This is a genomic window from Butyricicoccus sp. AM32-19 (assembly GCF_003480365.1).
GTDB classification, from domain to species: Bacteria; Bacillota; Clostridia; order Oscillospirales; family Butyricicoccaceae; genus Agathobaculum; species Agathobaculum butyriciproducens.
The window spans coordinates 538-115,835 of record NZ_QUIX01000010.1 but is presented as its reverse complement, the minus strand read 5'-3'; the positions used below and the strand labels follow the sequence as shown (position 1 = coordinate 115,835).

Annotated in this window: 102 protein-coding genes, 1 tRNA gene, 1 rRNA gene, 1 pseudogene, 2 riboswitches and 1 other annotated feature (1 of these 108 running past the window's edge); of the genes and pseudogenes, 28 read left to right on the top strand and 77 right to left on the bottom strand. The window is 56.2% G+C overall.

Annotated features, from left to right (window positions below; translation table 11 throughout):
• The first annotated feature begins 149 nt into the window (after window positions 1-149).
• Window positions 150-1,342 (top strand): annotated as a pseudogene (locus tag DW806_RS09810) (IS256 family transposase).
• A 211-nt stretch (window positions 1,343-1,553) separates the two neighbouring features.
• Here the strand turns inward: DW806_RS09810 and DW806_RS09805 are convergent.
• The 8 genes from DW806_RS09805 to DW806_RS09770 form a co-directional block, all read right to left on the bottom strand.
• Entirely contained in the window at window positions 1,554-2,165 is a 612-nt protein-coding gene (locus DW806_RS09805; RefSeq protein ID WP_110436750.1) for an ECF transporter S component, read from the bottom strand.
• Window positions 2,166-2,253: 88 nt separating this feature from the next.
• Window positions 2,254-2,385: riboswitch (FMN riboswitch) on the bottom strand.
• A 109-nt stretch (window positions 2,386-2,494) separates the two neighbouring features.
• Window positions 2,495-3,409 carry an ornithine carbamoyltransferase gene (gene argF, locus DW806_RS09800; protein WP_118729827.1) on the bottom strand — a complete coding sequence of 305 codons (915 nt, stop codon included), beginning with the start codon at window positions 3,407-3,409 and terminating at the stop codon, window positions 2,495-2,497.
• Window positions 3,410-3,522: 113 nt separating this feature from the next.
• Complete coding sequence (locus DW806_RS09795) at window positions 3,523-4,704, bottom strand: aspartate aminotransferase family protein (RefSeq protein ID WP_118729826.1); 1,182 nt, start codon at window positions 4,702-4,704, stop codon at window positions 3,523-3,525.
• Window positions 4,705-4,769: 65 nt separating this feature from the next.
• The gene (gene argB, locus DW806_RS09790) at window positions 4,770-5,642 is read right to left on the bottom strand and encodes an acetylglutamate kinase (RefSeq protein ID WP_118729825.1); all 873 of its coding nucleotides are present in this window, start codon (window positions 5,640-5,642) and stop codon (window positions 4,770-4,772) included.
• Window positions 5,643-5,685: 43 nt separating this feature from the next.
• The gene (gene argJ, locus DW806_RS09785) at window positions 5,686-6,894 is read right to left on the bottom strand and encodes a bifunctional glutamate N-acetyltransferase/amino-acid acetyltransferase ArgJ (protein ID WP_118729824.1); all 1,209 of its coding nucleotides are present in this window, start codon (window positions 6,892-6,894) and stop codon (window positions 5,686-5,688) included.
• Window positions 6,895-6,914: 20 nt separating this feature from the next.
• Window positions 6,915-7,835 (bottom strand): N-acetyl-gamma-glutamyl-phosphate reductase, encoded by a 921-nt coding sequence (gene argC, locus DW806_RS09780; protein WP_118729823.1) that lies wholly within the window; start codon window positions 7,833-7,835, stop codon window positions 6,915-6,917.
• Entirely contained in the window at window positions 7,825-9,219 is a 1,395-nt protein-coding gene (gene argH / locus DW806_RS09775) for an argininosuccinate lyase (protein ID WP_110436744.1), read from the bottom strand. Before argH ends, argC begins: the two co-directional genes overlap by 11 nt.
• Window positions 9,220-9,289: 70 nt before the next feature.
• Window positions 9,290-10,543, bottom strand: a complete 1,254-nt coding sequence (locus tag DW806_RS09770) for an argininosuccinate synthase (RefSeq protein ID WP_118729822.1) — start codon at window positions 10,541-10,543, stop codon at window positions 9,290-9,292.
• Between the two features lie 252 nt (window positions 10,544-10,795).
• Here DW806_RS09770 and DW806_RS09765 point away from each other — a divergent pair, with 252 nt between their 5' ends.
• Together DW806_RS09765 and DW806_RS09760 are read left to right on the top strand one after the other, a co-directional pair.
• Window positions 10,796-12,238, top strand: a complete 1,443-nt coding sequence (locus DW806_RS09765) for a nicotinate phosphoribosyltransferase (protein ID WP_118359491.1) — start codon at window positions 10,796-10,798, stop codon at window positions 12,236-12,238.
• Between the two features lie 262 nt (window positions 12,239-12,500).
• Window positions 12,501-13,709, top strand: a complete 1,209-nt coding sequence (locus DW806_RS09760; protein ID WP_118729821.1) for an MFS transporter — start codon at window positions 12,501-12,503, stop codon at window positions 13,707-13,709.
• A 45-nt stretch (window positions 13,710-13,754) separates the two neighbouring features.
• Here the strand turns inward: DW806_RS09760 and DW806_RS09755 are convergent, their stop codons facing one another.
• On the bottom strand, window positions 13,755-14,741 hold the full coding sequence (locus DW806_RS09755; protein WP_118729820.1) for an alpha/beta fold hydrolase: 987 nt from the start codon (window positions 14,739-14,741) through the stop codon (window positions 13,755-13,757).
• Window positions 14,742-14,997: 256 nt separating this feature from the next.
• Here DW806_RS09755 and DW806_RS09750 point away from each other — a divergent pair, with 256 nt between their 5' ends.
• The 3 genes from DW806_RS09750 (at window position 14,998) to ftsH (ending at window position 17,793) form a co-directional block, all read left to right on the top strand.
• A complete protein-coding gene (locus DW806_RS09750) occupies window positions 14,998-15,339 on the top strand; it encodes a phenylpyruvate tautomerase MIF-related protein (RefSeq protein WP_158575149.1) in 342 nt (113 codons plus the stop codon).
• 163 nt (window positions 15,340-15,502) lie between these two features.
• Window positions 15,503-15,958: a MarR family winged helix-turn-helix transcriptional regulator gene (locus DW806_RS09745; RefSeq protein ID WP_118729819.1), complete on the top strand. Its 456-nt coding sequence runs from the start codon at window positions 15,503-15,505 to the stop codon at window positions 15,956-15,958.
• Window positions 15,955-17,793: an ATP-dependent zinc metalloprotease FtsH gene (gene ftsH, locus DW806_RS09740; protein ID WP_118359499.1), complete on the top strand. Its 1,839-nt coding sequence runs from the start codon at window positions 15,955-15,957 to the stop codon at window positions 17,791-17,793. The genes DW806_RS09745 and ftsH overlap by 4 nt, the downstream gene beginning before the upstream one ends.
• A 127-nt stretch (window positions 17,794-17,920) precedes the next feature.
• On the opposite strand, the gene DW806_RS09735 is transcribed toward ftsH, so the two are convergent.
• The 4 genes from DW806_RS09735 to rpe all read right to left on the bottom strand — a co-directional run bounded on the left by DW806_RS09735 (window position 17,921) and on the right by rpe (window position 21,631).
• Complete coding sequence (locus DW806_RS09735; protein ID WP_118729818.1) at window positions 17,921-18,538, bottom strand: HAD family hydrolase; 618 nt, start codon at window positions 18,536-18,538, stop codon at window positions 17,921-17,923.
• On the bottom strand, window positions 18,535-19,509 hold the full coding sequence (locus DW806_RS09730) for an ROK family protein (RefSeq protein ID WP_118480158.1): 975 nt from the start codon (window positions 19,507-19,509) through the stop codon (window positions 18,535-18,537). Before DW806_RS09730 ends, DW806_RS09735 begins: the two co-directional genes overlap by 4 nt.
• Before the next feature lie 564 nt (window positions 19,510-20,073).
• Window positions 20,074-20,871 carry a hypothetical protein gene (locus DW806_RS09725; protein WP_118729817.1) on the bottom strand — a complete coding sequence of 266 codons (798 nt, stop codon included), beginning with the start codon at window positions 20,869-20,871 and terminating at the stop codon, window positions 20,074-20,076.
• 76 nt (window positions 20,872-20,947) lie between these two features.
• On the bottom strand, window positions 20,948-21,631 hold the full coding sequence (gene rpe, locus DW806_RS09720) for a ribulose-phosphate 3-epimerase (RefSeq protein WP_117750831.1): 684 nt from the start codon (window positions 21,629-21,631) through the stop codon (window positions 20,948-20,950).
• 445 nt (window positions 21,632-22,076) lie between these two features.
• On the opposite strand from rpe, the gene DW806_RS09715 reads away from it, so the two are divergent.
• Together DW806_RS09715 and DW806_RS09710 are read left to right on the top strand one after the other, a co-directional pair.
• A complete protein-coding gene (locus DW806_RS09715; RefSeq protein ID WP_199677295.1) occupies window positions 22,077-25,808 on the top strand; it encodes a phosphoribosylformylglycinamidine synthase in 3,732 nt (1,243 codons plus the stop codon).
• A 528-nt stretch (window positions 25,809-26,336) separates the two neighbouring features.
• Window positions 26,337-26,753 (top strand): acyl-CoA thioesterase, encoded by a 417-nt coding sequence (locus DW806_RS09710; protein WP_118729816.1) that lies wholly within the window; start codon window positions 26,337-26,339, stop codon window positions 26,751-26,753.
• A 44-nt stretch (window positions 26,754-26,797) separates the two neighbouring features.
• On the opposite strand, the gene DW806_RS09705 is transcribed toward DW806_RS09710, so the two are convergent.
• The 3 genes from DW806_RS09705 to DW806_RS09695 form a co-directional block, all read right to left on the bottom strand.
• Window positions 26,798-27,565 carry a tRNA threonylcarbamoyladenosine dehydratase gene (locus DW806_RS09705; RefSeq protein WP_118729815.1) on the bottom strand — a complete coding sequence of 256 codons (768 nt, stop codon included), beginning with the start codon at window positions 27,563-27,565 and terminating at the stop codon, window positions 26,798-26,800.
• An 840-nt stretch (window positions 27,566-28,405) separates the two neighbouring features.
• Window positions 28,406-29,725 carry an MATE family efflux transporter gene (locus DW806_RS09700; RefSeq protein ID WP_118729814.1) on the bottom strand — a complete coding sequence of 440 codons (1,320 nt, stop codon included), beginning with the start codon at window positions 29,723-29,725 and terminating at the stop codon, window positions 28,406-28,408.
• Window positions 29,726-29,873: 148 nt separating this feature from the next.
• Entirely contained in the window at window positions 29,874-31,214 is a 1,341-nt protein-coding gene (locus DW806_RS09695; protein WP_118729813.1) for an S-layer homology domain-containing protein, read from the bottom strand.
• 206 nt (window positions 31,215-31,420) lie between these two features.
• Here DW806_RS09695 and DW806_RS09690 point away from each other — a divergent pair, with 206 nt between their 5' ends.
• Together DW806_RS09690 and DW806_RS09685 are read left to right on the top strand one after the other, a co-directional pair.
• Entirely contained in the window at window positions 31,421-32,797 is a 1,377-nt protein-coding gene (locus tag DW806_RS09690; RefSeq protein WP_118729812.1) for an MBOAT family O-acyltransferase, read from the top strand.
• Between the two features lie 13 nt (window positions 32,798-32,810).
• Complete coding sequence (locus tag DW806_RS09685) at window positions 32,811-33,968, top strand: DHHW family protein (RefSeq protein WP_118729811.1); 1,158 nt, start codon at window positions 32,811-32,813, stop codon at window positions 33,966-33,968.
• A gap of 84 nt (window positions 33,969-34,052) precedes the next feature.
• On the opposite strand, the gene DW806_RS09680 is transcribed toward DW806_RS09685, so the two are convergent.
• From DW806_RS09680 to DW806_RS09665, 4 genes are all read right to left on the bottom strand, one after another.
• Window positions 34,053-35,210 carry a Gfo/Idh/MocA family protein gene (locus DW806_RS09680; protein WP_118729810.1) on the bottom strand — a complete coding sequence of 386 codons (1,158 nt, stop codon included), beginning with the start codon at window positions 35,208-35,210 and terminating at the stop codon, window positions 34,053-34,055.
• Between the two features lie 183 nt (window positions 35,211-35,393).
• A complete protein-coding gene (locus tag DW806_RS09675; protein ID WP_158578342.1) occupies window positions 35,394-36,266 on the bottom strand; it encodes a mechanosensitive ion channel family protein in 873 nt (290 codons plus the stop codon).
• A gap of 181 nt (window positions 36,267-36,447) precedes the next feature.
• On the bottom strand, window positions 36,448-37,380 hold the full coding sequence (locus DW806_RS09670) for a DUF975 family protein (RefSeq protein WP_158578341.1): 933 nt from the start codon (window positions 37,378-37,380) through the stop codon (window positions 36,448-36,450).
• Window positions 37,381-37,400: 20 nt separating this feature from the next.
• The gene (locus DW806_RS09665; RefSeq protein WP_118729807.1) at window positions 37,401-39,035 is read right to left on the bottom strand and encodes a VanW family protein; all 1,635 of its coding nucleotides are present in this window, start codon (window positions 39,033-39,035) and stop codon (window positions 37,401-37,403) included.
• Window positions 39,036-39,274: 239 nt separating this feature from the next.
• Between DW806_RS09665 and DW806_RS09660 the strand changes: the two genes are divergently transcribed.
• The 3 genes from DW806_RS09660 (at window position 39,275) to DW806_RS09650 (ending at window position 42,529) form a co-directional block, all read left to right on the top strand.
• Window positions 39,275-40,462, top strand: a complete 1,188-nt coding sequence (locus DW806_RS09660; protein WP_199667432.1) for a cation:dicarboxylate symporter family transporter — start codon at window positions 39,275-39,277, stop codon at window positions 40,460-40,462.
• Window positions 40,463-40,538: 76 nt separating this feature from the next.
• A complete protein-coding gene (locus DW806_RS09655) occupies window positions 40,539-41,114 on the top strand; it encodes a phosphatase PAP2 family protein (protein WP_118729806.1) in 576 nt (191 codons plus the stop codon).
• Window positions 41,111-42,529, top strand: a complete 1,419-nt coding sequence (locus DW806_RS09650) for a lipopolysaccharide biosynthesis protein (protein WP_158578340.1) — start codon at window positions 41,111-41,113, stop codon at window positions 42,527-42,529. Before DW806_RS09655 ends, DW806_RS09650 begins: the two co-directional genes overlap by 4 nt.
• A 168-nt stretch (window positions 42,530-42,697) precedes the next feature.
• Here the strand turns inward: DW806_RS09650 and DW806_RS09645 are convergent, their stop codons facing one another.
• Window positions 42,698-43,123, bottom strand: coding sequence for an RrF2 family transcriptional regulator (locus tag DW806_RS09645; RefSeq protein ID WP_110436718.1), 426 nt, complete (start codon window positions 43,121-43,123; stop codon window positions 42,698-42,700).
• Between the two features lie 70 nt (window positions 43,124-43,193).
• A complete protein-coding gene (locus tag DW806_RS09640) occupies window positions 43,194-45,761 on the bottom strand; it encodes a translation factor GTPase family protein (RefSeq protein WP_118729830.1) in 2,568 nt (855 codons plus the stop codon).
• A gap of 242 nt (window positions 45,762-46,003) precedes the next feature.
• Between DW806_RS09640 and DW806_RS09635 the strand changes: the two genes are divergently transcribed.
• Both DW806_RS09635 and DW806_RS09630 read left to right on the top strand, forming a co-directional pair.
• On the top strand, window positions 46,004-47,197 hold the full coding sequence (locus tag DW806_RS09635; protein WP_110436717.1) for an aminotransferase-like domain-containing protein: 1,194 nt from the start codon (window positions 46,004-46,006) through the stop codon (window positions 47,195-47,197).
• Between the two features lie 5 nt (window positions 47,198-47,202).
• Complete coding sequence (locus DW806_RS09630; RefSeq protein ID WP_118480188.1) at window positions 47,203-48,201, top strand: D-isomer specific 2-hydroxyacid dehydrogenase family protein; 999 nt, start codon at window positions 47,203-47,205, stop codon at window positions 48,199-48,201.
• A 12-nt stretch (window positions 48,202-48,213) separates the two neighbouring features.
• Here DW806_RS09630 and DW806_RS09625 read toward each other — a convergent pair whose 3' ends face one another.
• Window positions 48,214-49,068 (bottom strand): LysR family transcriptional regulator, encoded by an 855-nt coding sequence (locus DW806_RS09625; RefSeq protein ID WP_158575155.1) that lies wholly within the window; start codon window positions 49,066-49,068, stop codon window positions 48,214-48,216.
• Window positions 49,069-49,111: 43 nt separating this feature from the next.
• Between DW806_RS09625 and DW806_RS09620 the strand changes: the two genes are divergently transcribed.
• Window positions 49,112-50,026: an AEC family transporter gene (locus DW806_RS09620; protein ID WP_118729804.1), complete on the top strand. Its 915-nt coding sequence runs from the start codon at window positions 49,112-49,114 to the stop codon at window positions 50,024-50,026.
• 83 nt (window positions 50,027-50,109) lie between these two features.
• Here DW806_RS09620 and tyrS read toward each other — a convergent pair whose 3' ends face one another.
• From tyrS to DW806_RS09515, 21 genes are all read right to left on the bottom strand, one after another.
• Complete coding sequence (tyrS, locus tag DW806_RS09615; RefSeq protein WP_118729803.1) at window positions 50,110-51,333, bottom strand: tyrosine--tRNA ligase; 1,224 nt, start codon at window positions 51,331-51,333, stop codon at window positions 50,110-50,112.
• Between the two features lie 105 nt (window positions 51,334-51,438).
• Window positions 51,439-53,118: a DNA repair protein RecN gene (recN, locus tag DW806_RS09610; RefSeq protein ID WP_118729802.1), complete on the bottom strand. Its 1,680-nt coding sequence runs from the start codon at window positions 53,116-53,118 to the stop codon at window positions 51,439-51,441.
• 18 nt (window positions 53,119-53,136) lie between these two features.
• Window positions 53,137-53,592, bottom strand: a complete 456-nt coding sequence (locus DW806_RS09605; protein ID WP_110436711.1) for an arginine repressor — start codon at window positions 53,590-53,592, stop codon at window positions 53,137-53,139.
• A 33-nt stretch (window positions 53,593-53,625) separates the two neighbouring features.
• The gene (locus DW806_RS09600) at window positions 53,626-54,477 is read right to left on the bottom strand and encodes an NAD(+)/NADH kinase (RefSeq protein ID WP_118729801.1); all 852 of its coding nucleotides are present in this window, start codon (window positions 54,475-54,477) and stop codon (window positions 53,626-53,628) included.
• Window positions 54,474-55,295 carry a TlyA family RNA methyltransferase gene (locus DW806_RS09595; RefSeq protein ID WP_117490678.1) on the bottom strand — a complete coding sequence of 274 codons (822 nt, stop codon included), beginning with the start codon at window positions 55,293-55,295 and terminating at the stop codon, window positions 54,474-54,476. The genes DW806_RS09600 and DW806_RS09595 overlap by 4 nt, the downstream gene beginning before the upstream one ends.
• On the bottom strand, window positions 55,270-57,147 hold the full coding sequence (dxs, locus tag DW806_RS09590; RefSeq protein ID WP_118729800.1) for a 1-deoxy-D-xylulose-5-phosphate synthase: 1,878 nt from the start codon (window positions 57,145-57,147) through the stop codon (window positions 55,270-55,272). The genes DW806_RS09595 and dxs overlap by 26 nt, the downstream gene beginning before the upstream one ends.
• Before the next feature lie 45 nt (window positions 57,148-57,192).
• Window positions 57,193-57,777 (bottom strand): hypothetical protein, encoded by a 585-nt coding sequence (locus DW806_RS09585; protein ID WP_199677294.1) that lies wholly within the window; start codon window positions 57,775-57,777, stop codon window positions 57,193-57,195.
• A gap of 838 nt (window positions 57,778-58,615) precedes the next feature.
• A complete protein-coding gene (locus tag DW806_RS09580; protein WP_118729799.1) occupies window positions 58,616-59,500 on the bottom strand; it encodes a polyprenyl synthetase family protein in 885 nt (294 codons plus the stop codon).
• Entirely contained in the window at window positions 59,497-59,733 is a 237-nt protein-coding gene (gene xseB / locus DW806_RS09575) for an exodeoxyribonuclease VII small subunit (protein WP_117490672.1), read from the bottom strand. Before xseB ends, DW806_RS09580 begins: the two co-directional genes overlap by 4 nt.
• Window position 59,734: 1 nt before the next feature.
• Window positions 59,735-61,009, bottom strand: coding sequence for an exodeoxyribonuclease VII large subunit (gene xseA, locus DW806_RS09570; protein WP_118729798.1), 1,275 nt, complete (start codon window positions 61,007-61,009; stop codon window positions 59,735-59,737).
• Between the two features lie 77 nt (window positions 61,010-61,086).
• Entirely contained in the window at window positions 61,087-62,016 is a 930-nt protein-coding gene (locus DW806_RS09565; protein WP_110436704.1) for a DNA-binding protein, read from the bottom strand.
• Complete coding sequence (gene nusB / locus DW806_RS09560) at window positions 62,009-62,488, bottom strand: transcription antitermination factor NusB (protein WP_117750856.1); 480 nt, start codon at window positions 62,486-62,488, stop codon at window positions 62,009-62,011. The genes DW806_RS09565 and nusB overlap by 8 nt, the downstream gene beginning before the upstream one ends.
• Window positions 62,489-62,644: 156 nt before the next feature.
• Window positions 62,645-63,091: an Asp23/Gls24 family envelope stress response protein gene (locus tag DW806_RS09555; RefSeq protein WP_117490664.1), complete on the bottom strand. Its 447-nt coding sequence runs from the start codon at window positions 63,089-63,091 to the stop codon at window positions 62,645-62,647.
• A gap of 103 nt (window positions 63,092-63,194) precedes the next feature.
• Window positions 63,195-63,725, bottom strand: coding sequence for a SpoIIIAH-like family protein (locus DW806_RS09550; protein ID WP_118729797.1), 531 nt, complete (start codon window positions 63,723-63,725; stop codon window positions 63,195-63,197).
• Window positions 63,726-63,755: 30 nt separating this feature from the next.
• Window positions 63,756-64,301 carry a hypothetical protein gene (locus DW806_RS09545; RefSeq protein ID WP_118729796.1) on the bottom strand — a complete coding sequence of 182 codons (546 nt, stop codon included), beginning with the start codon at window positions 64,299-64,301 and terminating at the stop codon, window positions 63,756-63,758.
• Window positions 64,298-64,774, bottom strand: coding sequence for a stage III sporulation protein AF (locus DW806_RS09540; protein ID WP_117490660.1), 477 nt, complete (start codon window positions 64,772-64,774; stop codon window positions 64,298-64,300). The genes DW806_RS09545 and DW806_RS09540 overlap by 4 nt, the downstream gene beginning before the upstream one ends.
• Complete coding sequence (locus DW806_RS09535; protein WP_118729795.1) at window positions 64,771-65,883, bottom strand: stage III sporulation protein AE; 1,113 nt, start codon at window positions 65,881-65,883, stop codon at window positions 64,771-64,773. Before DW806_RS09535 ends, DW806_RS09540 begins: the two co-directional genes overlap by 4 nt.
• Window positions 65,880-66,266: a stage III sporulation AC/AD family protein gene (locus DW806_RS09530; RefSeq protein ID WP_118285981.1), complete on the bottom strand. Its 387-nt coding sequence runs from the start codon at window positions 66,264-66,266 to the stop codon at window positions 65,880-65,882. Before DW806_RS09530 ends, DW806_RS09535 begins: the two co-directional genes overlap by 4 nt.
• Before the next feature lie 2 nt (window positions 66,267-66,268).
• Window positions 66,269-66,463, bottom strand: coding sequence for a stage III sporulation protein AC (gene spoIIIAC, locus DW806_RS09525; protein WP_110436696.1), 195 nt, complete (start codon window positions 66,461-66,463; stop codon window positions 66,269-66,271).
• Window positions 66,464-66,476: 13 nt separating this feature from the next.
• On the bottom strand, window positions 66,477-66,995 hold the full coding sequence (locus tag DW806_RS09520; RefSeq protein WP_158574441.1) for a stage III sporulation protein AB: 519 nt from the start codon (window positions 66,993-66,995) through the stop codon (window positions 66,477-66,479).
• A complete protein-coding gene (locus tag DW806_RS09515) occupies window positions 66,989-67,885 on the bottom strand; it encodes a stage III sporulation protein AB (RefSeq protein WP_118285979.1) in 897 nt (298 codons plus the stop codon). Before DW806_RS09515 ends, DW806_RS09520 begins: the two co-directional genes overlap by 7 nt.
• 290 nt (window positions 67,886-68,175) lie before the next feature.
• Window positions 68,176-68,426, top strand: a binding site (T-box leader).
• Window positions 68,427-68,504: 78 nt separating this feature from the next.
• Between DW806_RS09515 and aroF the strand changes: the two genes are divergently transcribed.
• The 7 genes from aroF (at window position 68,505) to DW806_RS09480 (ending at window position 78,712) form a co-directional block, all read left to right on the top strand.
• Complete coding sequence (gene aroF / locus DW806_RS09510) at window positions 68,505-69,521, top strand: 3-deoxy-7-phosphoheptulonate synthase (RefSeq protein ID WP_118729794.1); 1,017 nt, start codon at window positions 68,505-68,507, stop codon at window positions 69,519-69,521.
• Between the two features lie 139 nt (window positions 69,522-69,660).
• Window positions 69,661-70,704 carry a 3-dehydroquinate synthase gene (gene aroB, locus DW806_RS09505; RefSeq protein WP_118729793.1) on the top strand — a complete coding sequence of 348 codons (1,044 nt, stop codon included), beginning with the start codon at window positions 69,661-69,663 and terminating at the stop codon, window positions 70,702-70,704.
• 12 nt (window positions 70,705-70,716) lie between these two features.
• Window positions 70,717-71,811 (top strand): chorismate synthase, encoded by a 1,095-nt coding sequence (aroC, locus tag DW806_RS09500; RefSeq protein ID WP_118729792.1) that lies wholly within the window; start codon window positions 70,717-70,719, stop codon window positions 71,809-71,811.
• The gene (pheA, locus tag DW806_RS09495) at window positions 71,804-72,934 is read left to right on the top strand and encodes a prephenate dehydratase (RefSeq protein WP_118729791.1); all 1,131 of its coding nucleotides are present in this window, start codon (window positions 71,804-71,806) and stop codon (window positions 72,932-72,934) included. Before aroC ends, pheA begins: the two co-directional genes overlap by 8 nt.
• 15 nt (window positions 72,935-72,949) lie before the next feature.
• Complete coding sequence (gene aroA, locus DW806_RS09490; RefSeq protein WP_118729790.1) at window positions 72,950-74,221, top strand: 3-phosphoshikimate 1-carboxyvinyltransferase; 1,272 nt, start codon at window positions 72,950-72,952, stop codon at window positions 74,219-74,221.
• 3 nt (window positions 74,222-74,224) lie between these two features.
• Window positions 74,225-75,610 (top strand): shikimate kinase, encoded by a 1,386-nt coding sequence (locus DW806_RS09485; protein WP_118729789.1) that lies wholly within the window; start codon window positions 74,225-74,227, stop codon window positions 75,608-75,610.
• Window positions 75,611-75,709: 99 nt separating this feature from the next.
• Window positions 75,710-78,712: a phosphodiester glycosidase family protein gene (locus tag DW806_RS09480; protein ID WP_118729788.1), complete on the top strand. Its 3,003-nt coding sequence runs from the start codon at window positions 75,710-75,712 to the stop codon at window positions 78,710-78,712.
• Between the two features lie 67 nt (window positions 78,713-78,779).
• Here the strand turns inward: DW806_RS09480 and brnQ are convergent, their stop codons facing one another.
• From brnQ to DW806_RS09460, 4 genes are all read right to left on the bottom strand, one after another.
• On the bottom strand, window positions 78,780-80,063 hold the full coding sequence (gene brnQ, locus DW806_RS09475; protein WP_118729787.1) for a branched-chain amino acid transport system II carrier protein: 1,284 nt from the start codon (window positions 80,061-80,063) through the stop codon (window positions 78,780-78,782).
• Window positions 80,064-80,137: 74 nt separating this feature from the next.
• Window positions 80,138-81,280 (bottom strand): tRNA guanosine(34) transglycosylase Tgt, encoded by a 1,143-nt coding sequence (gene tgt / locus DW806_RS09470; protein ID WP_118729786.1) that lies wholly within the window; start codon window positions 81,278-81,280, stop codon window positions 80,138-80,140.
• 22 nt (window positions 81,281-81,302) lie between these two features.
• Entirely contained in the window at window positions 81,303-82,328 is a 1,026-nt protein-coding gene (gene queA / locus DW806_RS09465) for a tRNA preQ1(34) S-adenosylmethionine ribosyltransferase-isomerase QueA (RefSeq protein ID WP_110436684.1), read from the bottom strand.
• 81 nt (window positions 82,329-82,409) lie between these two features.
• Window positions 82,410-84,116 (bottom strand): SpoIID/LytB domain-containing protein, encoded by a 1,707-nt coding sequence (locus tag DW806_RS09460; protein ID WP_118729785.1) that lies wholly within the window; start codon window positions 84,114-84,116, stop codon window positions 82,410-82,412.
• A 94-nt stretch (window positions 84,117-84,210) separates the two neighbouring features.
• A riboswitch (Lysine riboswitch) is annotated at window positions 84,211-84,393 on the top strand.
• 221 nt (window positions 84,394-84,614) lie between these two features.
• On the opposite strand from DW806_RS09460, the gene asd reads away from it, so the two are divergent.
• From asd to dapB, 3 genes are read left to right on the top strand one after another with little or no spacing between them, the layout of a single operon-like run.
• Window positions 84,615-85,697 carry an aspartate-semialdehyde dehydrogenase gene (gene asd / locus DW806_RS09455; protein ID WP_118729784.1) on the top strand — a complete coding sequence of 361 codons (1,083 nt, stop codon included), beginning with the start codon at window positions 84,615-84,617 and terminating at the stop codon, window positions 85,695-85,697.
• Window positions 85,698-85,715: 18 nt separating this feature from the next.
• Window positions 85,716-86,606: a 4-hydroxy-tetrahydrodipicolinate synthase gene (gene dapA / locus DW806_RS09450; RefSeq protein WP_118729783.1), complete on the top strand. Its 891-nt coding sequence runs from the start codon at window positions 85,716-85,718 to the stop codon at window positions 86,604-86,606.
• Between the two features lie 15 nt (window positions 86,607-86,621).
• A complete protein-coding gene (gene dapB, locus DW806_RS09445; protein ID WP_117750876.1) occupies window positions 86,622-87,386 on the top strand; it encodes a 4-hydroxy-tetrahydrodipicolinate reductase in 765 nt (254 codons plus the stop codon).
• A gap of 79 nt (window positions 87,387-87,465) precedes the next feature.
• On the opposite strand, the gene DW806_RS09440 is transcribed toward dapB, so the two are convergent.
• The 6 genes from DW806_RS09440 to DW806_RS09415 all read right to left on the bottom strand — a co-directional run bounded on the left by DW806_RS09440 (window position 87,466) and on the right by DW806_RS09415 (window position 94,000).
• Complete coding sequence (locus tag DW806_RS09440) at window positions 87,466-89,244, bottom strand: Rqc2 family fibronectin-binding protein (RefSeq protein ID WP_118729782.1); 1,779 nt, start codon at window positions 89,242-89,244, stop codon at window positions 87,466-87,468.
• 12 nt (window positions 89,245-89,256) lie between these two features.
• Window positions 89,257-90,033: a Nif3-like dinuclear metal center hexameric protein gene (locus DW806_RS09435; RefSeq protein ID WP_118729781.1), complete on the bottom strand. Its 777-nt coding sequence runs from the start codon at window positions 90,031-90,033 to the stop codon at window positions 89,257-89,259.
• Window positions 90,030-90,716 carry a tRNA (adenine(22)-N(1))-methyltransferase gene (locus DW806_RS09430; RefSeq protein ID WP_118729780.1) on the bottom strand — a complete coding sequence of 229 codons (687 nt, stop codon included), beginning with the start codon at window positions 90,714-90,716 and terminating at the stop codon, window positions 90,030-90,032. The genes DW806_RS09435 and DW806_RS09430 overlap by 4 nt, the downstream gene beginning before the upstream one ends.
• A 63-nt stretch (window positions 90,717-90,779) precedes the next feature.
• Entirely contained in the window at window positions 90,780-90,980 is a 201-nt protein-coding gene (locus DW806_RS09425; protein ID WP_110436676.1) for a DUF1858 domain-containing protein, read from the bottom strand.
• 379 nt (window positions 90,981-91,359) lie between these two features.
• Complete coding sequence (locus DW806_RS09420; protein WP_158578339.1) at window positions 91,360-92,919, bottom strand: oligosaccharide flippase family protein; 1,560 nt, start codon at window positions 92,917-92,919, stop codon at window positions 91,360-91,362.
• A 163-nt stretch (window positions 92,920-93,082) separates the two neighbouring features.
• Window positions 93,083-94,000, bottom strand: a complete 918-nt coding sequence (locus DW806_RS09415; protein WP_118729778.1) for a helix-turn-helix transcriptional regulator — start codon at window positions 93,998-94,000, stop codon at window positions 93,083-93,085.
• A 545-nt stretch (window positions 94,001-94,545) separates the two neighbouring features.
• On the opposite strand from DW806_RS09415, the gene iolE reads away from it, so the two are divergent.
• The gene (gene iolE / locus DW806_RS09410; RefSeq protein ID WP_110436673.1) at window positions 94,546-95,445 is read left to right on the top strand and encodes a myo-inosose-2 dehydratase; all 900 of its coding nucleotides are present in this window, start codon (window positions 94,546-94,548) and stop codon (window positions 95,443-95,445) included.
• A 58-nt stretch (window positions 95,446-95,503) separates the two neighbouring features.
• Window positions 95,504-96,520 (top strand): Gfo/Idh/MocA family oxidoreductase, encoded by a 1,017-nt coding sequence (locus DW806_RS09405; RefSeq protein ID WP_116705252.1) that lies wholly within the window; start codon window positions 95,504-95,506, stop codon window positions 96,518-96,520.
• 135 nt (window positions 96,521-96,655) lie between these two features.
• On the opposite strand, the gene DW806_RS09400 is transcribed toward DW806_RS09405, so the two are convergent.
• The 23 genes from DW806_RS09400 to DW806_RS09290 form a co-directional block, all read right to left on the bottom strand.
• Entirely contained in the window at window positions 96,656-97,456 is an 801-nt protein-coding gene (locus DW806_RS09400; RefSeq protein ID WP_118729777.1) for a Cof-type HAD-IIB family hydrolase, read from the bottom strand.
• Window positions 97,457-97,459: 3 nt separating this feature from the next.
• Window positions 97,460-98,170 (bottom strand): YoaK family protein, encoded by a 711-nt coding sequence (locus DW806_RS09395; RefSeq protein WP_118729776.1) that lies wholly within the window; start codon window positions 98,168-98,170, stop codon window positions 97,460-97,462.
• A gap of 160 nt (window positions 98,171-98,330) precedes the next feature.
• The gene (atpC, locus tag DW806_RS09390; protein WP_110436669.1) at window positions 98,331-98,732 is read right to left on the bottom strand and encodes an ATP synthase F1 subunit epsilon; all 402 of its coding nucleotides are present in this window, start codon (window positions 98,730-98,732) and stop codon (window positions 98,331-98,333) included.
• Between the two features lies 1 nt (window position 98,733).
• On the bottom strand, window positions 98,734-100,131 hold the full coding sequence (gene atpD / locus DW806_RS09385) for a F0F1 ATP synthase subunit beta (RefSeq protein WP_118729775.1): 1,398 nt from the start codon (window positions 100,129-100,131) through the stop codon (window positions 98,734-98,736).
• A gap of 111 nt (window positions 100,132-100,242) precedes the next feature.
• Window positions 100,243-101,106, bottom strand: coding sequence for an ATP synthase F1 subunit gamma (gene atpG / locus DW806_RS09380; RefSeq protein ID WP_118729774.1), 864 nt, complete (start codon window positions 101,104-101,106; stop codon window positions 100,243-100,245).
• A 21-nt stretch (window positions 101,107-101,127) separates the two neighbouring features.
• Window positions 101,128-102,633 (bottom strand): F0F1 ATP synthase subunit alpha, encoded by a 1,506-nt coding sequence (gene atpA / locus DW806_RS09375; RefSeq protein ID WP_110436666.1) that lies wholly within the window; start codon window positions 102,631-102,633, stop codon window positions 101,128-101,130.
• A gap of 5 nt (window positions 102,634-102,638) precedes the next feature.
• Window positions 102,639-103,187: an ATP synthase F1 subunit delta gene (gene atpH / locus DW806_RS09370; RefSeq protein WP_118729773.1), complete on the bottom strand. Its 549-nt coding sequence runs from the start codon at window positions 103,185-103,187 to the stop codon at window positions 102,639-102,641.
• A gap of 6 nt (window positions 103,188-103,193) precedes the next feature.
• Window positions 103,194-103,697 carry a F0F1 ATP synthase subunit B gene (gene atpF / locus DW806_RS09365; RefSeq protein WP_118645701.1) on the bottom strand — a complete coding sequence of 168 codons (504 nt, stop codon included), beginning with the start codon at window positions 103,695-103,697 and terminating at the stop codon, window positions 103,194-103,196.
• 126 nt (window positions 103,698-103,823) lie between these two features.
• Window positions 103,824-104,081, bottom strand: a complete 258-nt coding sequence (gene atpE / locus DW806_RS09360) for an ATP synthase F0 subunit C (protein WP_117490611.1) — start codon at window positions 104,079-104,081, stop codon at window positions 103,824-103,826.
• 54 nt (window positions 104,082-104,135) lie between these two features.
• Window positions 104,136-104,858: a F0F1 ATP synthase subunit A gene (locus tag DW806_RS09355; protein ID WP_242988059.1), complete on the bottom strand. Its 723-nt coding sequence runs from the start codon at window positions 104,856-104,858 to the stop codon at window positions 104,136-104,138.
• 4 nt (window positions 104,859-104,862) lie between these two features.
• A complete protein-coding gene (locus DW806_RS09350) occupies window positions 104,863-105,237 on the bottom strand; it encodes an ATP synthase subunit I (RefSeq protein ID WP_110436662.1) in 375 nt (124 codons plus the stop codon).
• 4 nt (window positions 105,238-105,241) lie between these two features.
• Window positions 105,242-105,499 (bottom strand): AtpZ/AtpI family protein, encoded by a 258-nt coding sequence (locus tag DW806_RS09345; protein ID WP_158557226.1) that lies wholly within the window; start codon window positions 105,497-105,499, stop codon window positions 105,242-105,244.
• Between the two features lie 342 nt (window positions 105,500-105,841).
• Window positions 105,842-106,252: a hypothetical protein gene (locus DW806_RS09340; protein WP_117490610.1), complete on the bottom strand. Its 411-nt coding sequence runs from the start codon at window positions 106,250-106,252 to the stop codon at window positions 105,842-105,844.
• Between the two features lie 147 nt (window positions 106,253-106,399).
• Entirely contained in the window at window positions 106,400-107,545 is a 1,146-nt protein-coding gene (locus tag DW806_RS09335) for a D-alanyl-D-alanine carboxypeptidase family protein (RefSeq protein WP_147358097.1), read from the bottom strand.
• A 501-nt stretch (window positions 107,546-108,046) separates the two neighbouring features.
• Window positions 108,047-108,415, bottom strand: a complete 369-nt coding sequence (locus tag DW806_RS09330) for a CPCC family cysteine-rich protein (protein ID WP_118359624.1) — start codon at window positions 108,413-108,415, stop codon at window positions 108,047-108,049.
• Window positions 108,408-109,163: an exodeoxyribonuclease III gene (locus DW806_RS09325; protein ID WP_118729771.1), complete on the bottom strand. Its 756-nt coding sequence runs from the start codon at window positions 109,161-109,163 to the stop codon at window positions 108,408-108,410. The genes DW806_RS09330 and DW806_RS09325 overlap by 8 nt, the downstream gene beginning before the upstream one ends.
• A 12-nt stretch (window positions 109,164-109,175) precedes the next feature.
• Window positions 109,176-109,559, bottom strand: a complete 384-nt coding sequence (locus DW806_RS09320) for a VOC family protein (RefSeq protein WP_110436655.1) — start codon at window positions 109,557-109,559, stop codon at window positions 109,176-109,178.
• Window positions 109,560-109,568: 9 nt separating this feature from the next.
• Window positions 109,569-110,735 carry an aminotransferase class I/II-fold pyridoxal phosphate-dependent enzyme gene (locus DW806_RS09315; protein ID WP_118729770.1) on the bottom strand — a complete coding sequence of 389 codons (1,167 nt, stop codon included), beginning with the start codon at window positions 110,733-110,735 and terminating at the stop codon, window positions 109,569-109,571.
• A 5-nt stretch (window positions 110,736-110,740) separates the two neighbouring features.
• On the bottom strand, window positions 110,741-111,463 hold the full coding sequence (locus tag DW806_RS09310) for an alpha/beta fold hydrolase (protein WP_158578338.1): 723 nt from the start codon (window positions 111,461-111,463) through the stop codon (window positions 110,741-110,743).
• 2 nt (window positions 111,464-111,465) lie between these two features.
• Complete coding sequence (locus DW806_RS09305; protein WP_118729829.1) at window positions 111,466-111,936, bottom strand: VOC family protein; 471 nt, start codon at window positions 111,934-111,936, stop codon at window positions 111,466-111,468.
• Window positions 111,937-112,093: 157 nt separating this feature from the next.
• Window positions 112,094-112,339, bottom strand: coding sequence for a hypothetical protein (locus DW806_RS09300; protein WP_118729768.1), 246 nt, complete (start codon window positions 112,337-112,339; stop codon window positions 112,094-112,096).
• A gap of 197 nt (window positions 112,340-112,536) precedes the next feature.
• Window positions 112,537-112,612, bottom strand: a tRNA-Lys gene (locus DW806_RS09295).
• A gap of 162 nt (window positions 112,613-112,774) precedes the next feature.
• Window positions 112,775-115,298 (bottom strand): 23S ribosomal RNA (locus tag DW806_RS09290) (it continues 442 nt past the right edge of the window).

Here is a 115,298-nt window from a genome sequence, read left to right as displayed (position 1 = left end):
TCGGCCTATCGGCATAGTCCAAGATTTTGTCCGCACCCCCTAAGGTACAATAAGTTGCGCAAATTGAAAACCGCATAAAAGAAGACATAGCTTGCAGGCTCTGGTAGAAGGAAGTTACCACACACCATTCTGAAAGGAGACAACAAACTATGTCCGAGAGAATTGTACAGCTGAATGAGGAAATTATCAAGGGGAAAAACAAGGAATTGGTCCGCAGCAGCGTGGAGGAAACCCGGAATGAGCTGCTGGAAAAGGAGACGGGGTCCCTGACACAGGCTGCCCGCTACGAGCGCAGCGAGGCCCGTCAGGGCTACCGCAGCGGCCACTATGACCGGAATCTCACCACCGCCTCTGGCGACGTCACGCTCCACGTGCCTCATCTCAAGGGTGTGTCCTTTGAGACCGCCATCATCGAGCGGTATCGCCGCCGGGAGAGCAGCGTGGAGGAGGCCCTCATCGAGATGTACCTGGCAGGCGTGTTTCCGTGCACCGGGTAGAGGACATCACCGAGACCCTGTGGGGCAGCAAGGTTTCACCCGCTACCATCAGCGAGTTGAACAAGAAAGCCTACGTCCACATCGAGGACTGGCGCAACCGCCCCTTGCAGGGCGGGCGCTATCCGTATGTCTACGTGGACGGCATCTATCTGCGCCGCAACTGGGGCGGAGAGTATGAAAATGTAGCCATTCTGGTGGCAATCGCCGTGAATGATGACGGTTTCCATGAGGTTTTAGGCGCCGCCGAGGGAATGAAAGAGGATAAGGCCAGCTAGGTCAGCTTCTTTCAGTGGCTCCGCGGACGCGGCTTGGACGGCGTAAAACTCATCGTCGGCGACAAGTGCATGGGGATGCTGGAGACCGTGGGCGAGGTGTTCCCGGACGCCAAATACCAGCGCTGCACAGTGCATTTCTATCGCAATGTTTTCTCTGTTGTGCCTAAATCCAAGGTCAAAATTGTGGTAAAAAATGCTCAAGGCGATCCACGCCCGGGAGAGCAAACAGACATCCCGCGAGAAGGCTAAAGAAGTCGTTGCCGAACTGCGCGCCATGAAGCTGAAGGAGGCTGCCAAGAAGGTCGAGGACGGCATTGAGGAGACGCTAACCTACTGCGATTTTCCCAGTGAGCATTGGACGCGCATCCGCACCAACAATGTGATCAAGCGGCTGAATTGTGAAATCCGCCGCAGAACCCGCGTGGTGGGAACATTCCCTGACGGCAACTCTGCTCTGATGCTGGTCTTCGCTCGGCTTCGCCATGTGGCGGGCACGCAGTGGGGCAGAAAAAATATATGAACATGAAGTACTCGGAGGCGGCGCTGGACGACGCCTTCATTGCCGGCTGACTTCACTCAGCCGGAGAACCTGCAAACAATTTTGCGCACAAATCTTGACGGGACCGAGTCTATTAGATGCACGCATGTGATATAATCTTGGCCACGCATTTTGTCAATTCGTATACAGATCTTTGTCGAAATCATAGATGTTACCGCACTGTTTGCGATTATTGAACAAAAAGGTGCTCTCCGTTTGCTGGAGAGCACCTTCGTTTTTTACTTAGCCGACACGCTGTCTGGAGTGGTGCAATTCGATCTGCTTGGACTTGATGAACACGCTCAGTTTCTTGTAGGCAAGCATGGTAATCGCAGTCAGGATTGCGCCTTTGATGAGATTGAACGGCAGAACGCCGAGCAGCAGATAGCCCTGCATGCCGGTCACATACGGGTTGATCGCGTTGCATGCATCAAAGATAGCCTGCAGCGGCATAACCTGCGAATAAAACGGAATGATAAGAAAATAGTTGGTCAACATGCCGACACACGCCATAGCAACCGAGCCAGCTGCACAGCCGAGGACAGCCATCTTGCGGCTCTTGTGACCGCGGTACAGCAGCACGGCAATAACAACGAGCGTGGAAAGCATCAGGAAATCTGCGACCTCACCGGAGCCACCGGTCTGGGTCTGGGTCAGATGAATGATGTCCTTGATGCCGATCATCGTGATCGCCGGAGCGATGCCGAAAATAAACGCACCGATGAGCACGACTGCACCGGACAGATCCACCTTGAGGAACGGCGGCATGAACGGAATCGGAAATTCAAAGTACATCAGTACGGTTGCGATAGCCGCGAAAATTGCGGTGTAGGTGATCTTGCTGGTTTTGGTCATTGCTGTTTTCTCCCTTTCAGGAGTCCTGTTCCATAAATAAAACAAACCCCTGGATTGCTCCAGAGGCATACAGACGTAGCGATAGGTACATCTGTTTCTCTCATCCGGACTATAACCGTCGGTTGGGATTCTAACCCATCATGCCTTGCGGCTCGCAGACTATCAGGCTCGAAGCCTGTATACTGCCGGTGGAGACTTTCACTCCGCCCTGAAACAGAACTGATTTATTTATATTGCTATTATAGTCACCAGTAAAGGACTTGTCAACACTTCAGCAAGAAAAAACATAAAAGCCGCCTTCCCTTGCGAAAGCGGCTTTTTATCAGAAATCAGTCTTCCTTGCTGCTCATCAGAGTAACCATAACGGCCTTCTGTGCGTGCAGGCGGTTTTCTGCTTCCTCGAAAATTTCGTTTGCGTGCTCCTCGAACACCTTGGTGGTGATCTCCTGCTCACGGTAGGCCGGCAGGCAGTGCTGCACCATGCAGCCCGGCTTTGCAGCAGCCAGCAGCTCATCATTGACCTGATAGCCCTGGAATGCCTTCATGCGGACTTCCTTCTCGGCTTCCTGTCCCATGGACGCCCATGTATCAGTGATAACAACGTCTGCGTTCTCAGCAGCCTTCATCGGGTCATCGGTGATGAAGAAGTTCGGGTTCGGCTCTGCGAATGCCATAACCTCAGCGTCCGGACGGTAGTCCACCGGCGTTGCGATGGAAACCCTCATGCCGGTCTTGAGGCCGCCGACGATCAGCGAGTTTGCCATGTTGTTGCCGTCGCCAATGTAGCACATCTTGAGACCCTCAAGAACGGCAAACTTCTCACGGATGGTCATGAGGTCCGCCAGAACCTGACACGGATGGCAGAAATCAGTCAGACCGTTGATGATCGGAATAGAGCCGTAGTTTGCCAGATCCTCTACTTCCTTCTGCTCATAGGTGCGGATCATGATGCCGTCCAGATAGCGGCTCAGCACGCGGGCCGTATCCTGTACCGGTTCGCCGCGGCCAATCTGCAGATCACGGTTGGACAGGAACAGCGCCTGACCGCCCAGCTGATACATGCCGGTCTCGAAGGAAACGCGGGTACGGGTGGAGGACTTCTGGAAGATCATGCCAAGGCTCTTGCCTTCCAGGTGACGATGGGAAATGTTGTGCTTTCTCTCATACTTGAGCTGATCCGCCAGATCGAGCAGACCGATGATCTCCTCGGTGGAGCAGTCAAGCAGCTTCAGTAAATGCTTCATTGTAATAAACCCTTTCTGCAAATTAGCAATGAATAATTAGTAGTTAGTAATTATTTGGGTGCTGCTGCACCAGTACGATAATCACGTTAATTACTAATTGTCAAGACCTTTGATTAAAATACCTTTGCCATGATAGCGAGTGCTTCATCCATTTCTTCCTTCGAAATGGTGAGCGGCGGGAGCAGACGAACGGCATTTTTGCCGGCGGTGATCGCCAGAACGCCGTTTTCGATCAGCTTATTGGCAAACACGGAGTGCTTTCCTTCCTCAACGATGATGCCGAGCATGAGACCCATGCCGCGCACGCCCTTGATATTCGGCGAGCCAAGGGACAGGATGCCGTTGCGAAGGTACTCGCCCTTTTCGCGCACTTTCATCAGGAACTGGCCGTCACCGACAGTATCGAGCACGACGTTTGCTGCGGAGCAGACAATCGGCGTACCGCCGAAGGTGGTCGCGTGCGTGCCCGGCGTCAGGACGTTGCAGCAGGTATCCGCCGCCATGACAGCGCCGATCGGCATGCCGCCGCCAAGACCCTTTGCCATAGTGACAACGTCCGGCTTGATATCGTACTGCTGGAAGGCAAACAGGCTGCCGGTACGACCGATACCGGTCTGCACCTCGTCGATGATAAGCAGCATATCCTTCTCGCGGCAGAGCTTCTCTACCTCCTTGACGAACTCGCGGTCAAGCGGCAGAACACCGCCCTCGCCCTGAATCAGCTCCATCATGATGGCGCAGGTCATATCATCCGCCTTTGCGCGTACCGATTTGATGTCGTTGGCAACCGCGTAATCAAAGCCCTCGGTAAACGGGAAGAAATAGTTGTGGAAACGCTCCTGACCGGTGGCCTTCAGCGTGGTTACGGTACGTCCGTGGAAGGAATTGATGAGCGTCAGCACCTTGAAGCGGCCCTCACCATACTTGTCGAACGAGTACTTGCGCGCCAGCTTGATGGCACCCTCGTTTGCCTCAGCGCCCGAGTTGGCAAAGAATACCTTGCCACCCAGATGTGTCTTTTCTACCAGCTTCTTGGCAACCTGAACCATCGGCTCGGTGGTGAACAGGTTGGAAACATGCATCAGCTTGTGCGCCTGCTTATCGATCGCGTCAATGATTGCCGGATTGGCATAACCCAGACAGTTTACACCGATGCCGGAAGCAAGGTCGATGTACTTCTTGCCCTCAACGTCCCACAGGGTCGCACCCTCGCCGTGGTCCAGTGCAATCGGGAAACGGCCATAGGTGTTCATTACATATTTATTTTCTTCGCTTTTTAATTCATTGTAAGTCATAGGGTATCACCTTTTATCGGAGATACGGAGCGAATCATTCTCCATTCTCCATTTTCAATTCTCAATTACTGAAACATAGTGCCTGCGCCGACCTTGGAAAGCAGCTCGATCAGAATCGAATGCTTGACACGGCCATCCAGAATGGTGGCACGCTCAACGCCCTTGCGGACTGCCTCAACACAGCAGTCTACCTTGGGGATCATGCCGCCCTTGATGATGCCGTCGCGCACCAGCTTCGGCACCTCGGACACCTTGAGACGGTGAATGACACTGTCCGGATCGTTAATGTCCTGCATCAGACCGCGTACGTCGGTCAGCAGAATCAGCTTTTTTGCACCGAGTGCAACTGCCAGCTTGCTGGCTGCTGTATCAGCGTTGATGTTGTAGTTGGTTTCATCGTCGATGCCCTGTGCAACGGTCGAAACGACCGGAATATAGCCCTGCTGCAGCACATCGATAACCGGAGACGGGTCTACGTCCATAATGTCGCCGACGTAGCCGTAATCCGTACCCGAGCGGTCGGTCAGGCGCTTCGCCTGAAACAGGCCGCCGTCCATGCCGCCGAGACCGATGCCGCGGCCGCCTGCCTTCTCGATCAGGGTTACAAGGTCCTTGTTGACCTTGCCGCACAGCACCATCTGGACGATATCCATGGTTTCACGATCGGTGTAGCGCAGACCGTTGACAAACTTGCTCTCCTTGCCGATCTTTCCCAGCATTTCATTGATTTCCGGGCCGCCGCCGTGTACGATAACGACCTTGACGCCGACCAGATTGAGCAGTACCAGATCGTGGATGACCGCGTCCTTCAGCTCCTCATTGATCATTGCGTTGCCGCCGTATTTTACAACAACGGTCTGACCGTAATATTCCTGAATATACGGAAGCGCTTCGACCAGAATATTGGCACGCAGCTCCGCATCAAGTTGAGTATCCATACTAATTCGTTCCTTTATCGGGAGTTTTCTTCGTTTTTAAGAATCAAGTTCTGTAATCACCGTTGATCTTAACGTAGTCGTAAGTAAGGTCGCAGCCCCATGCAGTAGCGCTGTCCTCGCCCTCATTTACATCAACCGCAATGGTAACCTCGTTCTCGGAGAGCACCTTCTTCGCCAGATCTTCATCAAAATCCAGAGCAGCACCCTTGTCGCAGACTGCTACGCTGCCTGCTGCGGACTCGAACGCCACAGAAACGTACTCCGGACGGAACGGTGCCTTGGAATAACCCATTGCACACAGCACGCGTCCCCAGTTTGCATCTGCGCCGAACATGGCCGCCTTGACAAGATTGGAGCCGACAACAGCCTTGGCCAGTCGCTCAGCTGCTTCCTCGGAGCGGGAGTTCTTAACGGTGCAGGTAACCAGCTTGGTTGCGCCTTCGCCGTCTGCGGCGATCTGGCGTGCCAGGCGGGTGTTGATCTCGTTGAGCGCCTTGCAGAACGCCTGATATTCCTCGTCCTGCCACTCGATGAGTGTATTGCCTGCCATGCCGTTTGCGAGCACGATGCACATATCGTTGGTGGAGGTGTCGCCGTCAACCGTTACACGGTTGTAGGTCTTCTTTACGTTCTCCTGAAGTGCATCAGTCAGCATTTCATGCGTGATGGCGCAGTCGGTCGTGATGAAGGACAGCATAGTGCCCATGTTTGGATGAATCATGCCGCTGCCCTTGCAGATGCCGCCGATACGGCAGGTCTTGCCGCCGATGGTGAACTCAACAGCCGCCGTCTTGGGCTTGGTATCGGTGGTCATGATGGCGCGATTTGCCTTCTCGGAGGCGTTGTCCTCCAGAACCAGTTCCGGCAAGTGCTCCTCGATGCACTCGATGTTGAGGCGCTGACCGATCACACCGGTGGATGCAACGGCAACATCGGTTTCGGCTACGCCGAGCAGCTTGGCCGCTGCCTGCGCCATACGGCGAGCGTTCTCCATACCGTCCGGTGCACAGGCGTTCGCGTTGCCCGCATTGGCAACGATCGCGCGTGCTACGCCGTCCTCGAGGTGCTCCATGGTAACATACAGCGGAGCCGCCTTGACGCGGTTCATCGTGTAGGTGGCAGCCGCGGTGCATTCGCATTCGCTGAAAATGATTGCGGTATCGTCATTTAAGCGGCTTTCCTTGACGCCGCAGCGCACACTGCCCGCCTTAAAGCCCTTTGCGGCGCAAACGCCGCCTTCGATAATTTTCATAATAATTCTCCCTGCTGAAATCAGAGGTTTAAGCCGGTCGTTTCATCCAGACCGAGCATGATATTCATATTCTGCACGGCAGCGCCCGAAGCGCCCTTGCCGAGATTGTCAAACAGTGCGGTGACAATGGTCTGCTCCTCGTGGCCGCAGACGATCAGCTTGAGGCTGTCGTGACCGGCCAGTGTGTTGGCGTAGATCATCGGCTCTTCACCGCCGAACGGCGCCACGGTGACAAGCTGTTGACCCTCGTAGTGCCTGGTGAGCGTCGCATGCACGAGATGTGCATCTACGCCCGGGAGCATAACTGTGGTGGCCATACCCTTGTAAAAGTCACCTACGATTGGCACGAACACCGGCGCCTGCGTCAGACCGCAGATGTAGCCCACCTCCGGCAGGTGCTTATGGTGCAGGTTCAGACCGTAAATGCGCTCGGAATCGTGTCGCGGATCGCGGTTCTCGTCCTGATACTCCGCGATCATTTTCTTGCCGCCGCCGGAGTAACCGGTCAGTGAAGCACAGGTGAGCGCGGTGTCCTCGGCAATGATACCGTTTGCTACCAGTGGGTAAACCGAGGAAATAAATCCGCTTGCGTGGCAGCCCGGATTGGCAACGCGCATGGAGTTCTTGATGGCTTCGCGGTGCGCCTTGGACAGCTCGGCAAAGCCGTAATCCCAGTCCGGGTCGGTGCGATGCGCGGTCGATGCATCGATGACACGGGTGGTATCATTCTCGATGAGCGAGACCGCCTCTTTCGCCGCCGCATCCGGCAGGCACAGGAACGCAATGTCGGCTGCATTGAGGAACTTGCGGCGCTCCTCGGTGTCCTTGCGCTTATCCTCATCGATGAGCAGCAGCTCGATGTCGTCGCGGCCGCCGAGGCGCTCGTAAATCTGGAGGCCGGTTGTGCCCTCTTTGCCGTCGATGTAAATTTTAGGCTTCATCGTCCTCAACCTCCGCGATGAACTTGTCAATTTTATCAATCTGGCGGGTTACTTCCTGCGGAGCCGGGCCGCCGATGACCTTACGCTCAGCAACACAGGTGCGCAGGTCGAGTGCGTCGTATACGTCGTCGCCGAACTTGTTGGAAATTGCTGCAAAGTCGCGCATGGTCATGGTCTCGAGGGTTTCGTCCGCCTTGATACACTGGTTGACCAGACGGCCGACCGTCTTGTACGCATCGCGGAACGGAACACCCTTCTTGGTCAGGTAGTCGGCGCAGTCGGTTGCGTTGATAAAGCCGCGGGAGGCTGCCTTGCGCATGTTGTCGCGGCGCAGCGTCATGGTGGAGAACATCGGCGTGAATACCTCGAGGCACTGCTTTACGGTGTCGATCGCGCCGAATACAGCCTCCTTGTCCTCTTGCATATCCTTGTTATACGCCAGCGGCAGACCCTTGAGTACGGTCAGCATGGTGGTCAGCGCACCGTAAACACGGCCGGTCTTGCCGCGGATCAGCTCGCAGACGTCCGGATTCTTCTTCTGCGGCATGATGGACGAGCCGGTGGAGTACGCATCGTCCAGCTCGACAAACTTAAACTCCCACGAGCACCACGAAATAATTTCCTCGGACAGACGGGACAGGTGCATCATCAGGATGGACAGCGCGGAGAGCAGCTCCACGCAGTAGTCACGGTCGGATACGCCGTCGAGCGAGTTGTCGGTCAGGCGGGCAAAGCCAAGCTGCTCACGAACGAAGTCACGGTCGATGGGATAAGTGGTCGAAGCCAGTGCGCCCGAGCCAAGCGGCATTTCGTCCATGCGCTCGTAGCAGTCCTGCAGGCGGGATACGTCGCGCTTGAGCATGTTGGCATACGCCATCATATAATGTGCAAAGGTCGTCGGCTGTGCGCGCTGCAGATGGGTGTAGCCCGGCATAACCGCATCGAGATTCTCACGGCTCTTTACAGTCAGCGCCTTCATAAAGCCAAGGATCAGCTTGATGATCTCCTTGATCTCCTTCTTGACGTACAGACGCATATCGAGTGCAACCTGATCGTTTCTCGAACGGCCGGTGTGCAGACGCTTGCCGGTATCACCGATGCGCTCGGTCAGCAGCTGCTCGACGTTCATATGGATGTCCTCGTAATCGAGCGAGAACTCCACCTTGCCGTCCTCGATATCCTTCAGAATGCCCTTAAGACCCTCAACGATCTTTTCGGCCTCATGCTCCTCGATGATGCCCTGCTTACCCAGCATGGTAGCGTGCGCGATAGAGCCGGTGATATCTTCCTTATATAAACGGCAGTCAAACAGGATGGAAGAGTTAAAGTCGTTTACCACCAGATCAGTTTCCTTCTGGAAACGTCCTGCCCATAATTTTGCCATATTTATGTTACCTCACAAAACACTCATAGGGCGGCACACGACGGGCGTGCCGCCCTATGATTTCTTTTACTTACTTTTCAACAGACGGGAAATGCTCACCGGTCTTCTTGTACAGGATCTGATCGTTCAGTGCACGAACCTTGAGCGGCAGACCGAACAGGTTGATGAAGCCTGCGGAATCTGCCTGATCGTAGCAGTCATCCTCGTTAAAGGTTGCCATATCCTCGGAGTACAGGCTGTACGGAGAGGTTACGGAAGCCGGGATGATGTTGCCCTTGTACAGCTTCAGCTTAACATCGCCGGTAACGGTCTCCTGGGTGGAGTCAACGAATGCGGAGAGTGCCTTGCGCAGCGGCGTGTACCACTGGCCATTGTAAACCAGCTCGCCGAACTTGAGAGCAACCTGATTCTTGTAGTGCGAGGTTTCCTTGTCGAGGGTGATCTCCTCCAGCTTTGCATGTGCTGCATACAGGACCGCACCGCCCGGAGTCTCATAAACACCGCGGCTCTTCATGCCGACCAGACGGTTCTCAACGATATCGAGGATACCGATGCCGTTCTCGCCGCCCAGCTTGTTCAGCTTCTCGATCAGGGCAACGGAATCGAGCTTCTCGCCGTCAACTGTGGTCGGAACGCCCTTCTCGAAATGAATGGTAACATAGGTCGGCTTGTCCGGAGCCATTTCCGGGGAAACGCCCAGCTCGAGGAAGCCCGGCTTGTTGATCGGCGCCTCGTTCGACGGCAGCTCCAGATCCAGACCCTCATGGCTGAGGTGCCACAGATTCTTATCCTTGGAGTAGTTGGTCTCCTTGTTGATCTTCAGCGGAATGTTGTGTGCTTCCGCATACTCGATCTCCTTCTCACGACTGTTCAGCTCCCAGAAACGCCACGGAGCGATAATGTCCATCTGCGGTGCAAATGCATGAATAGCCAGCTCGAAACGAACCTGATCGTTGCCCTTGCCGGTGCAGCCGTGGCAGATCGCGTCAGCGCCTTCCTTCAGCGCGATATCAACAATACGCTTTGCGATGATCGGACGAGCGAACGAGGTTCCCAGCAGGTACTGCTCGTAGGTTGCGCCCGCCTTCATGGTCGGGATGATGTAGTCATCGACGAAGTCCTTGGTCAGATCCTCGATGTACAGCTTGGACGCGCCGGTCTTGAGCGCCTTCTCCTCCAGACCGTCCAGCTCGGTGCCCTGACCGACGTTGCCGGAAACCGCGATAACCTCACAGCCGTAATGCTCCTTCAGCCACGGAATGAGTACCGAAGTATCCAGACCGCCGGAATATGCCAGAACAACTTTGTTATATTTCTTTTCCATGTTTTTCGACCTCGCATTCTGCGTTTTTTTCGATGGTTTTATTATACTACCGCCATACTCATTTGGCAAGCAAAATTTATAATTATTTTACTGATTGCATATTTATGCATACTATGAATTTGAATTTGATAAATAATGCTTGCACTTTCTGTAAAAACGTACTATTATATTATAAATGCACTGTGTCAAGACAGATTGCACGGAATGAATAAAAGCGCACAAAAAATGGTGCGCAAAGGGGCGTTTTTCGCAATGACCGAAAGAAATTTAACCATGCTCACTGACTTTTACGAGTTTACGATGGCGAACGGATACTTCGAAAAGGGTATCGGCAACCGCCGCGCATACTTCGATATGTTCTTCCGCCGTGTACCGGACGGCGGCGGATATGCCATCATGGCAGGCGTGGAACAGCTGATTGAATACTTCAATAACCTGCATTTTTCCGAGGAAGATATTGCATATCTTCGCAGCCGCAAGTGCTTCTCGGAGTCCTTCCTCAATTATCTGCGCGATTTTGAGTTCGAATGCGACGTATGGGCCGTACCCGAGGGTACGCCGGTATTTCCCGGTGAGCCGCTCGTAACGGTGGCCGGTCCGATGATTCAGGCACAGTTTGTCGAAACCATGATCCTGCTGACCATCAACCACCAGACCCTGATCGCCACCAAGGCGAACCGCATCACGCGTGCAGCAGAGGGCCGTACCGTACTTGAGTTCGGCTCCCGCCGGGCACAGGGCTACGACGGCGCTATCCTCGGTGCCCGCGCTGCCTACATCGGCGGCTGTCAGGGCACGGCCTGCGTTCTGTCCGACCGTGACTACAAGATTCCGGCCGGCGGTACGATGGCGCACTCCTGGGTGCAGATGTTTGACAGTGAGTACGAAGCCTTCAAGGCTTATGCGGATATTTATCCGGATAACTGCGTATTCCTGGTTGACACTTATAATGTACTCAAGTCCGGTGTGCCGAACGCAATCCGCGTTGCCAAGGAACTGGAAGCGGAAAAGGGCATCCGCGCACGCGGCATCCGTCTGGATTCCGGCGATATCGCTTACCTTTCTATCGAGGCCCGCAAAATGCTCGATGCCGCAGGCTTCGAGGATATGCAGATCATGGCATCCAATTCGCTCGATGAGTATCTGGTGCGCGACCTGCTCGTGCAGGGTGCCCGCGTAGATTCGTTCGGCATCGGCGAGCGACTCATCACCTCCAAGTCCGAGCCGGTATTCGGCGGCGTATACAAGTTGGCTGCCGTTGAGGATGAAAACGGCGAGATCATCCCGAAGATCAAGGTTTCCGAGAACGTCGAGAAGATTACCACACCGCACTTCAAGCAGGTGTACCGTCTGTTCGACAACAAGACCGGCAAGGCGCTCGGCGACGTACTCACCGTGCACGACGAGCAGATCGACGCTTCTCTGCCGTATGTACTGTTCCATCCGGTCTACACCTGGAAGCAGCGTATCGTTACCGATTATACGGTTCGTCCGCTGCGCGTACAGCTGTTCAAGCACGGCAAGTGCATTTACAACAGTCCGGATGTTGAGGACATCCGCAAGTACTGCATCCGTGAGGTCGATACCCTGTGGGATCAGATCAAGCGTTTCGAGAATCCGCAGACCTACTTCGTGGATCTTTCCAAAAAGCTGTGGAGCTGCAAGAACGAACTTCTTGAAGCCTGCCGCATCTAACAAGCAAATTCGCAGACAGCGAACCATAATATAGTGGTTCGCTGTTTCTTTGCGCCCAATCGCAAGATTGTATAAAAGCTGTGAGCATCCCTGCACAGGATTTCGCTCACGCAGCCTGTTTCAGCAGTTTTTCGCAGAAACACGCTATCTTTTCGCAGATGTAAATCGCAAGAATTTAGTAGTACATCGCACCACAGGAGATTATACTAATAATCGCGGTCAAAAAAACCGCATATTCCACACAAATCGAAGGGATACACCAATGAAAGCATTTCTATCCTCGCTGAGCCGCAGCAAGCGCTATGTTGTCGCGGAACTGCTTCTCGTTTATTTCGCACAGGGACTGAGCTCCATCATGCTCGGCTCTGTGCTGCCGGATTTACGCGCGGCCTACGCGCTGGATTACCAGATCGGCGGCACGCTGCTGTCCGCACAGTCGATCGGCTATCTCGGCATCGGCCTGCTGTCCGGTCTGGCCGCCATCAAATGGGGACTCAAACGCGCGTACCTCATCCTATATTATGTATTCGCGGTCGGCTTTGTCATGCTGCTGACCAACGGCTCGCCGGTCTGGCTGCTGGCGGCCATGTTCCTGACCGGCATTTCCAAGGGCGCTATCACGGATTACAACAACCGCGTGATGAGCGAATACGCGAACGGCAGTGCCACTCCGCTCAACATGATGCACGCGGCGTATGCGTTCGGCGCGTGTGTGGCTCCGCTGGCTGTGCTCGCCTGCCACAAGCTGGGCGGTGAAAACGGCTGGCGTCTTGCGCTTGAGATTTCCATTGTGCTGCTGACAGCTTCGTTTATCTTCGGCCTGTTCATGAAGATGGACGATGATAAATCCACGAAAACCGGGCAGAAATCCGCAACCGATTACGACTTTTTCCGCGAAAAGCTGTTCTGGCTGTGCACAGCGCTCTGCTTTTTCTACGAGGCTGTTGAGGCTTCCATGATGGGCTGGCTGACCAGCTTTTACATTGATTCCGGCGTGCTCGCCGCAGACGCTGCGCAGATCATCACTTCCCTGCTGTGGGTTTCGCTGCTGATCGGCCGCTTCTCGTGCAGTGTGATCGCTGCGAAATTCCGTCCGTGGCAGATGATCACGGTCATGTGCTTCGGCATGGCGGCATTTCTCGTGCTGCTCGTCACCGGAACCACGCTTCCCGTGCTCACGATTGCAACGATCGGTCTGGGTCTATGCATGTCCGGCATGTACGGCACAACGGTAGCCAACGCCGGAGACCTGTTCTCGCGCTATCCGGCATCCATGGGCATTTACGTTACGCTCAATGGCTTCGGCGCGGCTATGGCTCCGGCTGCGATCGGCATCGCTGCTAACCGTACGGGAATCCGCTGGGGTTTTGCTATCCTGCTGATCGCAGGCGTGCTGCTCGTTGTCTCGGCAGTGCTCAATGCACGGTATTTCAAAGACAGACAGCACAACAAGGCGGTTTCCCGCACCTAAAAAGCACAAAAACCTCTCTCAAGCGTTTTGAGAGAGGTTTTATTTTTATTCCGCTGCCGTTTCCGGCTCCTGCTCGACAGCCTGCCTTGCAGCTCTTGCGGCAAGGTGTGTCTCCAGCCAACGTGAAATATCTCCGAAGGTCTCAAGTCTGTCAAGCTCGTTGAGCACCTCGTGGCGCGCATCCTTATAAAAGATGACCTCGATATTCCTCACGCCGTTGCCGCGGTACAGATTGACCGTACGGCGCACACCCTCACCGTACCGCCCAACCGGGTCCTTATCACCCGAGATGAACAGCAGCGGCAGGTCCTTCGGCGTTTTTCGGAAGGTCACCGGATTGTTCGCCTTGGTGATGAGCGTAAACAGGTCGCGGAATCCGGTCGCGGTAAACACGAAATTGCATTTTTCATCCGACTGATAGAGCGACACGACCGCCTCATCGCGGCTAAGCCAGTCAAACACGGTTTTCGGCTGCTTGATTTTCCTGTTGAAGCCCTTGAACACCAGATTGGACAACAGTCCGCTGCGATAGGTGATGCCGCGCGAGCGTGCTACCGAATCCGCAAGATGTACGATGCTGCCGGAGGCAGCGATCGGACCGACCGTGCCGATGAGGATGCAGCCGGACAGCTTCTCTCCGTAATCGAGCAGGTACAGCCTCGCGATCAGCGAACCCATCGAGTGCCCGAGCAGGAAATACGGCAGGTTAGGATAGCGGCGCTGCATCAGGTCGGTCAGGTGCTTGACATCCTCAACAAGATACTTCCAACCGTCGCGGGCGGCAAAAAAACCGAGATCCGCCGTGCGTGAGACCGATGCTCCATGTCCGATATGATCGTTTCCGCAGACAATAAAGCCCAGTCCGCAGAGATACTTCGCAAATGCGGTATAGCGCGAAAAATACTCGCACATGCCGTGAGACAGCTGTACGATACCGCGCACCTCTACTCCTTCAGGAGCAAGAATATAATAGGTGACATTGGAAACACCATTGGCACTTTTGTAAATATTTTGCGTACACTTGATATTCATATGCAACACCCGATCATGGACTGTACTTCTTTGCTGTTAATACTATACCACAAATCCACTTATCGTGCACCTGTTTTTTGATAAAGTTCACAGTTCATTTAAAAATGCACTGTCAAAAATTGCTGATTTTTAAATACCTTTCCCGACTGCAAATTATGCAGGATTACGATATCGCAAACAGCGACCGATGTGCTACAATAAAATAAATCACGGGCAGTGCTGTATTGCCCAATCCAAAAGAAAGAAGGATATACCCATGCCGTATATTGCTGTTACCACCTCCAAGGCCCTGTCCGACGAGCAGAAGGACGAGCTGAAGAAGACCATCGGCCAGAAGATTTCCCTGATTCCGGGCAAGACCGAGGCTGCTCTGATGGTTGACATCTCCGATAACCACACCATGTACTTTGCAGGCGAGAAGCGCAAGCTGGCGTACGTTGATGTTCGCTGCTACGGTTCGACCGAGTTTGAGAACAAGAAGGCACTGACCGAAGCACTGTTTGATGCTGTCGAGCTGCACACCGGTCTGCACGATGACAGCATTTACCTGACGTACTCCGAGTTCTCCAACTGGGGCACCCGCGGTACCATGAAGTAAACCGCAGAAAGACGCTGAGAGTTTCTCGGCGTCTTTTTTGTTTCGGATGAAGAATTGAGAATGTCTGAATTTTCAGAATGTTCACATTTGGACGATTGACGTTCGCTCGCTTTCGGTCTATTATAGTTTACAAGTAAACCGTTTGCCGAAAGGAGGACACCGCATGCCCGGCTCTCCCCATGATTTTGCCGCCGATGCGTTCCACGCGGGTCAGCTGTACCGCAGCTGCTTCCGCGAGCTGACCGAAAACTGCGGCTTTACGCCAAATGAGATGTTCGTGCTGCTGTTTCTGTACCGCAACGCGCCCGAGCAGGACACCGCAACTGTCATTGCACAGGCGTGGAACGTTTCCAAGCCGCTGGTGACGCGCAGTGTGGACGGACTGCAGAGACGCGGTCTGCTCTACTGCGTACGCGACGAGAATGACCGCCGTCTGGTGCACCTGCACCTGTCTGATGAAGGACACGCTGCTGCCAAAACGCTCCATCACCGCTGTGAAACCTTTGCGCTGACACTGCAGCAGGGTATCTCCGAGCAGGAAATGCAGACCCTGTGTGGTGTGATGCGCAAGATGCAGCAAAACCTCAACGATTTACTCGAAAGGACGAAACTCACATGAATAACAACCCAAAAGGGACGAAAAACCCCAAAAAACCGCTGATCTTCTATTATGCGGTCATGCTGCTCGTGCTTATGATGCTCAACTGGCTGCTGTTTCCGAGCCTGCTGCAGCGGCAGGTTACCGAGGTCGGCTACGACGAGTTCATCGCCATGGTGGACGACGGCAAGGTGCAGACCATCGCCTACGACAAGCAGGATCAGGAAATTACCTTTGAGGCCACCAATGACAAGGGCAAGGACGCACTCTACAAGACCGGCATTTTCCCGGATGACGAGCTGGTCGGCCGCTTGCTGAAGGCCAATGTCAAGTTTGCTGCCGAGATTCCGACCCAGACCTCTCCCCTGCTGAGCATGCTCATCAGCTACGTTGTGCCAATTGTGCTCATTATCGCAGTCGGTCAGTGGCTGCAGAAAAAGATGATGAAGAACATGGGCGGCAACATGATGAGCTTCGGCAAATCCAACGCCAAGATTTACGCCGAGACCGAGACCGGCAAGACCTTTGCTGATGTCGCCGGTCAGGATGAAGCCAAGGAGGCCCTCACTGAGATTGTGGACTTCCTGCACAACCCGAACAAGTACGCTTCCATCGGTGCAAAGCTGCCGAAGGGCGCACTGCTGGTCGGCCCTCCGGGCACCGGCAAGACCTTGCTGGCGAAAGCCGTTGCCGGTGAGGCACATGTGCCGTTCTTCTCGATTTCCGGCTCGGAGTTCGTCGAAATGTTCGTCGGTATGGGCGCGGCCAAGGTGCGCGATTTGTTCAAACAGGCCAGCGAAAAAGCACCGTGCATCGTGTTCATCGACGAGATTGATACCATCGGTAAAAAGCGCGACGGCGCAGGCATGGGCGGCAACGATGAGCGCGAGCAGACGCTCAACCAATTGCTGACCGAGATGGACGGCTTTGACGGCACCAAGGGCGTCGTTATTCTGGCGGCGACCAACCGTCCGGAGTCGCTTGACCCGGCTCTGCTGCGTCCGGGCCGTTTTGACCGCCGCATTCCGGTGCAACTGCCCGATCTGCAGGGTCGTATCGCAATTTTGAAGGTGCACGCTAAGGATGTTCACATGTCCGGCAATATCGACTTCAACTCGATTGCCCGCGCAACCTCCGGCGCTTCCGGTGCTGACCTTGCCAACATTATCAACGAGGCGGCTCTGCGTGCCGTTCGTCTGGGACGAAACAGCGTCATTCAGGCTGATCTGGATGAGAGCGTTGAGACCGTCATTGCTGGTGCGCAGCGCAAGAACGCCGTACTCAGCGCCAAGGAGAAGGAGATCGTTGCATATCACGAGATTGGTCACGCACTGGTGGCTGCCAAGCAGACCGACTCCGCGCCTGTCACCAAGATTACCATTGTGCCGCGCACCTCGGGTGCACTCGGCTACACCATGCAGGTGGATGAGGGCGAGCACAATCTGATGAGCAAGGACGAGCTGCTGAACAAGGTGGCAACGCTCACCGGCGGCCGTGCAGCCGAGGAGCTGATTTTCGGCTCGATTACCACCGGTGCATCCAACGACATCGAGCAGGCCACCAAGCTGACGCGCTCGATGATCACGCGCTACGGCATGAGCCGCAAGTTCGATATGGTTGCGCTCGAAACCGTGACGAATCAGTATTTGTCGGGCGATACCGCGCTCGCTTGCTCGGCGGAGACCGCTGCGAAGATTGATGAGGAAGTGATTGCCACCGTCAAGACCGCGCATGAGAAGGCCATCGGCATCCTGCAGAATAATATGGATGCCCTGCACCGTCTGGCGCACTTCCTTCTGGAAAAAGAAACCATCACCGGCGAAGAATTTATGGATCTGCTGCATAAATCCGAGTAAATCTGTACAAAAGGAAACCCTCTCTCGTAATGAGGAAGGGTTTCTTTTTGCCTATACCCACAACAAGGAACAGACCAGAAAGAGAGGGCGGACACATTGGTCCGCCCCTAAGCATATACAATTATATTTATCTAAGCGACAGAATCTCTGCCGGATGTTCAAACCTCATATCCGACATTAACTTCTCCGCCTCGGAGCACCCCCACAGGGCGAGGACGCTCTTGACGCCTGCACTTTTCGCGCACTGCATATCATATTCGCTGTCACCGATATAGACGGCGTCCTCGGGTTTACAGCCGAACCGACGCAGACACTCGAGCAGAGCGTCCGGCGCAGGCTTGGGATGCTCGACATCATCCGCACAGATGATCTCATCAAACCACGGCGTGAAGCCAATGGGTTCAATCCCCTGCTTGAGCTGCAAACGTGTCCGCGAGGTGACAATGCCACACGAACAGCCGGATTTTCTGAGTTCCTCTATCGTTTCGGGAATGCCGTCGTACATCGGGATTTCGTCCAGACGGTCATACGCCAGCGCTTCCCAGCGAGCCATGATTGGCTCAACCCGCTCGGCCGGAATGCCTAATTTCGCCAATGCGCGTCTGCCGGGCATACCGAAGGAGAAGATCAGCTGCTCGTAGGTGAACTCATAGCCGAACTCGGCAAGTGCAGTGCGCATGGCCCACTGATCTACCTTTGAGGAGTCGATCAGCGTGCCGTCAATGTCAAAAACAAAGTATTTCATGTGGTTTCCTCCATCTTTTTCGCCAAGGTAAATAACCCTCGGGTATAGTCCTGCTCGAAGGACTGAGACAGCTCTATGGTCGGCATAGCCTGCTCCGGCAGCGCCTGCGCACAGCTTTCGCGTATCCGCGCTGCCTTATCGGTCAGACGGGAATCGGCATACAGCACCACCCTGTCCGGATTGATGAGCGCCGCACAGCCGCAGATGACCTTGGTGAAATAGTCGCTTATATCCGCGCCTGCAAAGTGATTCTGCGCGTATTCGAGATTGTGTTCGATTGGAAGATAATGCAGTTCGCCGGCAAAGCCTGCGGCACCGCCCCAGACCTTTCCGTTCAGCACGATACCTGCGCCTGCACCCAGCTTGCCGATGTAAATGCACACAGCGGCTTTCGGTGCGGGCGTGTACTGCGCCGCGTAGCCTGCAGCCACGACCTGCATATCACGAGCCGCCATGCACGGCAGACCGGTTTTATCGTGAAGATACGCACTAAGGCTTACGCCCCGCAGCTCAGGGTAGCCGAAACTCTCGGTGACGATGCCGTTATGCATTGTTCCGGCAAAGCCGAGCATCACCGCTGCAAGCCGCGGGTAACGCGCCCTAACACGCATCAGAAGCGTGTCGAGAAATTCGCGCACATCGCCGGAGCAGGTCTGCTGTTCCTGTTCGAGCGGTGTACCGTCGAGGTCGCACACAAACCAGTGCAGCGTGTCCTGCTCCAGCCGCAGACACAGGAACAGCCGGTACTGCGGGTTCAGCCGGTACTGCATGGCGCAGCGTCCGCCAGTGGAGGCTGCCGTGCCGATTTCTTGCGCTTCTCCGCGCTCGACCATCTCATCCACAATGCGGCTGACGGTCGGAAAGCTGAGATGTGTCAGCCGCGCAAGATCGTTCTTGCCGGCAGAGCCGTGCTGCATCGCCTGCCGGAGCAGAGCTGTGTTCTCCCGCTTGAGTTTTCCTGTGTCTGCCATGGTGCACCTCTTTTCAAAATACTTTTTAATAGTATGTTAATTTCTACATACAGTATATCCTCTGTGGGCGGTTCTGTCAATGCTGAATTAGTAATTAAGCGTTAGGAATTGATGTGAGGGTTTATTTGCTGCGTAATATTGTCCTTTCTATTCCACCCATTGGCGGCTGTTGTAAATGCAGGCGTATGCATATACCAGATGAAACACAGCGTAAAATAACACCCGCAACATTAATTTACCATAGCTAATACACAATAAAACCAAAACCGCCTTTTCAGGCGGTTTTATTATTTTAACAAGGTCCTACAGCTGCCGGTTTGAGGCGGATTGACCTTGCAGGTCTGACAATATTTGAAACCCACGTTTGTCACTCCCTTTAGGAAGTGTTTGAGTTTATGTTGCTCGGGAGACCAATGGTCTCCCGAGCGGTTAGGTCTATGCAGATGGGTTAGCGGCGATGTGCAAAGCCAGCGTCCCCTATGGTATACCTTTAATAACAAGATAGAATCATGTGAAGAAGGGTAAATCGCTACGTCATCTTTACTATCCGATCTCCACTCTTAATTACACCGTTGATTTCCGCTTCGGCAGATTGAAGTCAATCCCGGTGAGCATTTTCACAATCCACAGCAGGAACAGCAGTACGAGCACTGGCAGCACACACGAGGTAACGATTAGCACGGCGAGTGCCTCCATAACATTGCTGAGCAGTTTTTCAAACTTTTCCGTCACACCGGAGACCGCATTCTGCACCGAGGACGTGATATCCGACCAGAAACCGTTCTTTTCGCTGTCTGAATCCGAGTCCGAACCCGCACTGGTATCGATATCATCCGCTGCACTTTGCGCGTCCTCAATGGTCTGCGACAGAGAGGTTTCATAGGTGGCCTCGATCATGCGCGATACTGTGATGCCGCCCGGAACAGCCAGCCAAACCGCCATGCCGAACAGCGCCAGCTTGAATGCGAGTTTCGCCAGAATCTCACTGCTGCGGAACTGACGGACGATGAGCAGCACGCACGCTGCCGGTAAAATAAACCGGAAAACCGCGTATCCGGTAATGGTGAGCAGATATTTCTCTAACATAATGGCACACAGCACGATCAGAAAATCCGACGTGAGATCAGCCAGCTTTTCCGCGATGGCGCTGCCTGTGTCTCCCGGCAGAGCCGAAACAGCTGCGGACGCTGCCGTGGAAGCCGCAGTCAGCTTCATCACAGTCGCCTGTTTTTCGTTTAAGTATTCAATGCTCGTCCGGTGCGTCTCCGGTGAGGACTGCCATCCCGAGATACCGAAAAAGCACCCGAGTCCGATCATCATCAGCAGCACACACGAAACGATTCGCTTTGTCAGTTCGTTCATTTTATCCCTCATCTCTATTAGAAAACCCCCAACGGTCAGACAGGCTAACGATTGGGGGTTGTTCACACTTATATGATTACTTGCTCCAGGCTGCCTTGGCTGCGCCTTCTTTGAACACCTCATGGAAGCCCTTGACATTGGCTGCAATGTCACCGCCGAACACGGCAGAACCTGCAACGATAACGTCTGCACCGGCGGCTACGATGTCAGCGGTATTGTTCAGCTTTGCGCCGCCGTCGATCTCCAGCTCGCACTTATAGCCGTTCTTCTGGATTTCCGCGCGGACAGCCTTGATTTTGTCCATGCACTCCGGGATAAAGCCCTGACCGCCAAAACCCGGCTCAACGGTCATGATGAGCACCATATCGCAGTACGGCAGCAGCGGGAACAGCACCTCAGCGGGGGTTTTCGGCTTGATAACGCAGGCTGCCTTGACACCGGCTGCGCGGATTTTCTTCAGCTGCTCAAGCGTATCACCGTTGGACTCGTAGTGTACGGTGATGATATCCGAGCCGGCCTTGATGAAGTCGTCCAGATACTGATCGGGGTCCGAGATCATTAGATGTACATCGAGCACCTTGTCGGTCGCCTTGCGCAGCGCCTTAACCACCGGAGCGCCGATGGTGATATTCGGCACGAAGTGACCGTCCATAACGTCAACGTGAACGTATTCCGCACCGGCATCGGTGGCAATTTTAATATCGCGTGCAAGATTTGCAAAATCTGCGGACAGAATAGACGGTGAGAGCTTGATTTCCATAACAGTTCCTCCTGTAACCGCAGAGTGTTCCGCGGCATAATTTGATACCAGACGCGCCTGTGTGTTCAACCGGTTTGCACGGCGCCGTCTTTTTGAATACGAGGGCGGCATGTACAGTCGCCCTCCTCTTGACTTACATTATATCACACCTCTTTGGAAATTGAAAGAAAAGAGTGAGGAGTGGAGATCACCTCACGGTTTCATCTTCTTCCCACTGCTGCAGCTTGTCACATCCTGCGGTTTCCGTTTTTAATGAGCTATCCCCAGAAGAAGGCTGCACCACACCGTCAATTACCGTTTGCTAATTCCTGATTACTAATTTGTTCTAACGGTATAGAAAACTTCTCCATCGAAATCAACAATATTTTGTCGCCCTCACCGATTGATTTATCTGCGTGAAAAAGGTAGAATAGATGTATCATGCAATAAAGGAGCGAACACGATCATGAGCGTCAATCGTTGTTATTCCGAGAAAAAAAACGGCTTCGATGTCGAAGCACGCAGCCTGTTCTCCAGCCTGCACGACCTGTTGGAAATCAAAAACCTGACTCATGTGCGCTATCTCTGCCGCTACGACGCAGAGGGACTTGCACCTGAGACCTACGAGAAGGCAAAGGGCATCGTATTCTCCGAGCCTATGGCTGATGTGTGCTACGACGAGGACTTCCCCCGTCCGGAAGGCGCTCACACCATCCTTGCGGTAGAGCCGCTGCCCGGTCAGTTCGATCAGCGCGCCGATTCCTGCGCACAGTGCATCCAGCTGCTCACCGGCGGCGAACGCCCGACCGTTGCCGCTGCTAAAATCTACGTTCTGGAAGGCGAGCTCACTGCTGAGGACATGGACAAGATCCGCGGTTATCTGATTAACCCCGTAGACACCCGCGAGGCTTCGATGGCTAAGCCTGCAACCCTCAAGGTAGAGTACGCTATCCCGACCAGCGTGGCATCGGTTGTCGGCTTTACTCACATGGACGAGACGGCTCTCTCTGAGCTGCTGCATAATATGGGTCTGGCGATGGATCTGGACGACCTCAAGTTCCTGCAGACCTACTTCCGCGACACCGAAAAGCGCGACCCGACCATCACCGAGGTTCGCATGGTCGATACTTACTGGTCCGACCACTGCCGCCACACCACCTTCCTCACCCAGATCGATGACGTAAAGTTCGAAGATCAGATGGTGCAGGACGCATTTGACCGCTACATGGCTGCCCGCGTGGAGGTCTACGGCGAGGAAAAGGCTGCCAAGCGCCCGGTTACGCTGATGGACATGGGTACGATTGCGGCTAAGGTGCTCAAAAAGCGTGGCTACCTGAAGAATATCGACGAGTCCGAGGAGATCAACGCCTGCTCCATTAAGGTGAAGGCACTCGTGAACGGTCACTACGAGGACTGGCTGCTCATGTTCAAGAACGAGACCCACAACCACCCGACCGAGATCGAGCCGTTCGGCGGCGCTGCTACCTGCCTCGGCGGTGCGATCCGCGACCCGCTGTCCGGCCGCTCCTACGTTTATCAGGCAATGCGCGTAACCGGCGCGGGCGACCCGACCGTGCCGCTCTCTGAAACCCTCGAGCACAAGCTGCCGCAGCGCAAGCTGTGCCAGACCGCTGCTGCGGGCTACTCCTCCTACGGCAACCAGATCGGCCTTGCGACCGGCCTCGTACACGAGATCTACCACCCGGGCTATGTCGCAAAGCGCATGGAGATCGGCGCTGTTGTCGGTGCGGCTCCGCTGGAGAACGTCATCCGCGAGGTACCCGAGCCGGGCGACATCGTCATCCTGCTCGGCGGCAAGACCGGCCGTGACGGCTGCGGCGGCGCTACCGGCTCCTCTAAGAAGCACACTGAGGAGTCCCTTGAGACCTGCGGTGCTGAGGTACAGAAGGGCAATCCGCCTGAGGAGCGCAAGATTCAGCGTCTGTTCCGTGACGGCAATGTCACCCGCATGATCCGCCGCTGCAACGACTTCGGCGCGGGTGGTGTTTCGGTTGCCATTGGCGAGCTGGCCGACGGTCTGGACATCGACCTGAACGCTGTACCGAAGAAGTACGACGGTCTGGATGGCACCGAGCTGGCCATCTCCGAGTCGCAGGAGCGCATGGCTGTCGTTGTCCGCGCAAAGGACGTCGATGCGTTCATTGCGGCTGCGGCCAAGGAGAATATCGAGGCTGTTGTCGTAGCCACCGTTACCGACAAGAACCGCCTGTGCATGACCTGGAACGGTGTTAAGATCGTGGATGTTTCCCGTGATTTCCTCAACACCAATGGCTGCTCCAAGCACGTTGACGCAGAGGTTGGCGCACTGCCGACTCCGTCCATCTCCTGCGCTCCGGCAGGCAATTCCGAAAAGGAAAAGCTGCTGAACCACGCCTCTACCCTCGGCATCTGCCTCGAGCGCGGTCTGGTCGAGCGTTTCGACGGCTCCATCGGTGCAAGCTCGGTATTCATGCCCTTCGGCGGCAAGTATCAGCTGACCCCGACGCAGGTCATGGCGGCTACCATGCCGGCACTGAACGGTCAATGCGAAACCGCCTCTGTCATGGCATTCGGCTTTGACCCCTACTTCACCGAGCAGAACCCGTATCTCGGTGCTTCTTCCGCGGTAATCGAGTCTGTAGCTAAGCTGGTTGCTGCCGGCTGTGACTTTGAGACCGCATACCTCACTTTCCAGGAGTATTTCGAGCGTCTCGGCAAGGACCCGAAGCGTTTCGGCAAGCCGCTGTCTGCCCTGTTGGGCGCGTACACCGCACAGGAGAACCTGTGTCTGGCAGCTATCGGCGGCAAGGACTCCATGAGCGGCTCGTTCGACGATATGGACGTACCGCCCACGCTGGTTTCGTTCGCCATCGCGCCGCAGGACGCTTCCCGCCTGATCTCTCCTGAGTTCAAAGCGGCAGGCCATCCGGTTTACTTCTTCGACTCACCGTACAATCAGGACGGCACGCCGGATTACACCACGCTCAAGTTCATGTGGAACGAGGTCGCAAACCTGATTGCGTCCGGCAAGGCGGTTTCCGCGTGGGCGCTGTCCACCGGCGGTATCGCTGAGGGCGTGTGCAAAATGGCGCTCGGCAACAAAATTGGCTTTAAGATGGACGATTCCTTCCCGTCTGACGCGCTGTACCTCAAGAACTTCGGCGGCATCCTGATCGAAGCCGCATCCGAACTCCCGGCTTACTGGCTGGTCGGCTATACCACCGACGATGAGAAGATCACGGTTGCCGATGAGTCCGTCACCATCGACGAGCTGACGAATGCCTTCGAGGGCAAGCTCGAGAGCGTGTTCCCGACCAAGGCGGCTGCTTCCGACGAGCATCTGACCAAGGTTTCCTTCACCGAGCGCAATGTTTCCGCTCCGGCGGTCAAGAACGCAAAGCCGCTGGCGGTTATTCCGGTATTCCCCGGCACCAACTGCGAGTACGACACCGCCCGTGCGGTTGAGAATGCAGGCGGCGCAGCTGAGATCGTCGTAGTCCGCAACTTCTCCGCGGATGCCCTCCGCGAGAGCGCTGAGCAGCTCGAAAACTCCATCCGTAAGGCGCAGATGGTTATCCTGCCGGGCGGCTTCTCCGGCGGTGACGAGCCGGACGGTTCCGGTAAGTTCATTGCGTCCTTCCTGCGCGACGCAGGCATCAAGGATAGCATCCACGAGCTGCTGAACAAGCGCGACGGTCTGATGCTCGGCATCTGCAACGGCTTCCAGGCGCTCATCAAGCTTGGTCTGGTTCCCTACGGCGAAATCCGTGACGAGATGACCGGCGACGACCCGACGCTGACCTTCAACCTCATCGGCCGCCACCAGAGCCGCTACGCGACCACCCGCGTTGCGTCGGTCAAGTCTCCGTGGCTGTCCTCCTGCAATGTCGGCGACCTGCACTCCATCGCGTTCTCTCACGGCGAGGGCCGCTTCGTGGCACCGCAGAACATCATTGACGACCTGATCAAGAACGGTCAGGTAGCGTTCCAGTACACCGATCTGAACGGTGACCCGTCCATGGACATCGCGTGGAACCCGAACGGCTCCATGTGCGCGATCGAGGGTATCACCTCTCCGGACGGCCGTGTGCTCGGCAAGATGGGTCACACCGAGCGTTACAGCCCGTTTGTCGGCAAGAATATCTACGGCGAAAAGTATCAGCCGCTGTTCGCAAACGGCGTGAAATACTTTAAGTAAAGCCTGTGCAGAAAGCGCCCTCGGAGAGGGCGCTTTCCTATCAATAAATACAATATGAAAAAGCGGTTAAAAAATACTATAAGCGCATCATGCAAGACATTTTAGGATATATCAGTTCATCCCCATATTGGCGGCAAATTCTACGAGATACTCCTGCATTTCCCCAATAGTATTGGAGACTACCGATTTCTCACAGCTTGATTGTCATCTTGCTCATATTTGCCAACGAAATAGACTTTCTTTCGGCGTATATCGAACCGAGTTTGATCCTGTCAATAGTCACGAATGCTTGATCTTTGTATATGCGAACGACTCATTTTGTTCGCATCTTTGTGCCGTTTCCTTCAATAATCTTGATTATTTATAACAGGAGCACCTACAACAGAAATTTATACAGAGCGTGGTTTCTATAACAGCTCCTATGAATTGTCTTTTCATGATCTATCCAAATATTCTTTAACGTCAAAGAACAAACTTGCAATCCAAAAAACTTCGCAACTCACTTTCTTCCAATAACGAGGTATTTTTATGAACCCCTGTGAGCACAAAGTCCAATACTATGAAACCGATGGCATGGGCATCGTCCACCATTCGAACTACATCCGCTGGTTCGAGGAAGCGCGCGTGGACCTGCTCGAGCAGCTCGGCTTTGGCTACGACCGCATTGAAGAGACCGGTTACAGCGGTCCGGTGCTGGAGGTCTCCTGCCAGTACAAAACCATGTCGAAATTCGGCGAAACCGTGCGAATCGAAGCATCTATCACGCAGTACAACGGCGTGCGCATGACGCTGCACTATGATGTCTACGACAAGGCAACCGGCACGCTACGCTGTACCGGCGACAGCCGCCACTGCTTTATCAACGCCGAGGGCAAACCGGCTATCCTCAAGCGGTGCTGGCCGGAGTTTGACGCGGCACTGGCTGCAAATACTGTCAAAGAGTAAAAAAACCGTCATCTCTGCATTTGAGATGACGGTTTTTGCCTGTGTTATCCTTTATTCTCCACGCCGGTCAGGTCCTTAACAACTTCGCCTGCAATGATAAGACCCGCAACAGCAGGCACAAACGCAGTGCTGCCCGGAACCTGCCTGCGCTGGGTGCATTTTCTGGCAGTGCCCGGCGGGCAGATGCAGTTCTGGCGGCAGCTGATCGCCATATCGTCGATGGGCGTCATAGCCGGCTCCTTGGAGTACACGACCTTGAGCTTGCGGATGCGGCGCTTGCGCAGCTCATAGCGCATAACACGCGCGAGCGGACAGCCGGAGGTCTTATAAATATCCGTCACTTCCAGCTTGTCGGCGTGAATCTTGTTGCCTGCACCCATGCAGCTGATGATGCGCGTACCGGCCTTGGTTGCCTGCTCGATCAGCTCGAGCTTGCCGGTTACGGTGTCGATCGCATCCACAACGTAGTCATACTGGGTGAAATCGAACTGAGAAGCGGTCTCAGGCGTGTAAAAGGTTTTGTAAATGTTGACCTTGCATTCCGGATTGATATCGTGAATACGCTCGGCAGCGGCCTCTACTTTATACTGACCGACCGTCCTGCGGGTAGCGATGATCTGGCGATTGATGTTGGTCAGGCACACCTTATCATCGTCGATGAGGTCAAGTGTGCCGACACCCGAACGCGCCAGCGCCTCTACCGTGTAGCCGCCTACACCGCCGATGCCGAATACCGCAACACGCGCGTTGTACAGGCGCTCCATTCCCTGCTTGCCAAGCAGCAGCTCGGTTCTCGAAAATTGATTGAGCAAGTTTTTTCTCCCTTTCGTTCAGTTTTTCGCTTAGTTATAAGTATAACGGGGAATGCCTACTGTGTCAATAGGAAAGCTGTTGTTCCCCTGCACCGATTGACCGGGACACACGAACTGCGCAAGCGTCTTCGTCCCTGACGGGCGGGAAGTTTTTCGCTGAACCTCAGCGGGGAGTTGCGCTCTGCGGAGCGCGGGAACGTGCGCTGACGCCGCGCGGGCGCACAAGAGGATAGACACCTGCGGTTTCCACCCTCTTGTGAATCACCCCTTTCCCTTGGATAGTCTGGCGCAGATTACCGACATGTGACCGCTGCGAAAAGGGGAACGGCAGTCGGGTTACCGTTGCGTGTCTTTCTCCGCCTTTTCGCAGTTCACAGACAGCGTACTGCTACACATACGGTTAAATCCACGCAGGCGCAACACAAGGTGAATTGCCCGCAGGGCAAGAGAGGGTCCCCTGGGGGATACCCGTGTTGCGCAATTCTTTAACACGTTATACCGCATAGCACCTACGAATTTAGGCATTCGGTACAATTTATCTTCGCAGGCCCTATCTATCATAACGCGCTAACAAATTGTGCGGCACTGTCATGCCGCACCCAGCGTAGAATAGCCGACCTGTGTAGCAGAACACGATCTGACACTGCGAATAGGTAAAACAATGGGAGCACACTGTGCTCTCCTACGGTAGAAAAAATCCTCTTCCGTTTCCCTATTTCGCAGCGGTCGCCGATCTCTGGTCTGCGCCAGACTCGGAAACAAAGGGAAACGGGAGTTAAGAGGGTAGAAACCGTAGGTGTCTACCCTCTTGCCCACCGCGCGGGCGCGGCGTCAGCGTAGTTACACTCGCTTCCAAGCGACCAATGCCACTCCTGCCGAGATAAACTCCGTCACCCAGAACGCATGCCAAACGCCATTCGCACCCATCATCTTACACAGCACGACCGCGATCGGCAGAATGACCACGGTATACCGGCACAGCGAAATCACGAGTGACGCCGTACCCTTTCCGAGTCCTTCCAGTGCGCCGGATGCCGTAACCGAAACCGCCGAAACAAGAAATCCCACACAGATAATGCGCAGCGCATGTGCACCGATGACCACCGTCCGGACATTTTCGGTGAAAAGCGCCATCAGCGGAGACGCAAACGCCAGACACAGCACCGTGCCGATCATCATAATGCACGCGCACAGCGCAAGCGCTACCTGAAAAATACGGCTGACGCGTTCCCGCTCACCCGCACCGTAGTTGTAACCGATCACCGGACGCATGCCCTGAATAATGCCGCTCGCAGGCAAATACAGGAAAGTCTGCAATTTGTAATAGATGCCGAGCACGACCACATACGCCTGACTGAGCTCAGCCAGCAGCGCATTCAGACACGAGATGAGCAATGACGGCAGCGCCAGATTGAGTGCTGCCGGAATGCCGACTGCATACAGCCGTGCCGTGATGCCTCGAGCGCCGTGCAGCCCCTTGCGTGTGATATGCACGGACGCCGGCTGCAGCCGATATATCACCAGATAGAATGCCAGCGTTACCAGCTGGCCGATGCCGGTGGCGAGCGCCGCGCCGCGCATGCCGAGCCGCGGGAACGGCCCGATACCGAAGATGAGCAGCGGGTCCAGCACGATATTTGTTACGCAGCCGAACAGCAGCGCCGTCATGGTCACCTGCATGCGGCCCATCGCCTGATAAATCTTCTCGAACGCGAGACCGACCATGATAATCACCGAGAACGCGAACGCGATAGACGCGTACTGCGTACCCATCTCCGCTACCTGCTCAGAATCCGTGAACAGCCGCAGGAAACGCGGCATAACGGTGATGCACACGATCATGCTCACTACGCCGTGAACAACTGAGCACGCAATACCGCGCGTCGCCGCCGCGTCTGCCTTGTCGATCTCACCGGCACCGAGATGATACGAAATCACTGCGTTAATGCCCACGCCGAAGCCGATAGCGAGCGCGTTTATCAAATTCTGTACCGGATAGACCAGTGACAGCGCTGTTATCGCGTCCTCCCCTATTTTTGCAACAAACAGGCTGTCGATGATGTTGTACAGCGAGTTCACCAGCATGGAAACCACCATCGGCAGCGCCATTGAGAGCAGCAGCGGCAGTATCGGCTTTTCCCGCATAAAGCGTTGGTTCACGTTCGGTTCCTCCCTTTTGTGCAAATAAAAAACCGCACGACCGGAATCCCGGTCGTGCGGCGAAAAAGAACATCTTGAGATGCTGTAAAAATCCACACAAATTTTAGTGAGATAAGTTTATCATAAAAGATGCGGAATTGTCAAGCCGTCAGTTAATCTCGGTCGGCAGATCGACATAGCTGCTCAGATCGGTCGGCAGCGTAATCTTAACCGCATCGCCGGTAGCGGTTACCTTAGCGGCTGCGTTCAGAGTTGCGCTGATGGTCTCGCCCTCTGCTGTAATATCAACCGTACCGGAAATCGCGGTATCGGTAAGCATGCCATTGACTGCCTTCGCGGTAACATTCATATCGCGGGTTTTGATGGAAACACCGTCCAGCATGCCGCCGAGCAGCTCGTCAAACAGGTCGGAACTGAAGACACTGTTCATGTTGTACTTAACGGTCATACCGCCGCTGCCCTTGGTAATGCTCTCGATCGCGCTGACCGGAACAGAACTGTTCATAGCAGAAATCTCCATGCCGTTCAGCACATCATCAAAGGACATCGCCATTTTGTACTTGCCCTGTGCACCCATATCCATGTAGTAAGTGCCATTGGTGAAGTAATAGTTAATATCCTGCGAAATACTGGTATCGCCGCTGTTCGCCAAAGACGGGTCGATCGTCATGTTCAGCTTGCCGCCAAATGCCATCACGGACTTGTCCAGCTCCTTGAGGTTCATATCGGCCTTAATCGTCATCGGCATGGACATATCGAGCAGCTTGGTGGTGCCGAGTTTAACGCTTGCCTTGATGTTCATATCCATAGCCATCTTGGACTCCGCCGAGGTGTTCTTCGCAGCGGTGTTGAATGTGTCCGCGTCTGCGAAAAATGCGCCCAGAGAAGCAGCCTTGGTCTTGTCAACCGCACCGTCTGCAACCAGCTTATCGAGCAGAATGCTGTCACTGCCCTTGACATCGGTATCAAGCGCGGTCAGGCTCATTGCAACTACGTTGTCACGCAGGAAATTCTTGGTGCTGCAATTGACATCGTCCACCAGGCCAACCTGCTCACCGAAATCCAGTGCTTTGGCATAGGTAAAATCGCCCTTGGCATCCGAGTAGCCGAGTGCGCGCAGCAGGAACGTGGTATACATCTGTGCAGAGCACTTGCCGGTCGGGTTATAGGCAGTCTCACTCATGCCGTTGGCAAGGCCGTTATCGTACAGGTACTGCACATACGGCTTTTCCCAGCCCTTCAGATCGGTAAACGGTGCGGTGTAGGTCAGCTTTTCCGCCTCAGCCTCCTTGCCCAGCAGGCGGACCAGCATTGCCGAAGCCTCGGCACGGGTAGGTGCCTTGTCAAGCTGGTAACCCTGATTCGTGCCCTGGAACAGTCCCACGTCCTTCAGGCGGTCCGCACAGTTTGTGAAGTTCGCCGCACCGGCTGTTGCCGTAATGCCGGCAGCAACCAGCATGGATGCCAGTGCGATTCTCATCTTTTTCATATTATCTTCCTCCTTTTGATTGAAAAAGCCAATAGATTTTCTTTATTATAGCATGGTTCTTAGGAAAAGTAAACAACAATTCAGAAACGATGCGGCTATCTGATGCATGATTGCAAATCCGCGCAGAACATGGTAAACTAAAGGTGCTTTTTGTCGGTTGTTTTGCCTTTCTGACAGCAATTTTACCATACAGGGATGTTTGCTACATGGTTTTCAGCAGTCTGATTTTTCTATTTTTCTTTTTGCCGGCGGCGCTGTTCTGCTATTATATCGTGCCGCAGAAATTTATCCGAGTGCGGAACGCGGTGCTGCTTTTATTCAGCCTGTTCTTTTATTTCTACGGAGAGCCAAGGCTGATCGGCATGCTGATTTTTTCGATACTGATGAACTACCTGTTCGGCCTGTCCATGCGCAGTACATACAGAAAACCACTGCTCATTTTGTGCGTTATCGCTAATCTGAGCCTGCTGGGCGTGTTCAAGTATCTCAATTTCTTCATCAGCACGGCGGACAGCCTGTTCGGACTGGGTATTCCGGTGCCGGACATTGTCATGCCGATCGGCATCTCGTTTTACACCTTTCAGGCGCTCAGCTACGTCATTGACGTATACCGCCGGGAGGTTCCGCCGCAGCACGATCCGTTTTCGCTGGCGCTATACGTTTCCATGTTCCCGCAGCTTATCGCAGGCCCGATCGTACGCTACCACGATGTCAACGTGCAGCTTGCCGTGCGAAAACACTCGTTTGCGCAGTTTTCCGAGGGTATCAGCCGCTTCCTGTTCGGGCTCAGCAAAAAGGTACTGCTGTCCAATGTGTTCGCGCAGATTGCGGACGGCGTATTCAAATATGCACCGAGCGAGCTGTCCGCTGCCGGTGCGTGGATGGGCGCGATTGGCTATACGCTGCAGATTTACTTCGATTTCTCCGGCTACTCGGATATGGCGATCGGTCTCGGCAAAATGTTCGGCTTCGAGTTTCTCGAAAACTTCAACTACCCGTACATCAGCAAGTCAGTCACCGAGTTCTGGCGCCGCTGGCATATCTCGCTGTCCACCTGGTTCCGCGACTATGTGTACATTCCGCTGGGCGGCAACCGGTGCTCGCCCGCACGGCATATTTTCAATCTGCTTGCCGTATGGACGCTGACCGGCTTCTGGCACGGTGCCAACTGGACGTTTATGGCATGGGGTCTGTACTTTGGCGTGCTGCTCATTCTGGAAAAGAAATTCCTCGCCGGATGGATTACGCGCCTGCCGTCCGTGCTGCAGCATGTCTATGCGCTGTTTTTTATCGTCATCGGCTGGGTGTTCTTCCGCAGCGATTCGATGGGACTGGCAGTGCAGTATCTCGGCAGCATGTTCACCTCGGCGGTGCCGCTCAACCGGTTCGTAATCGAATATCTGCTGCGGTTCTGGCCATACCTGCTGTTCGGTGTTGTATTGTCCGCACCGGTGTTCCCGCGTCTCAAGTCCACCCGTATCTGGCGTGTACTGGAGTTTCCGGTGCTGGCTGTCCTGTTCACACTGTGCCTGATGCGCCTGCTCGCCAGCAGCTACAACCCATTTATCTACTTCCGCTTCTGAGGAGGGCTGAGACATGAAAAACGCGAAGCATATTGTCAAAACCGTGCTGTTCTGCGGTACGCTGGCCGTTTTTTCGGCTGTCAGCGTATTCAGTCCGAAGGAAAAAGGCTCGTTTTACGAAAACCGCAGGCTGGCGGTCTTTCCGGTGCCGAGCGTCGAGACCGTGCTGGACGGCACGTTTTTCTCCGATGTAGAGACCTATATCAGCGACCACTTTGCCTGCCGTGTTCCGCTGCTGCGGCTGAACGTCCGCAAAGAGCTTGCGCTGCACAATCCGGTCGTCAGCAACACGGTTATCGCAGGCGATACGCTGCTGCCCTATCACGGCAAGCCGCGCACCGATTATGACCATGAAAATATGCAGACCGTACTGGATGCGCTCTCGCAGGTGAGCGCGGCGTGTGAGACTGTCGGTGCAAAGTTCATCTATCTGTCCATTCCCGAGCAGAGCAGTGCTTTGCGGTACAAATATCCGTCATACCTCACGTCCGGCACCTACACGGATGATTCCATGCGCACGGACTTCCTCGCCGGACTGGATGCGCGCGGCATTGACTGCCTGAACATGGCGGACTATCTCTGTACCGATTCGGAGAAATATTACAGCAAAACCGACCATCACTACAACTTTTACGGCGCGTATGAGACCTATCTGCGCACTATGGAGCACCTGCAGACGCTCGGCATAGACGCACCTGTCACCACCGATGTGACCATCGAGCAGATTGAGCGGCCGTTCCTCGGTTCCCGCTCCCGCAAGCTGCTCGGCGAGTACCCCACGGATGACAAGCTGTACCGCTTCACGCTCGGCACACCCGTACCCTTTACGCGAGAAGATAACGGCAAGCCGGTTGCCAGCACGGTGGTCAATGAGAATTTCAACAACGTGTACGATTACTACATGGGCGGCGACATTGGCGAAACCATTATCAAGACAAACCGTCCCGGTCTGCCGCGCGTGCTTGTCGTCGGCGATTCGTTCACGAACCCCTTAGAGGGTATCCTGTATACCTCGTGCGATGAAATGCGCAGTCTGGATTACCGTCACTATGACGGCGAGAATATCCTCGACTATATCGCAAAATATCAGCCTGATGTCGTGCTGTATGTCCGCGATGATCTGACCTGCATCACCACCCAAGGCAACGGCACGATGGGACTTGCGGAATAAAAAAGACACCCCTTGGGGTGTCTTTTTCAGGTAGACATGCGGTGCAATTGAGAACGGAAAATTCTTCTCGGGCTTTTACTTCAATTACTGCCAATCAAGCGGCTTCGGTTGCTCAAATGTAGTTGTTGGCTCACAGAAGACGTGCTCATGTGCACTCTTGAGGATGCACTCCATCACCTCAAGCGAATGCAGCGCCATCTCGCCGGAGGCACGCGGCTTGCGGCCCTCCTCGAGCGCGTAGACGAGATCCACCAGACCGATACCGCGCGGGTTCTCGGCGTGGCTGACCGAATTGTACGGATGGCTGTTCGGCACGACCGGCCACGGCGCGTTTACGTTCTCCGGACAGCGCTCGGCATCCGCCCAGCGGTACTGGTCGGGCGTGCGCATGAGCGTATCGCCGCCGAACAGATTAGGACCGGAAATCGGGTCCTTCTCGTTAATGAGAACGGTTCCCTCGGTACCGTAAATCTCCATACGCGGCAGCTCGGAATCCCAGACGTCAAAACTGCAGGTCAGCGTCACCTGTGCGCCGCACACAAACTCAAGAATTGCGTTGATATGAGTATCCACGTCCACCGGCAGCACCTGTCCCTTGCTCGGGCCGGACGGCACGGTGCGCGTCTCTCCTGCCTTGGTGGCCATTGCGCAAACGCGCTTTACCGGGCCGAGCAGGCTGAGCAGCGCGGTGACGTAGTACGGCCCCATGTCGTACAGCGGGCCCGCACCCGGCTGATAGAAGAATGCCGGAGCCGGATGGTGGAACTCGTGCCCGTGACCGACAAACCACGCACCGCCGCCCGTGATGCGGCCCAGTCTGCCGCTGTCGATCAGCTCCCGGATGTTCTGCAAGCGGCCGCCGAGGAAGGTGTCCGGCGCGCAGCCAATCAGCAGTCCCTTCTCCTTAGCAAGCGAAACAAGCTCCCTGCCCTGCTCAAACGTCATTGCCAGCGGCTTCTCCGTGTAGACATGCTTGCCTGCCTTCAAGGCTGCCAGATTATACTCATAATGTGCCTGTGGCGTCGTCAGATTGAGGATAATGTCAATATCCGGGTCAGCGATCAGCTCCATACCAGAGGCGTATGCCTTGGGAATACCGTGCTCTGCCGCCTTTCGCTGTGCCTTCTCCAGTCCGCGTGAGGCACACGCCACCACCTCGACTGTGTCATACTTTTTCAGATTGTTCAGGTAAACATTGCTGATATCGCCAATGCCGATTACACCAACGCGTAATTTCTTCATCTTATGTTCCTCCCTTTGCTCTTTGACCATATTATAAAAGGAATGCGGGTGGTTGTCTTACAATATCTTGCGATTTCTTACAGGCAGGAGACAGGAGTTTCGATTGCGATTTACCGCTGCGCAGGAGATCACCGACCGCCCGACAACACAGGAAACCATCGTCCACTCCTCACTTCTGACTCCTCATTCCTCACTTTTTACGACCTGCATGTGCGGATATGCAATATCAATGCCTTCCGCGTCATAGGTGAGCTTAATGCCCTCGAGCACAGCGCACTTCAGTGCGAATGCGGTGGCGTTATCCTTCGCCCACAGCGATGCACGCAGAACAACCGCAGAATCCGCCAGCTCAAGCACAACGACCGGCACATCGGGCACGCCGTCCTTTTTCTGCTGCTCGGTGCGAATATCGAGGAAGACCGGCTGCTTCCGCACCTCCCGGGCGAGCAGATCTTTGGCTTTTTTGAGGTCGCTTTCGTAGGTAATCCCCACTGTCAGGAACACGCAGACCTTGCTGTCCGCATAGTCGGCGTTCTCGATGATGGCACTGTTCATCTTGCTGTTTGGGATGATGACGCGCTTGTTCTCGAACGTGCGGACCGCAGTATGGTGCAGCGTGATCTCCTCAACGCAGCCGGTGATGTCATTATCGACATAGCGCACGACATCGCCCATCTTAAACGGCTTGAATGCGAGGATCATCATGCCGCTGACCACGCTGCCGAGTGCTTCCTGTGCTGCAAGACCGGCAACCACCGCAATCACACCGCCGGTCGCCAGCAGAGTACGCACCGCACTCGACAGCACCGGAATCGCACCTACGATGACCATGCCGCCCGCAAAGTACACCGCAGCAACCGCTATGTAGCGCACAAATCCTAAGACGGTCGCAATACTGCTGTTCGTTTTCCGGTGACGATCAACCAGCTTTTTCATCAGCCGATTGACCAGTCCGGCCGCCGCCAGCGTCAGGAGCAGCACCGCCACGGCCAGTATTCCCGTGGAAATCAGCTTTCCCAGCGGCGATTCCATAAATTCTGTAAACCATTCAAACATCAGGGTTCCCTCTCTTTCCGGAGATAGGTTTATTATAGCGTATCTGCGGGTACGATACAATAGGAAAAGCCTCGGAGCATACATCTCCGAGGCTTTTCACACGTTCATAAATGATATCCTATCGTTTTCCTGATGCTATCACCGCATAACCTCCACGAATGCAGGTTGCCCGGCAGGATGCTTACCCTTCCGGATAAAACTCCGCCGACGGTTCGGTCAGATGCTCATACACACGCACGAACGAGCTTTCCATATACGCCGAAAGAAAACCGTTCAGCACAGCGGTCAGGCATAGCGCCGCCACCAGAGCCGCCGCGAATACCGCAATCGCCATGCCGGTGCTCATCGCAGTCAGGCCGACCGTACCGAGCAGGATACATCCCCACAGAACAACGGCGATCAGTACATACCAGCCGGTAAAGCTGAGATCGAACACAAACAGCTTCATCAGATTTCCGCGGAACGCCCATGAAGCCTCACGCGTAGCCGCCCATGCACTGCGGTTCTCATCCTGCGCGAGCAGGAGCCAGCCTGCGTTATAAGTCTGCAGCTTAACGCGAATCGGAATCATCACCAGCAGGTACACAACCTGCAGCGCTCCCGCAATCACCTGATACTGTGCCGTATCCGAGACAGCCACAGCAACCGAAAATACGATTGCCGAATAGATGACGGTCGGCACGATTGACCAGATAATGCCGCGCAGCCACAGCGTAAACACCATGCGGATGCCCGCCCAGACACTTTTCAGCGAGGTAAACGGATACATGAGTGTACCCACCGTTACATCCTCGCCGTGTGCGAGGCCGATGTAAAAGTGCATGAGGCCGAACTGCAGGGGACCCGTGATCGCCAGCATAAGCGCAATGCACAACCATACCGTATTCAGTCCACGCGAGAGTGCCGCCATCAACTGGTAATCATTCGCAGAAACACCGCCTGCGATGAGCGCGAACGCTCTGCCGAACACGGAAACGTACAGGATCACCATCAGCAGCACATACGGCACGAGGTACATCAGCTGGATGCCGATACACCGGCCAAGGTTTTCCATTACACGCGCCTTCTGCTCCCGCTTAAGCTGTCTGCGGGTCTCAGCTGTAAAATTGTTCATAAAATTCTCCATTTTCTTTATCATTCACCGACGTACACGACCTCATCCCGCTTGGAATAGGTGGAGCTGTTGGCCAGCACCTCGGTCGTCTTGCCGTTTTCAGTAATCTGCTTGTAGGTCTTGGTCGAGTAGCCCGTGATGCCCGAGGTCTCCACACGGCTGTCGCCTGCCTCCATCGAGCTGTCCGTCTTTGTAACGGTCTCCGGCTTGTAGGTCTCGAGCACCTCTGTGCGGGTCGTGACCGTCTTGTCGCTCGTTTTGGTGCCGACAATGGTCATAATCATCTGACCGTCGGTCTGCTCGGCAAGAATCTTGACCGGATACGCCGTATTGTTGACGAACCGGAAATCCAGATTGCCGTAATCCACGGTTGCGTCCTCGCCGAGCGGTGTGTAGGACACGGTAAACGAATGATTATGCCGTTCGGTCACCTTCAAATCGGCACGCAGTACAGCCATGTACAGCGTCGAGGACGGCTGGCAGACACCGCCGCCGAACTCGTCAATAATCTTGCCGCCCGAGTAGGCATGCGCCTCCTGATAACCACGTGCGGCTGTGCGCTCGCCAACCGTGCCGTTATAGGAAAACTCATCGCCCGGATTGAGGATAGTGCCGTTGATGGCCTTAGCTGCCAGACGGATATTGTTCGTACGCGGTGCGTTGCCCTCGTCGAGATTGGTCGCCGTGCGCGCGAGCGTATCGTGGAACAGCTTCGCCTTGAGCGTCTCTGCCGTGATGGACGGCTGGGTGATCGTCACAGGAATGGTGTAGGTCTCTTGCGAGCCGTCGCCAATGATCTCCTTGGCCTTATCGGTGTCGAACGACACGCCTGCCTTGCCGGCGATGATGGTCTTGCCGTCCTCCTTGCTGACGGTAGCGTTGACCGGGTCACCGATAATGTCGGCTGCAATCTTGTCAACGTCAATCGCCGGAGCGGCTGTCACATCGGTCGAGACCTCATACGGCTCAAAGTCCATCAGGCGGATCTGATCAGTCAGCGCCTGCTCTACCGCATCCGTGTCAAACTTGACGCCCGGCTTGCCGGAATGCACGATCAGATTGCTGTCCTTCAGTTCCCAGGTCGGATTGACCGGTTCGGTCAGCGCCGTGTCCGCGATTTCGTTAAGCGTGCCGCGCAGGCTTTCCTCATCTACAGTTGCCGCAATCTGCGCCTCTCTTTGACCGCGCATTGCGCCGATGATATCGCGCACGCGCTCGAGCGGATTGCCGGTGCGGCCTATTTCATAGGCGTTCTCGGCGGACTGGATGCCGTCCACGTTTTTCAGCACCTTATCGACCGGAATACCATAGTTGGAGCCGTAAATCGTCACCGTGACATTTTTGCCCTCGTACAGCGGCGCACTCTGGTCTTCAATGGTGTTTGCCGCATCATCGCGGTTCATGCCCCCGACCGCGATCGGTCCGACAGTCACACCCGGAAAAACATTCGGGTAGCAGTACACATAGCCGAATGCACCGGCTGCCGCCGCAATGACAACGCCGACGGCAATCTTTACACCGATAGGAACACGACGTTTCTTCTTCGGCTGCTTCGCTTCCGTCCGGATGACCTGCGCCGGTTTTTCCGGCTTTTTGGCCTGCTTTTTGATCAAATGCGCTCCCTTCTTCGGTTTGTTTGCGCTTTTATCTGCCATGAGTATACCTCTTAACTAATCTATGCTTGGAATATGCCTTGGATTCTCGATGCACCCGCCATTATTCGACAGGTATACCTTTATATTATAGCGCCCTGTATTCATGATAGCAACTACAAATTCGGATAAATTCGGTATACGCCGTCATAATCTGTCGCTTTAACTTGCTATCACGGCTCTTTTCTGCTATAGTATTATTAGTATGCTAAAATTTTTGTGAAAAAGAGGAGTAAATGCAAGTGAAACAATTAGGACTGTTAATTCGACTGATTATCGGCATCATCGCCGGTATCCTCATCGGTATGTGCGGACAGTGGTTCGGCATCGCGGACACTGGGTTCTTCGTTGCCATCATCCGCCTGCTGGCAACCTTTACCTCGCTGTTCTCGACCTTCCTGTCATTCATGATCCCGCTGATCATCCTGTCGTTCATCACGGTCGGCATGGCAGAGCTTGGCAAGAAGGCCAATCGTCTGTTCGGTCTGACCCTGCTGCTGGCCTACGGCACAACCGTTATTTCCGGCCTGCTGACCTTCTTCATCGGCAAGGCCGTTCTGCCGGGGCTCATTCAGCCCATCACCGGCGATGTACTCGAGAGCAACGCCTTCGAGCCGCTGTTCTCCATCACGGTTGACCCGGTGTTCGGCGTTATGACCGCACTTGTGCTCGCGTTCGTGATCGGCATCGGCATGGCAAACCTTAAGGGCGATTCCCTGCTGAACGTTTTCCGCGATCTGCAGAAGATCGTTACCGGCGTACTCAGCCGCATTATCATTCCGCTGATCCCGATCCACATCGCAGGTCTGTTCGCCAACATCGCAGCCGAGGGCCGTCTGGCGGCTACCGTCAAGATGTTCGCTTCCCTGTATGCCATTATTATTGTGCTGCAGCTGCTGTACATCGTGTCTCAGTTTGGTCTGGCAAGCATTGTCTGCCGCAAGAACCACTTCAAAAGCATGAAGAACGCCGCTCCGGCGTACTTTACCGCACTCGGCACCCAGTCGTCTGCATCGACTATTCCGATTGCGCTGAACTGTGCATATAATAACAATATAAATAACGACGTTGCCGACTTTGTCGTTCCGCTGTGCGCTACCATCAACCTCAACGGCGATACCATCTGCCTCGTACTCGGCTCGATGGGCATCATGCTTGCAAGCGGCATAACCCCGACCTTTGCCATGTTTGCTCCGTTTGTATTCATGCTGGGCGTTACCATGGTTGCGGCTCCGGGTGTACCGGGCGGCGGTGTTATGTCGGCACTGGGCCTGATCACCTCGATGCTCGGCTTCACGGACCCGATGCAGCAGCTTATCATCGCCCTGCACTTCTCGCAGGACAGCTTCGGCACTGCTACCAACGTCACCGGTGACCAGGCGATTGCCCTCATCGTGGACAAGGTAGACCGTTCTGCTTCCGAAAAATAACCGGGAAGTTGTTTCCATAGCCATCCCCCGGTCATAAAACAACTTCCAATCTCCTGAAAGGCGGCGATTCCGGTAAATGGATATTCTGCTCGATATTGTGCATTCAGTTGACTACGGCGTTCTCGCGTACATCTCGGAGCACTGGCGCGGTGGTCTGTCCGACACAGTCTGGAAGGTGTTCTCCCTGCTGGGCAGCTACGGTGCTGTCTGGATTACGCTTGCCGTACTGCTGCTGTTCTTCCGGCGAACACGCCGCGCCGGTGCGGCGATGCTGATCGCGCTCGGTGTCGGCTTTCTGCTTGGCAACGTGTTCCTCAAGAACCTTGTCATGCGGCCGCGTCCATTTGTCACCCACACCGACCTGACGGCGCTGCTCGTTCCGGAGGACCCGTGGTCGTTTCCGTCCGGACACACGCTCAGCTCGTTTGCGGCAGCTTCGGCGCTGTACTTCTTCCACTATAAAACCGGTTTTCTGGCCTTTCTGCTGGCGGCAGCCATTGCGTTTTCGCGGCTGTATGCCAGCGTCCATTACCCGACCGACGTACTGGCCGGAGCGGTCATCGGCGTGCTGTGCGGCATTATCGCTGCATGGCTGACCGACCGCGTTACCGACCAGTGCCACACACTCCGGCTGAGAAAGGGCAAAAAATGAATCAATACAAACGCCTTCTCGGCAATACCTTTATCTTTGCGATAGGCACGTTCAGTTCCAAGATTCTCGTCATCCTCATGCTGCGTTTCTACACCGGCATGATGACGCAGGATGAAATGGGTGTCGCTGACCTGATCATCAAGACCACCAGTATTCTGTACCCGGTGGTGTCGCTGTCCATCGGACAGGCGGTCATCCGCTACGGACTTGAGCGCAAGTATTACAAGCGAAGCGTGTTCACCATTGCGCTCGTGACAGTGCTGTGCGGCTTTATTATCGCACTGCCGTTCCATCCGCTGCTGAGTCTCATCCACTATAACACCTCGGCGGGTGTTACCGGCTCACTGCTTGAGTATCAGTGGATCATCTACCTGTATGTTCTGACCTCGTGCACGCAGAACGTGTGCAGCCAGTTCATCCGTGCGCTTGGTCACGTCCGCCTGTACGCGATCGACGGCATTTTCCGTACGTTCGTCACCATCATGCTGAACATCCTCTACCTGAAGGTGTTCCGCTGGAACATCCTCGGCTATGTGTTCTCCATCATCTGCTCGGACGCACTTTCCACTGTTTGCCTGTTCATTATCGCCGGTTTGTGGAAGTACGTCAAACTCAAGCGTCTGGACACACACCTGTGGCGCGGAATGCTGGCGTACTCGCTGCCGCTCGTGCCGGATGCGATTCTCGTGTATATTATCGGCTTCTCGGATCAGGTGTTCCTCGCTTCCATGCAGGATACCGCAGTCAGCGCCATCTACTCGATCGCCTACCGTGTGCCAACACTGATTGCGCTTGTCGCGTCCATCTTTGTTGATGCATGGCAGATATCCATGGTCAACAACAACACCAAGGAGGAGCAGATCACGTTCTTCTCGAACGTCGGCAACACATACTCGTCCATCGTGTTCATCATCGCGTCCGGCGGCGTAATGTGCGCCAAGCTGGCTATGACAGTTCTCGCCGTGCCCAGCTACTATATCGGCTGGACGTTCATCCCGATTCTGGCGGTCGGCGCGGGCTTCAACTGCCTGTCCAGCTTCCAGAAAAGCGTGTACCTGCTGGAAAAGAAGACGGTTGCGTCCTTCCTGTCCACGGCATTCTCCGCGGTTATTAACATCGGTCTGAATGCTCTGCTCATCCCGCGGATGGGGGGCACCGGTGCAGCGCTGGCAACGCTCATCAGCTATGTGGCTCTGTTCCTGTACCGTGCGATTGACAGCCGGCGGTTCATGCCGGTCCGCTGGAAGGTGCCGCGCTTGGCGCTGACCGTGATTCTGCTTACCGTGCAGTCCATGCTCATGCTGTTTGAGCCGCCGCTGTGGCTCGTCTGGCAGATTGCGCTGTTCGGCGCAGTTGCGGCACTCAACAGCCGCGAGATGCTGCTCAGTGTCAAAAAGCTGCTGCATCGAGCATAAGCTTATATGCAAAGGGAATACCTGCGGGGTGTTCCCTTTTTCTTTTGCGCTCCGAATGCGGAATGGGAGCCGTCCGGACGGTTGGATGGCCCCAAAGGATAGATACCAAGGTTTCTTATCCTCTTGGAACGAAAAAAAGACAGACGAAAAATCGTCTGTCTTTTTGCGTTAGATGGAAAAATTAAGCGTTCCGTTATTGACAAGATCCTCGAGCGTGACCGAATCAACATAATTATTGATTGCGTCATACAATCCGCGCCAAAAGCTGAGCGTAATGCATTCATCTACACGAGGACAATCCACTGGCTCATGCTCCAAACAAGCCACCGGTGCAAGAGAGCCTTCGGTAATGCGCAGAATATCGCCCACGGTATACTCCGAAGGATGCCGCGCCAGCTGGTAGCCGCCCTGTGCGCCTCGCGTCGAGATAACAAAGCCCGCACGCGAAAGCTGCACCACGATCTGCTCCAGATACTTGGCCGAAATCTGCTGTCGCTTGGAAATATCGCGCAGCGGAATGTAGCCGCCTGCGTCATGCTGCGCCAAGTCGATCATCAGACGAAGCGCATATCTTCCTTTGGTTGAAATCTTCATAGTTGCAAATTCCCCTTTTTACTAATATACCACAGGTTTACTATGAATTCAAGTCCAAACCGATTTTTGTTTACAATTTTTTCAGAATTGCCTCAATATGCTCATTGGCCTGCTCTACTTCCCAGTGCAGCTCGGTCGCGGAGATACGCTCTGCGCCATGTCCGAGAATGATCATCTGCTCCATACCATCCGAGGTAGCCACCCGAACACGGTGCTTGCGCGACAGGTCGTAGGACGCCTGCTCAATGTACATATCCGCAGTTTCGGCCTCCTTGGTGTAGACAATATGGATGCCGCCGCGCTGCTCAATTGAGCCGGTGCCGCCTTTGACCTTATAGGCATCGAACACGAGAATAAGATGGCATCTGCGCACACCCTGATAATTGCTCAGCACGTTGACGAGCGCTTCACGGGCTGCGTTGACATCACGGGCGGCAATGTCGCGCAGCTCGTCCCACGAGAAGATGATGTTGTAGCCGTCCACGAGCAGATAATCGTCCTCACGAATGCGGGTGACGTACAGCTGCTCAAGCGTCGCGGCCTTTTTACGGCTCTGCTGGAAGGCTTCAAAGCCGCGGTTTTTGACCGGACCGTAGGTGCGTTCAAACAAGGCCCGCAGTTCCGCGTCGCCGCCGAAGCCGTCTCCACCGCCTGTGCCGGAGGAACGCACCGGGCGGACTTGTTCCGGCTCTTCTTCCCTAGGTTTAAGCACGTTTGAAGTATCAATATGCGCGTGCTCCGGCACCTCATTCCACTTGACAACATAGCCTGCACCGTGCGAGCAGAACACGGAATCCGGCGTATTCTCCACATCGGCGGTCGGGTCGTAGGCAGCTGCCGAGATGACTTCCTCCGCGTTGTGGCAAGGCGCGTAGCCGTTCGGCGTGCACGACAGCCGACCGCGTCCCTTGGTGTACGCCGCGACCTCGGTCCAGTAGTTGCGCATGGTGGAAACCGGCGCCGTTCCGGTCAGAATCGAACCGTGAGCACCCTGCTCGGGCGGCTCGAACGTGCCGTTCATTCGCTGAATGTCGGTCATGGCGCGTCCGACACACTCGTCCGGCAGCTCCAGCCGAAACGCATAATACGGCTCAAGCAGCAGGCTTTCTGTGCGCATAAGGCCGTTGCGGACGGCGCGGTAGGTCGCCTCACGGAAGTCGCCGCCTTCCGTATGCTTGACGTGTGCACGTCCTGCAAGGATGGTTATCTTCACATCCGTGATGGGTGCACCGGTCAGCACGCCTAAATGCGGTTTTTCCGCCAGATGCGTGAGGATCAATCGCTGCCAGTTCAGGTCGAGCACATCGGTCGGACACGCCGTTGACAGCTGAATGCCGCTGCCGCGCTCTGCCGGTTCAAGCAGCAGATGCACCTCGGCGTAATGCCGCAGCGGCTCGAAATGGCCGATGCCGATCACCGGCTCGGTGATCGTCTCGCGGTAGACGATGCTGCCCTCATCAAAGGTCACATCCACGCCGAAGCGTTCCGCGATAACGCTGGTGAGGATTTCCAGCTGCACCTCCCCCATTAGCTGCAGGTGAATCTCGCCAAGCCGCTCGTTCCACACCACCCGAAGCTGCGGGTCCTCCTCCTCGAGCTGGCGCAGATTGCGCAGCATGACATGTGCGTCACACCCTTCTGGCAGGCACACGCGATAGCCGAGAACCGGCTCGAGCACCGGCGGCAGTGCACCGGCTTCCGCGCCAAGACCCATACCCGGACGCGTGTGCGTGAGTCCTGTCACCGCACAGACCATGCCGCTCTCGACGCGCTCAGCCGTGCGGAATTTTTCACCCGAGTAGATGCGGATGCCGCTCACTTTTTCCTGCCAGCCGCCGTCCTCGCCGCCCGAAAGCTGCTCGCGCACGGACAGCGCACCGCCGGTGATTTTGAGATATGACAGGCGGTTGCCCTGTGCGTCACGCGCGATTTTGAACACGCGCGCACCGAAGTCCGCGCCGTACTGCGGTGCAGGAAGATATCGTTCCAGACCATCCAGCAGCGCGTCCACGCCGTCCAGTTTGAGCGCCGAGCCGAAGTAGCACGGGAACGCTTTTCGTTCCGCAACCAGCTGTGCGATCTGGCTGTCATCCACCATTCCTGTCTCGAGGTACTGCTCGAGCAGACCTTCATCGCATACGGCAAGCTCCTCTGCCATTGTGTCCGTCGAAGTGAAGTCCACACAGCCGCTGTCCAGCCGCGATTTCAGCTCCTGCAGGAGTGCATTTCGGTCTGCGCCGTCCAAATCCATCTTGTTGATGAACAGAAACGTCGGGATTCCCTGCCGCGTCAGCAGCCGCCACAGCGTTTCCGTATGCGCCTGCACGCCGTCCGTGCCGCTTATGACCAGCACCGCACAGTCGAGCACCTGCAGTGTGCGTTCCATCTCCGCCGAAAAGTCAACGTGACCGGGCGTGTCCAGCAGTGTCACCTCGGTGTGCGGCAGAGAGAACTCCGCCTGCTTGGAGAAAATTGTGATGCCGCGCGCGCGCTCGAGCGCAAACGTATCGAGGAACGCATCCTGATGATCCACGCGGCCTAATTTTTTCAGCGCACCCGCCTGATACAGCATGGCTTCCGACAGAGTGGTTTTTCCGGCATCAACGTGCGCCGTGATGCCAATACAGATATGTTTCATAGCAAAATTCGCTTTCATGTTCGAGTGATTCTAACTCCTACTATTATCGCAGGTTTTGCGTGATTCTTCAAGGCATAGCATGTATTCTTTCCCGTTATATCGTCATAAACAACAGATATTGGACAAATTTCTTGTGCAGGTTTACAATAGAACCATCAGCAAAGGCGCTGAAACCTACCGACTAAGGGGTTTCAGCACCTTTTTGTTTTCTTGTATTCCAAATCTTAACAGGAGCGATAGATATGCAGTATGAAATTTCCAACCGTATGAGTGATGTGCACGGCTCGGCCATCCGCGAGCTGTTCAAGCTCGGCGCAGACCCGAACATGATCTCGTTCGGCGGCGGCAACCCGTCCGCAGAGACCTTCCCGGTACCCGAGATTGCGGACATCATCGCGGACGTCATGAAGAACGCACCGGTCTCTGTTCTGCAGTACGGTCTGTCCGAGGGCTACACGCCGCTGCGCGATACGATGAAGGACTACCTCACCCGCACACAGGGTTTTGATTTCGAGAACAATGAGCTGTTCATCCTGTCCGGCGGTCAGCAGTGCGCCGACTTGACCACTAAAGTTCTGGTAAACGAAGGCGATGTCATTCTGACTGAGGACCCGGCCTTTGTCGGCTGCCTGAACACATTCCGTTCGTATGGCGCCAAGCTGATCGGCATTCCGATGCAGCAGGATGGCATGGATACGGATGCGCTCGAGGCCGCTCTCAAGGCGCACCCCGAGGCCAAGCTGCTGTACACGATTCCGTCCTTCCAGAATCCGTCCGGCATCACGACCACGCTCGAAAAGCGCAAAAAGGTGTATGAACTCGCGTGCAAGTACGATATCGCCATTCTTGAGGACAACCCGTACGGCGAGCTGCGCTTTTCCGGCGAGGATGTGCCGACCATCAAGTCGATGGACACCGAAGGCCGCGTGCTGTATGCAGGCAGCTTTTCCAAGGTTATGGCTCCTGCGTTCCGACTGGGCTTCCTCGTGTTCAACAAGTCGCTCACCATGCCGCTGACCATCGCCAAGCAGACCACCGATGTGCACTCTAACGTGCTGTTCCAGTATGTCTGCAACGAGTACATGACCAAGTACGATTTTGCCGCGCACCTCGACAAAGCGCGTGACGTATACCGCGCTAAGTGCAATCTCATGCTCGATACCATGCGCCGCACCTTCCATCCGGCGGTCACGTTCTCGCAGCCGGAAGGCGGCCTGTTCGCCATGGCCTTCCTGCCGGACGGCATGGATTCGCAGCCGTTTGTCCGCGAGGCGATTCAGCGCGGTGTACTCTGCGTGCCCGGCTCAGCGTTCCTGGCAGACGAAAAGCAGGTGTCGAACGCCTTCCGCCTCAACTATTCTACCCCGACCGACGAGCAGATCGTCAAGGGCATTGAAATTCTCGGCAAGCTCACCCACGAATGGATCAAGGAGTAATAAAAATGAAAGTTATGGCATTCAACGCCCGTCCGGACGAACGCGCGTTTTTCGATCACTTCAGTCAGTCGCTTGATATGGACCTTACGCTGCAGAAGGACACGCTGACCCTCGATAATGTTGCGCTGACCCGCGGCTGCGACGGCATTTCCTGCACTTGCGACCTGCCTGCGCCGATTCTGGAAAAGCTGGCCGAGAACGGTGTCCGCTATGTGGCCCTGCGCACCATCGGCTACGACAATGTAGACCTGAAAGCTGCAGAGCGTCTCGGCATCCGCGTATCCCACGCCGGATATTCGCCGTATGCGGTTTCCAACTACACGGTCATGCTCATGCTGATGTGCATCCGCAAGGCCGGCTACATCATGTTCCGCTCGCACACCGCAGACTACTCGCTCGGCGCATCCGGCGCGGCGCGCGGCATGGAGATGCAGAACCTGACCGTTGGCGTCATCGGCACCGGTCGTATCGGCAAAGCCGTTATTCACAATCTGTCCGGCTTTGGCTGCCGCATTATCGCGCATGACCCGTACCCGTCCGAGGAAATGAAGCAGATGGGCGTGGAGTACGTTTCGCTCGAGTCGCTGTACGCGCAATCCGATGTCATCACACTGCACACCTTCCTCAACGACAGCACCTACCACATGATCAACACCGAGGCTATTCAACAGATGAAGCCGGGTGTTGTCATCATCAACTGCGCACGCGGCGCTCTGATCGACACCCGTGCTCTGATCGACGGCATTGAGTCCGGCCGTGTAGGCTCGGTCGGCGTGGACTGCTTTGAGGGTGAGGATGACGTGATCCGCGTCGATCACAATTACAACAGCCGCGTCACCAACCACGATTACATCATCCTGAAATCCTTCCAGAACACTATCGTTACCCCGCATGTTGCGTTCTTCACCGATCAGGCGGTGTTCGATATGGTTCAGTGCTCGCTCGAAAGCCTGCATCAGTTTGAACTCGGTGAAAAAGTTCCTCTCGAGGTACACGCCGCATGACCTGTCGCGGATTTACGCCATCTGCGCAAAATACCGCTCCAAATACGCAGTAAACGCGCGAATGCTCTGCGTGCGGAACCGTCCGAGCGTCTGCACATAGATATACCGGCGGCACTGTGCGTCCTTGATGTGCAGCAGCCGCACGCCTGCGTCCTCGCAGACCTGCCGCCACTCGCCGGACGCGACCAGTGCAACACCCATGCCGCACGACAGCAGTCGGATCTGCAAGGCCGCGCTGTCGCACTCGATAGCGGCGTGCATCTCCATACCTGCTGATCGGAAAATATGCTCGGAAATCTGCCGGAACGACTGCGAATTGCTCAGCGCTATAAACGGGTCGTCGGCAAGTTCTGTCAGCGATACGCTTTCCCGATCGGCATACCGGTGTCCCTCGGGCACAGCCACGCACATCTCCTCATCGTACAGCAGGACGGCACCCGCAGGCACCTCGTCCCGCGATACCGCGGAATCGAGCAGCAGGTCGCTGCCCTCGGGCGTGCTGCTGATGCGCAGATCCAGATTGCCGTACTCAGCGGAAAACCCCGCGAGTATCTCGCTGATACGCTCCGCACACGACAGCGCACAGATGCACAGACCGCCTGTCCGGTGCAGGCTCTCCTCAATTTCGCCGCGTGCGTCGCGCTCGGCTTCCAGTATCGTCCGTGCGTACCGCAGCAGGATATCTCCCTGCTCGGTGCGGCGCAATCCCTTTCCCGTTCGCTCGAATAACTCGGCTCCCAGCTCGCTTTCCAGATTCCGTATGGTTTTGGATACAGCGGGCTGCGCCACGTTCAGGCTCTCGGCGGCACGCGTCATATTTTCGTATTTAGCTACGGCGGCAAACTGCCGAAGCTGGTATAATTCCATTGCATTCCCCTCCATTCTATGAAAGTACAGGAAAATTCCCCTTATGATTACTCAAATTCTGCTTCAGCAGACGATCATCATGTTTCTTTTGATGATGCTCGGTCTGCTCCTCTCCCGCCGCGGCATGATAACCGAACAGGGCAGCCGTGATCTGTCCAACGTGCTGCTGTACGCAGTCATTCCGTGTGTTATCCTGCGCAGCTACATGTCCGAGTTCAGCGTGGACAAGCTGCGTGCCATGGGCATTTCGGCTGTTATCGCGGTGATCGCGTTTGTCGCGTCCATCGGCGTGGCGTACCTCACCTGCGGCACCCGGCACCGGATTGAAAACTTTGCGGTCGCGTTCGGCAACGCCGGCTTCATCGGTATTCCGCTCGTCACAGCCGTGTTTGGCGCGGAGGCGGCGTTCTACGTTGTCTCGTACAGCACGCTGGCGAATCTGCTGCAGTGGACGTACGGTATTGTTATTATATCAGGCAAAAAGGAAACCATCAATCTGAAAATGGTGTTCGTCAATCCGGTTTTCACCTCCATGGTGATCGGTCTCATCCTGTTTGTGGCTCAGCCGACGCTGCCCTCGGTCATCACCGGCACGATCGGCTACATTGCGGATGCCAATACTGCTCTGGCGATGATTATTCTCGGTTTCTATCTGTCCAAGGTGCGCCTGCGCGACCTGTTCGCGAGTGCAAGGCTGTACGTTGTCTCTGCCGTGCGCCTGCTTGTCGTTCCGGCGGTGACGGTGCTCATCTTCCTGCTATTCCCCTTTGCCCGCGGCGAGATCACGCTGATTACGCTGATCGCAGCGGCAACGCCGGTTGCCAGCAGCACAGCCATCTTTGCGCAGAAGTTCGATCAGGACTACCGGCAGGCGGTGTCGTATGTATGCTTGTCCACCATTCTGTCCGTGGCAACGCTGCCGCTGGTAATGCTGGTGGCTGAACGTTTTCTTTCCTAAAACCAGATAACAAAAGCGGCGCAGACCAATCGGTCTGTGCCGCTTCTTTGCGTCTTCTTGAAAATGTCGTTCCGCGACAGACGTTATCCCAGAACAACCTTATGGAAAGTCTTTTTGCCCTTCTTGATCATGCACTCCTCGTTAAAGAAGTCCTTGGTCAGCTGCTGCTTGAAGTCCGCGACCTTCTCACCGTCCAGCGATACGCCGCCGCCCTGCACCAGCTTGCGCGCCTCGCCGTTGGAGGCTGCAAGGCCGCACTTGACGAGCAGCGTCAGCACGCCGATCTGGCCGTCGGTAAAGTCCGCGTCGGTCAGCGTGGTGGTCGGCATGTTGGCAGCCGCACCGCCGGAAACGAAGATCTCCTTGGCAGCGGTCTGTGCCTTTTCGGCCTCCTCCTTGCCGTGTACCAGAGCGGTCAGCTCGTATGCGAGGATTTCCTTTGCCTTGTTCAGCTGTGCGCCTTCCCAGTTATCCATCGCCTCGATCTCCTCAAGCGGCAGGAAGGTCAGCATACGGATGCACTTGAGCACGTCTGCATCATCGACATTGCGCCAGTACTGGTAGAAATCGTAAGGAGAAGTCTTGTTCGGATCGAGCCAAACTGCGCCGGAAGCGGTCTTGCCCATCTTCTTGCCCTCGGAGTTGAGCAGCAGAGTGATGGTCATCGCGTGCGCGTCCTTGCCCAGCTTGCGGCGGATCAGCTCTGTACCGCCGAGCATGTTGCTCCACTGGTCGTTGCCGCCGAACTGCATGTTGCAGCCGTAGTTCTTGAACAGGTAGTAGAAGTCGTAGGACTGCATCGGCATGTAGTTGAACTCGAGGAAGCTCAGACCCTTCTCCATGCGCTGCTTGAAGCACTCGGCACGGAGCATATTATTAACCGAGAAGCACGAGCCGATGTCGCGGATAAACTCGATGTAGTTGAGGTTCATCAGCCAGTCGGCGTTATTTACCATCTGCGCCTTGCCCTCACCGAATTCGATGAAGCGCTCCATCTGCTTCTTGAAGCAGTCGCAGTTGTGCTGGATGGTCTCGACAGTCATCATCGAGCGCATATCGGTACGGCCGGACGGGTCGCCGATCATAGCGGTGCCGCCGCCGATCAGCGCGATCGGCTTGTTGCCTGCCATCTGCATGCGCTTCATCAGGCAGAGCGCCATAAAGTGGCCAACATGCAGGCTGTCCGCGGTCGGATCGAAGCCGATGTAGAAGGTTGCCTTGCCGTTGTTGATCATCTCGCTGATCTCTTTTTCGTTCGTTACCTGCGCGATCAGACCGCGCGCTTTCAGTTCGTCGTAAAGCTGCATTATTCTGTCTCCTGTATTTCAATTTGTTTGCATTCTATGATAAAAGAGTCCGAATACCGTTATGGAGCACGCTCTTTTCTGCGTTCGTCTATGATTACCACGGGTTCACGCTCCCTGTCCGGCCGCGTCGAGCAGTTCCTCTGCGTTGCGGCGTGCTGCATCCGAGATTTCCTCGCCGGAGAGCAGACGTGCAATTTCGTCTACGCGGTGTGCTCTGTCCATCGGGCTGACATCGGTGTAGCTGCGGCCGTCCCGCACGGATTTGGAAATGCGCAGGTGGTGGTCGCCCATAGCGGCAATCTGCGGCAGATGGGTAACGCACAGTGTCTGCTTCTTTTTCGCAATGGCAGACAGCTTGCGGCCGATCTGCTGAGCCGCATGGCCGGAAACGCCGGTGTCGATCTCGTCAAAGATCAGCATACCAACATCTTCGCCCGCCGTCAATACGTTTTTAAGCGCAAGCATAATTCGGCTTAGCTCGCCGCCGGAGGCCACCTTGGAGAGCGGCTTTTCCGGCTCACCCGGATTGACCGAAATCTCAAATGTCACGGTGTCGCAGCCGTGCGCGGACAGCTTGGTGCCGGTGCGGACCGCAACCCGCATTTTTACCTTATCCATGTCGAGTTCGCTCAGCTCGCGCACGATTTCGCCCTCCAGCTGCTTGGCAGCCTTGCGGCGCTGCTCGGTGAGTTCCGCCGCGATGCCCTTGGCCTCCGCGAGCATGCCGCGGTACTGCTCCCACAGTTCTTCCCTGCGGTCGTCCGCGTTCTCGAGCGTATCCAGCTCGGCGGTTATCTTCTCAAGGTACGCGAGGATTTCCGGAATCGTGCCGCCGTATTTCTGCTTCAGACGGTAGATTTCATCCAAGCGCTGCTCGACCATCTCGCGCTCTGCCGGAGAAAAGTCCAGATTGTCCCCCTGACTTGCCACGCTGTCGCGCAGGTCTGCCGCCAGCAGACGCACTTCCTCTGCCTGCTCGGCCATGCCGTCGAAGGCGTCCGACACTTCGCGCAGACTCTCGATGGCGTTTGCCGCCTGATCGAGCAATTCACACGCACCCGCAATTTCATCGTCACCCGAGAGCGCCATACGCGCCTGCTCGAGTGCGCCCGCAATCTTGCCCGCGTGATCGAAATACGCCTTGCGCTGTGCAAGCACCTCATCTTCATCGGGTTTAAGTGCCGCCTGCTCGATTTCCTCCTTGTGGAAGGTCAGCATGTCGATGCGCTGCAGGCGTTCCTGCTCGCCGGTCTCCAGCGCGGTAATCTCCCGCCGGAGTGTCACCAGCGCCTGATATTTCGGGCGGTATCGCTCGAGTATTTCGGCACAGCCTGCGTAGCCGTCCAGATATTCGATGTGATGTGCTTCATCGAGCAGCTTCTGACCGTCATTCTGACCGTGAATGTCGATCAGGTACGGCGCCAGCTGCCGCAGGACAGCTGCACTGGCCGGCTTCATATTCACGCGGCAGGTGCTCTTGCCGTCTGCGGAAATCTGCCGCTGGACGTACAGCGTGTCCGGCTCGTCACCGGAAAGTGCAAGCTCGTCAAGCAGTTCGCGCAGAGCACGCGGCAGATCGGTGAATACCGCGCTGACAAAGCCTTTCTGCGCACCCGAGCGCACTAAATCGCGGCTGACGCGCTTGCCGAGCAGCGCACCGATCGAATCAATAACGATACTCTTGCCCGCGCCGGTCTCGCCGGAAAGCACGGTCAAACCCTTATCGAGTTCGATGTCTGCACGTTCGATGACCGCTATATTTTCAATGTGGAGTAATTGCAGCATTGCCGCCTTATCCCTCGCTTACTTTAGAATGTCTCTTGCCTGTTTGCAGAACTTTTGCGCGCTGTCGTTATCGCGCATAACGGCGAATACGGTATCGTCGCCGCCAAGCGTGCCGACCACATCGGGTGCGCGCATGGCATCAATCGCCATTGCCGCCGCCTGTCCCAGACCGGGCAGTGTTTTAATGACGACCATGTTCTGCGCCGCATCAATATCCGTGACGCATTCACGGAAAATGTTGCGCAGACGCGTGGTGAAGCTATCCGCCGCACCGGCGTTCGAGGAGGTATACTTGTACTTACCGGTCTCCGAGGAGAGCGTCTTGATAAGCCGCAGCTCCTTGATATCGCGCGAAATGGTCGCCTGTGTGGTGTTGTAGCCGAGTGCCCGCAGATGTGCGGTCAAATCCTCCTGCGTTTCAATCTCAAACCGGTCGATGAGATCGAGGATTTTTGCCTGTCGTTGAAACTTCATCGTTCGCGTTTTCCTCTCTTATAGCAGCGCCGCTCACAGCTTCTGCTGTAAAATTCGATAAAAACTATTGCCTTTCAGACGAATCAGCCGCGTCTGCAGGTCGGAACGGGTGATAATGACCCGATCATCCGGCCGCACGGCAAAGCCCTGTCCGCCGTCCGCCGAGATGAACACCTCACTGCCGCCCTCACAGGCTGCGGTGATGGACACGCTGCGCTCGGGCGCAAACACGAACGACTTCGCCGCCAGTGCGTGCGCACAGATGGGAATAACAGCGATGTTTTCCGCGCTCGGCTCAATGACCGGGCCGCCTGCCGACAGACCGTAAGCCGTTGAGCCGGTCGGCGTTGCCGCGATCACGCCGTCACCGTTAAAGCGGGTGACCTCCTCGTTGTCCGCCGAAATGCCGACGCGCACCACGCGGAACGCGGTGCCCTTTGCGATAACAATATCATTGAGCGCGTCGTTCTCATACACGATACGCCCGCCGCGCTGCACAGCAACATGCAGCATCATGCGGCTGTCCAGTGAAAATTCACCGGTGAACAGCTTTTCCATTTTGGGCAGCTCAGCCGGTTCCAGTTCGGTCATAAAGCCGACGTGACCGACATTGATGCCGAGCAGCGGCAGCTGATTCTGCGCCGCCTCTCTCGCCAGACGGAGCATGGTTCCGTCTCCGCCAAGCACGACCGCCATATCCGCAAACTGCACGGCGTCCTCGGTTTGCATGTAATCCGCATCCTCAATGATGGGCGGCACGACCCGCATCTGCTTGGGCAGCATAAGCCGCACACCGTCACGCCGCAGCTGATCGCACACCGGCTGCAGGATATCGCGTGCGCTGTCCTTGCGCAGATTGGGATAGATGAAAATGTTCTTCATCATGCCTTTGCGTCCAGCTCCTCATGTGCCTGACGGACAACGTCTGCCAGATCCGGAATGTGCTCCTCGCCCTGTTTTGCCAGATAGCCGAGAAATTCGATGTTGCCCTCTGGGCCCTTGATGGGAGAAAACGTCACATCAAGCACCTTAAAGCCTGCCGCATGCGCGTTTTCCACATAATTCTGCAGCACCTCAAGGTGAATCTCCGGCTCACGGACAACACCCTTTTTGCCGACCTTGCCCTTGCCGGCCTCAAACTGCGGCTTGATAAGGTTGGCAACATGGCCGTCCTCGGTCAGCAGGCTGGAAACGACCGGCAGCACCAGCTTGAGGGAAATAAACGACACGTCGATGACGCAGAACGACGGCGTTTCCTCCAGCATATCTGGCGTTACATAGCGGATATTGGTGCGCTCCATGCACTTGACACGCGGATCCTGACGCAGACTCCACGCCAGCTGGCCATAGCCGACGTCGATGGAATACACCTTGCGCGCACCGCGGCGCAGCAGGCAGTCGGTAAAGCCGCCGGTCGATGCACCAACGTCCATCACGACCAGATCGGTCGGGTCGATGTTAAAGTAGTTGAGCGCCTTCTCGATCTTCTTGCCGCCGCGGGACACAAATGCGTTCTCGTTGCCGCGAACCTCCAGTTCGGCGTTTTCGTCAACCATATCGCCTGCTTTGCCCGCCTTCTGGCCTGCAATGTAAACGATTCCCTCCATAATCGCAGTCTTTGCACGCTCCCGCGAGGGACAAAGACCCTTTTCAAACAGCAATACGTCCAGTCTCTTCTTAGCCAACGCTGTTCTCCTTCCCATTCCGATTTTTCATGATATATGCCGCAATGCCCTCGGCATCAATGCCGCAGTGACGGTACAGCTCGTTTACGCCGCCGTGCGGCAGAAAGCGGTTGCCGGTGTTCAGAAGATCGGTACGCTCGCTGCGGTGCGCGGCAAGCCACTCGCCGACGCTGCCGTTCGGCACAACGTCCTCCGCAACGACACACCAGCCGCCGAGTTTTTCCTTCTCCTCGGCATACGCCTGTTCCAGTCCGCTGCCGACTTCATTTACCTTGTAAACCTGTGCGCGGATGCCCTCGTGCATGAGGATTTCCGCGGCATCGATTGCCTGATTGACCATAATGCCGTGTGTGACGATCGTCACCTCGCTGCCGGATTGCTCGTGTACGCACACGAGCGGCTGTGCTGACAGCTCCCTGCGGTACGCGCCTTCGCTGCCGCGCGGGTAACGGATAGCGACCGGTCCGGTCTCCCTGTAAATCGCACGGGACAGCATAGCTCGGAGTTCTGCAAAGTCGGACGGACAGAAAATCTTCACGCCCGGGACAGACCGCAGGAACGCGATATCCAGCACACCATTATGCGTTGCGCCGTCCGCGCCGACAATGCCCGCGCGGTCCACGCACAGGACAACGTGCAGACCTTCGATTGCAATATCGTGAACGATCTGGTCATAAGCGCGCTGCAGGAAGGTCGAGTAAATGGCCGCTACCGGCACCAGTCCCTGTGCCGCCATACCGGCCGCCATACCGATGGCGTGCTCCTCGGCGATGCCGACATCGAAAAAGCGTTCCGGGAATTTCTCCGCAAAGCGGGTCAGTCCCGTGCCGGACGGCATAGCCGCTGTGATCGCGCAAATGCGGTTGTCCTTCTCAGCCAGTGCGCAAAGCTCTTTGCCGAAGAACGCAGAGAAGTCCTCCTTCTTCGCGGCAAGCGGTGCGCCTGTTACGCGGTCGAACTTGGAAACGCCGTGGTATTTCTCCGGATGCTGCTCACTCGGGGCATATCCTCTGCCCTTCTGTGTCATAACGTGCAGCAGAACCGGTTTTTTCATTTTTTTCGCCAGTGCGATGAACTCACACACGCTCTTGATGTCATGACCGTCCACCGGACCGAGATAGGTAAAGCCCATCTGCTCGAACAGCGAGGTCGGCAGGACAGCCCGCTTGATCTTAGCCTTGAAGCGCGAAACCGCGCGCGTGATCGTTCCGCCGCCCGGAATACGGCTGAGCCGCTCCTTGATGCGGGTTTTTGCACGCAGATACTGCGGGCTGACGCGCAGGCGCGACAAATGGCGGCTGAGTCCGCCGACATTCTTGGCGATCGACATATTGTTGTCGTTGAGCACCACGAGCAACGGCTCCCGCGAGGTGCCGGCGCTGCTCAGCGCCTCATATGCCATGCCGCCGGTCAGCGCACCGTCGCCGATGACCGCGACAACGTGGTATTTCTGGTTTTTAATCGTGCGTGCATGCGCCATGCCGAGCGCCACCGAAACCGAATCCGAGGCATGTCCCGTGATGCACGGGTCGGTGATGCTCTCCTCCGGCTTCATAAAGCCGCACAGACCGCCGTACTGCCGCAGCGTGTCAAAGCGGTCGCGCCGACCGGTCAGGATCTTGTGGACATAACACTGATGACCTACATCGTAGATGATGCGGTCGCGTGAGGAGTCGAACTCGCGCTCGAGTGCGACAGCCAGCTCTACAATGCCCAGATTGGACGCCAAATGACCGCCGGTCTGCGACACCGAGTCCACAATGAACTCGCGCAGCGCAGCGCACAGCACGCCGAGTGTGTCGTACGACAGTCCGCGCAAATCGGCAGGACTGCTTATATTGTCTAAAATTCCGTATCGTTTCTGCTTCATCAATATCCCCACCTTTGGAAAGGCAGTTTATCTGTATTTATATCGTTACTTTCGGTTATCCAGCTTGAGCGGCAGAACGGACAGCACGCGTCCGCAGAGCGCCAGCACCTTGCTGCTGCACATTACCGCGATGCCCTTGCCGGCTGCCTTGCCGCCGATGGTCAGTGCCGAAATCAGACCGGTAATCAGCAGCGATACCACAACCTTGAGTCCCGCACTCACCCCCGAGGTGATATGTGCAACAATGAGTGCTCCGGTCGCACCGGAGATAATGCCGCAGATATCGCCCACCACATCGTTGCAGATGCTGGAAACCTTCTCTGCGTTTCGCACCATCCAGACCGCCTCGCGCGCGCCGCGCACACGGTGGGCCGCCATCGAGTGAAATTCCTTCTCGGTCGCCGAGGTGGATGCTACGCCGATCATGTCAAACACAATGCCGAGCGCAATGAAGAGCAGCAGCACAGCAAAGGACAGAATCGTGCCCGCACTGGCCAATGCTTCGTTCGAGATATAGGACATGACAACGCTCAGCGCAAAGCTGATGACGGTGATCAAGCCGACCCATGCGGTATTAACAGCCTTGGGCTTTTGCGGCGGTTTTTTCTTTTGTTTGTCGGTCGTATCCACTGAAGATAACTCCTTCACCGATTTTTGCCCCGGATTTATTCCATAATAGCAGAAAATTGCGGCAAACCGCAAATTCCGCCGCCGGAGCGTCTATCATAAGCCGCAAAGACGGCTTTTCTTTTATAGGGTAAGTGACGGCAGACCGAGTAAATCTTGCGGCTTGAGGTTCGGTTGGTTTTCCCCGCGGACTGCCTCGCGTCGCCGTCAAGGGGGTTTCCCATTAAAGTCCGTGCCGAGATGTTACCATGTTCGGGACCGAATTGCCACTGAGTCCGCACTGCAATCCACGGTCTGCCTCGTTAGAATAGCCTAGGTGATTTCCACTACAGTCAAAACGATTCTTAGCCTCTTTTGCAGACATGGTTTCAAAAGTCAATTCCCGCGGCATTCCTGGCCGGGAAACCGCAGGCGGATACCTTATTCACCATGGCCACTCAAGGCAGGCTACACTGCACACAGCACTTTGGTCCTTACGTCGGTGATCAATCCTTTGTAACTTCCGCTGCACCGCATTGCAGGTTTCATCCCGTGCCGTTGGACGTCCATCAATCTCTTATGAAATGCTATAGGCATCCGACAGTCACGGGTCTCCACGGCAAGAGGGTCGGTACTTCATGCCATTGAAGCGCGCCCTCAAGCCTTAACCTCCAGCATCCACCCCAAACTGGGCGTAAGAAGCAAACACCAGAGACTTCATCGATATGCCCGTCTACGGATTTTTAGGCCCGTCTTGGGAATCGCATGAACTGACTAGGATACTACGTCACTTATCTGTTATATTAACACAGAACGCATAAATATTCAAGAAATGTGTGTAAATTTTATGTGAATATGCGTCTTACCTGGTGCGGCCGGTCAGACTGCGTGCCAGTTCGACAAGGAATGCATGACCGTTCAGCGGTTTTACCGCGTTCACTGCTTCCTCGGTCAGCTTTGCCGCAAGCTCTCGGCATTCCTCCAGACCGAGCAAAGACGGAAATGTGGATTTCTCACTGGCCGCGTCCTTGCCGATGGATTTTCCGAGTGTTGCGGCATCTCCCTCGATATCAAGGATATCGTCCTCAATCTGGAACGCCAGACCCAGCTTTTCGCCGTAAGCGCGTGCCCGAGTGAGGGTGTCCTCGTCAGTCGCACCGGCAGCCGCACAGCCGAGTTCACACGCCGCACGGAGCAGGCACCCGGTCTTCAGCTTCTGCAGCAGACGCAGCTCGTCGAGCGAGATTTTGCGGTGCTCGGCGCCCATATCGAGCACCTGACCGCCGATCATGCCATTCATGCCCGCGTTTTCGCCCAGAATACGAATGCAGCGCACGATGGTCTCCGCCGGAACATCCTTTGCCGCCGAAGCCGTCTCAAAAGCCGCCGTCAGCAGTCCGTCACCCGCGAGGACCGCCGTCGCTTCATCGAAAGCCTTGTGGCAGGTCGGTCTGCCGCGGCGCAAGTCGTCGTTGTCCATGCACGGAAGGTCATCATGGATGAGTGAGTAGGTATGGATCATCTCAAGCGCACACGCGAACGGCAGCGCCTTCTCGATATCGCCGCCGCACAGGCGGCAGAATTCCAGCACGATCACCGGGCGCAGGCGCTTGCCGCCTGCCATCGCGGAGTACTTTGCAGCCTCGAAAATGCGGTCGTAACCCTCGCCGGTCTCCCGCGAGAGGTATTTCTCCAGTGCAGGTTCAATGAGCGCAATATCTGCCTTTAACTGCTCGGAAAACGTCATTTTGCTTCCTCCTCTGCCGCAAACGGCTGCTCTGTGAGTTCACCCTGCATGTTCTCCTGCATGACGGTGACCTTCTGCTCGGCCTTGTCCAGCAGCTTGCCGAGGGACGCGGACAGTCTGGTGCCCTCCTCGAACAGCTTCATGCTTTCGTTCAGCGGTGCTTCACCGCGCTCGAGCAGCCGCACGATCTCTTCCAGACGTGCCATCTGGCTTTCAAATGTTCTTTCCGCCATGTTACTTGTCCTCCTCGATATCGGTCACGCGGCAGTCTGCCGCACCTTTTGCAAATTGAATATGCAGGGTGTCTCCCTGCTTGAGTGCCGCTGCATCGGTTACGACCGTATGCTTGGCGCCCTTGGTCGCTACCGCGTAGCCGCGGCCCAGAACGCGCAGCGGGCTCATTGCGTCGAGTGTCGCCACAGTCTGTGCGAACCGTAGTTTACAGCGGTGCAGACCGCTTTGTCCTGCCGTGAGCAGGCGCTGCCGCAGTCCGTTCAGTCGGTTGTGCTCGGTCTCCAGCCGCGCCGGAACCGCCGAAAGCAGGCGTTCCTCGGTCTGTGTCAGCAGCAGGCGTTTTTCCTCGATGTATTTCATCGGTGTGCGGTTCGACAGCCGCTCCTGCAGACCGTCCAGCAGCTTTCTCTGCTGCTCTGTTCTGCGGTGCGCCGCCGTGTGCAGACGTGCATCCAGTGTGCGTAAGTTCAGCGCGTACTCGGCTCTGTCAGGCACGGCAAGCTCCGCCGCACCGGACGGCGTAGGCGCACGAAGATCGGCAACAAAGTCCGCAATCGTGAAATCCGGCTCGTGGCCGACCGCGGAAATCACCGGAATCTCGGAGGCAAAAATCGCCCGGGCAGTCACTTCCTCATTGAACGCCCACAAATCCTCCATCGAGCCGCCGCCTCGACCGCACAGAATGACATCTGCTTCGCCGATGGCATTCGCCAGAGCGATCGCGCGTGCAATGCTCTCCGCCGCGCCCTGTCCCTGCACCTGCGCCGGATAGAGCACAACCTTTGCCAGCGGCCAGCGGCGGCCGAGAATGCGTATCATATCGCGCACTGCCGCGCCGGTCGGCGAGGTCACGAGCGCGATACTGTCCGGACAGGTCGGAATCGGCTTCTTATACCGCTCGGAGAACAGGCCTTCCGCCTGCAATTTAGCCTTGAGCTGCTCAAACGCAAGGTTGAGCGCACCTGCACCGTCCGGAATGATCTCGGAGACGTAAAGCTGCACCGCGCCTGTGCGCGGGAACGAGCTGACGCGCGCCTTGACGATGACCTTCATGCCGTTCTGCAGACGGAATTTCAGCCGCATCGCGTCCGAGCGGAACATGACCGCATTGATGGCCGCATTTTCGTCCTTGAGCGTCATGTAGTGATGCCCGGACGAATGCGCCTTGTAGTTCGAGATTTCGCCCTGCACCATTAACCCGCGGTAGCCGGGAACCGCATCGAGCAAGTCCTTTATTTCATTGTTTAATTGAGATACTGTGTAAATCGTTGCCATTCCAACAAGTTAGGAGTGAGGAGGCAGGACTGAGGAGTTTGGTTCATTTTCCATCCCTACCACCTAACTCCTACCTCCTATCTGTTACAGAGTTTTGCCGCCAGCACTGCCACGCCCACTGCGTTATCTCCAGAGAGCGTTGGCTCCGCAAAGGAGACCTCCCCGCCGAACCGCTTATTCATGCGGGCACGGATGATTTGGCTGGCCATGACGCCGCCTGCGCACAAAATCGGGCAATGATACTGCTCGCGCGCCTGCTCGGTGGCTTTGATAACGGCATTCGCCACAGTTTCGAGCGCGAACCGCGCCATCTGCTTCGGTTCGGCGGTCTTGAATTTATTCTCTACCTGATTCTGCATACCGGAGAGCGAGAATTTACACTCGTTTACCTTGGGTTTGAAACCCTTTTCCGGCTCGGCGGTGAGCGCCAGCGCGTCCAGTGCGCCGCCGGACGGGAACGGCAGACCAAGCAGATTTCCCGCGCGATCGAGCAGCTGACCGGCTGCAAGGTCGGTCGTGCCGCCGATGCAGGTGCAGTCCGGCAGGCCGTCCGCGCCGCACTTCACATGCAGCAGCTCACTCGTGCCGCCGGACAGGTGCCACGCCAGGAATTCGCCGTCAAGCAGGTCGAGTTTTCCCGCCGACAGCGCTGCCGCCGCGATATGTCCCTGCTGATGGGAAACGGTAAAAAGCGGCACGGAAAGCAAATGCGCCGCGCTCCGCGCGACGCTCTCTCCTGCCAGAAAACACGGCATATACGAGCCTTCCACCGCGCGGGGACGGGTGCTGACGCCGATGGCGCGCACCTCTCCCTGCGGCAGAGCCTCGATTTTTTCATGCAGACGCACGGTATGCTGGAACAGTGCATCCGACTGGCGCAGACCGATCGCGCCTTCCGGCACGGTCAGCAGTCCGCCGCGGTTGACCCACTCGCCGGTCTCGGCGTTGTAAATCGCTGCCGACGTGCGGTAGTTGGACGTATCAATTCCCAGAAAGCGCTCAGGCATTGGTGCTCTCCTGCTTTCCCTGCGGGAACTCTGCACGGGCGGCAGAGCCGAGCACGCCGTTGATGAAGGAAGCGGCATCCTCGGTGTCGTACTTCTTCGCCAGCTCAACGGCCTCGTTGATGGCTACGCCGACCGGAACGTCGTCTACATCGCGCATCTCAAAGAGCGCCAGACGCAGTACCGCGATCGTCATGTGGGACAGACGGTTGAGCGACCAGCCCTTGGAATTGGCCTCGATAATGGTATCGAGCACCGGCAGGTCGTTTGCCACGCCCTTTACCACCGCGCGGATATACGCGGTCTGTTCCTCACTCAGCTTGCCCGCATACAGTGCGATATCTCCGCTGATGGACTTCATGATTTCCTCATCCAGTCGCTCGTTCAGGTTTTCTTCTTCAAACTGCTGGAACCCCATCTCAAAGATCAGGTGCAGCGCAATTTCTCTTGCTTTTGTTCTGCTCATCACACTCATGCAGCAGGACCTCCTATATTTACGCAAATTTCGCCTACTATTCAGTATAACTATTTTATCCTATTTTCGGGCAAAACGCAAGGCGGTATTCCATATTTCATAAAACCGGGCAACAGAAAAACAGGCACAGCCGCAGCCATGCCTGTTTTGCTCATGTTACTCAGCGTCTACCGTCTCCGCCGGAGTTTCGGTCTCGGACGGTGCCGGCTCGGCCTTTTCCTCAACCGAAGCGGACGGCTTGAAGGTCACGCCGCCGACATGCACGTTGATCTCGACAACGCGCAGACCGGTCATGGACTCGATCGAGGACTTGACGTTCTCCTGCACTTCCTTTGCCACATCACAAATGTTGTAGCCGAACAGTGCGAGGAAGCCGATCTCTACCTTAACGGTATCATCGTCGCCGAGTTCGATACGGACGCCCTTGGACAAATTCTTTTTACTGATAAAGCCGACAATGTCGCTCGTCAGGCTGGAATACAAACCGCTGACACCCTTGGTTTCCGAGGCCGACAGTGCTGCGATAGACGCAACAACATCCTCAGAGATACGGATAGAGCCTTGATCGCTTTCGGTGGACCAGTACTCCTTGTGATCTGCCATAGTGCTCACTCTCCTTTTTTGAGACAATCCCATCATCCGGCATTGTCTAAGAGCATTATAGCACAGTTTGTGTAAAAAGCAAAGTAAAAATACACGCTGTCTATTAAGACGCTTCCACAATTTTGATCTGCCCTGCCGTCATGCCGGTCTCCGAGATAACGATATCGCGGATAACAGCCACGTCCTCGGCCTGCAGACCGCCGTCCGGCGGCGCTACCACGATATTCGCGCTGCTGTCACCGAGCATCACAACTGCGTCCTCATAGCCTTTGGCGCGAATCAGGCTCTCGATATTGGCTTCGGCCACCGTGTCGTCTGCCAGTGCGGAAATCTGTGCCGCCGCATCGTCTTTTGCACTCTGGTCTGCGGTATCGCTCTCACTGAGCTCCTTGAGCGTGCTCACCGCTTCGTCTCTCGCCTGCGTGCGCGTCAGCCGTGAGGATGCAAAATAATCGCCCTCACCGGTGGTGCTGTCCGCCGAGGCATCGGTCTGCGTATCCGCCTGCGTGTCGGTCTGCTGCGCCGCAAGAAGGTCCTCCGGCGTGTCAACGTAGCTCCAGTTCAGATAAGCCGCTGCGCACAGCAGCAGCGCGATCACACCGTAGACCGCTCCGCGTTTTTTGATCTTCTTCATCTGCCTGCCCTCCTAACGAATTGCTATACCTTATGTATCGGATTGCATTTTCAGAACCGTAACTTTGTCTGCGCCGATGCCGCACACCGTGCTCACCGCCTGTGTGACGGACAGCCGAACGGATGCGTCATCCGCGCCATCGCACAGCACGACCGCACCGCGGAATACCGGCAGAACGCGCTTGACCGTCACGGGCGTTTCGCCGCAGCTGCCGTTCGAGACCACGCTCACATCGCTTTCCCGGCTGCGGCTGTCACTCCCGCTTGTCTGGCGGGTGTTGACCGCGTAGACCGATTCCTCGGTCTGGTCGAGCGACAGCATGAGCTCCACACGTCCGGCGCCGGAAATTGCGGCAAGCCGCGCCTGCAGCTCCTGCTGGAAGTCGTTCAGGTCGAACGACTGCGAAACCGTTGTATCCGCACTTGTGGTCTGCACCTGCTCCGTGTTTCCGCTGTGCCCCGAGGTGAGCAGCAGCACGCCCGCGAGCAATACCGCCAGCACGGCCCGGTATTTCTTCAAAACCGGCAGGATTTTCTCCTTGACGGCAGTTAAGTTTTCGTTATCCGGCAGTTTCATCTTGCAATCAGCTCCTGTCGTTCTGCGGGTACGCCGCATTCCTTGGTCAGCAGACTTTGCAGCTCGGACAGGCGATTCGCCGCTGTACTGTCGTAGTACACGGTTACTTTATCGACCTGCAGCAGTCCGTCCGCGTCATTTGCCATCTCCACATTCACCGTGCACGGAATACCGGCTTCCTCTGCACGCTGCTGCACCGCCTTCGCAATGCTCGCCGCGACCGTGCTCATCGTGGTCTGCATGTTGCGCGCCTGCATTTCGTCTAAGTCGCTCTGCGAGACGCTGCTCTGCCAGTTCCACGACAGCAAGTGCAGTCCCGCCAGCGGCTGTAGGAGCGCCAGCAGCATGAGCAGACCGGCAGCTGTCCGCACAACCTCTTTTAAGGCTCCGCCGCCTGCCAGCTTGAGCGCCACCGCGGACACGGCTCCCGCGATCGTCACGCGCAGTAATATCGTTTGCAGTAATTCAGTCATATTGGTTTCACCATCGCCACCATATACACGAGTTCGAGGAATAAAATCATACAGCAGGTGCTCAGCATGCCGAGCAGCAGACCGAAGCCGGTGCCTACGTTTTCGAGGAACCGCTTCATGCCGTCCGAGCACAGCGGCGAGAGCACGGCTGCACCCGCCTTGTAGCACAAATAGCTTGCTCCCGCCCGAACGAACGGCACAAAGCAGATAGCCGCTATACACAGCATCCCGAAAATGCCGATCGAGCCGCGCAGCAGAGCTGCACCGGACAACATGGTTTCGGTCGCGTCCGAAATCACACCGCCGACCACCGGAACCGCACCGGACACCGCAAGTTTCGCGGTCTTTAGCGTCATGCGGTCCACGTTGCCGGAAACACCGCCCGCTATCGCAAGATATGCGGTGAACAGTGTTAAAATGAGTTTAAGTACACCCGAGGTCAGGGATTTTATGCCGTCCGCGATGCCGCGCAGCATGCCGTTTCCTGCCGCAGCATCCACCGCCGTGATAGCAAGATACGCGCACGCCGCCGGAACAAGCAGGGCGTTCACCAGCCGTATCACAAGATCAAACACCACCATGGTCGCCGCCTGTAAAACCGTTGCGGTCGCCGTGTTGCCGCCGGTCGCAAGTACGGTGGCGAGCACCGGCTGAAGTGTGCCCGAAAACACGCCGATCTGGTCGAGCGTGTCGCGGCAGAGTGACAGCACACCCGTGAAATCCCGCAGGAGCACTGCCGCACAGCCAAGTGCCGCCGCCATGTCGATCCAGTCGTTGGCCTCGCCGCCCGCCGCCGCAGAAAAGCCGCGCGCCACCGAGGCCAGCAGCACAATCACGGCTACGCGCAACAGTCCGCCAAGTGCAGTCCGAATCGCACTTTGGCTGTCCGAGGTCATGTTTTCCAGCACGCGGGAGACCGAATCCGACAGCGTGTCCGCGTTTTCCGGCGATACGCCGTCAAGGTATTGCCGCGCACTGTTTGGCATAGCGTCAGTCAGGCTGCTGCCGCCGACTGACTGCACCTGTTCTTCACTCACAGCCGCATGCGCGAACGGCAGGAACAGCAGGAGCACGAGAATGGCATTCAGCGCCAGTTTGCATTTGCTCATACCGCCCACTCCGTAATAAGGTCGAGCACCTGCTCGAAAAGCGGCAGGCACACGGAAAGCGTCAGGACAGCGCCTGCAATCTCCATCTTGGCGGCAAGCACGGACTGACCGGCGTCCCGGCAAAGCGCAGCTGTAATCCGCACCACGACTGCCACGCCGACTGCCTTGCACACCGGCAGATACAGCGCCGAATCCAAGCCGCACTGCGAGAGCAGACCGGAAAACCGCTGCGCCGCACTTCCGGCCGCGCTGAACACCCGCAAAAGTAAAATCACCCCTGCCGTCAGCACCAGCAGAAACGCGATAGCGGGCGCGTCCTTTTTCAGCACCAGCGACAGCGTGAGCGCCGCAAGAACAATGCCGCAAATCAAGCCTAATTCCATAGTCAAAACCCAAATACATTTTTCATCATGGTGAACAGACGGTCAATTTCCTGAACAATCAGCATCAAAACGACAATTAAACCCGCGAGTGTCGTCATCAGCGCCTGCTCCTCCCTGCCCGAGCGGGAGAGCAGCTGTCCGAGCACCGCCACTAAAATTCCTACCGCCGCAATGCGGAAAATCAGATCAACATCCATCGTTTTCCTCCGCTTAGATCAGCACCAGAATCACCAGCAGACCGAGCGCAATGCCGCAGGTCCGGTACAGATTTCCCCGATTTGCCAAATCCTCCTGCGCCGCCTCCCGCGAGGCCGCCAGCCGCCGCTCCACCTGCGTAAGACCGGTCAGCTGCTCGTCCGCGTCGTAACGGCCTAAGTAGTTTGCGGCGTCGCACAGAATGTCGCATTCCTGCGTGCCCAGTCCGACCTGTGCGCGGCAGTCCCGCAAGGTGCTGCGCCACAGGTAGCCGAGCGACAGACCGTTCTGCTCCCGCAGGCGGCGCTGCAGCGTGCGAAAGACTTTGCGGACGATCGGCTGCTCGTTTTCCGTCAGCAGACCGACAATTTCCGGCATAGGTGTCCGTCTTCCGGAAATCTCGCTGCGGATAAGACCGAGCGCAAGCAGCATGGCGTCTGCCGCCGCCACTCTGCGCCGCAGATTTTGCCGCGCGGACAGTCCGAGCGCCGCACATGAGCCGAACACCATCACCGAACCGATCAGCTTTAACATTTCGTCTCCTCCCATCGTTCCATGCGGTAGACCCGCTGTCCGTCCTGTTTTTCGATAATAACCGCCTGATGAAATGCGCCGAGCGCGAGCAGCTCACGGTAGATCGGCCGCTGCCGCAGATCATCCAGTCCGGCCGCGTGTGCACACGCAATCACTGCCGTCCCGCAGTGCGTGCAGAGCGATACCGCCTTTGCGTCCTCAGGCGCAGTAATTTCATCAAGAGCGAGCAGGGCAGGCGACATGGTTTTGAGCAGCATGACCGCCGCCTGCCATTTCGAGCAGCCTTCCATCACATCCGTGCAGCGCCCGACCGCAAGCTGCGGTACACCGTCCGCGAGAGCGGCAATCTCGCTGCGCTCGTCCGCAATCGCGGCAGTGAAACCGCGGTCAGAGAAGTAGCGCACCCACTCTCTCAGCAAGGTCGTTTTGCCATATCCCGGCGGTGACAGGAGCAAGGCAGACTGCGGCTCGTCCGTTCCTATCCAACGGGCAATCTGCGCCTGTAAATCCTCGGCTTGATGTGCAATGCGCAGGTTGATTGAACTCAGGCCGCGCACCCCGATAACGCGGCCGTCCTCTTCGGCGGCTGTGCCGCAGATGCCCAGCCGATGCCCGCCGGATAACGTCAGAAAGCCGTGCCGCAGACTGTCTGTATAACTATGCACGGAATACTGCGCGGCGCGGCTGAGCATCTCGCGCAGCTCCGCCGATGCGACCGCCTCAAGCGGGAGCGGCCGCTCTCCGACGGCGGTTCTCGCCGCAGGCGGCTGTCCCGCACGAAAGCGTAATTCCTCGATGTCCTCCGGCCTGTCCAGCCGCTCCAGCTGTGCCCGCCGTATCGGCGGCAGGCACGAAATCGCCTGCCGGAAGGCCGCTTTTCGTTTGTCCATTTTCATCACCACTATAGACTATGCCGCAGATTACCAAAGTAGAATGGCAAATTGAGAATTGAGGATGGAAAATGAATGTTGTGATTGACCATTATCCTTCATTGCCAATCTGTATTGCAGGGCAGGATGACCTCATCCCGCCCCGCGGTGGTTCATTACGCATCCGCTTGACGTGCGGAAGGCCAGGGGCTTGTCAGAATATATGAAAATTTATGCATTTTTTCATTGAACCATGTCAAATCAGTCATTGACAACTCGCCCGTCCAGCGATATAATAAACACAAATATTGCACAAAGCGATGACAGAGGAAAGTAATCGTTCCAAGTGCGGCTTTCAGGGAGTGTCCGGCATGACTGGAAACGGACGCAGACGCCGGTACGATGAAGTTCCCTCCTGAGCTGCGGCGCTGAACCCGATCGAATTAGGCGCTGACGGATTTCCTCCGTTACAGGGATAGGATATATTTGTATCCGAAAAAGTGCGGCATTATGATGCCGAATGTGGGTGGTACCGCGGAACCGTTTGTCTTTCGTCCCTCTTTGTGGATGAAGGGCTTTTTTTATACCCATTCCGCCGTGACAAACAGCAAACACCACCTATATAAAGGAGATACACAACATGATCATCATTATGAAGCAGGGCACGACCCATGAGCACGTTGAGGAGCTGTCCCAGCATATCGAGCGCTGGAACGTAAAGGCAAACCCGATCTACGGCGAGGGCACCATCGTTATCGGTCTGGTCGGCGACACCGGCGCTGTTGACAAGGACGCACTCATGCTTGACCCGCAGGTTGAGAACATTATCAAGGTGCAGGAGCCGTTCAAGCTGGCAAACCGCAAGTTCCATCCGGACAACTCTGTCGTTGAGATTGCACCGGGCGTTGTTGTCGGCGGCAAGAAGCTGGTCGTTATGGCAGGTCCGTGTTCGGTTGAAAGCGAGGAGCAGATCATCGACGTGGCTAAGCATGTGCAGGCAGACGGCGCGACCGTTCTCCGCGGCGGCGCGTGGAAGCCGCGCTCTTCCCCGTACTCTTTCCAGGGTCTGAAGGCCGAGGGCCTCGAGCTGCTGCACAAGGCGCACGAGGCAACCGGTCTGCCGGTCGTTACCGAGATCACCAATCCGGCGCACATCGACATCTTCATGGACAAGTGCGACTGCTTCCAGGTCGGCGCACGCAATATGCAGAACTTCGAGCTGCTGAAAGAACTCGGCCAGACCCGCAAACCAATCCTGCTCAAGCGCGGCTTCGCAAACACCATGGAAGAGTTCCTGATGAGCGCCGAGTACATCATGGCGGGCGGCAACGAGAACGTTATCCTCTGCGAGCGCGGCATCCGCACCTACGAGAAGTACACCCGCAACACGCTGGATATTTCCGCCGTTCCGGTGCTCAAGCGCATGAGCCATCTGCCGGTCATCGTTGACCCGTCCCATGCAGGCGGCATTTACTGGATGGTCGAGCCGCTGGCAAAGGCTGCTGTTGCAGCCGGTGCGGACGGCCTGATGATCGAGGTTCACAACGATCCTGCACACGCTCTGTCTGACGGTGCACAGTCGCTGACCTACGATTCGTTCCACCACACCATGAACGCACTGCGCGCTGTTGCAGCGGCAGTTGACAGAGAAATCTGATACATATTATAATGTAACATAGCCGGAGGTCGGTGTTCCACCGACCTCTTTCGCAAATATACGGGAATCAGTAATCCGGTTTCGCACCGACTAATTACGAATTCCTAATTACTAATTCAACCAAAAGGGTGTTGTAAAAATGGCAGAAACGCTGAGTCTGACGGGCGCGAACGGCGTGTCCGAAATTCATATCGAAACCGGATTGCTGGACCGTGCAGGCGCGGTAATCCTCGAAACCTTTTCGCCCAGCCGCGTGCATATCGTGTCGGATTCAACGGTGGCGCCGCTGTATCTCGAAAAGCTGGAAAAGCAGTTCTCCCTGCCGGTGACACACACGGTCATTCCCGCCGGTGAGGAGCACAAGCAGCTTTCCACGGTCGAAGGCATTTACCATGATCTGCTGACCGCCGGCATGACCCGCAAGGATTTGATTATCGCGCTCGGCGGCGGTGTTGTCGGCGACATCACCGGCTTTGCCGCAGCGACCTTCCTGCGCGGCGTATCGCTGTGTCAAATCCCGACCACGCTGCTCGCGCAGGTGGATTCCTCGGTCGGCGGCAAGACCGGCGTGGATCTTCCCGAGGGCAAAAACCTCGTTGGCGCGTTCTATCAGCCGCGGCTCGTGCTCATCGACCCGAACGTGCTCGCTTCCCTGCCGGACAGCACCTTTGCGGACGGCATGGCCGAGGTCGTTAAGTACGGCTATATTTCCAACCGGGAAATCCTGACGATGGTTTCTCAGCCGGACTACAAGTCCAACATTGAGAATATCATTTACGAGTGCGTTAAGATCAAGCGCGATGTAGTTGCCATCGACGAGCACGACACCGGACTTCGCATGATTCTCAACTTCGGCCACACCATCGGCCATGCAGCAGAAAAACTGGGCAACTACACCGACCTCACTCACGGTCAGGCGGTGGCGATCGGCATGGTGGCCGCGATGCGGCTCTCTGCTCTGCTGGGCAACGAGGATCTGACCGCGCCGCTCATCGACCTGTTGAAGCACATCGGTCTGCCGACCGAGCTGAACTACGACCGCGAAGCCATCTTTAATGCTCTGCTGTCGGACAAAAAGAAATTCGGCGCAACGGTCAACTTTATTCTCGTGCGCGAAGCCGGTCGGGCAGAAATCACCCCGATTGATGCAGAAAAGCTGCACGAAGACGTTCTGAAGCTGTAAGGAGGGAGAAGCATGGGTTCTACCTGGGGCAATACAATCAAAATTTCCATTTTCGGTGAATCGCACGGCACGGGCATCGGCGTTGTGATCGACGGATTCCCGTCCGGTGTGGCGTATGACGAGGCGTTTGTCCTGCGCGAGATGGAGCGCCGCGCACCGGGCCGCAACAAGCAGTCCACCGCGCGCAAGGAGCCGGACAGGCCGGAGATTCAGTCCGGAATCTACAATGGCAAAACGACGGGCACGCCCATCTGTGCCGTCATCCGCAACACCAATCAGCGCTCGAACGACTACGCCGAACTGGCGGCGCAGCCGCGTCCCGGTCACGCGGACTACACGGGTATGCTGCGCTACGATTCCTGCAACGACCCGCGAGGCGGCGGCCATTTCTCCGGCCGGCTGACAGCTCCGCTGGTGTTTGCCGGTGCGCTGTGCAAGCTGTGGCTCAAGGAGCAGGGTGTGACGGTCGGTTCGCACATCCAGTCCATCGCCCAGATTCAGGATATGCCGTTTGATGATGTAGAAGTCACCGCCGAGCAGCTGGATGCGCTGCGGAACGCCGAATATCCGGTCAACAACCCGCGTGCACTCGAGGCCATGCTGGCCGCTATCGAGGAAGCGCGTGAGGAACAGGATTCGGTCGGCGGCGTCATCGAGTGCGCAGCTGTCGGCCTGCCGGCCGGTATCGGCAGCCCGATGCTCGACAGCGTGGAAAGCCGCCTGTCCTCTATCCTGTTCGGCGTGCCCGCTGTCAAGGGCGTGGAGTTCGGCGCAGGCTTTGCCTTCGCTGCGCTGCGCGGCTCACACGCAAACGACCCGTTTTATGAGGAAAACGGGGTTGTCAAGACCGAAACCAACAACAACGGCGGTATCCTTGGCGGCATTACGAGCGGCATGCCGCTCATTGTCCGCGCGTGCATCAAGCCTACGCCGTCCATCGGCATGGTGCAGGATACGCTCAATATCCGCACCGGCAAGGTCGAGCCGCTGTCCATCCACGGACGGCACGACCCGTGCATCGTCACCCGTGCCGCGCCGGTGGTCGAGGCCGCCTGCGCCGTTGCACTGGCAGATCTTCTGAGGGAGGCGAAGGGTTATCATGCGTGAACTTTCCGAAATCCGGCAGGACATCAACCGCGTTGACTCCGCTATCCGAGAGCTGTTTCTGCTCCGTATGTCGCTCGCGCTTGAGGTCGCCAAGACCAAGGCGCAGTCGGATGATAAAATCTACAAGCCCGACCGCGAGGCGGAAATCGTTGAGAAGCGCTCCGCCGGTATGGAGGAGGAGCTGCAGCTCAAGTATGTTTCCCTTCTGCAGAGCATGATCCGCGCGAGCCGTGAGTATCAGTACAGTGAGATTCTGCGTCAGACGCCGGAAAAGTTCCCGTTCTATCCCGCAGAAACGCTTGCAAAGCCGAAAACCGTGTTCTATCAGGGGGTTCCGGGTGCGTATCAGGAGCTGGCCGCGCGTGCGCTGTTCCCGAGCTGCGAACCGCAGAACGTACCCACCTGGGAGCAGGTTTTCCAGTCCGTCCGCGACGGCAAGGCCGATATCGGCGTTGTGCCGGTCGAGAACACAACCGCAGGCACGGTCAGCGAAGTCTATGACCTCCTGCTCGACTACGACCTGTACATCAACCGCTCGTACATCAAGAAAATCTCGCACTGTCTGGCGGCGGTGCCCGGCACAAAGCTCGAGGACGTCAAGCGCGTCTGCTCGCATCCCCATGCGCTGCCGCAGTGCCACAGCTTCATTTCCGAGCACGATCTGGAGGCCATCGAGGTGGCAAACACCGCCATTGCGGCCCAGAACGTGCAGAAAAAGGGCGACAAGAGCCTTGCTGCCATCTGCTCGCAGGAGGCGGCTGTGCGCTACGGTCTCGATATCCTCGCCGAGGGCATCAACGACATGCAGCACAACGAAACGCGCTTTATCGCGGTAAGCAAAACGCTGACCTGTCAGCCGGAGGACAACCGTATCGAGATCGCGTTCCACATCCCGAACGCGTCCGGTACGCTCATCACCGTGCTGGACACCATCGCGCACTACGGCATCGACATGACCGAAATCCACTCGCGTCCGCTCAAGGACAGCCCGTGGTGCTATGTGTTCTATGTCGATTTCACCGGCAACATGCGCGACCATGCGGTGCAGTCCCTGCTGTATCAGCTTCATGAGGAGCTTCCCTATATCAAAGTAATCGGCAGCTATTGCGTGCCTAACGAATAAAAGGAGTACAAACCCATGCAAATTCAACCCTGCGGCCCTTTGCGCGGTGAAATTACCGTGCCGGGCGACAAATCCATCTCGCACCGTGCCGTTATGCTCGGCGCACTTGCCAACGGCACCACCCACATCACCGGCTTTCTGATGGGTGAGGATTGCCTGTCCACCATTGACTGCTTCCGCAAGATGGGTGTCGAGATCAATATCACCGACGACGAGGTTATCGTGGAAGGCGTTGGTCTGCACGGTCTCGAAGCGCCGTCAGAAGCGCTGTACACCGGCAACTCCGGCACGACCACCCGCCTGCTGTGCGGCATTCTGGCCGGTCAGCCGTTCACCGTTACCATGAGCGGCGACCCGTCCATCCAGAAGCGCCCGATGGGCCGCGTGATGAAGCCGCTGCGTGAAATGGGCGCGTCCATCGAGGGCAAGAACGACAATTTCTGCCCGCTGACCCTGTTCCCGAGCGAGCTGCACGGTATTGAATACCGTCTGCCGGTAGCATCCGCTCAGCTGAAGAGCGCCATCCTGCTGGCAGGTCTGTACGCCGAGGGTCAGACGACCGTTATCGAGCCGGCTCCCTCCCGCGACCACACCGAGCGCATGTTCCGCGCACTCGGCGTTGAAATCGAAACCAGCGGCAGCACCATCACGCTCGACCCGCCGGAGGACCTCCATGCGGTCGATATTGCCGTCCCGGGCGATATTTCGTCCGCGGCGTTCTTCCTCGTTGCCGGTGCGATCATTCCGGGCAGTGAGCTGACGATTAAAAACGTAGGCGTCAATCCGACCCGCACGGGCGTTCTGGACGTTCTGCGCGATATGGGCGCGGACATCACCGAGTCGAACTTCCGCGATGAGGCTGAGCCGGTGTGCGACCTGACCGTCAAATACAGCAAGCTGCACGGCGTAGAAATCGGCGGCGCTATCATCCCGCGCCTGATCGACGAGCTGCCGGTTATCGCGGTAGCCGCTGCATTCGCTGAGGGCGAGACCGTTATCCGCGACGCGCAGGAGCTCAAGGTCAAGGAGTCCAACCGCATTGCCGCTATGGTCACCGAGCTGACCAAGGCAGGCGTGGACGTTGAGGAGACCGACGACGGCATGATCGTTCACGGCGGTGCCAAACCGCACGGCGCATCCTTCGAGACCTATAAGGACCACCGCATTGCGATGAGCCTTGCCGTGCTCGGTCTGGCAGCCGAGGGCGCAAGCCGCATTGACAAGCCGGAGGTCGTTGCCATCTCCTACCCCGATTTCTTCAACACCCTCGAACGTCTGGGGGACTGAGTTATGCTGCTTTCCATGGACGAATTTCGCGCTTTCGAGCCGAAAAAGACCACCTATGCCCTGTTTGGCTGGCCGCTCGGCCACACGATGAGCCCGGAGCTGCACGCGCAGCTGTTCGAGGCCTCCGGTCAGGACGCGGACTACATCGGCGTTGCCGTGCCGCCCGAGGATTTACCGGAAGCGTTCGAGCTGGCCAAGCGCAAGCTGGGCGGCATCAACTGCACCATCCCGCACAAAAAGGCTGTCATCCCCCTGCTCGATGAGATTGACACTGCTGCCCGCGACCTGCACTCGGTCAACACAGTCCGCTTTGCGGACGGCAAGGCGACCGGCTTCAACACGGACATCCTCGGCTTTGCGGAGTCGCTGAACCGTGACGGCGTATCGCTCCAGGGTAAAAAGGTGCTGCTGCTCGGCTATGGCGGCGCGGCTTCCGTGATGGCATACCACTGCGTGACGCAGGGCGCGTATCTGACCATCACGGGACGCAATCTCGAGAAGGCAGAGGCGCTGCAGAAGCAGCTGACCGATGCCGTTCCGGGCGCACGCATTTCCGTGTTCAGCCGCCGGCACATTCCGCGCGATATTCATATCGTGCTCAATTCCACGCCGGTGGGCATGTACCCGAAGGAAAACGCGGCTCCGCTGCATTATCTGCCGCACAAGACCGAGTATGTGTTCGATGCGATCTACAATCCGCCGGTGACCTCGACCATGAAGCTCGCCAATCCGCGCAAGACCAAAACACGCGACGGATTGTTCATGCTGGTCATGCAGGCGGCGCATGCGCAGACCATCTGGACCGGCGTGACCTTCGAGCCGCAGGCGTGCGAAACCATTCTGCGCCGCACCTACGGCAAAATGGCGGTCAAGCGTCTGCACGAGAAGCATGGCAAGAAAAATCTGGTGCTGTGCGGTTTTATGGGCAGCGGCAAGACCACTATCGGCCGTAAGCTGGCGCGTCTGACCGGACTGGAATTTATTGATGCGGACATCTACCTGGAGGCGAAGGAAGGCAAGAAAATCTCCGAGATTTTCGCTGAAAAGGGTGAAGCCTACTTCCGCAACCGCGAGACCGCGTACATTAAAGAGCTGGCGCAGAAAGACGGCATCGTGCTTGCGCTCGGCGGCGGCTCTGTCCTCCGTCCGGAGAATGTGGCGGCTGTCAAGGAGACCGGTCTGCTCATCTTGCTTGACACGCCGTTCTACCGCATTATGAAAAACCTTTCCTATTCCGCGAATCGCCCGCTGCTCGATAAGCCGGACAAGCAGGCGGAAACACGCCGCCTGTACAATGCACGCAAGGCGCTCTACCATCGAGTGGCCGATATTGCGGTGCGCAGTCCCAGGCTGTCCGAGGTTCTGGAAAAAGTAGTAAAAAGCGTGTAAGGCACTGGACAAATCCACCAGAAGCGTTTACAATTAGGGACATACTGAAAAGTATGTCCCTTTTTCACACCCGCAATAAAAGGAGGAACTCAAAGGATTATGAGAACATCAGTCAAACGTCCCTATCGCTTGATTGCAGCCGCGCTTGCCGCTCTGCAGCTATGCGCAGGTGCTGCCGGAGCCGTTTTTGATAACAGCTTCAGCTACACCTACTCTCTCGGCAGCGGCCTGCAATACAGCCGCACCGAGGGCAAAAACAGCGCCGGTCTGCAGCGCGCGAACGTGCTGACATACTCGCCGAACACCGGTGTAACGCCCATCATGGTCTACGCCGATGAACAGCTGTACGGCAGCAAAGCCACCATTACAAATGCGGTGAAATATCTGCAGAACCAGGGAAAAACCGTGCTTGGCGGCATGAATGCAGACTTTTTCGTTATGTCTACCGGCATTCCGATCGGTCTGGTCATCGACAGCGGCGAGCTCATTTCGTCCGATGCCTGGCAGTATGCGGTCGGCTTCAAGCAGGACGGCACAGCTGTCCTCGGCCGCCCGACTATGGGCATCCGCGTGAGCGGCAAGAGCGGCACGGTCAACGTATCCTACTTCAACAAGACGCGCACGACGGCTGGCGCGTACCTGCTCGATCACAACTACGATGACTCGACGCACTTTGCAGCCAAGGGCACGAGCATTATCCTCGAGCGCGTGGATGATACACCGGTCAAGGTCAACGGCTCGGTCAAGCTCAAGGTCGTGAACAAGGGCACGGGCAGCAGTCCCATTACGATCACCAAAAACCAGATGGTGCTCACCAAGTCGGATGGCGCAAATGTGCCCTCGTGGGTGGATTTCGAGATTGGCGAGGAAGTCACGCTGTCCATCGCAGCGAACGACAGCAGCTGGAGCGACGTGCAGTATGCGGTCGGCGGCAAGCTGCTGATGGACAACAGCACGATCACGACCGACGGCATCGACGCAGGCTCGACCCGCAGAGCACGCAGCGCAGTCGGCGTGAAGGCGGACGGCACGGTTGTTCTGTATGAAATCGACGGCAACCAGCCCTCGTACAGCGTCGGTCTGACGGCGGCAGAACTCGGTCAGGAGCTGAAGGAGCTCGGCTGTGTCCGCGCCATCTGTCTGGATGGCGGCGGCTCCTCCGCGATGGCGGTCCGCAATCCCGGCGAGAGCACCGCAGCATTGATCTCCCAGCCGTCGGACGGCTCGCAGCGCGCGTGCGCCAACTACATTTTCTTTGTGAACAACATCGCGTCGGACGGCGTGACGGCTCATGCTGTGCTCACGCCCAGCCACCGCTATGTGCTCCCGGGCGGAAGTACCTGGTTCTCGGTCAAGGGTGCAGATGCGTCTTACGCCTCGGCGGACGCACCGACCGACCTCAGCTACACGGTGAATGATGAGCTAGGCACGGTCTCCGGCCAAACCTTCACCGCAGGCAGCAAGGCCGGTCGCGCGACCATCACCGGCTCAAACGGCGCGGTTTCCGGCTCGATGAACGTGTGCATCACTACCGGTGTAGACTCGATCGCACTGCAGAGCGGCGGCAAAGCGCTCAGCTCTATCTCGGTCAAACCGGGCCAGAGCATCAACGTAGATGCGCTCGCGTATCACCTCGGTCATACGATGGGAGCTGCGGATTCCTGCTTCAAGTGGAGCGTGTCCGGCGATGTCGGTGCGGTAAATGCGGACGGCGTGTTCACTGCGGGCAGCCGGATGGCCTCCGGCACGCTCACCTGCTCGTATGGCAGCGTAAGCAAGTCCATTTCGGTCAATGTCGGCATGGGCGACGCGCAGAGCGCTCATACCGTTGCGGATTTTGAAAGCGGTCTGAACAATCTGACCGCATCGGACGGCGTAACGCTCTCGCGGGTGACGGATTACACCTCGGTGGCACGCGGCACCGGTTCGCTCCAGGCGATGTGGAACGGCACCGGTACGGACGGCTTTACGATTTTCGCTCCGGCGGCTGATGCTTCGAGCATGAAGCACCTGACACTGTGGGCGCACAGCAGGAACACGGCAGGCACGCTCACGGCGGTGTTTGCCGACGCGGAAGGCAATGAGCTGACCGCTCCCCTGTCCGCTGCAACCGGCAACAGCTGGAAACAGCTGACGGCAAGCGTGCCGGACGGCGCACAGCAGTTCACCGGTCTGCGGTTTGACAAATCCGGCGCAGGCTCCGGCGGCTCGGCGCTGTACCTCGACCAGATCGTACTGAGCGCAGATCATGCGGTGACGAATACAGATGCGCCGTCGGTCAAGCTGAATACGACCTCGGCAACGGTCAGCATCGGCACAAATGCCGCGCTTTCCGGCACTGCCACCATGGAAAACGGCAAATATCCGGTCCGCGCAAGCAATATTGCGGTCAAGGTGGACGGCAAAGCCGTTTCCGGTGCAGCTGTGATGAGCGGCTCGACCATGACCATTACGACCGGCACGCTGTCTGCCGGCACGCATACCGTGACTGCCGACGTGTCCGATGATGCAGGCAACCGCACGCGCGTTTGTGCGACCGTAACCGCCGGTTCGGCATCCAACGTGTTCGCGGACACCGCGTCGCACTGGGCGAACGGCTATGCTTCCCTGCTGAGCGCACGCGGCATCATGAAGGGCGAAACCGCAAACGGCAGCACCTATTTCCGCCCGAACCGCAACCTGACCCGTCAGGAGTTCGCGGTGACGATGGCGCGTCTGCTGAATCTGGATACCTCCAGCACCTCCGGCACGCTCGGCTTTGCTGATGAGGACAGCATCCCAAGTTGGGCACGCGGCGCAGTTGCCGCAGTTTCGCGTGCGAACATTATGAACGGCTCGAGCAGCAACGGTAAGCTATACTTCAACTCGCAGGCCACCATGACGCGTACTGAGGTTATGACGGTCATCGGCCGCTGCCTGCCGCGCGGCTATGCGGCGGTCAGCCTGAATTATACGGACGCGTCCGTGATTCCGTCGTGGGCGACCGAGCAGGTCAAGACCTGCGTTTCCGCCGGTGTCATCGGCGGTTACTCGGATGGTACTATCCGACCGAACGGCAATATCACCCGCGGTGAGATTGCGAAAATTCTGGCTCTGTTCTGATAGCTGCCGCGCAACCGCAGTTTTACAACAAAAACACCCGTCAAGAAGAATCTTGACGGGTGTTTTCTTATGCCTTTTCAGCTTTCTTCGGAACCAGCAAGCCAATCAACAGACCGACCGCAGCCGGTATCAGCCAGCCGAAGCCGAGTGCGTTCAGTGGCAGTGCCCGCAGCAGCGGCGACACGACCGGAATCGGGAATGCCGCGGCAATGCTCTGCACCGCAGTAAAGGCAATGCAGAGGCGGTAAACCGCACCGTGTTTCTCCGGCTTCGGGAGGAACGACAGCGCGATCAGCACGATAGCGACCGGATAAATCGCGTTCAGCACCGGCGTGGACAGACGGATAATACCCGCCAGACCGATATTCGAAATAATCATGCTGGCCGCAGCAAAAAACGCCGCAATGGCCGGATACGGAATACGCGGCAGCAGCTCATGGAAATACTGACCGACGCAGGCAATCAGGCCGACACAGGTATTGAAGCATGCAATAACGAAAATTGCGGCAAGCAGCACCTGCCCGACCGGGCCAAACAGACCTCTGGCAATATTGCTCAGCGTGTCCGCGCCAGTCGAGCCGCCCGGCCATGCCGCGCCGGACAGCGCGCCAACGTGCGTCAGCATCGCGTAAACCAGAAGCAGCATTGCGCCTGCAATCCAGCCTGCACGGATGGTGCTGCGGCGCACCTGCTGTTCGTCCTCGATACCGTAATCCCGAATATTCAGCGCGATAACCGCGCCGAAATTGAGTGCCGCCAGCGTATCCATTGTCTGGTAGCCATTCAGAATGCCCGTCAGGCCCGGCAGCGAAGCGTAGTCTGCGGTCGGCACGCCGTAATGCTCTGCCACCGGATGAAACAGGCAGCCGAAAAACAGCACGAAAATCAGTACGATCAGCGTCGGACACAAAATGCGTCCGAGCCAGCTTGTCAGCTTTTCCGGGTGCAGTGCAACGAAAAACGCTGCCGCAAAGAACACGATAGAGTAAATCAGCTGCCGCATTGCATCTCCACCAATGAGCGGCGCGAGCATTTGGAACGATGTGCTCGCCGTGCGCGGGATGGCCAGACACGGACCGATCGACAGGTAAACCAGCAGCGCAAATATCTGCGCAAATCGCGGATGCACACGCCCGGCCAGCTCGGACAGCCCGCCTGCACGCGCGACCGCAATCACGCCAATCACCGGCAGACCGATCGCGCTGAACGCAAATCCGATAAAGGCCAGCCACGCGTTAGTGCCCGCCTGTGCACCGAGATACGGCGGGAAAATCAGGTTTCCGGCACCGAAAAACATAGAAAATAGTGTAAAACCTACCAAAAGCAGGCTCCTTCGGTTTAACTTTTGCATAGCAGTTCTCTCTTCCTTATGAATAGTGAAAGCGCCATCATCGCGGGACAATGGCGCTCGGGTTTGCATCCGGGTCAGATGCGTTTGCTCATTTTTTCGCTGTATTCTGCGCGATAGTCCTCGAATATGCCATTATCGAGTGCGTCACGGATTTCCTGCATGAGGTGGTTGTAGAACCACAGATTGTGCATGACGAGCAGCCGCTGAGACAGCATTTCACCGCTCTTGAGCAGGTGGCGCAGATAAGCGCGGCTGAACCGCTGACAGGTCGGGCACTGACAGCCTTCTTCAATCGGGCGGTCATCGGTCTGGTACTTGGCATTCATAATGTTCAGGACGCCGTTATGCGTGAACAGATGACCGTGACGCGCGTTGCGGGTCGGCATAACGCAGTCGAAGAAATCAATGCCGCGAGCGACACCTTCAATAATGTTGCTCGGTGTGCCGACACCCATCAGGTAGCGCGGCTTATGCTCGGGCGCATGCGGCAGAACAACATCGAGAATATGGTACATGACCTCGGTGCTTTCACCGACGGCAAGACCGCCGATGGCATAACCCGGCAGATCCAGCTCCGCAATCGCTTCCATGTGCTCGATACGCAGGTCGTCATAAGTGCCGCCCTGATTGATACCGAACAGCATCTGGTGCGGGTTTACCGTATCCGGAAGCGTGTTCAGACGGTCAAGCTCGGTTTTACAGCGTTTGAGCCAGCGCGTGGTACGGTCAATGGAGTTTTTGACATACTCACGCGGCGCGGGGTTCTCGATACACTCGTCGAACGCCATCGCAATGTCCGAGCCGAGGTTGGACTGGATGCGCATGCTCTCCTCCGGTCCCATGAAAATCTTGCGGCCGTCAACGTGCGAGTGAAAGGTTACGCCTTCCTCCTTGATCTTGCGCAGGGTCGCCAGCGAAAACACCTGAAAGCCGCCGGAGTCGGTCAGCATCGGACCGTCCCAGCGCATGAATTTGTGCAGACCACCCATCTGCTTGACGATCTGGTCGCCCGGACGGACGTGCAGATGATAGGTGTTGGACAGCTCAATCTGGCAGCCCAGCTCCTTGAGATCGAACGCGTCAACCGCACCCTTGATCGCACCCGCTGTGCCGACATTCTGGAATACCGGCGTCTGCACCACGCCATGTGCCGTGCAGAACTCGCCGCGACGGGCGCGGCCCTCGGTTTTGATTAGGTTAAATTTTCCGATTTCCATAATTTCCTCTTATCCTGTTTTATTAGTACAAAAGCATCGAATCGCCGAACGAGAAGAAACGATATTCTTCCTTAATGGCTTCCTGATACGCGTTCATGACCATTTCTCGTGTTGCAAATGCCGAAATCAGCATCATCAGTGTGCTCTCCGGCAGATGGAAGTTGGTCACAAGATGATCGACTGCCTTGAATTTATAGCCCGGATAGATGAAAATATCCGTCCAGCCGGACTGTGCGCGCACGGTACCGTCGTCAGCCGCGATGGTCTCCAGCGTGCGGGTGGCTGTTGTGCCGACCGCCCAGATCTTGCCGCCTGCGGCACGCGTATCGTTGATGATCCCCGCGGTCTCTTCGTCCATGATATAATACTCGGAGTGCATGATGTGGTCGGTGATCTCATCCTCCTTGACCGGGCGGAACGTACCCAAACCGACATGCAGCGTCACGAACGCCAATTTTACTCCCTTGGCTTTCAGCGCATCAAGCAGTTCGGTCGTGAAGTGCAGGCCAGCGGTCGGTGCAGCTGCAGAGCCCGGTGTTTTGGAGTAAACCGTCTGGTAGCGTTCGGGATCATCTAGCTTTTCCTTGATATACGGCGGCAGCGGCATGGTGCCGAGCTTGTCGAGGATTTCCAGGAAAATGCCCTCATAGTGGAAACGGATCAGGCGGTTGCCGTCCGGCTGAACCGCCTCAACGGTTGCGGTCAGCAGGCCGTCACCGAAGGTCAGCTCTACACCAGTGCGGGTCTTTTTGCCTGGACGCGTCAGACATTCCCACAGACCGTCGCCCTTGTCGGTCAGCAGCAGCACCTCGATCGGCGTAACATGGCCGACAGCGTGACCCATCAGCCGCGCCGGAATGACACGGGAATTGTTGAACACCATGCAGTCGCCCGGCTGAACGTACTCCAGCAGATCGCGGAAATGGCGGTGTGTCACCGAGCCGTCCCTGCGGTCGAGCACCATCAGGCGGGACGCGTCGCGCTGCTCCAGCGGATGCTGGGCAATCAGGCGTTCGGGCAAGTCAAAATAAAAATCGCTTTTCTTCATCACAAAGGCAAGGACGCTTTTAAGACAATATCGCCTAAGCGCCCCTGCCGTCTTTCCTCCCTTGCGTGTTGATTTTATAGATTACTCGGCAATCTCAATGCCGGTAAAGTAGAATTTCAGAATCTGGTCATAGGTGAAGCCCTTCTGCGCCATTGCGTAAGCGCCCCACTGACTCATGCCGACGCTGTGTCCCCAGCCGGAGCCGCTGAACGTATAACTGGTCGGATTGGTAACGGTCGGCGTGGTATTCGAGCCGGTATTGTCCGAATTACCGCTGTTTGTGCCCTCGTCATCGCCGGAATAGTCGCTCGTGGTTTTGACAAGCACAGTGCTGCTTGCGTTGTCAAAATCAACGTCAAAGCCGATCGCCTTGCCGATATCGCGCAGCTTGTAGTAGTTGTTGCCATTGATGATGTAGCCGTCCAGTGCGATCGTCTCGCCGTCGAGCACGATCGTCGAGGTGGATTTGCCGATTTTCTCCACCGCCGTGGACGAATCCGCAAGCTCACCGCCAACGGTCTCATACGCCGTGCCGGAGGTCAGGAGAATGCGTTCATTCTCCTTATCCCAACGGACGTTGAACTGACCTTTGGTGCCGCTCAGCAGATAGGCAATATCGCGCAGTTTGAAGTAATTGTTGCCGTACTGCGTGCCGTTTACAATGTAATAGCCCTGCGGAGATACGGTTTTGCCGTTGACCTTGACGTTATGCGTCGAAGCCTTGACCTGCAGACTGGTCTTGTTGCCCGAGCCGCCGACCGGCGTGATCGTGTAGCGAATGCTCTTGAGACCGAACACTGTGCGGACGCTGCTCCTGGAAATCGTAACCGACTTGCCGCTCGTATCCGTCACCGTCACTTCGTTTACGTTATCGGTTGCGGTGCGCTTGGTGACCTGCACATTTGCTACCTTGCCGATGGAGTAGCCTGCGGCATTCACCTTCTGCTGAATCTCATCGGCGGTGAGCGTCACCGTCCATCTGTCCTTGCTCGGGTCCTCATACGGGTCAGCCTTGCCCTTGAGATACGCGTAATCGCCGCCCCAGACGTTCGCTGCGTCCTCGGTTGCGCCGCCGTCCGACGAATAAAAGTAACCGATGACCGAGCTGCCGTTGTACGACAGCGTTTCACCCTTGGTCGCATCTACTGCCGCGTCAGAGGCCTCGGTTGCACGGTTGGCGCCCAGATACACCTGACAGTTCGTGGTGTTGCACAGGTCGTACTCATCGCCGTGCTTGTGTGTGCCCAGTGCGAACGAACGAGCACAGACTGCCTGCGCCTTCTGTGCTTCGGCAGGCCAGTCCGGGTCGATCTCATACGGCAGCACGCCCTTCACATAATCCTCCACACCCACATAGTTTATAACAGTGATGCTGCCGTTCGATGCACGGCGGTACACAAAATCGCCGTACCACTTGTAGCCCTTGAACCACGTCAGCGTGCTGTTCGGACGGATGGCGATATGATCCGCACCCGCTGCGGACGTATACAGCACCGAGCCGCTGTCGGTATCGCTGACCTGAAAGGCATCGTTCACCAGCTTGACGGTCAGCGCACTGCTCGTGATCGATTTGCTGCCGGAGAACGCGGTGCCGCTGACGGTGCCGACCGTGTAGCCGGTTTTGCAGCCGCTGACGTTCTCGAGCTGCGGCGCAGCAAAGGTGGAAGCGCCGCTGATCGTCAGACCGACACGCAGGCGTGTATCGCTGCTCGCTGCATGTGCCGGAACAGCACCGATGCAGGTGACCGTCATCACGGCGCAAAGCAGCATGGATAACAGCTTTTTCATTTTTATCAACTCCTGTTTTATTTTTTATCCTTGTTTCGCCTTGTTCTTATTGACAAACTCAAGGGTATATTCTAAAATAAAAAGCGAAAGTATCAATACAGATAGAGGTGCGGTTTTCATCAGTACCGGTTGGAAGGGTCCGCAGACCCGATAATCACCCGGGAAAGGGACCTCCGCCGAAGCCGGTGCTTGTTGCGGAAAGGCCGTGCTGGACGCCGTCGGAAAATATCCCAGCGTCTGTCATCAGCGGAAACGCCGGTGGAGAGCTATTCTGTTTAGAGCGCAGCGGTTTGTTCCGCTCCCTCTATTATAGTATAGATCATACCGGTTTTTCAACCGGTATTTTTCTTTTGAGGTAACTCTGTACAATTCGTTTGCGGCACTTTGCGGGAAATTGCTCTTGCCGAATCATCCGAAGTCACCTCTGGATATTCTTTCTGTATGTTTTTCATCACATAATTTCTTTGTTAGAATACCTTTTGGAAGGATTTGATAAACATGAAGCAGTACAAAGTAGGCATCGTCGGCGCGACCGGTATGGTCGGTCAGCGCTTCACCCTGCTGCTGGAAAACCACCCGTGGTTCGACGTCGTAGCACTCGCTGCATCCGGCCGAAACAAGGGCAAGACCTATGCCGAGGCTTGTGAGGGCCGCTGGAAGATGACCGTTCCGATGCCCGGCAAGTACAAGGACATGGTTATGTACGACGCAACTGCCGACGCAGAGGAGATCGCCTCCAAGGTTGATTTCATCTTCTGCGCAGTAGATATGAAGAAGGACGAGATCCGCGCCCTTGAGGAGAAGTACGCAAAGCTCGAGTGCCCGGTTTGCTCCAACAACTCCGCTCACCGCGGTACCCCGGATGTTCCGATGATCATTCCGGAGATCAACGCTGACCATGCCGAGATCATTCCGGCACAGCGCAAGCGTCTGGGAACCAAGCGCGGCTTTATCGCCGTTAAGTCCAACTGCTCTATCCAGTCCTACGTTCCGGCGCTGTCCGCTCTGATGGACTTTGAGCCGACCGAGGTTTCCGTCTGCACCTATCAGGCGATCTCCGGTGCCGGCAAGACCTTCGAGACCTGGCCCGAGATGGTAGACAACGTTATTCCGTACATCGGCGGCGAGGAAGAGAAGAGCGAGAAGGAGCCGATGAAGATCTGGGGCCACATCGAGGGCGACCACATCGAGTCTGCGACCACTCCGGTTATCTCCGCACAGTGCCTGCGCGTTGCATGCTCTGACGGCCACATGGCTGCCGCTTCGGTCAAGTTTAAGAACAAGCCGAGCAAGGAAGTTATGATCGAGCGCTGGAACAACTTCAAGGGCCGCGCACAGGAACTGAACCTGCCGTCCGCTCCGGAGCACTACCTTACTTACTTTGAAGAGGATAACCGTCCGCAGACCAAGCTGGACCGCAACCTTGAGAATGGTATGGGTGTTTCCATCGGTCGTCTGCGTGAAGATACCATCTTTGATTACAAGTTTGTCAGCCTGTCGCACAACACTCTGCGCGGCGCAGCAGGCGGCGCTGTTCTGATGGCAGAGCTGCTTTGCGCCGAGGGCTACATGGACCGTTAAGGAGGTCACCGTTTTATTATGAAGAAGCCTGTTTTTACCGGTGCTGCGGTTGCTATTATCACACCGTTCAAGTCCACCGGTGAGGTCGATTACGAGGAATTCGGCAAGATCATCGACCACCAGATCGCACACGGCACGGATGCCATCGTTGTCTGCGGCACCACCGGTGAGGCATCTACCCTGCACGATAAGGAGCACCGCGAAGCACTGGCATGGTGCTGTGAGTATGTCAACCATCGTGTTCCGGTCATTGCCGGCACGGGTTCCAACGACACCGCATACGCCATTGAGCTGACCAAGTTTGCAGCTGAATGCGGCGCAGATGCCGGTCTGTCGGTTACGCCGTACTATAACAAGACTACGCAGCGCGGCCTGATCGCACACTACACCGCAATCGCAGACTGCTGCGATCTGCCGATCGTTCTGTACAACGTACCGAGCCGCACCGGTGTATGCTTTACCGCCGATACCCTGTATGAGCTGTCCAAGCATCCGAACATCAATGGTCTCAAGGCCGCATCCGGCAATTTCAGCCTGCTGGCTGAGGCCATGGCTAAGTGCGGCGACAACCTGAATGTCTGGTCCGGCAACGACGACCAGATCGTTCCGCTGATGTCTCTCGGCGGCAAGGGCGTTATCTCGGTGCTGTCCAACGTAGCACCGCAGGTTGCACACGACATTACTCAGCTGTGCTTTGACAACCGTTATCCGGAAGCTGCTAAGCTGCAGCTGCAGTATCACGATCTGATCGACTCGCTGTTCTGCGAAGTCAACCCGATTCCGGTCAAGAAGGCTATGGAGCTGCTCGGTTGGAAGGTCGGCGGTCTGCGCCTGCCTCTGGTTGAGCCGAGCGAGGAGCACATCGCGTACATCAAGCGCGAGCTGGAAAACGCCGGCTGCAAGATCTAAAGGAGCTATAAAAAGATGTTGAAAATTGCACTTTCCGGCTGCTGCGGCCGTATGGGCCATGTCATCAACGACATTGTCAGCGGCAGAGAAGGTATGGAGATCGTTGCGGGATTTGATATCAATACGGTGCAGTATGCAGATTTCCCGATTTTTGCCGATCCGTTTGAGTTTACCGGCGAATGCGATGTAATCATCGACTTCTCCAACGCCGCTTCTACCGAGCGCCTGCTCGATTACTGCGAGCAGCACGGCACGCCGGTCGTTATCTGCACCACGGGTCACTCTGCGGCGCAGCTGGACCGCATCCGTGCGGCTTCTGCAAAGATCGCGGTGTTCCGTTCGGGCAACATGTCGCTTGGCATCAACCTGATGAGCGAGCTGCTCAAGCAGTCCGCCGCTGTTCTGGGTGACAAATACGACGTGGAGATCATTGAGAAGCACCACAACCAGAAGCTGGATGCTCCTTCGGGCACGGCTCTCATGCTGGCTGACGCAGTTGCGAGCGCACTCCCCTATGACGCGGAGTACGTTTACGACCGTCACGAGCGCCGCGAAAAGCGTCCGGCGCACGAGATCGGTATCTCCGCCATCCGCGGCGGCACCATCGTCGGTGAGCACAGCGTGCTGTTCTGCGGCCGCGATGAGATCATCGAGATTAAGCACACCGCCCTGTCCCGCGAGGTTTTCGCGGTCGGTGCGGTTGATGCAGCCGCTTTCATGGCCGAGCGCACCCAGCCGGGTATGTACGACATGAGCGACGTTATCGCATCCCACAAGTAAAGCAAAAGGGATTCTGTTTCTGACAGAATCCCTTTTTTCGTGTAAAAACCGCTCTTGAAAGTTCGAGAGCGGTTTATTTTTATTCTACGCGGAGCTTTTCTACTTCGGCTTCGTTCGGCGTGACATACGCGGTCTGGTACACATGGTAGATGACCATGCCCGGCTTCGCGCCTGCGGGCTTTTTCACCTGACGGACGGGCGTGTAGTCCACCGGAACCAGTGAGGACGAACGGCCGCGCGAATGGTACGCTGCGATCATGGCAGCCTCGGTCATGGCCTCGTCAGTCGGCTCCCTGCCGTCCGTCACGAGGATAACGTGCGAGCCGTGAATCTTCTGCGTGTGGAACCAGATATCGCTCTTGAACGCAGTTTTGAGTGTCAAAAGATCGTTCTGCAGGTTGTTTTTGCCTGCAAATACATCAAATCCGTCGCTCGTGCGATAATGGAACGGCTTGGCCTGCACCGGCTTGCCGCGCAGCTTCCTGTTGCGCGTCTGCTTGGCAGAGAGCACACCGGACTGCGTGAGCTCCTCGCGCAGCTGTGCAAGATCACGCTCGTTTTCGGCTTCGCTGAGAGCAGCGAGAACACTTTCCAGATAATCCAGCTCGGCTGTGCCCTGCTCGATCTGCTGTGTGAGCACTTCCTCGGCGGTCTTGGCCTTGTTGTACAGCTTGAAATATTTCTGTGCGTTCTGCTGCGGCGTCAGCCGCACATCTAACGTAATTTCAACCTCCGGACAGTTTTCAGCGTAGTAATCGACCACTTTCGCCTTGTTCATGCCCTTTTCCAGCTGGTACAGGTTCGCGGTGATGAGTTCACCGGTGCGCTTGTACTGCTCACGGTTGTGTGTAGCCGCGAGTTCCTTTTTCTGCGCCGCCAGCTTGCGGGCCACGCGGTCGCGGGCATTTGTGACGGTCTTGTGCAGGTCGCCGGTGCGGCGCTGCATTCGCTCAGCCTTACCCTTTTTCTCAAAGAAGGCTGCAAGCAGCGCACTGAAGCTGTCCGCCTGCGTGACATTCATCAGACCCTCGTACTGCGTCACCGGAAGGAAGGTGAAGTCGAACACCGCACCGTCCTCGACCTTGGTCAGCAGGAAAGGCTTGGCTCGGTTATCCTCGACATACGACATGAAATCGTCGTACACCTTGCCGAGCTGCTGACGGTTCTCATCCGTCATGCGTGCGATCGGCTTGGCTGCGTCACCGGTCGCGCGGAAGGACAGTTCACGGCAGAGCAGCGGCGAAAAACCCAGAAGCTGACTGAGCAGCCAGCGGTCGAGCGTCTGCCCTTCTTCCGCCTGCGATGCGGCGGCGGCAAGTCCCGTGCCGGAAACCGTGAACGGGTCGTGCTTGTCCTGTGCGGGCGGCATGCGGTAAAACAGACCGGGCAGAACCTGCCGCTTGCCGGACAGGTCGCCGTCTACACGGCGCAGAGCGTCAATAATGCGGTTGTCCTCGCCGCACAGGATGACGTTAGAGTGCTTGCCCATCAGCTCGCAGATGAGGTGCTTTTTGCAGGGTACACCCATTTCATCCGTCGTATCCAGTTCGATGGTGAGCATACGCTCGACCGCCGGCTGGCTCACTGCCGCAATCTTTGCGCCCTGCACATGCTTGCGCAGCAGCATGCAGAACATCGGCGGCGCCGCCGGATTCTCTCGAGCCGCGTCAATAAAATGCACGCGCGGCGCACCTGCCGCGATCGACAGCAGCAGTCGGCGTGGGCCTCCCTGACCGCCGCGTGTCTGCAGCACGATTTCATCGCGGTCCGGCTGATAGACCTTCTCTACACGACAGCCTGCCAGTACGTTATTGAGTTCATTTGTCACTGCCCGCAGGCAGATCGCATCTAATGGCATATCAATTCTTCCTTAAACAAATTGGATACAGTCCGCGTGCCGCTCGGAAACCTCGGTGAGCACCTGCGGGAATGCGGCTGTGATTTTATCGGCGAACACGGCCGCGACCGGATTTTCGGTCGGGAAGTGTCCTGCATCCACCAGAGACAGACCGATGGCCTGCGCACGCTGCATGAGATCGTAGCTGCAGTCGCCGATGACGAACGCCTGTGCGCCGCCTGCGACTGCATAGTCCATCAGCTTGCCGCAGGCACCGCCGCCGACCGCTACGCGCGTGATCGGCTTGCCGCCGTCACAGAAGCGCACACCGCCCGCACGCAGGCATTCCTTGACATAGAGTGCAAATTCGCGCGGCTGCATTTCGCGCGGCAGATCGCCCACACGACCGAGCATGCCGTTCTCGCCGGCCTCCATGCTCACCACATTGGTGAGGAACAGCGCGGATGCGAGCGCGTCATTGACACCGCCCTCCGCACAGTCTGCGTTAGTATGCATGCAGATAATAGAAATATCGTGCTTGATTGCGTAACGCAGCACTCGGCCGGTCGTATCGTCCGATGTCACACGGCTGACCGAAGTGAAGATCGCCGGATGGTGTGCAACAACAAGCTGCGCACCACGCTCAGCCGCTTCCTGCACGACCGTTTCTGTCACATCGAGCGCACAAAGCACGCTCGTGACCTCCTGCACACGATCGCCGCACAGCAGGCCGACATTGTCCCAGCTTTCCGCCAGCTCGTAGGGAGCAAGACCCTCCATAAATGTCAAAATATCCTGAACTGTCGTCATTTCAGTTCCTCCCTTGCAGATTGGATGCACTGCACCAGCGCACGCTGGTACGCGAGACGCTTGTTCTCCGATGTACCCTGTTCCATGCCGTCCAGTGCCTTTTTCTCCCGCAGATAGAGCTGCTCAAGGTAATCGGCAGCGCCTTCTGCACGCAGCAAGGCCGGAGAAACCGCACATTCGCTCAGCGGTATTTCCCGCTTCGGTGCACCGCCGCGTACGCTGAGAACGACGTAACGCCGTCTGTCCTCGCGGCACAGCGTTTCATGCTCGATGGCGTAGCCGTGCGCGTACAGCCACCGGCGCAGCTCGGCAATCATGGTCATCGGTTGGAGCAGCAGCAGGTGGTCACCTTGGGCGGTCCACGGTGCGGCAGTCAAAATCTCTGAGATGGTCTGGCCGCCCATGCCTGCGATCGTTACGGTGTCGCATTCCTCCGCCCGCACGGCCTCCAGTCCCGGCGCAAGCCGCAGAGACAGGGATGCGTTATGCTCTTTCGCATTGCGCTCCGCATGTGCCAGCGGTCCTGAACGGATATCCGAGCCGATAGCCGATGCAATATGCCCATCCAGCAGCAGTGAGATCGGCAGCTTGCCGTGATCCGTTCCGATATCCGCCAATCGAGCATTTTGCGGCACCAGAGCCGCCATACAGGCCAGCCGCGGTGTTAAAATCATACTTTCCATGTAAAACTCCAAAAAAACAGAGCCGGCAAACAATGCCAGCTCTAATTTTCTTACTCACTCGACTTATTCGCCCAGAAAAGCGTTGAGCTTGGCAACCAGTTCATCTGCATTGGTGCCGTGTACCATGCAGGCCTCCTCGATGCTCTCGCCCTGAGATGCCGGGCAGCCGAGGCAGTGCATGCCGATTTCCATAAAGAAACGAGCGGTCTCGATGTTCATATTCAGAACCTCACCAATGGTGGACTTCTTCGTAATAGCAGCCATGATAGTAACCTCCTGTTGCTTTTTGTTTGTTTATAGTATACCGCAAAAATCCGTACTATTCAAGTAGTAAATAGTATTCCCTGTGAAATCGGTCGGAAAACTGCGTAAAGCAGACAAATCATGTATTCACCGAGAAGTTCCCGCTGTGCGAATCATCTCCGGCTGCTGCGGAACTGCTTCATCCGGATTTTCGAGCAATGGCTGCATGAGGCTCCGGAGCACGCAAATCCGATGATACCCATACAAAAACAGAGCGTTTCACTGCTGTGAAGCGCTCTGTTTTCATTTTTTATTCCTGCAACGAAAAAGCCGGCGCCTGCACAGCGGCAACCCGTTACCCTTTCTCCAATCTTCACACTGATAGCACTTCTCTATTTTCCTACCACAAGAATACTGGAAGGACTGCCGGATTTTCCACGCGATGTGCCAGATACCGCCCGAGACGGATGCCAAGCAGCCTCAGCACGAGCAAATACAGTATGATAGCTGACACGAGTGCTGCCGCGAGGGCGGTCACGGGGTTATCAAACCGGCAGACAAATGTCTGCGCGAAAAAGCGAGTCCACAGGTAAACCGCAGTGCCGCAGAGCAGCGGCACGCCGAACCGCCGGAAGGGTTTCAGGCGGAACGCTGTTCGCCGGTGCAGGATGGCAAGGTTGACCGCAGCGGCGCTCGCTCCGGTCAAAAACATGGCAAGCAGGTAGCCGTAAATGCCGAGCGTTGGCCTTGCGCACCAGCGGTACAGCAGCGCAAGCTGGCACAGCTCCGCAGAGATGGCGGTTGCCACGTTCCACCTTTGCAGACCGAGCGCATTGAGCAGGCTGCCGGTCGCCATCTGGTAGTAGGCCGCCACGGCTGCCGCGCCGAGCAGCGCGGCGTAGCCGCCGGTGAGCGGCTGGCGAAAAAACAGCTCGCTCAGCTGCGGTGCCAGCGGCACGAGAACAGCAGTTGCCGGTATGCCGATGAGACCCACAGTCGTAACGGCACGGCCGGTCAAAACACGCACGCGTGCCTGCTCACCGACTGCCTGCGCTGCCGTGACGGCGGGCAGCAGCGCCGTGCAGACCGAGCTGACGAACGCGACCGGAAACAGCAGCAGCGGCATGGCCATGCCCGAGATCACGCCGAGCGCGGACAGCGCCTGCTCATAGTCCAGACCGGCCGCCATCAGCCTTTGCGGCAGCAAAACGGAGCCTGCCGAGCCAAGCATATTCCCGATCAGCGCCGAGGCCGATAATGGCGCGGCAATGCCGAAAAAATGACCGTAAAGTTCCTTATCCGGTCTTGTGAAGCGAATATGCCGCATATTTCGTCGGAACAGCCGCGTGAGGAAAAGTGCGCTGAACACTTCGCTGCAAACCATGCCCGCGAAGATGAGCATGGCGATTCTGCCATAGTCGCCGCTGCCATATTCGTACAGCAGAAAGCTGACCGCGAATATGCGGATAAGCTGCTCCCCGACCTCGGAGCAGGCCGTGTACTGCACCTTTTCCAGTCCGATAAACAGCGATTTAAAAATATTTTCCACGCCAGTGAGTGCGAGACACAGCAGCATGTACGGAAACGCGCGCGCACAGCGTCCGTCACCGAGCAGATTTGCCGCGATACTGCCGCCGCACAGCAGCACCACCGCTGTGCAGGCCGCACTCAGCGCAAAAAAGGCGCGGAACGCCAGCCGCAAAACCGCGCCTAAGCGATGGCTCTCCCCTCTTGCTTCGCACGCCGCGCTCAGCCGCGAACACGCTGTTGTCACGCCGGACAGACAGCCTGCATTCAATACTAAATACACCGAATTGACCAGCCTATACACGCCCAGACCTTCCGCACCCGCAAAGCGGCTGAGCACCACGCGATAGACAAATCCGAGCACCTGCAGCAGCACATTTCCGCACGCGAGCACGCCTGCCGCGTATAAAATCGTTCCTTTTCTGACCCGCACAGCATGACCCCATTTCACGAAATTCTATGCGGATTTCGGATGGAATATGCGTACAAAAACTCCCGCAGCAAACCGCCTGCTCTGTCCACGAGAATGCTTCTTTTCCGCAGTTTTCTCATCAAAAAAATCCCTGCACAGAATTCTCACTCTGTACAGGGATTTCTTACTTGCGTTTGCGCTTAGGCTTCTCCTCGATGCCGGTGGACACAATATAATTCTGCCGGAACTTATTCGGCGGCATGCCGACGTTTTTGGTAAACTGCAGATTGAAATAGCTCTGCGTGTCATATCCCACCATCTCCGCGATACGCGTGATGGACAGGTCGGTCGTGATCAGCAGCGTCTGTGCTTCACCGATGCGGCGGCGCAGCAGATACTGCACGGGCGAATACCCGCTCATCTGCTTGAAAACATGCGATAAGTAATACGGACTGATGTGCAGCGCCTCACCCATGCTCTGCAGCGTGATCGGCTCCATATAATGCTTGTCAATATATTCCTTAATCCGTCTGCCGAGAATGTGCGGCTCCTCCAGCGGCTTTTCCGACTCCGCGTGAGAACCGGCGGTGACCGTCAGCACCGACATCAGCAGCGCGTGCATCAGCGAACTGCAGAACAACTCAGCATTCGGCTCGCCTGCCGACAGGGTGCGGAACATCATTTCAAACAGGCAGTGCAGATCAGCGAAATACTTGCCGGTCGGGAATACATAGCCCGCATCATCCGGAATGAGTGCGTTCTCGCGCAGACCGGGCATATGCAGCCCGCCGACGGCAATGCAGTAGCTGCCGACCTCCATATCCGGACCGGAAACCTCGTCGTGCACCACGCCTGCGTTGTATACGAGCAGATCACCCGGCTTGATGATGACTTTTTTATCGTGAATCAGGTATTCGCTTGAACCGCTGCAAATAAGAATCAGCTCGACAAAATCCTCATGCGCATGCATGACACGCGGATGTGCACTGGCATCCGGTCGGATTTCACTGACGTAAAGCAGCTTCGGCTGATTCTCCCCCTCAAAAATTGATTTAACTTCCTTCTCTACAAAGCACTGTACGTTCAGGCTTGCCTTCGGCATAGTTTTTTGCAGCTCCTCTCTTTCTCCGACGGTGATTTTACTCTTATAAAAGTATAGCACACGGGTCCGTTGTGCGCTAGCACATATTTGCTTTTGCAGACCGCCGTATATCGTGCTTTTTTGCGGTCGGGCTGAGAATAATTATAGATTCTTGCTATTTGCAGATTCTTGTTTTTTGTTCTCGCTTATTTATAGTATAGCATATCCGACCGAGAATCTTCCGTATGTTTCTCTGCGGTTTTTTAGCTTTCACAAACCTGCCGATTCGCCGGTCTCCGACCGCCAAAAAGCAGGATTTATAAAAACAAGCGCACAGCCTCAAACCCGCTCCGAAAAAATACTGTGCATTTTTACCGCCGCTTTTACCTCTAATATATTATATATATGGGCTTTTCGGGTGTCCGAAAAAAAGTTTCCGTTTTTTGAATCAAGCCAAGAATCTAAAAGAAACCGTTCGCCATATCTGCTAAACTATAAGCACAAAGAGAAGAAAGAATCTCACAGCTCAGTTGTGAGATACAACAAGAATGAAAGGACGAAGCATTATGTTAGATCCCAAAAAGGTTAAAATCGGTATCGCGCCTATTGCATGGACCGAGGACGACATGCCGGAGATGGGTGCTGAAAACAGCTTCCTGCAGACGATCAGTGAAATCGCTCTGACCGGTTATGTTGGCACCGAGATCGGCTGCCAGTTCCCGCGTGATCCGGCGATTCTGAATAAGGAGTTTGGCCGCCGCGGTATTTCCGCCATCACCGGCTGGATCAGCACCTACTTAAATGAACTGCCGATGTGGCAGAACGAGCGTGCGTTCGTTGACCACATGAACTTCCTGAAGTCGATCGGCGCTACGATTATCAACACATCCGATCAGTCGTTCTCCATTCAGCATCAGTGGAACACTCCGCTTTCCAACAAGAAGGTGCTGAACGACGATGAGTGGGAGGTACTGACCAAGGGTCTGGATCACCTCGGCAAGATCGCTTATGACAGCGGCATGAAGATCGTGTACCATCATCACATGACGACTACCGTGCAGAAGACCGACGAAATCGACCGTATGCTCGCTATGACCGACCCGAAGTACGTCAGCATGATTTACGATACCGGTCATCTCACCTTCTCCGGCGAGGACCCGATCGAAATTCTCAAGAAGCACCACGACCGCATCGGTCATGTCCATCTCAAAAATGTCCGCAAGCCTGCAATGGACAAGTGCTACGCTGAGAACAAGAGCTTCCTCCGTTCGATTCCGGAAGGCGTGTTCACCGTTCCCGGCGATCCGGAAGGCTGCGTAGACTTCCCGACCGTATTCAAGCTGCTCGACGAGTACAACTACGAGGGCTGGCTGGTCGTAGAGGCTGAGCAGGATCCGGCTATCGCAAATCCGCTCGAGTACGCCCGCATGGCCCGCGCCTACGTCAAGGAGCACACCGGACTGTGAGTTAACCCATTATTTTTAATAAAAAGAGCAAGAAAAGATCACAAAGGAGGGTATTACTATGAAAAAACTGAAGATTGGTATCATCGGTGTAGGCCGTCTGGGTTACGAGCACGCCTGCAACATTGCAAACCGCGTTCCGGGCTCCGAGCTGGTAGCTATCGCAGACGCAAACTTCGACCGCGCAAAGCAGGTCGCTGAAGAACTGGGCGTAACCGCCGTTTACAACGACCCGAAGGATCTGTGCGCTGACCCGAACGTTGAGGCCGTTGCCATCATCACCAACACCGCTTCTCACGTTGAGATGATCAAGATTGCGATGGATGCCGGCAAGCACGTTTTCTGCGAAAAGCCGCTGGCTGACACGGTTGAAAAGTGCAAGGAGGCCGAGGCCATCATCGCCGCTCACCCGGAGCTGACCTTTATGCTGGGCTTCATGCGCCGCTATGACCACTCCTATCAGGTAGCTAAGAAGAAGATGGAGAACGGCGACATCGGTGATGTTATTCTGGTTCGCTGCTACTCGCAGGACCCGATCTCCATCATCGAGGGCACCCTCGAGTACGCTCCGCGCTCCGGCGGTCAGTTCATCGATATGTCCATTCACGACTTCGACCTGATTCGCTGGCTGACCGGCTCCGAGGTCAAGGAGCTGTGGGCTACCGGCGGCTGCTATGAGTTCAAGCAGTACAAGGACTGGGACGACGGCGACAACGTTTCCGGCCTGATGAAGATGGAAAACGATGCTATGGCATTCTTCTTTGCCGGTCGTGCAGCAGCTCACGGCTCTCATGTTGAGACCGAAATCGTTGGTACCCGCGGCACCCTGCGTATCGCATCCGTTCCGACCGACTCTCTCGTAGAGGTTATGAGCCAGCATGGCGTATGCCGCGAGTGCTATCAGGACTTCATCACCCGTTGGCACGATGCATACATCACTGAGATTGAGGAATTCTGCGACTGCGTAGCAACCGGCCGCAAGGCAACTCCGGGCGTTATCGACGGCACCCAGTCCACCAAGATCGCCTTCCGCTGCAAGGAGTCCTTCCTGACCGACAAGAAGCTGACCCTCGAATAATCGTTCTCGAAACCGCATTCTTATTCCACATTCAATTTATTCTCTCTTATTTATATTCAAGTCTCCAAACAGAATACAAATACAGCCTAATTCAAAAAGAAACCCGGGAATCCTTCGATTCCCGGGTTTCGCTGTTTATTCCACCGCCAGCACGCTGCGGATCGTGCGGCACACGCCGTCCTCATCATTGGACGGACAAACATGCTTTGCGACCTTCTTGAGCCGCTCATGTGCATTCGCCATCGCGTAGGACTCGCCCACCGAGCGCAGAAGCTCCACATCGTTCAGATAATCGCCGAACGCCATGCACTGCGCGGATGTGATGTGCAGATTATCGCACATAACGCCCACGGCCACGCCCTTGCTCAGCCCCAGACGCATCAAATCCACCCAGTCCGCGCCGGAGAGCGCTACCTGCAGCTTATCGTCGAACATCTGCCGATAGTACGGCAGCACGTTGGTTTCCGCCGCATTTTTGCAGAAAAGCGCCACCTTGCACACCGGCTCCTGCTGCACGGCTTCAAGCAGATCAGGCACCTTTTTGCGACGTGCGTAGTACATCGCCATGTTCTCCACGAACACCGGATCGTCGTCCTCGTAGGCTGCGCCGTCCCGCATGGACGCGATTGCGTGCACATTCGGCAGACCGCGCGCCAGCTCCACAGCCGCGCACACCAGCTGCTGCGGCATGGCCTCGAACGACACGATTTTGCGTCCGTCGCACACCATGCCGCCGTTTTCGCTGATGTACATCAGCTCGTCCGCTATCTCACCGAACTGCTCGTACAGGTTGTAATACTGCCGTCCGGATGCAGGTGCGAAGCGTACACCAATCTTTTTCAGTGTGCGCACCAGCGGAAAAAAGCCCTTGGGCAGCTGCTTGCGGCTGGACAGCAGCGTGCCGTCCATATCTGCGGCGATCAGTTTGATCGACATGGTTTACCGTTCCTTTCCGGCGGTCTCCTCCGCCTCGAGCGTATGTTCTTCCTCGACAAACATGACTGCAAAGACCAGACTCAGCGGGATACAGGTCAGCAGCAGCGCTTTTTCGCCAATTCTCGCGGTCGTCAGTGCGCCAATCGCACCGCCGAGGATAAAAAACAGGATGATTGCGTAATAGTTGCGCGTTTTGCGGATCGCATTCCGGTCGCCGGTCTGTGCCCAGATCACAAGCTGCTCTGTGCCCGAACGCAGGTTGCCTGTACACATCGTGGTTGCAAATGCGCTGCCGCGCACCTTGCGGAACGACTCGACCTGCATCGCGCAGATGAACGAGATCATAATGTTGACCGTGGTATTCAGCGTCTGCGGCATAAAAGCCGCTGCGGTCAGCAGCGCGATCTCGACCAGCACGACAATCTGTCTCCAGTGAATGTTGATGTCGCTCTGGCGTTTTTTGTACCGCCGCTTGACAATCTCCGCCGCCACAACGCCCAGTGCGAACGCCAGAATCGGCAGGAAATATTCGGCTGCCCGCAGCCAGTTGCCCTCGGCAATATTCGCGCCGAATAGGACAATATTGCCGGTCTGCGCGTTAGCAAACACCTTGCCGCGGCAGAGATAGGTATATGCGTCAAAAAAACCGCCGGCCATAGCCAGCAGTGCGCCCAACAGCAGCGATTCCGACATCTGCCCGTGCGCTCGTTTCATGGAAATTCCCCCATTTCACTTCAGCAGAGAACTTTTTTGTCTTCCAGCGGCTATTATAGCACAAAAAATCCCCCGATTCAATCAAATCGAGGGATTTATATTCGGTCAATATGCCGAATTATTCAGTGATACTGATACAATTCCTCTGCCGGAAATTGTATCATTTGCTCTCCGCGATGCGAATACGGTTTACCGCCTTTTTCAGCTTGCCTTGTGCGATATCCATTTCACGGTCGCCGGCCTTTTTCTGCAGAATCGCTTTCGCACGGTCTGCGGCCTCACGGGCACGGGCAACGTCGATTTCGTCGGCCCACTCGCAGGTACGCGCCAGCACGACCGTCTGCTCTGCCGAAACATCCACAAAACCACCCGAAACCGCCGCTACACGGCGTTCGCCGTTCCGGATAATGGTCAGACCGCCGACGCCGAGCGCCGCAACATACGGCACATGGTTCGGCAGGATGCCGACATCGCCCTGTGAGGTGCGAACCACGATACGGTCCACTTCACCGTCGAAAAACTGCTTATCGACCGTGAGCACCTTGAGATGAAAGGTAGCCATATTATGCCCCCTTCTTAGCCTTCTCCACTACCTCGTCGATCGTGCCGGCAAACAGGAACGCCGACTCAGGCAGATCGTCATGCTTGCCCTCAAGAATCTCCTTGAAGCCGCGGATGGTCTCAGCGACCGACACATACTTGCCCGCCATACCGGTAAACTGCTCTGCAACGTGGAACGGCTGCGAGAGGAAGTTCTGGATCTTACGGGCACGCGCTACGGTCAGCTTGTCCTCGTCGGACAGCTCATCCATACCGAGGATGGCGATGATATCCTGCAGATCCTTGTACTTCTGCAGAATGGACTGCACCGCACGGGCAACCTCGTAATGCTCCTTGCCGACAACGTCCGCCGACAGGATACGCGAGGACGAATCCAGCGGATCAACCGCCGGGTAAATACCCATGGATGCGATATCACGCGACAGAACGACCTTTGCATCCAGATGCGAGAACGTGGTAGCCGGAGCCGGGTCGGTCAGGTCATCGGCAGGCACATAAACAGCCTGTACGGACGTGATCGAGCCCTTCTTCGTCGAGGTGATTCGCTCCTGCAGCGCGCCCATCTCGGTTGCCAGCGTCGGCTGATAGCCTACGGCAGACGGCATACGGCCGAGCAACGCGGAAACCTCCGAACCGGCCTGCGTGAAGCGGAAGATGTTGTCGATGAACAACAGCACATCCTGACCCTCGACATCGCGGAAATACTCCGCCATGGTCAGACCGGAAAGTGCAACGCGCATACGCGCTCCGGGCGGCTCGTTCATCTGGCCGTAAACCAGCGCAGTCTTGTTGATAACGCCGGATTCCTGCATCTCGTTGTACAGGTCGTTGCCCTCACGGGTACGCTCGCCGACACCGGTGAATACCGAAATACCGCCGTGCTGCTTTGCGATGTTGTTGATCAGCTCCATGATGATAACGGTCTTGCCGACGCCTGCGCCGCCGAACAGACCGATCTTGCCGCCCTTGGCGAACGGCGCGATCAGGTCAACGACCTTGATGCCGGTTTCGAGGATCTCGGTCGTGGACTGCTGCTCCTCGTAGGACGGTGCCGGACGATGGATCGGCCAGCGCTCCTCGCCCTCGACCGCCGGCTTGTTGTCCACCGGCTGACCGAGCAGGTTGAAGATACGTCCGAGGTTCTTGTCGCCTACCGGCACCGTGATCGGGCTGCCGGTATCGACTGCCTTCATGCCGCGCACCAAGCCGTCGGTGGATTCCATTGCGATGCAGCGCACGGTATCCTGACCGATGTGCTGCGCAACCTCGACCGTGATGATCTGACCGTGGTTGTCGATCGTAATAGCATTCAGCAGCTTCGGAAGCGCGTCAGCGGCAAATTTAATGTCAAGCACCGGTCCGGTGATCTGGACAACGGTGCCAATATTCTGCTCACTCATTGGCAAAACTCCCTTAATTCAGTGAGGAGTTAGGAGTGTGGAGTTTCCCTTTGGTGTATCGAGTCTGCTGCGAATAAAGCATACCGCAGCACTCCTACCTCCTAACTTATTTTAAGCTCCTACCTCGCCCGAGCCGGCCACGATCTCTGTAATTTCCTGTGTGATCGCTGCCTGACGCGCACGGTTGTAGGACAGATTCAGATTTTCGATCATCTCGCCCGCGTTATCCGACGCAGCCTCCATTGCCATGCGGCGCGCCGACTGCTCGGAGCAGTAGCTTTCCACTACCGCGCCGTACAGCACGCCGTACAGGTACTCCGGAATGACTGCATCAAACACGCTCTCCGGCGAGGGATCGTATTCGGTCAGAACATGAGCGCCTGCCGGCTGCTTGTCTGCCGCATCAAAGTGCGCGGGCAGCAGCTTGAGGCACTTCGGCTCCTGCTGCAGAGGGGAGATAAACTCCGTGTAGCACAGGAAAACCTCATCCACCTTGCCCTCGCGGAACAGCTTCAGCATGTCCTCCACGATGGGATGCGTATCACTGATGCGCATGGTCTCGGCAATGCCGGGATAGTCCGCCGCCACCGTTACCGGACGCTTTGCGTAATGCTCCTGCGCCTTTTTGCCGATGGTGATGACCTGTGCCTGCTTGCCCTGCATCTCGGCAGCGGCGAGCTTGAACAGGTTGGCGTTGTAGCCGCCTGCCAGTCCGCGGTCGCCCGCGATGACGATGTACAGGCTGTTCTTGACCTCACGCGGTCTGGTATAAACCGATTCGCTGCCGCGCGTTGCACCTGCCAGATGCGTAATCGTCTGGTACAGGGCGTTGAAGTACGGTCTTGCGCCGAGCGCACGCTCCTTCGCGTGGCGCATCTTGGAGGACGCGACCAGCTCCATCGCCTTGGTGATCTGCATGGTGGACTGCACCGATTTGATACGGCGCTTGATGTCCTTCATATTTCCGGAAGCCATTTTCAGTCCCTCCCTTTCGCGTTAGTGCTCGGAAAGGAACTTACTCTTGCATTCCTCGATTGCCTTTGTCAGCTTTTCCTTCACATCGTCCTCCAGCTTGCCGGTGGTGCGGATGGACTCCGGAATGTCGCTATAAACGCTGTCCACGAAGGAGAACAGCTCCTTCTCGAACTCGCTGATCTGATTTGCCGGAATATCAAGCAGTGCGCCCGAAACAACGGCATAGATGATGATAACCTGCTTCTCGACCGGAATCGGGCTGTTCTGCGGCTGCTTGAGCACCTCTACGATGCGCGCGCCCTGTTCCAGACGCTTCTTGGTGTCCGCGTCCAAGTCGGAGCCGAACTGCGAGAACGCCTGCAGCTCACGGAACTGCGAGTACGCCAGCTTGAGCGTACCGGCAACCTTCTTCATCGCCTTGATCTGCGCGTTGCCGCCGACGCGGGATACCGAAATACCCGGGTTTACCGCCGGACGGATACCGGAGTTGAACAGCTCGGTCTCGAGGAAGATCTGACCATCGGTAATGGAGATTACGTTGGTCGGGATATACGCCGAAACGTCGCCTGCCTGCGTCTCGATGATCGGGAGTGCGGTCAGGCTGCCGCCGTTCTGGATGTTCGCTGCACGCTCGAGCAGACGGGAGTGCAGATAGAATACGTCACCCGGATAAGCCTCACGTCCTGGCGGACGGTGAAGCAGAAGGGAAAGTGCACGGTAAGCTACCGCGTGCTTGGACAGATCGTCGTAAATGACCAGAACGTCCTTGCCCTTGTGCATGAAGAATTCACCGATCGAGCAGCCCGCGTACGGCGCAATGTACTGCAGCGGTGCAGACTCGGATGCGGTTGCGGCGACGATGCAGGTATAATCCATCGCGCCGTTGGCAGCGAGCGTCTCTGCAACCTGTGCAACGGTCGAACGCTTCTGACCGATTGCTACATAGATACAAATAACGCCGGTGCCCTTCTGATTGATGATGGTGTCCAGACAGATCGCGGTCTTGCCGGTCTGACGGTCACCGATGATCAGCTCACGCTGACCACGGCCGATCGGGATCATGGAGTCGATCGCCTTGATACCGGTCTGGAGCGGCACATTAACGGGTGCACGCTCGATGATGCCCGGTGCGGGCATTTCGATCGGACGGCTCTCCTTGGTTTCGATAGCGCCCTTGCCGTCAATCGGCTTGCCGAGTGCGTCAACAACGCGGCCCAGCATGGCTTCGCCGACCGGGACCTCTACGATTCGCTTGGTGCGCTTTACCGTGTCACCCTCGCGGATGTTCTGATCCGAGCCGAGGATAACCGCGCCGACCAGCTCTTCCTCGAGGTTCTGCGCCATGCCCTGCACGCCGCCCGGAAATTCGAGCAGCTCGCCTGCCATGCAGTTTTCAAGGCCATGGATATGCGCGATACCGTCACCGACGGTAACAACCGTGCCCACGTCGGTCAGCTTGATCTGGCTCTGATAATGCGTGATCTGCTCCTTGATAATGCTGCTGATCTCTTCGGAGCGCAATTCCATAAAAATCACCTGCTTTCCTGTGTACCGGTCAACCGTGCTGCAAGCTCTTCCAGACGGGTGCGCAGGCTGGTATCGAACTGCTCGTTGTTGACTTTCACAACGATGCCGCCCATAATACTCGGATCGACCGAGCATTTCAGCTCTACCTTTTTACCCGTAACCTGTTCCATCTTGCCGCGCAGCTTGTCGGTCAGCGCCGCACTCATCGGCACTGCCGTGACCGCCAGCACCTCTACGATGCCGTTTTCAAAATAATACTGCTCCTTATACGCCTGACACATCTCGTGGATGAGACCGATGCGGTTCTTATCCGTTACAAGCATCAGGAAATTGAGCAGAAAAGGCTCGATACGTCCCTCGAACACAGCTTTCAGGACATTCCGTTTGTCCTCCGCCGCGATAGAGGGCGTTGTGAGCATTTTGAGGAAATCCGGTTCGCTGTCAAACGCCGCACACACCTCGATCAGCTGATCGAGATACAGCTTTTCCTGCTTCTCGTCCTGCGCGACCTCGTAAAGGCTCAGTGCGTAGCGCTCGCTTACCATATCCGCCATGTTTGCTCACCCCACCTTGTCAATAAAGTCTTCGATAAAGCGTTCGTGATCCTCCGGCTTTACATCGCGCTCCACGATCTTGGAGGCGATCATCACGGACAGATCCGCAACCTCATCCTTGAGTTCCTTGTGCGCCTTGATGCGCTCCTGCTCGATGACGCGCTCGGCCTTCTTGACCATAGCGGATGCCTGCTGCGAGGACTCGCGCAGGATCTCATCGCTGCGCTCTGCGGCACGGCGGGTAGCGGAGCCGACGATCTCGGCAGCCTCCTCCTTCGCCTTGGACAGACGCTCGGTATATTCGCTGCGCATCTGCTCAGCCTCGCTCTGCGCCTTCTCGGCGGTGGCGTACATGGACTGTACCTCCTCGCTGCGGGCAGCGAGCATCTTGCGCACCGGCTTGTACAGAAACTTCTTGATGATCAGGAACGTAATGAGCGTGTTGCACATCGTCACGAGGATCTCCCACCAGCCGATGCTGACGAACGCTTCATATAATGCTTCTGTCACTGGTTTACCTCCTTCCCAAACGGAAGAATCCGTTTCGTCTTTTCAATCATAGACCGCTCAATACGCACGGTCTATAAAGAGGCAATATTTCAACTGGCAAACCCAGTTGGGATATTGACGCTTCCCTTAAAACTGACTAACAAACGGATTGGCAAACAGCAGGATCAGCGCGATAACCAGCGCGTAAATACCGGTGGACTCTGCCATTGCGATACCAAGGATCATGGTACGGGTGATATCGCCCTGTGCCTCCGGCTGACGGCCGATTGCGGAGCACGCCTGACCGGCGGCATAACCCTCGCCGATACCAGGGCCAAGGCCGGCGATCATTGCCATACCTGCACCAAGAGCGGACATACCTGCTACGAATGCTTTGGGATCCATACTTTTCTTCCTCCTAATTCAGATAACGAAATTGGAATTTGTTTTTTCTTCACGTCAGCTGTTGCGTGCGTCGCCTACATAAGCCATGGTGAGCATACTGAAGATGAACGCCTGCATGCAGGCCGTGAAGCAGTCAAAATACAGCGACAGCACACCGGGCAGACCGATCTGCAGCAGCGCGATATTATCGGGCAGGAAACCCAATACCGCATTAGACAGCACCTTGAGTGCGCCCATGATCAGCGTAGTGATGACAAGGCCGCCTGCCATGTTGCCGAAGTGACGGAACGACATGGAGACCGGCGTTGCGATCTCGCTGAGCACGTTAAGCGGCGCCATAACGAAGATCGGCTCGAGGAAACCTTTGAGGTAGCCCTTGATGCCGCCGTACTTGATCTTATTGAATGTGATCAGCACGAACGTGATGAGCGCCCAGCCGAGCGTGGTGTTCAGGTCTGCCGTGGTAGAGCGCATCCAGAACAGGCTGGCCAGTGAACCGAACAGCGAGCTCATCATCAGCGTCATAATGTACGGCGAGAAAGCCTGACAGCCTTCTCCCATCGTGCTTTCGACCAGACCGTCGATCATCAGCACCGCCTTTTCGGCCAGTGCCTGCTTGCCTTTGGGGATCTTCTGCATGCGGTGTGTTAAAAAGATACACAGGAACAGGATAAACGCCATGATGATCCATGAGTTTCTCATGGTCTCCGTGATCGGCAGATTGGTATTGCCGAACAAATAACCCAGTATTTTAGGACCGTTTATTTCGACGTTCAACCGTTTAACCTCCTTTCCGCTGAACTGCGTGGCGCCAGAGGAGCAGCGCCTTGGTGAAAAACAGCGGGATGACCGCTGCAGCTGCGTTCAGATACGGCAGCTTGATCGCCGCGATAACGAACACCGCCGTGAGCATGTAGCGAACTACATAGCCGCGCCGCGTAATGCGAATGCCCTGTGCCGGCGGAAAGGCGGTTGCCCTTACCGTGCTCCTGCCGATCATGTAGAACAGCAGCAGCGCGAACGCCGTACCGAGCAGAACGCTTGCGCCGGACCGAGCGATACCCTGTCCGCAAAGAGCGAACACACCGAAGGTCACCAGCGCCAGCGGGAGCATGCCGCGCAGCATGCGCTTCGTTTCCTCATAAACGATGTGCATTCCGTCACAGCTCCTTTTCTTTCTCTGCGCTTTCTCTGGCTTTGCGCTCGGTAAATCGCAGAAAGTCACGCAGGCTGCAGGCTGCAACCGCGATACCGAGCAGGATTCCGATAATCACCACACCGTTGCCCCAACCGAACCGGTTGCGGAGCCATATCGCTCCGAAGCAGCAAAGCACCGGCGGTGTGATCACTGTGAAGCCTACCTGAGAAAAATAGATCAGGTAGCGCAGCACACTAAAGCCTTCTTTCCCTCTTTGCAATCGCATTCCCCCTTCATGAACGCCATAGCAACATTGTACAAAATGCAGCGTGCTCTCTCGGCACACTATATTACTTATTATAAACAACTTGCCCAAAAAGTAAAATACTTTTGCTCAGAAAAGCTAAATATTTTTTGTGACTTTGTGTCGTATCATACATTCTGCATAAATTATTCTTATTAAGTATATACAAAATGCCAGATTGTCTTTTTTATCACAAAGGGAAAAAGACGCAGCATTCCCCATTGTTTTTTCTTACCAGCACGACTGCGGGCAAAAGAAAAAAGCAACGATTTTCATCGTTGCTTTTTTGTGCTTGCGATATGTATTTCCGTTTAAGGATTACAGGAAACGCTTCATGTCTTCGGTAGCAGACTCCGGCTCCTCGCTGAGCGAAACGGTGAAGTTTACGCTGTGCTTGGAAGAGAATGCGTCCAGAGCGGTGAGGAACTCCTCAGCCTTGGCTGCGTCCTTGCCGCCGATGATCTTGTACAGACCGTCGATGAAGACACGGGTGATATCGTAGTTGCCGGCATGCAGACCGCCGACAAAGCCGAGCAGGCTTGCGATGTCGCTAACCGGATAATCCGCTGCGTCGATCAGACGCGCGTCATGCGAGATATCGAAAGTCAGCTTGTTGCCGCGGGAAATACAAACGACACTGCCCTTTTCTTCTTTTACTGCAGCGTTGACCTGATCAATAAGCTCCTTGGTCTTACCGGAACCGGTACCGCCAATAATAAGTTTTACCATAGTTTTTATCCTCCCAACCTTTGAGGTTGCTATTAGTGTACCATAGTTTAGCCAAAATCACAAGTCCGAATTGCAAACTTTCCGTCATTTTGTATGGTAAATTTCTCACCCTTTCCAATTTCGTTCGGAAAACACCGAATTTTGACGTTATTTTGCATCTTTTACAACATTTCCTGCAAGGCCGCGCACAAAGGAAATAAGCAGCCCGGACAGTCCGAGCGCGTCCACACCGGCTTCAGCGATGATGGGAACGGTCAAAACCGTCTCTCCGCCGGCGGATACCGTCATTTCGCCCAACCGCTGACCGGCCTGTATCGGCGCGGCGAGCGTCTCCGGCAGGTCGAACGCGGTCTGCATATCCCCTGCTCTCGTCTTTTCAATCACGAACGAGTCGCTGCCCTCGAGCACCGGCTGCACGGTCTCCGCGGTGCCGAGCGTCACCGGAATGGGTGCCAGATCGTCAGCCGCAGGCATGTACGCCGTGAAGTTGGCAAAGCCGTAATTGAGCAGCGCGGTCGCGTCCGCTGTGCGGTTCTCCTTGGTGGGCGCCGCCATCACGACCGCCACAAGGCCCAGTCCGTCCCGCTCGGCACTTGCAGAAATGCAGAAGCCGGCCTCGCGGATGTAGCCGGTTTTGAGTCCGGTCAAACCCTGATAGCTTTTGAGCATCTTGTTCGTGTTCGCCAGACCGAATTTGCCGCCGCGCACGGTGTCCATCCAGATGCCGGTGTACTCCAGTATTTTCGGATGGCGCAGCAGCTCACAGGAAATAAGCGCAAGATCTCGTGCCGAGGTCAGCGTCTTTTGACCTTCGCCGTCCAGTCCGTTGGCGTTGATGAACGTTGTGTTCGTGCAGCCGAGTTCGCGTGCGCGCGTGTTCATCCGTTCGACAAAGGCGGCCTCTGTGCCCGCCAGATGCTCCGCTACCGCAACCGCACAGTCATTCGCTGAACCGACCGCAATCGCCTTGAGCATTTCATCCAGTGTCAGCTGCTCGCCCGGCTCCAGCCAGATCTGCGTGCCGCCCATCGAGCAGGCGTACTCACTGCCGGTTATCATCGTGTCCAGTGTCACCTCGCCGCGCTCGAGCGCCTCCATCGCCAGCAGCATGGTCATGATCTTTGTCACCGATGCAGGCTGCAGCTGCTCATCGGCGTTATAGACGTAAAGCTCCTGCCCGTTTGCCGCATACAGCGCCGCAGATTTCGCGTAGAGCGCGCCCATTTCGGGCAGCGCCGCCGCCTGCACCGTAAGCATACCGCTGAGCAAAGCGGCACAGATCAATTTCCGCACATCCACTCACCCTTTCAGCATAGCTTATGTGCGACGGAACGCAATTATGCAGTAATTGAAAATTGAGAATGGAGAATTGCGCTATCCTTGCGCAGCCTTCAGTCGCGCTGCGCACATAACGATAAAGTTTTTTCGTAGGGTGTGGTGCCCTCAGAAGGTGAATTGCCCGAAGGGCAAGAGAGGCCACCCTGGGGTGCCACGCCGTGTGAACCGCCTGCATATTGCAAAGAATTGTATTGTTCTTCCAGTGTTCCGGATTTCTTGGCGAGAAATCGCTATTTCTTGGCGAGAAATGGGCATTTCTTGGCGAGAAAGTACACAGAGCAGAGAAGAGTACAGAAGAGCAGAGAAGAGCAGAGAACAGTACAGTAGAGCAGACCAGAGCAGAGAAGAAAAGAGTAACAGAGCAGAACACTCTGCATTTCTGACTGATCTGACGGAAAGTGAATTTATTTCTGAATGAAAAAATGGAGAACGCGCTCCCATCGAGTTCATTCTCCATTATCCATTCTCAATTATCCTCCACGGTGCGACCGTACCGAACGAATGAAAATTCCACCGGGCCTCGGTGAGCGACAGCCCATGATTCTGGTCGCTCGGCTTATTCGGCTCACCTTCGACATCGTAATCAATCTCCCATCCGCACATCGGGCAGATATAACCCCACGAAGGATTCTCGGGGATCTCTGCGCCGCAGCACGGACACGGCTCGGTCGGCGTTTCCGGCAGCCAGCTCATATCCGGCTCGGGTTCTTCGTCCTCGGGTACGGCATCCGGCCGAAAGTACGGGTCGAGCACCTCCTCGTCCTCCCGCTCCTGCACGCCGTCGAAAAACGCCTCCGGCAGAAAGGCATACTCGTCCTTATTCAATTTCGATCAGCACCGGACAATGATCCGAACCGAACACGTCGGTCAGGATGCGCGCGTCCTTGACCCGCTGGGCAAAGCGATTGGACACGAGGAAATAGTCGATACGCCAGCCTGCGTTCTTCTCTCTGGCGTGGAAACGGTAGCTCCACCACGAATACACGCCCTCGAGCGTGGGGTTAAAATGGCGGAACGTATCCGTAAAGCCTGCGGCGAGCAATTCGGTCATCTTGCCGCGCTCCTCGTCGGTGAAGCCTGCGTTCCTGCGGTTGGTCTTGGGGTTCTTGAGGTCAATTTCCTCATGCGCGACATTCATATCGCCGCACACGATGACCGGCTTTTCCGTATCCAGCTTTACCAGATACTCGCGGAAGGCATCCTCCCACGTCATGCGGTAATCCAGACGCTTCAGCTCATTCTGCGAGTTGGGCGTATACACGGTAACGAGGTAGAATTCGCCGTAGTCGGCGGTGATGACACGACCCTCGTGGTCGTGCTCCTCAATGCCAAGACCATAGGTGACGCTCTGCGGCTCGGTTTTGGTGAACAGCGCCACACCGGAGTATCCCTTCTTCTCTGCCGAGTTCCAGTATTCGCGGTAGCCGCCCTCGAGCGGCACATCGGCCTGTCCCGGCTGCATCTTGGTCTCCTGCAGGCACAGCATATCCGGCTGCTCGGCGGCGATGAAATCAAGGAAACCCTTGCCCATGCACGCACGCAGGCCGTTTACATTCCATGAAATCAGCTTCATTTGCGTTCTCCTTCACGCTACGATGCGGACGGTATTGCCGTCCGGGTCGAGCACAAAACTGCCGTAGCAGCCATCCTTGCCGACAACAGGGCCATCCGTGATCTCATAACCCTCCGAGCGCATCTGCTCGGTCAGTGCGTCCACGTTCTCGCGGGTGCCCGCCTTGAACGACGTATGCGCCCAGCCGGTCCACAGACGCGAATGCTCGGCGTCCTCAAACTGCGGACGGGTCACGATTTCAAGCCGTGCGCCGTCAGCAAAGGACACAAAGCACGCCTGCGTGCCGGTCTCCTCATTCTGATACAGCTTGCCCGCCGTACCGTCAAAATATTTGGTATAAAATTCACACAGACGCTCTAAATCACGCGTGTACAGTGCAATATGGTCGATCTGCATAACAGAAACTCACTCCTTTACAATACCGCTCTCGTCAATGCGGCGAACCGCCTCTGCCATGCGCTCGGGCGGAACGACAAGCGCCATGCGGACATAGCCCTCGCCCTGCGCACCGAAGGCGCTGCCCGGAACCACGATAACGCCGGTCTTTTCCATCAGCTCAATGGCGAAGTCCACCGAGGACGCAAAGCACTCCGGAATCTTCGCCCAGACGAACATGGTGCCCTGTGCATCCGGCACGTTCCAGCCGATCGAGCGCAGACCGCCGCACAGCGCGTCGCGGCGCGCCATGTAGCCGGTGCGGTTGCTCTCTACCACATCCTGCGGACCATTGAGCGCGGCAGCCGCACCCGCCATGATCGGGTAGAACATACCGTAGTCGATCTGCGAGCGGAACGCGCGGAAACGGCTGATGACCTCGCGGTTGCCAAGTGCGAAGGACACGCGCATGCCGGTCAGGTTGTAGGTCTTGGACAGCGAGTTGAACTCAATGCCGACCTCCTTCGCGCCCGGAATGGACAGGAAGGACAGACCCTTTTCCCCGTTCAGCATAATGTCGGAATACGCGTTATCGTGCAGAACAATGATATTGTGCTCACGCGCCCAGAGGACCAGCTTTTCGTAGAACTTACGGTCGGCAACGGCAGTGGTCGGGTTGTTCGGATAGGAAACAACGATCGCCTTTGCACGCTCTGCCACGTCCTCCGGAATGTCGTTAAAGTCCAGCTGCCAGTTTTTCTCGGCGTACAGCGGGTACAGACCGACCGTTGCACCGGTCATCATCGGGCCGAACGAGAAGATCGGGTAGCCCGGGTCCGGTGCAAGAATCAGGTCGTTCGGGCCGGCGAAGGCAAAGCCAACGTGTGCAATGCCCTCCTGCGAGCCGCACACAGCCATGATCTCATCGTCGGCAAGCGTGACGTCATAGCGGCGCTTGTACCAGTTTTCTACGGCGTCGAGCAGCTCGCGCGTTTCGTTCAGCGAATACTTATACATATCCGGGTCGAGCGCAGCGCGGCTGACAGCCTCCATCACATGCTTTCCCGGCTGAAAATCCGGCGTGCCGATGGACAGATTGATGACGTCCATGCCGCCTTCGAGGAGCGACTTCTTGCGCTCGTCGAGCTTGTTGAAAATATTGCTGTCTGCGATTTCTCCCGCTTTGATGAATTTCATGCTGATTATCTCCCAAGTAAAAATTCTATAACCGTCCGGTTGAAGCGGGACGGCTGCTTTGCTGCAACAAAGTGGTCGCCGTCGCGGAAAACCTCCACTTCACAGTGGGGGATGTGCGAGGCCATCTCCTTTGTCTGCTTTTCGCGTATTGCATCGTGCTCGCCGACGATGATGAGGGTCGGCATGGTCAGCCGCTCCAGATCGTTCATCGTCACCCCGTACGGGTGCACCATCAGTCCGAGCACATCCCTTCGGCGCGCCGCCTTTTTGCTGAAACGGCTCAGCGCCGCAGCAACACCGTAGCCTGCTATAACGGGCAGCTGCACCTGCGGCTTGACGCCGCTGAACATCTCCACATTGGCCGCGTTGAGGATGAGTTTATCTATATATTCCGGGTGCGTCAGTGCGAATTTGATCGCCAGATTGCCGCCGTCCGAAAAGCCGAGGAAGTGCGCTTTTTTCACGCCGAGCGTGTCCAGCACGGTTTTGAGATCCTCCGCCATCATTTCAAACGACAGGCCGTGCCCGCCGCTCCCGGAGGCGCCGTGCCCGCGGCTGTCCACCGCAATAACGCGGTAAAAGCGGGTCAGCTCGGGTATCTGGGCGTTCCAGTACGAGCTGTCCTCGCCGTTGCCGTGCAGCAGCACAAGCGGCTTTCCTCGGCCGACATCGTAATAAGCAATCCGGGCATCGCCGCACACGACGAATTCCGGTTCATAACCGAACATATCTATTTCAAACCCTTTCTGCATTGCTCCACAAAATCAGTCGGGTGATGGATGAGCGCGGCGGTCTCCTCCACGGAATGGCCCTCGTCCATCAGGCGAAGTGCGATGTGCTCCATGGACTCACCGACCTCGATCATGTGCCAGTCCGGGTCGTACAGGCGCACCACACGCTGCTGCCACGCATGCGTCATCGGCGGATGCACCAGTTCCACGTCCAGGTGTCTGCGCAGCTTTTCCGTGAACGCGTCAAAGTCGTCCACCTCAAAGTAAAGCTCCATGTTGTGCGACTGGTGCAGGATCGTGGATTTGGGCACGCCGGTCAGCCTGTCAAAATCCTGCTGAACGGAAAAGCCGCCGGAAAACGTCACGTTTCCGCCTAAATCCAGCACAACCTCCTGATCGAACAGATCATGGTAAAATTTCTTTGAAATCTCCACATCACGCACCGCCAGCAGCGGCATTCGGAACTTTATCATAGTGCAGCCTCCATCAAACCAAACCCAAAGCGGAAAATCCGCTCGGAATAGAAACTAAATTTTCTGTTTGGCTTCTATTTTATCACATTTTGATGAATCGGTAAAGTAGGCATGGAAAAAGGGAATGAATTTTACTTCATTCCCTTCTTTGCAATCAGATTGTCGCCAGAACGCTCTTTGCAGGCTCCAGCTCCGCGCGTTTAACGTAGATCTTGTAAACGAATCTCACCTCAGCATTCATGCCGAACGTGCCGGACGAACGCCGGTTTTCCAGTAGACCACCGCTCATCAGATCGACCGTTTTCGTGGTCACGTCTATGCCTTTCGCGCTGAGTGCCTTGACGATTTTGTCCAGCTCCTCCATGGTGGAGACTTCGATAAGCTCTGTTTTGAACAGCATTGCATTCCCTCCCTGTGCAATTCCGTAAATAATTATCCTGCCTTGTGCTTATCATACCCCGGAGAGTGCGCCTTGTCAATCGTCATGCGGCAGTCGGATTACAGTTTTAACAAACACAAGGAAAAGAGATACAAAAGGGTAAAATTAAATTAAAACATAACAAAAACCCGAGTTTTCGTTAGAAAACTCGGGTTTCGTGGTACACCATCACGGGCTCGAACCGTGGACCCACTGATTAAGAGTCAGTTGCTCTACCAACTGAGCTAATGGTGCATACTTTCTTGTGTACAAGAAAGTATGCAAAGAAAACTTTACCTGCACACTTCGTGTGCTTTACTTTCTCATTCACAATCTGAAAGTGTAATTTAATTCTTTACACCCTCAAAACTGAACAATCCTACTCGCAAGCTATTTCTTCGAGGTTACCTAACATTTAAGGTCAAGCCCTCGGCCTATTAGTATCAGTCCGCTCCATACATTACTGCACTTCCACTCCTGACCTATCAACCTTGTAGTCTACAAGGGGCCTTACTCCCGAAGGATGGGAACACTTATCTCGAGGGGAGTTTCACGCTTAGATGCCTTCAGCGTTTATCTCGTCCGTACTTAGCTACCCAGCTATGCCCTTGGCAGAACAACTGGTGCACCAGCGGTACGTCCATCCCGGTCCTCTCGTACTAAGGACAGCTCCTCTCAATATTCCTACGCCCGCAACAGATAGGGACCGAACTGTCTCACGACGTTCTGAACCCAGCTCGCGTACCGCTTTAATTGGCGAACAGCCAAACCCTTGGGACCGAATTCAGCCCCAGGATGCGATGAGCCGACATCGAGGTGCCAAACCTCCCCGTCGATGTGGACTCTTGGGGGAGATCAGCCTGTTATCCCCAGGGTAGCTTTTATCCGTTGAGCGACGGCATTTCCATTCACATACCGCCGGATCACTAACTCCAACTTTCGTTACTGCTCGAACCGTCATTCTCGCAGTTAGGCTCGTTTATGCGTTTACACTCAGTGCACGATTTCCATCCGTGCTGAACGAACCTTTGAGCGCCTCCGTTACTCTTTTGGAGGCGACCGCCCCAGTCAAACTGCCCACCTGACAGTGTCCCCCGACCAGATTCATGGTCGCAGGTTAGAATCCCAATATCCCAAGAGTGGTATCCCAAGGTTGACTCCATAAACGCTGGCGCGCTTACTTCCAAGTCTCCCACCTATCCTGTACATGGAATACCGAGATCCAATATCAAGCTACAGTGAAGCTCCATGGGGTCTTTCCGTCTAGTTGCGGGAAACCGGCATCTTCACCGGTACTACAATTTCGCCGGGCGGGCTGTTGAGACAGTGCCCAAATCGTTACGCCATTCGTGCGGGTCAGAACTTACCTGACAAGGAATTTCGCTACCTTAGGACCGTTATAGTTACGGCCGCCGTTTACTGGGGCTTAAGTTCGCACCTTCGCTTGCGCTAAGCACTCCCCTTAACCTTCCAGCACCGGGCAGGCGTCACCCCCTATACGTCATCTTTCGATTTAGCAGAGAGCTGTGTTTTTGCTAAACAGTCGCTTGGGCCTTTTCACTGCGGCCTGCTCTCGCAGGCGCCCCTTATCCCGAAGTTACGGGGCCAATTTGCCGAGTTCCTTAACAACCCTTCTCCCGTTGGCCTTAGAATACTCATCCCATCTACCTGTGTCGGTTTGCGGTACGGGCACCTTAGTATACACTAGAGCTTTTCTCGTCTCTCTCGCCAGTTACTTCCCTACTATATTTCGGTCCCTTACGCCCGGGGCAACCATCGCCCGGGATAACCTTAAAGAAAGCGTCCCTCTAGCTTAAATGTTCGGTGGTTACGGAATTTCTACCGTATGTGCATCGCCTACGCCTTTCGGCCTGAGCTTAGCTCCCGACTAACCTTGGGCGGACGAACCTTCCCCAAGAAACCTTAGATTTTCGGCCATTATGATTCTCACATAATTCTCGCTACTTATTCCGGCATTCTCACTCGTATGCAGTCCACCAGTGCTTCCGCTCTGACTTCACCCCGCATACGACGCTCCCCTACCCAATGCATTGCTGCAATGCCTAAGCTTCGGTTGAACACTTAGCCCCGTTACATTTTCTGCGCAAAACCACTCGACCAGTGAGCTATTACGCACTCTTTGAATGAGTGGCTGCTTCTAAGCCAACATCCTGGTTGTCTTCGCAGTTTCACATCATTTTCCACTTAGTGTTCATTTGGGACCTTAGCTGTAGATCTGGGCTGTTTCCCTTTTGACTATGAGACTTATCTCACACAGTCTGACTGCTATTCATCAATTATCCGGCATTCAGAGTTTGATAGGCTTTGGTAACCTCGCGGCCCCTAGACCATTCAGTGCTTTACCTCCGGTAATCTAAAATAACGCTAGCCCTAAAGCTATTTCGGGGAGAACCAGCTATCTCCGAGTTCGATTGGAATTTCTCCGCTATCCACAAGTCATCCCCGGCTTTTTCAACAGACGTGGGTGCGGCCCTCCACGGTGTCTTACCACCGCTTCAGCCTGCTCATGGATAGGTCACCCGGTTTCGGGTCTAATACCTGCAACTTCATACGCCCTTTTCAGACTCGCTCTCGCTGCGGCTCCGGAACTCCAGTTCCTTAACCTCGCTGCAAATATTAACTCGCCGGACCGTTCTACAAAAAGTACCCGATCACACTTTAACGTGCTCTCGGTGCTTGTAGGCACAAGGTTTCAGGTTCTTTTTCACTCCCCTCCCGGGGTACTTTTCACCTTTCCCTCACGGTACTGCTCCACTATCGGTCACTGAGTAGTATTTAGGCTTGGAGGATGGTCCCCCCATCTTCCCAGCGGGTTTCACGTGTCCGCTGGTACTCTGGATACTGCTAGCGCTCTATTCCTTTCACTTACGGGACTATCACCCTGTATCGTCGCTCTTCCCAAAGCGTTCAGTTAGAAATA

What these genes read in the sequence shown, in the direction of transcription:
- DW806_RS09805 (WP_110436750.1), bottom strand. Translation starts at nt 2,165, where the DNA reads ATGACCAAAACCAGCAAGATCACCTACACCGCAATTTTCGCGGCTATC.
- argF (WP_118729827.1), bottom strand. Translation starts at nt 3,409, where the DNA reads ATGAAGCATTTACTGAAGCTGCTTGACTGCTCCACCGAGGAGATCATC.
- DW806_RS09795 (WP_118729826.1), bottom strand. Translation starts at nt 4,704, where the DNA reads ATGACTTACAATGAATTAAAAAGCGAAGAAAATAAATATGTAATGAAC.
- argB (WP_118729825.1), bottom strand. Translation starts at nt 5,642, where the DNA reads ATGGATACTCAACTTGATGCGGAGCTGCGTGCCAATATTCTGGTCGAA.
- argJ (WP_118729824.1), bottom strand. Translation starts at nt 6,894, where the DNA reads ATGAAAATTATCGAAGGCGGCGTTTGCGCCGCAAAGGGCTTTAAGGCG.
- argC (WP_118729823.1), bottom strand. Translation starts at nt 7,835, where the DNA reads ATGAAGCCTAAAATTTACATCGACGGCAAAGAGGGCACAACCGGCCTC.
- argH (WP_110436744.1), bottom strand. Translation starts at nt 9,219, where the DNA reads ATGGCAAAATTATGGGCAGGACGTTTCCAGAAGGAAACTGATCTGGTG.
- DW806_RS09770 (WP_118729822.1), bottom strand. Translation starts at nt 10,543, where the DNA reads ATGGAAAAGAAATATAACAAAGTTGTTCTGGCATATTCCGGCGGTCTG.
- DW806_RS09765 (WP_118359491.1), top strand. Translation starts at nt 10,796, where the DNA reads ATGACCGAAAGAAATTTAACCATGCTCACTGACTTTTACGAGTTTACG.
- DW806_RS09760 (WP_118729821.1), top strand. Translation starts at nt 12,501, where the DNA reads ATGAAAGCATTTCTATCCTCGCTGAGCCGCAGCAAGCGCTATGTTGTC.
- DW806_RS09755 (WP_118729820.1), bottom strand. Translation starts at nt 14,741, where the DNA reads ATGAATATCAAGTGTACGCAAAATATTTACAAAAGTGCCAATGGTGTT.
- DW806_RS09750 (WP_158575149.1), top strand. Translation starts at nt 14,998, where the DNA reads ATGCCGTATATTGCTGTTACCACCTCCAAGGCCCTGTCCGACGAGCAG.
- DW806_RS09745 (WP_118729819.1), top strand. Translation starts at nt 15,503, where the DNA reads ATGCCCGGCTCTCCCCATGATTTTGCCGCCGATGCGTTCCACGCGGGT.
- ftsH (WP_118359499.1), top strand. Translation starts at nt 15,955, where the DNA reads ATGAATAACAACCCAAAAGGGACGAAAAACCCCAAAAAACCGCTGATC.
- DW806_RS09735 (WP_118729818.1), bottom strand. Translation starts at nt 18,538, where the DNA reads ATGAAATACTTTGTTTTTGACATTGACGGCACGCTGATCGACTCCTCA.
- DW806_RS09730 (WP_118480158.1), bottom strand. Translation starts at nt 19,509, where the DNA reads ATGGCAGACACAGGAAAACTCAAGCGGGAGAACACAGCTCTGCTCCGG.
- DW806_RS09725 (WP_118729817.1), bottom strand. Translation starts at nt 20,871, where the DNA reads ATGAACGAACTGACAAAGCGAATCGTTTCGTGTGTGCTGCTGATGATG.
- rpe (WP_117750831.1), bottom strand. Translation starts at nt 21,631, where the DNA reads ATGGAAATCAAGCTCTCACCGTCTATTCTGTCCGCAGATTTTGCAAAT.
- DW806_RS09715 (WP_199677295.1), top strand. Translation starts at nt 22,077, where the DNA reads ATGAGCGTCAATCGTTGTTATTCCGAGAAAAAAAACGGCTTCGATGTC.
- DW806_RS09710 (WP_118729816.1), top strand. Translation starts at nt 26,337, where the DNA reads ATGAACCCCTGTGAGCACAAAGTCCAATACTATGAAACCGATGGCATG.
- DW806_RS09695 (WP_118729813.1), bottom strand. Translation starts at nt 31,214, where the DNA reads ATGAAAAAGATGAGAATCGCACTGGCATCCATGCTGGTTGCTGCCGGC.
- DW806_RS09690 (WP_118729812.1), top strand. Translation starts at nt 31,421, where the DNA reads ATGGTTTTCAGCAGTCTGATTTTTCTATTTTTCTTTTTGCCGGCGGCG.
- DW806_RS09685 (WP_118729811.1), top strand. Translation starts at nt 32,811, where the DNA reads ATGAAAAACGCGAAGCATATTGTCAAAACCGTGCTGTTCTGCGGTACG.
- DW806_RS09680 (WP_118729810.1), bottom strand. Translation starts at nt 35,210, where the DNA reads ATGAAGAAATTACGCGTTGGTGTAATCGGCATTGGCGATATCAGCAAT.
- DW806_RS09675 (WP_158578342.1), bottom strand. Translation starts at nt 36,266, where the DNA reads ATGTTTGAATGGTTTACAGAATTTATGGAATCGCCGCTGGGAAAGCTG.
- DW806_RS09670 (WP_158578341.1), bottom strand. Translation starts at nt 37,380, where the DNA reads ATGAACAATTTTACAGCTGAGACCCGCAGACAGCTTAAGCGGGAGCAG.
- DW806_RS09665 (WP_118729807.1), bottom strand. Translation starts at nt 39,035, where the DNA reads ATGGCAGATAAAAGCGCAAACAAACCGAAGAAGGGAGCGCATTTGATC.
- DW806_RS09655 (WP_118729806.1), top strand. Translation starts at nt 40,539, where the DNA reads ATGGATATTCTGCTCGATATTGTGCATTCAGTTGACTACGGCGTTCTC.
- DW806_RS09650 (WP_158578340.1), top strand. Translation starts at nt 41,111, where the DNA reads ATGAATCAATACAAACGCCTTCTCGGCAATACCTTTATCTTTGCGATA.
- DW806_RS09645 (WP_110436718.1), bottom strand. Translation starts at nt 43,123, where the DNA reads ATGAAGATTTCAACCAAAGGAAGATATGCGCTTCGTCTGATGATCGAC.
- DW806_RS09640 (WP_118729830.1), bottom strand. Translation starts at nt 45,761, where the DNA reads ATGAAACATATCTGTATTGGCATCACGGCGCACGTTGATGCCGGAAAA.
- DW806_RS09635 (WP_110436717.1), top strand. Translation starts at nt 46,004, where the DNA reads ATGCAGTATGAAATTTCCAACCGTATGAGTGATGTGCACGGCTCGGCC.
- DW806_RS09630 (WP_118480188.1), top strand. Translation starts at nt 47,203, where the DNA reads ATGAAAGTTATGGCATTCAACGCCCGTCCGGACGAACGCGCGTTTTTC.
- DW806_RS09625 (WP_158575155.1), bottom strand. Translation starts at nt 49,068, where the DNA reads ATGGAATTATACCAGCTTCGGCAGTTTGCCGCCGTAGCTAAATACGAA.
- DW806_RS09620 (WP_118729804.1), top strand. Translation starts at nt 49,112, where the DNA reads ATGATTACTCAAATTCTGCTTCAGCAGACGATCATCATGTTTCTTTTG.
- tyrS (WP_118729803.1), bottom strand. Translation starts at nt 51,333, where the DNA reads ATGCAGCTTTACGACGAACTGAAAGCGCGCGGTCTGATCGCGCAGGTA.
- recN (WP_118729802.1), bottom strand. Translation starts at nt 53,118, where the DNA reads ATGCTGCAATTACTCCACATTGAAAATATAGCGGTCATCGAACGTGCA.
- DW806_RS09605 (WP_110436711.1), bottom strand. Translation starts at nt 53,592, where the DNA reads ATGAAGTTTCAACGACAGGCAAAAATCCTCGATCTCATCGACCGGTTT.
- DW806_RS09600 (WP_118729801.1), bottom strand. Translation starts at nt 54,477, where the DNA reads ATGATGAAGAACATTTTCATCTATCCCAATCTGCGCAAGGACAGCGCA.
- DW806_RS09595 (WP_117490678.1), bottom strand. Translation starts at nt 55,295, where the DNA reads ATGGGAAGGAGAACAGCGTTGGCTAAGAAGAGACTGGACGTATTGCTG.
- dxs (WP_118729800.1), bottom strand. Translation starts at nt 57,147, where the DNA reads ATGAAGCAGAAACGATACGGAATTTTAGACAATATAAGCAGTCCTGCC.
- DW806_RS09580 (WP_118729799.1), bottom strand. Translation starts at nt 59,500, where the DNA reads ATGACGTTTTCCGAGCAGTTAAAGGCAGATATTGCGCTCATTGAACCT.
- xseB (WP_117490672.1), bottom strand. Translation starts at nt 59,733, where the DNA reads ATGGCGGAAAGAACATTTGAAAGCCAGATGGCACGTCTGGAAGAGATC.
- xseA (WP_118729798.1), bottom strand. Translation starts at nt 61,009, where the DNA reads ATGGCAACGATTTACACAGTATCTCAATTAAACAATGAAATAAAGGAC.
- DW806_RS09565 (WP_110436704.1), bottom strand. Translation starts at nt 62,016, where the DNA reads ATGCCTGAGCGCTTTCTGGGAATTGATACGTCCAACTACCGCACGTCG.
- nusB (WP_117750856.1), bottom strand. Translation starts at nt 62,488, where the DNA reads ATGAGTGTGATGAGCAGAACAAAAGCAAGAGAAATTGCGCTGCACCTG.
- DW806_RS09555 (WP_117490664.1), bottom strand. Translation starts at nt 63,091, where the DNA reads ATGGCAGATCACAAGGAGTACTGGTCCACCGAAAGCGATCAAGGCTCT.
- DW806_RS09550 (WP_118729797.1), bottom strand. Translation starts at nt 63,725, where the DNA reads ATGAAGAAGATCAAAAAACGCGGAGCGGTCTACGGTGTGATCGCGCTG.
- DW806_RS09545 (WP_118729796.1), bottom strand. Translation starts at nt 64,301, where the DNA reads ATGAAACTGCCGGATAACGAAAACTTAACTGCCGTCAAGGAGAAAATC.
- DW806_RS09540 (WP_117490660.1), bottom strand. Translation starts at nt 64,774, where the DNA reads ATGACTGAATTACTGCAAACGATATTACTGCGCGTGACGATCGCGGGA.
- DW806_RS09535 (WP_118729795.1), bottom strand. Translation starts at nt 65,883, where the DNA reads ATGAGCAAATGCAAACTGGCGCTGAATGCCATTCTCGTGCTCCTGCTG.
- DW806_RS09530 (WP_118285981.1), bottom strand. Translation starts at nt 66,266, where the DNA reads ATGGAATTAGGCTTGATTTGCGGCATTGTTCTTGCGGCGCTCACGCTG.
- spoIIIAC (WP_110436696.1), bottom strand. Translation starts at nt 66,463, where the DNA reads ATGGATGTTGATCTGATTTTCCGCATTGCGGCGGTAGGAATTTTAGTG.
- DW806_RS09520 (WP_158574441.1), bottom strand. Translation starts at nt 66,995, where the DNA reads ATGTTAAAGCTGATCGGTTCGGTGATGGTGTTCGGCTCATGTGCGGCG.
- DW806_RS09515 (WP_118285979.1), bottom strand. Translation starts at nt 67,885, where the DNA reads ATGGACAAACGAAAAGCGGCCTTCCGGCAGGCGATTTCGTGCCTGCCG.
- aroF (WP_118729794.1), top strand. Translation starts at nt 68,505, where the DNA reads ATGATCATCATTATGAAGCAGGGCACGACCCATGAGCACGTTGAGGAG.
- aroB (WP_118729793.1), top strand. Translation starts at nt 69,661, where the DNA reads ATGGCAGAAACGCTGAGTCTGACGGGCGCGAACGGCGTGTCCGAAATT.
- aroC (WP_118729792.1), top strand. Translation starts at nt 70,717, where the DNA reads ATGGGTTCTACCTGGGGCAATACAATCAAAATTTCCATTTTCGGTGAA.
- pheA (WP_118729791.1), top strand. Translation starts at nt 71,804, where the DNA reads ATGCGTGAACTTTCCGAAATCCGGCAGGACATCAACCGCGTTGACTCC.
- aroA (WP_118729790.1), top strand. Translation starts at nt 72,950, where the DNA reads ATGCAAATTCAACCCTGCGGCCCTTTGCGCGGTGAAATTACCGTGCCG.
- DW806_RS09485 (WP_118729789.1), top strand. Translation starts at nt 74,225, where the DNA reads ATGCTGCTTTCCATGGACGAATTTCGCGCTTTCGAGCCGAAAAAGACC.
- DW806_RS09480 (WP_118729788.1), top strand. Translation starts at nt 75,710, where the DNA reads ATGAGAACATCAGTCAAACGTCCCTATCGCTTGATTGCAGCCGCGCTT.
- brnQ (WP_118729787.1), bottom strand. Translation starts at nt 80,063, where the DNA reads ATGCAAAAGTTAAACCGAAGGAGCCTGCTTTTGGTAGGTTTTACACTA.
- tgt (WP_118729786.1), bottom strand. Translation starts at nt 81,280, where the DNA reads ATGGAAATCGGAAAATTTAACCTAATCAAAACCGAGGGCCGCGCCCGT.
- queA (WP_110436684.1), bottom strand. Translation starts at nt 82,328, where the DNA reads ATGAAGAAAAGCGATTTTTATTTTGACTTGCCCGAACGCCTGATTGCC.
- DW806_RS09460 (WP_118729785.1), bottom strand. Translation starts at nt 84,116, where the DNA reads ATGAAAAAGCTGTTATCCATGCTGCTTTGCGCCGTGATGACGGTCACC.
- asd (WP_118729784.1), top strand. Translation starts at nt 84,615, where the DNA reads ATGAAGCAGTACAAAGTAGGCATCGTCGGCGCGACCGGTATGGTCGGT.
- dapA (WP_118729783.1), top strand. Translation starts at nt 85,716, where the DNA reads ATGAAGAAGCCTGTTTTTACCGGTGCTGCGGTTGCTATTATCACACCG.
- dapB (WP_117750876.1), top strand. Translation starts at nt 86,622, where the DNA reads ATGTTGAAAATTGCACTTTCCGGCTGCTGCGGCCGTATGGGCCATGTC.
- DW806_RS09440 (WP_118729782.1), bottom strand. Translation starts at nt 89,244, where the DNA reads ATGCCATTAGATGCGATCTGCCTGCGGGCAGTGACAAATGAACTCAAT.
- DW806_RS09435 (WP_118729781.1), bottom strand. Translation starts at nt 90,033, where the DNA reads ATGACGACAGTTCAGGATATTTTGACATTTATGGAGGGTCTTGCTCCC.
- DW806_RS09430 (WP_118729780.1), bottom strand. Translation starts at nt 90,716, where the DNA reads ATGGAAAGTATGATTTTAACACCGCGGCTGGCCTGTATGGCGGCTCTG.
- DW806_RS09425 (WP_110436676.1), bottom strand. Translation starts at nt 90,980, where the DNA reads ATGGCTGCTATTACGAAGAAGTCCACCATTGGTGAGGTTCTGAATATG.
- DW806_RS09415 (WP_118729778.1), bottom strand. Translation starts at nt 94,000, where the DNA reads ATGCCGAAGGCAAGCCTGAACGTACAGTGCTTTGTAGAGAAGGAAGTT.
- iolE (WP_110436673.1), top strand. Translation starts at nt 94,546, where the DNA reads ATGTTAGATCCCAAAAAGGTTAAAATCGGTATCGCGCCTATTGCATGG.
- DW806_RS09405 (WP_116705252.1), top strand. Translation starts at nt 95,504, where the DNA reads ATGAAAAAACTGAAGATTGGTATCATCGGTGTAGGCCGTCTGGGTTAC.
- DW806_RS09400 (WP_118729777.1), bottom strand. Translation starts at nt 97,456, where the DNA reads ATGTCGATCAAACTGATCGCCGCAGATATGGACGGCACGCTGCTGTCC.
- DW806_RS09395 (WP_118729776.1), bottom strand. Translation starts at nt 98,170, where the DNA reads ATGAAACGAGCGCACGGGCAGATGTCGGAATCGCTGCTGTTGGGCGCA.
- atpC (WP_110436669.1), bottom strand. Translation starts at nt 98,732, where the DNA reads ATGGCTACCTTTCATCTCAAGGTGCTCACGGTCGATAAGCAGTTTTTC.
- atpD (WP_118729775.1), bottom strand. Translation starts at nt 100,131, where the DNA reads ATGAGTGAGCAGAATATTGGCACCGTTGTCCAGATCACCGGACCGGTG.
- atpG (WP_118729774.1), bottom strand. Translation starts at nt 101,106, where the DNA reads ATGGCTTCCGGAAATATGAAGGACATCAAGCGCCGTATCAAATCGGTG.
- atpA (WP_110436666.1), bottom strand. Translation starts at nt 102,633, where the DNA reads ATGGAATTGCGCTCCGAAGAGATCAGCAGCATTATCAAGGAGCAGATC.
- atpH (WP_118729773.1), bottom strand. Translation starts at nt 103,187, where the DNA reads ATGGCGGATATGGTAAGCGAGCGCTACGCACTGAGCCTTTACGAGGTC.
- atpE (WP_117490611.1), bottom strand. Translation starts at nt 104,081, where the DNA reads ATGGATCCCAAAGCATTCGTAGCAGGTATGTCCGCTCTTGGTGCAGGT.
- DW806_RS09350 (WP_110436662.1), bottom strand. Translation starts at nt 105,237, where the DNA reads ATGCACATCGTTTATGAGGAAACGAAGCGCATGCTGCGCGGCATGCTC.
- DW806_RS09340 (WP_117490610.1), bottom strand. Translation starts at nt 106,252, where the DNA reads ATGGTAAAACTTATTATTGGCGGTACCGGTTCCGGTAAGACCAAGGAG.
- DW806_RS09325 (WP_118729771.1), bottom strand. Translation starts at nt 109,163, where the DNA reads ATGAAGCTGATTTCATGGAATGTAAACGGCCTGCGTGCGTGCATGGGC.
- DW806_RS09320 (WP_110436655.1), bottom strand. Translation starts at nt 109,559, where the DNA reads ATGCAGATCGACCATATTGCACTGTACACGCGTGATTTAGAGCGTCTG.
- DW806_RS09315 (WP_118729770.1), bottom strand. Translation starts at nt 110,735, where the DNA reads ATGAAATTCATCAAAGCGGGAGAAATCGCAGACAGCAATATTTTCAAC.
- DW806_RS09310 (WP_158578338.1), bottom strand. Translation starts at nt 111,463, where the DNA reads ATGTTCGGTTATGAACCGGAATTCGTCGTGTGCGGCGATGCCCGGATT.
- DW806_RS09300 (WP_118729768.1), bottom strand. Translation starts at nt 112,339, where the DNA reads ATGCTGTTCAAAACAGAGCTTATCGAAGTCTCCACCATGGAGGAGCTG.